Source organism: Fundidesulfovibrio magnetotacticus (assembly GCF_013019105.1).
GTDB lineage: Bacteria > Desulfobacterota > Desulfovibrionia > Desulfovibrionales > Desulfovibrionaceae > Fundidesulfovibrio > Fundidesulfovibrio magnetotacticus.
The window spans coordinates 1-112,745 of record NZ_BLTE01000009.1 but is presented as its reverse complement, the minus strand read 5'-3'; the positions used below and the strand labels follow the sequence as shown (position 1 = coordinate 112,745).

The following is a 112,745-nucleotide window of genomic DNA, read 5'->3' as shown; positions in this document are numbered from 1 at the left end:
CGCGCTACGCCGGAAAGAACGCCGTGGGCGTGATCATGACCGGCATGGGCGACGACGGGGCCACGGGGCTCAAGGAGATGAAGGACGCCGGGGCCTATACCATCGCCCAGGACGAGGCCAGCTGCGTGGTGTTCGGCATGCCCCAGGAGGCCATCAAGCTGGGCGGCGTGGACAAGGTGATGTCGCTGGACGACATCGCCCGGGAAGTGCTGCGCTTCTGCGCGGCATAGGGGCGCGCCGTGGCCCGGGAGCTGGAAGCCAAGTTCGCCGTTGAGTCCCTCGCCGCCATGCGTCGCGCCCTGGAGGGCGCGGCCAGCCTGCGCAAGCCCCCGCGTTTCGAGGCCAACATCGTCTTCGACACCCCGGAGGGCCGCTTGCGCTCCCGGGGGGAGCTGCTTCGGCTGCGCCGCTGCGGCGAGGCCTTCACCCTTACGTGGAAAAAACCCGTCGCGGGCGCTCCGGCCGGTGTGAAGGCCATGGAGGAGGTTGAGACCCGCGTGGCCGATTTCGAGGCCATGCGCGCCATTCTCTCGGGCCTGGGCTACGTGGAGCGTCTGCGCTACGAGAAGGTGCGCGAGGTGTGGACTTTGCCCGACGCCGAGGTCTGCCTGGATCTGTTGCCCTTCGGGGAGTTCGTGGAGATCGAGGGGACGCCGGAGACCATCGCCTCCACGGCGGCGCTCCTCCAGCTTTCCATGGATGACGCCTCGGCCAAGACCTACCACGACATCTTCCAGGACCACCTGGCGGCCCGGGGGCTGCCTCCCGCCGACAGCTTCCTCTTCTCGCCGGAGCAGAGGGAGGCCCTGCGCGCCCGGGGCCTGCCGGATTAACCGCGCGTTTCCGGAGTCGCTCCTTGCGCAGTGTCGGAGTGAGCCGAAAAAAAACATTGGTTCCGTTCCGGGAACAAGATGCTTGTTCTCCGCAGCCGCGTCTCCGGCCGCCCTGGCGCGCCCGCTCAGGCGGCGTCCGCCCGGGCCTGCTCCAGGGGCAGCCGGATGATGAAGCGTGTGCCCGCACCCGGGGCCGATTCCACGTCGATGGTCCCGCCGTGGTGGTGCACCACGATGAAGTAGGACACCGATAGCCCCAGACCAGTGCCCATGCCCACCGGCTTGGTGGTGAAGAAGGGCTCGAAGAGCCGCTTACGCACCTCCTGCGTTATTCCGGGGCCGTTGTCCTCGATTTCGATGCGCGCCCGGTCCTCCTCGCGCGCCGTGCGCAGCGTCAGGGTGGGCGAGGGGGTTTGGGCCATGGCCTGGGCCGCGTTGGTCAAGAGGTTCAGGAACACCTGCTGCAACTGGTTCTCCAGGCAGGGCAGGGGCGGCAGGACGGGGTCGTATTCCCTGAGGATGCGGATGCTCTTGAAATCGTGCTTCCTGCGAAGGTTGTAGTCCGAGGAGCAGAGGTCCACCGTCTTGTCCAGGAGGTGCTCCATCCGGGCCGGGGCGAAGCCCGCAGCGTCCTTACGGCTGAATTCGAGCATGCTCGAGACGATTTGCGCGGCCCTGACCCCGGCCTCCCGAATGGCTTCCAGCGTGGGGAGGATGTCGCGCCTTTCCATGTAGCGCCGTACGTCCTCGAAGGTGCAGCCCGCCTGCGCGGCAACTTTCTCGTTGGCGGGCAAGTCGCTGGTCAGGCGTCGCTTGAGCACCTGGACGCCCAGGAGCATGCCGCCCAGGGGGTTGTTGATCTCGTGGGCCATGCCCGCCGCAAGCCCGCCCACGCTCATCATCTTTTCTGTCTGGATCATCAGGTCCTGCATGCGCCTGCGCTCGGAGACGTCGGCGAAGAGCGTGGTGGCGGCCCCCTCGCCCGTCCTGAAGACGTACACGGCGAAGGTCCCGTCGATGGAGCGGTCCTTGTAGGGCATCTCGAAGGAGCGCATGCCGGTCTCGCCCCGGGCGACCTGACGGTACATCTCCGGCACGGGCGTCCCCGCCACGCCTGGGAAAGCCTCTTCGATCCCCAGGCCCAGAAGCTTCGCGTGCTCAATGCCCAGCAGGTCGTCTGCGGCGGGGTTGGCCGCCGTGAGCACCAGCCTGCCGTCGTCCTCCAGCTTGAAGAAGTGCATGCCCATGGGAGAGGATTCCACCACGCTGCGCATTCGTTCCTCGGAGGCCCGCAAGGCCTCCTCGGCGCGCGTGCGAACCTCCACTTCCCGGTGCAGGCGGCGATTCCACCACAGGATCACCCCGACCACCAACACGACGGCCCCCCCGCCCTGCCAGAGGATGCGCCGGAACAGCACCGGGCTCACCAGGGAGGAATAGCCGAGCCCCATCCAGCGCTGGCGGATGGCGTCCGTTTCCTCGAACGTGAGGGATGCCAGGGCCTTCTGAAGAATCCCCGCCAGGATGGCCCGGTCTTTGGGCACGGCCATGGACAGCGGGTTGTCGCCCCAGCGTGTGGGAGCGGCCACTTTGAGATTGGTGAGCCCAAGCTCATTGATCAGGTAGGAAGCCACGGCCAGGTCTACGATGCAGGCCTCGGCCCTGCCGAAGGAGACGGCCTCCAGCATGGCCGACGCATCCGCCACGAAAACGTAGTCGAGCGCCAGCCCGGGGTATTCGTTGCGCACCTTGCTGATGGTGGCGAGGGCCTCGACCTCCGCGACCTTGCGGCCCTGGAGGTCTTCGACGGCCCCGATGAACGGCCCGTAGGCGCGACTGACGATGACCAGCGGATACGACAGGTAAGGCGCGGTGAATGCGAGGTATTCGGCGCGCTCCACGGTCCGGGAGAGGCAGGGGTAGAGGTCGATTCCGCCGGTCTTGCCCATCTGCAGGGCCTCTGCGAAGGTGATGTCCCAGACGGGCTCCATGCGCACGCCCAGGCGCGCCTCCAGGAGCTTGACCGTGTCCGCCGCGACGCCCCGGAACGCCCGGGTCTCGGCCTCCTTCTCCACGAACTGGAAGGGGGGGAACGCCACGCCCACGCCCATCCTGAGCACGGGGTGCTCATGCAGGAAGGCGCGTTCCTCGGAGGTGAGCGCCAGGGAGGGCGGCTCGGCCGCCCGGGAAACCGCCGGGGCGTTCAGCGCCAGGATCGCCGCGCACAAGGCCATGACCGTCGCCAGGATGCGCGGTCCCCGGCCCGGGAACGCCATGGGAAACACCCCTCGTGACCTGGCGGAACAGGCTAGCCGGTCGGTCGAGCCAGTCAGTCTGCGGATCATAACACTTCATCGCTTGAAGGGGCGCGCACGTCAAGCGGAGGGTTCCGAAAGGGGAGGATGGCCCGCGATTCCGGGCCTGAGGCTGCTGAACAAGTCGGCTTTGCGGTTCTTCAGAGGCCTTGCGCGGAGCGCAGCCAGGAGCAGGACGGCCTTGCCGCCCGTAAGCGGCTATCGCAAACGCCGTTTCGGGGGTTGCTGTCGAGCTGTGGCCCGGATTCCGGGCTTTCGGGAAGCGGGAGCAGCCGAAACCCCGGGGCGGGGTTTCGAGGTCCACAAAGACGGCTCTCCCTGCGTCGGGGGCCTTGGACGTCGCCAAGACCTTCTGTCCGCGCCTTGCCGCATGCGCGCGGTGGGGGCGATCTCCCCGCGCCGGGGCCGTCAGTCCGCGCCGCTCGCCGTGCAGGCCTGGCTCCAGGCGCACCAGGCGCAGGCGTGCGAGGGCTGGGGCGTGAAGACCGGGGTTTCCAGGATCATGCGCAGCACGAAGCCCGCCAGTGCCGGAGTCTGCTCCTGGATGCGCAGGGAGCGCGCATCGGCGTCCTCCTTGTCCCCGAAGAGGGGGACCTCCAGGCCGTCCTGCCCCAGGCAGACGAAGGCCGCGTCGCGGGCCTCGGCGCCGGTGGCCTTCCAGAGGGCGTGCAGGTAGAGCGGCAGCTGGATGGAACCGAGCTTCCGGGACAGCTCCGGGAGCATCTCCAGGCCCGCCGCCACGTCCCCGGCGTCCACGGCGTCCCACACCTCCGCATCGTCCCAGAAGCCGCGCGCGGGCTTTTTCGGCCCACCGGTCTTGTAGTCCAGGATCACCAAACCGTGCTCGCGCCGGTCCAGGCGGTCGATGACGCCGCTCAGGCGGCAGGGCGCGCCGGAGAGATCCAACTGGGCGTCGATGCGCTTCTCCAGCTCCAGGGGCGTGCAGGCCGGGGAGTTTTCCGCGAAGGCCGCCAGGCGTCGCGCCCCGGTGCGCTCCAGGAGCAGGCGCGCGTGGGCGGGCATCTGCCGGAAAAAGGGGGCCTGCGCGAGCTTTTCCGCGAAGAGGGCCTGGAGCCGCGCGGCGTCGGGCTCGCCGGGGGCCAGGGGCCGGTTGAGCAGGGGGCGGAAGAAGTCCTGGAGCACCTCGTGCACCAGCTGGCCCAGTGCCGGGGGATCGCCCTCTTCGGCCACCTCGTCCAGGGGCTCCAGAGGCGTGAGGTACTTGAAGAAGAAAGCCAGGGGGCAGCGCAGGAAGCTGTCCAGCAGGGTGGGGGAGACGCCCCGGTAGCGCAGGTGGGTGGTCAGCTTCTGGCGGCAGGCCCGGGTGTTCTCCACGTCGGGCTCGGGGGGGCGCACGCCGCGAAGGGGCATGGTGATGAGCCTGCGGGGCTCCGTGCCCGGGGGGATGATGCGCCCGGCGCGCTTCTCCTCCTCCCAGAGCAGCTGCTCCACATAGCGGCTGGGCTGGCTTTTGCCGTCCAGGATGCCCGGCTGCACGCCCGAGGGATAGAAGATGCCCACCTCGCGCGCGCCCTGGATGAGGCGGTAAAAGGTGTGGGCCTGGGCCATGTCGCGCTCGCGCTGGGCGGGCAGGCCCAGGGCCTCGCGCAGGGGGTCCGGGAGCAGGGGGTCGGGCTTTGGCGCGCCGGGCAGCGCCTCCTCGGAGGCCCCCAGGATGAACACCCGCTCGAAGGTGAGCAGGCGCGTCTCCAGCATGCCCAGCACTTGGAGCCCGGAGAGGGGGTCGGCCTGGAAGGCCACGCGCTGGCGCTCCAGCAGCTCGCGGGCCATGGCGCGCACGGCCTCGGGCGGGAAGCTCTCCTGGGAGATGGTGCTGCCGTGCAGCTCCGGGATCACCTGGTCCATGAGACGCGCCAGGCAGGCGGCGTCGATGACGAAGCGCTCCCAGCGGTCGCCCGCGTGGAGCGGGTCCAGGAGCAGGGAGGCCAGCCCGGAGAGGGCCTGGGCCATGGCCCGTGGGGTCTGCACGTCCTCGAAGGCCGTGAAGCAGATTTCCACCACGCGCCCGAGCAGGGCCAGCGCCCCGGGGTCCGCGCCCTGGGGCGACCACGCCATGGGGTCGAGGTATTTTTCGCCCTGGCGGATGGCGGCCTCCCAGTCGTGGAAGAGCACGCGCAACGGCGTGGCCTCGCCCACGCGCAGGAGCTTGAGCAGGGGATGGCGCAAGAGCGCGATCACCTCGCGCCAATGGTAGCCCCCGGGCATGCGGCCGTCCTGGAGGCGCAGGATGGTTTCCACAAGCTGGGCCAGGGGGGAACGGCCCAGGGGATAGCCCATGGAGACGTTCACCCCGCGCTCGGGCAGGTGGTGCAGCACGGGCATGAGCATGCTCGTGTCGGGCAGCACCACCGCGTAGCCCCGGGCGTCGCTGGCGGCGTCGAGTTCTTTGCGCAGGGCCATGAGCTGGGAGTGCAGGTCGAAGCCCTGGTGGAAGACGACGCTGGCCCTGCGCGGGGGCTCGGGTTCTCCGCCCGCAGCGAAGAGGCTGAACTGGTCGTTGCGGGTGCGCCACGAGGGCAGGGGCGAGCGCGAGCCGTCCTCGGCCACCACGGCCCGGGCCTTCCAGGCCTTGAGCCAGCGGACATGGGCCTCGCACGACCAGTGGGGCGTCCCGCCCGGGCGGGCCACCTCGGGGTCGGTGTGCCAGATGATCTCCGCCTGATCCGCGCGCCACAGGGGGCGCAGCAGGGCCTCCTCGGAGCCCGAGAGGGCGTGGAAACCGCAGGCCAGCACCAGGGAGCCTTCCAGGGCGCCCAGGGCCTCCTTGGGCTTGGCGGAGGCCAGGGAGCGCAGGAGCCCCGGGGTGGAGCCGCCCATGTCCAGGAGCTCCCGGCGGTAGGCGCGCTGGATGGTCCCCAGGTTCTCCAGAAGGGCCGCAGCCGTGGGCACGGCCATGTCCTGCACGTGGTCCATGTCGTCGGCGTCCACGCCGTGCTGGAAGAGGTCTTCCAGCAGGCGGGCCAGGCGCAGGCCCCAGGGAAGGAAATCCTTCATGGCCTCGGGGAAGGGGCGCTCGGAGCCGCGCGGCCCGATGCCCAGGCGCGTGACCACGCCGTGGAGCACGCCCGCGCGGTCCAGCTCCGAGAGGGGGCGCAGGGGCTCGGGGTGCAGGCCGGAGGCCAGCGAGGCGAAGAGTTCGTCGATGGAGAGCGTGCGCGGCAGGAGGCAGGGCTTGGGCAGGCGCTCGTCCGAGGCGAGGCGCTCCATGAGGTAGCGCTTGGGCCTGCGGTGGGGGAAGAGCAGCAGCACGTTCTCGAAACGGCCCTGGAAGCGCTCGCGCAGGTGCGCGGCCAGGCCGGCCATGAAATCGCGGTCCCAGGGGACGACGGTGACGGGCTTCACGATGCGCCTCCGGGGAGGACCTCGCGCAGCACGCGCAGGTCCACGTAGGCCAGGATGCCCAGGGCCGGGCGGCCCTCGCCCTGGGGCAGGGCCTGGGCAAGGTCGAGGTAGCGGCGCAGCTGCTCGTGATGGGCGGGGTCTTCCCGGCCGGTCTTGTAGTCCACCACCAGGGTGCGGGCGGGGGTGAAGGCCAGCAGGTCCGGGCGGTGCACCCTGCCGTCGGCGTCCAGGAGCTCCGCCTCGCGCAGGCCCAGGTGCAGGCAGGGCGCGAAGACCTCCTGGGCCAGGAGCCATTCGAGCCCCTCGGCCAGGTCCCGTGCGGCCTCGGGGTCGTCCAGGCCGGAGAGGGCCAGGGCGCGCTCCACCGCGCCGCGCGCGGGCTCGCCGGGCCGGTGAAGCTCCAGGGCCTTGTGGAGCGCGACGCCCCGGGCGCGCTCCGTCAGGCGCAGGCGGTCGGCGGGGTCGCCCAGCTCGCCCCGGCTGATCTTGAGCCCGGGCAGCCAGTCCAGGGGCGTCCCGGCGGCCAGGGGCTCGGGCGGGGCGGGGTGGTCCTGGGCGTGGGGAGCGGGAGCGGGGGAGGGCACCAGCAGGGCCTGGCTGGGGGGCGTGACGCCCAGCACCACGTCCTCGCCTCCGGGGTGTCCGGCGGCCTGGAGGAGCAGGCGCGCCGCCTTGGCCAGGGGATGGCGGTTCTCCAGCTTCCCGGCGGCTGGCAGGAAGACGTGCAGCTCCTCCACGGGGCGCGTCCAGGCCACGTAGAGCAGGTTCATCTGCTCCAGGAGGTCCTTGGCGGTCTGGAGGCGGCAGGCCTCGCCCAGCTCCTTGCGCAGGGGCACGGTGACGGGCGTGCCGTTCAGGTCGATGCGCGCCATGCGGCCCGTGCGCGCCGGGGGGAAGAGGTGGAAGGGGGCCACGGCCACGGGGAACTCCAGCCCCTTGGCCTTGTGGATGGTGAGCACGCGCACGGCCCGGGCGTCCTCGGGCTGTGGGATCTTCTCCTCGCCGCCGTGCTCGCGCCAGAATTCCAGGAAGGACGAGAGCGAGCCCAGCCCCTGGGTTTCGGCGTTGTGCACCAGCTCCAGGAAGCGGCGCAGGAACACCTCGTCCTCGGGGTAGGCCTCGAACACCTTACAGGCCTCGAAGAGTTCCCAGACCAGATCGTAAGGGCCGGCCGGTCCCGCTCCCTTGAGGAAGGGCTCCACCAGCCGTTTCCAGGCGTCGGGGAAGTCGGTCCGGAAGCGGCGGTAGAGCGGCCCCATGGCCTGGGCCGCCAGCCAGTCGGCCAGGGCGCGCGGGTCCTGGCCCTGGGAGCGGCAGAAGAGTTCCCGGCAGGAGAGGAAGCCCCAGAGGGCCATGTTGTCCGGGGGGTAGTCCAGGAAGGCCAGGAAGGAGACCGCCCCGCGCACCACGGGATGCTCGGCTAGGCGCAGGCTGTTTTCCGTGACCACGGGCACGTCCAGGTCCACAAGCCACTGGGCGGCCTTGGCGGCCTCGCCGTTGGTGCGGGTGAGCACGGCCACGTCGGAGGGGTCGCGCCGGGCGAGCAGGTCGCGGACCACCAGGTCCTGGAAGGCCTCGCGCACGGCCTCCTCGTGCTCACCGGACGTTTCGCCGGGCAGGAAGCGCACGCGCACGAGCCCGCGCGCGCCCTCTCGGCCGGGCGGGGTGTCCTGGGCGCAGTCGGCGAAGGCCTGGGCCAGTTGGAGGCGCAGGGCCTCGCGTTCGGGCTCGGTGGCCTCGGGCAGCAGCGTCAGGGCCGTCAGGCGTCCGGGCTCCTCGGCGGCCAGCGCCGAGAAGACGCGGTTGTTGAAGGAAACGATCTCCGGGGCGCTGCGCCAGTTGCGCCCGAGGGTTTCGCGCCGGGGCTCGGGGACCATGGCCGTCAGGGCCGGATCGCGGGCGGCGGCCTCGAAGAGTCCGGCCTCGCCGCCGCGCCAGCCGTAGATGGCCTGCTTCACGTCTCCCACGTAGAAGAGGCTGCCTCCCTTGGAGAGGCATTCGCCCGCCAGCTGGGCCAGCACGCTCCACTGGCCCCGGCTGGTGTCCTGGAATTCGTCGATGAGCATGTGGTGCAGGCGCGAGCCCAGGCGGCACCAGGCTTCGGGCACGCCTCCGGCCTCGGCCAGCAGGGCGGCCACGCCCGCGGGCAGCTGGGAGAGCAGGGCCACGCCCTTGTCGCCCCGGTAGGCCTCGAAGGCCTCCAGGAGTAGGTTGCCGAAGTCCAGGAAGGGCTTCCAGGCCAGGGCCAGGGCCAGCAGCGCGCCGCGCTCCCGCGCCGCCCGGCAGCGGTGTTTGAGTTCGGCGAAGCGCTGCTCCATCTCCGGTGTGACCAGGCGCTTGGAGGCGGCCAGGAGACAATCCTCGATGGAGTCCTTGAGGGAGTAGGCCGATTCGGGCATCGCCCCCAGGCTCGGCAGGTTCTCCAGGGAGTCGAGATACTTTGCGAAGTTGGATGCGGGCTTGGCCCCGGCGGCCTCCAGGGCCAGACGCAGGTCCCGGGCCTTGCGGATCACGTCGTCGCGGAGGGCGTCGGCCTCGCCGCGCGCTGCGCGGGCGTCCCAGGCCGGGGCGGGGCCGTGCTCCACCAGATGGGCGAAGACCCCGCGCAGACGCTCGCGTACCGCCCCGGTGAGCCAGAAGCCCGAGGAGGAGCCGGATTCCGCGAGGGAGTCGGCCATGGCCTCCATGAGGGTTCTGGCCTGGGGGGACAGCTCGGCCGAACCGGCGGTGAGGGCGTCGAAGAGGTCGTCGAAGACGGCGTCCTGGTCGAGGCTGGTCTCGAAGTCCGGGGGCAGGCCCAGTTCCAGGGCGAAGAGTCTGGCCAGACGGCCCAGGAGGCTGTCGATGGTGCGGATGTCCAGGGTCTGGTAGTGGCGCAGGAGGCGTTCCAGCAGGGCCAGGGCCTTGCGGCGGTCCTCGGGGCGCTGGAATTCCGGGTCGGGCTGGCCCAGAGCCAGGGCCTTGAGCGCGCCCAGCACGCGCTGGCGCATCTCGGCGGCGGCCCTGTTGGTGAAGGTGATGGCCTGGATGGCCTCGGGGCCGTAGGCCTGGTCCGGCTGCGCGCCGCAGGCGGGACCCGGCGTGCCGCTGGCCATGAGCAGGGCGAGGAAGCGGCGGGTGAGGCGGTAGGTTTTGCCGGACCCGGCCGAGGCGTGGAGTTGTTCGATCATGGCGTCGGGCATGGTGTAAACCCTTCGCGCGCCTTGGGCAATCACCTGGATGCGTGGAGGGCGCTGGAAGTGCTCGAAAGGTGGGCACGGGATTTGCTTGACGCTATCCGAGACCGGCAAGGAGGCCGACCATGCACGCCCTGCACCATGCCCCGGACCTCACCAAGCCCGAACAGGCCCGGCGGGTCGCCCGCAGCCTGGGCCTGGGAGAGGCCGCCCTGAACGAGGTGGACTTCGACGACCTCTTCGTGAGCGAGGACGTTCTCAAGACCCTGCACGGACTCGCCATGGACATCCTGCGCGAGTCCCGCGACGCGCCCATCATCAGCGCCTACTGGGTGGACGACTCCCGCGAGCTGCTCCTGTGCGCCGACGCCGGGTCGGACCTCCACCTGGTGCGCGTGCCCGGCAAGCACTGGTCCGTGCGGCCCGCAGAATCCCACTAGCGGGGCGTCTCATTTCTTCCTGGGGCCTCCCAGGATGTTGCCGAGAACATCCAGCGCGCCCTTGCCCACGTCGCCCGGGGTCTTGATCACGGCTCCGGGAGCTCCTGTCACGGCGTCCAGCGCGCCCTTGGCCGCGAGACCGGCCAGGGCCGCCGCGTCCACCGACACCCCCGGCGACTCCAGGCTCCCCTTGAGCTGCACCGGGATGGCCGCCAGTTTGGCGAAGCGCACCAGGAGCCGGTAGTCCAGGGTGCGGGCGGCCAGATTCACCGATCCCTGCCCCTCCACGCGATGCGGCGGAACCACGGCCACGAGGTCGTTGCCCGTGGCCACGCCGTTGGCCACCGTGAAGCTTCCCGTGACCGATTCGTAGCGCGTGCCGCCCTGGCCCGAGCCCTGGGCCGCCACCTTCTCCGGCGTGGAGAAGGCCGCCGGGGTGAGGTCCACGCCGGGGATCATCCCGTCGCGCAGGGAAAAGGAGAACCGCCCGCCCAGGCTGGAGAGCAGGCGGGCTTCGTCGTCGCCTCGGGCGGTAAGCGCCGCGTTGAGCCCCGCGCGTCCGGTGATGCGCGCCTTGCCGGTCAGGTCCTTGAGCAGGGGCTCCAGCTGGACGCCTTCGGCAGAGGCCTTCAGCGAGAGGGGCCGCGATGCCCCGGGCTCCAGACCCGTGGAGGCGCTGGCCCGGAGCGTCCCCTGGTAGAGGCTCAGGCGCAGGGGGTCCAGCTCCAGAGACTTCTCTCGCACCTCCAGGCGCGCGTGCACGTCGCGCATTCTGAGCTTGGCGGCCTTGAGCGAGGCCACGTCCACCACGCCCGACACGTCCGCCGGAGACCCGGACGGCTCTGCCCCGGCCTGGGGCGTCTTTCTTGCTTCTTTGGCCGGAGCGGTCCCGGGCTTCTCCCCGCCCCCGGGAGCATTTGACCCGGGAGCATCGGCGCGCCCGGCGGGCAGCAGGGCGTCCAGGTCCAGGGACGCGGCCTTGAGGGCGAAGGACACCTTGGGCCTCGGGGCGGAACGGTCCACGTCGGCCGTGAGCGAGAGGGGCTGGCGGTCCAGCTGGAACTCACGCGTGGAAATCTTGGTCCGCTGGCCACGGTGCTCGAAATCCACGGCTCCGGCCAGGGAGGCCAGGGCGTCCGGCCCGGCGGGGCGTGCGGCCACGCCCAGGCGGCGCATCACGGCGCGCGGCTCGCACGGGGCCAGGACGAGCGCGCCCTTCACCTCGGGGGCATCCCCCGCGAGCGCGGCCCGGGCCGAGCCGGAAAGGTCCAGGCCCAGGGCCGAGAGCTTCAGCGAGGAGATGTCCACGCTCTCCAGAGCCCTGTCCGCCGTCAGTTCCAGGGAAAAGCCCGCCGGACCGGCCTCGGGCAGGGCCACCCCGAAGCGGGCCAGGAACGCGCCCAGGTCGAAGGTTTCGGAGGCCAGTCGGGCCGTGAAACGCCCGGCCCCGGCCTTGCCGCCGGAGAGACCCTCGGCGCGGGCCTCGCCCGCGAGCTTGAGCCCCGCGGCGTCCAGCTTCAGGCCCGTCACCTGGGCCGTGCCCTTGGCCAGGTCGGCCCCGGCGTCCAGCCCCAGGGCCACCACGGCGGGGTCGGCGGGCAGCAGCCCGCCGGAGGCCTTGGCGGCCAGGAGAAGCCCCTCGGCCGCGTAGGTCTGGGAGGTGAAATCGGCCCGCAGCGTGCCCGAGGCCGTGGTCTCGGCCGCGCGCACCGGCAGGTTCTCGCCGGACAGGGTGGCCTTGAAGGCCGCATCGGCGAAGACGAAGCGCAGGGCCTCCGGCCAGGCCTGGCCCTTGCCGGATAGCTCCAGGCGTCCCGAGGCCTTGGGCGATGCGAGCGCGTAGTCCAGCGAGAAGGAGACCGGGAAGCTCGCGCCCCGGGCGATGCCCCGGGCCGTGAGCGTCACATTGTCCAGGCGCAGGGCCGCGCCCGAGGCCTGGTCCTCCCAGGAGAGGGCGCACTGCTGCAGGTCCAGGGCCTCCAGGCGGTAGTCCAGGAGGATGCGCTCGTCCGATTGGGTGACCACCACCACCTTCTCGCCCTCCACCGCGACGGACTTCACCTTGGGAGTGGGCAGGTTGAGGCGTCCCTGGGCGTCGCGGCGCAGGGTGAGGGCCAGCCCGCGCACGCTCACGGTCTCCACCTCCACGCGGCCCGAGAGCAGGGGCAGAACCCGCAGCGACGCCCTGGCCGACCCCAGGGAGGCCAGGGGGGGCGCGCCGGGCGGGTCCAGAGGGGAGCGCAGGCTGACGCGCTCCAGGGAAACCGAGAGCGTGGGCAGAAAGGAGCTGGACAGGGGGCCGTCGAAGGATATCTCCAGGCCGGTGGCGTCCTTCAGGGCCGCGCCCAGGCGCTCCTTGAAAAGATTGAGGTCCAGGGTGGCGGCCAGGACGGCCAGTCCTGCCAGGGCCAGAGCCAGGATTCCACCCAGGATGATGGCGGCGCGCGCTACGGGTTTCATGGTCATGCTCCTTGGAAAGGCTCACGATGTCCTATAGACCCTCCCCATGGACAAGACAAATCAAAAGGTGATCGTGGTGGATGCCGGGCTCGCGGGGCTGCGGCTGGACCGTTTCCTCAGCCAGGCCTGCCCCATGCCGCTGCGCGCGGCGCGGCGGCTGGTGGAGCGCGGCGCGGTGACGGTGGACGGACAGGCCTGGGGTTCCACTCGCAAACTACGCGCCGGGCAGGAGGTGCGCCTTCCCGCCATGGAAGAGCAGGCTCCACCGGAAATCCCCTCGGGGGGGGGCGGCCCTGCTCTCCTGGCCGAGGACGGACGCTACGCCGCCTTCCGCAAACCTGCCGGGCTGCACACGGTGTCCCTCGCGGGCGGCGGCGGCGAGAGCCTGGAGGCCATGCTGCCGCGCCTGAGCCCGGAGTGGGCCGTGAAGCTGGTCAACCGCTTGGACCGCGACACCTCGGGCATCGTGCTGGGGGCCTACACGCCGCAATACGAGGAGCGCTTCAGGGAACTGGAGAACCAGGGGCTGGTGCTCAAACGCTACCTGGCGGTGGTCCAGGGCGCGCTGGAGGGGCCGGCGGCCGTGCGGCGCGACCTGGACACGGCCAAGCGCTCCAAAACCCGCATCCTGGCCCAGGACACCCCCGACGCCCTGCGCTGGACCACGGTGAAGCCCCTGGCGCGCCTGGGAGCGGACACCCTGGTGGAGGCGCGCATCGCCAAGGGGGCTAGGCACCAGATCCGGGCGCACCTTTCGGCCCTGGGGCATCCGCTGCGCGGGGACGCCCTGTACGGCGGCGGAGGGGAGGGGCCGTTCCTGCTCCACCACTGGAGCGTGGCCCTGGACGGCTTCGAGGCGAGCTGCCTGCCGGACTGGGAGGGAGTTGAAGTTCCGCTTGAACTTTTGCGGCCGTAGCGCTTTCCGGCCGCCGCGAGAGCGAGTCGCGGCGGCGCTTCCCATTTCCGGGGAAGTGGGATAGACAGCCCATGGTGGCATTCCAAGCCAGGACGCGCGTTATCAGCATGGATCAGCACCCCCCCGAAACACCCCCTTCCGGCCAAGGTCCGGCCCTCGTCCTGCCTCCCGTCACGCCGGGCGGGGAGGCGGGCGCTGTGTCCCGCCAGGTGGTGCTGCCCCTGGGCAAGTCCCTGGAGATCAGCGTCAAAAGTCTTCAGGTGCGTTTTTTCCGCTCCCTGATCACCGTGACCAGCCTCGTGCTGGCCGTGGCCTTCCTGGCCTTCACCCTCTTCGGGCACGACGTGGCCATGGGCCTGCTGGCCTCGGGCGACCCGCAGCTGCAATCCGACCTGGTCAAGGCCGGGTACGACCTGGCCCCCGGGCGCTTTCCCGGCACCTACGTGGTGGCCTCCAGCGCCAAGGACCGCTGGCTGGTGATGCTCTCGCTCCTGGTGTGCGCGGTGGGCATCGTCAACGCCCAGCTCATGGCCGTCACCGAGCGTTTCCGCGAGATCGGCACCATGAAGTGCCTGGGCGCGCTGGACAGCTTCGTGCTGCGCCTCTTCCTGCTGGAGGCCGGGATGCAGGGCGTGGCCGGGTCCGTGGTCGGGGCGCTGCTGGGCGGCTTGGCGGGCTTGACCGTGGGCGTGCTGCGCTTCGGGCTGGCCGCCGCGCGTCACGCCCCCCTGGGCGACATGGCCTGCTCCCTGGGCTGGGCCGTGCTGGCCGGGTTCCTCCTGAGCCTGGCGGGAGTCTCCTATCCGGCCCTGGTGGCCTCCCGCATGCCCCCCGTGGCGGCCATGCGGGCCGAGGAATAAGTCATGCCGCAGACGCACAACATCGTCAGGGTCGCGGGGGTCACCAAGTCCTTCGAGCTGGGCAAGCTCACGGTGCAGGCCCTCAAGGGCGTGGACCTCTCCATCCGCTCCGGGGAATACCTCTCCATCATGGGGCCTTCGGGTTCGGGCAAGTCCACGCTTTTCAACATGATCGGCGGTCTGGACAAGCCCACCACCGGCAAGGTGTTCATCGACGAGGTGGACATCGCCCAGCTGGACGCCTTCGAGCTGGCCTGGCTGAGAAACCGCAAGATCGGCTACATCTTCCAGACCTTCAACCTCATCCAGGTGATGACGGCCCTGGAAAACGTCACGCTGCCCATGACCTTCGCGGGCGTCCCGGACGATGAGGCCGCCGAGAAGGGCCTGGAGCTCCTGGGGCTGGTGGGGCTGCGCGAACGCCACGCCCACAGGCCCATGGAACTCTCCGGCGGCCAGCAGCAGCGTGTGGCCATCGCCCGCTCCCTGGCCAACAACCCCGCCATCGTCCTGGCCGACGAGCCCACCGGCAACCTCGACCTCACCACCGGCGAGGAGATCATCACCCTGCTCAAGAACCTCTCCAGCCAGCGGGGCGTCACCGTCATCAGCGCCACGCACGACTACAAGATGCTCAACGTCTCCGACCGCGTGGTCTGGATCCGCGACGGGCGCATCGACAAGATCGAGGAGCGCGACCAGCTCAAGATCGTGGTCGGCGGCATCGGCAAGGAACACTAGATGAGGCGTCTGGCGACCCTGGCCCTCCTGCTGGCCCTCTTCGCCGCCTGGACGGCCCCCGCGCGCGCGGCCAAAAAGCAACAGCAGGACGCCCCGCCCCCGGAACTTCTCGAGGCCTTCGGACGCGACCCCGCCGCCGCCCTGGCCTCCCTGGGCGACCGCTCCCTGGGCTCCGACGGGGCCGCCCGCGCCGCCGCCCTGGTCCACGCCTGGTTCGCCTCCCTGAACGCCGGAACCCCCGGCTTCCAGGATTTTCCCGCCGTGGCCAAAGTGCACGGACCCTGCTCCATCCTGGTGGACGGCCAGGTGCTGCCCCTGCACCAGACCGACCTCAACGTGCTCACACCGGCCGCCGCCTCGGGCCTGGAAGGCCTCCTGGTGGACGCGGGGCAGGGCGAACTCTCCGATTTCAACGGCAAGGACGTGGCCGGGGCCATCGTGCTCATGGACCTGGACTCGGGCAAGAACTGGATGAACGCCGCCCTGTTGGGCGCGAAGGCCGTGGTCTACCTGGACCGGCGCAAGGAGGCCGACCCGGCTTTCAAGGGCTTCTACGAGGACAAGCTGGAGCTGACCCCCGTGGTCTTCCCCCGCTTCTGGGCCGCCGGGGAGCACGCCGGAAAACTGGCCGCCTCCGCCGGGAAGCGCGCCGCCCTGGAGTCGCGCGCGGCCTGGAACCCTGTGCTGGCCCGCAACGTCTATCTTTTCCTTCCCGGCTCGGACCAGACGCTGGCCCGCCAGATCGTGGCCGTTGAGGCGTTCTACGACAGCCAGGCCTACGTGGCCGGGCGCTCCCCAGGCGCGGACGAGGCCTCCTCCCTGGCGGCCCTCATGGACGCTGCCAGGGCCTGGACCAGGAATCCCCCCAAACGTTCCGTGCTCCTGGTGGCCACGGCGGGGCGATCCCAGTCGCTCCTGGGCTGGCGCGAGTTCCTGGCCGCCTTCCGCGTGAAGGGCAAGGAGCTGCGCACCCTGCGCCGCGACCTGGGCGACAAGGCCAAGACCGCTTCGGACCTGCTGGCTGCCCTGGACGCCCCGGAGGTCCGCCTGGACGACCCCCAGCTGGCAAAAGGCCTGGACACGGCCCTCAAGGACGAGGTGGACCGCGTGACCACCCGGCTCATGCGCCTGCGCCTGGACGAGGCCGCCAAGGACCAGCCCCAGCTGGCCCAGCTCACCGCCCGGCGGGAGGCCCTGCGCGCCCTGAGCTGGCGCGGCGGCTTCGCGGGCCTGGACGAGGCCGAGGCCCGGGCCGTGCGCGAACTGCTGCCCGTCGTGCGCGCCGCCGCCCAGCTCGACGAGGCCGACGCCCGCCGCCGCCTGGCCGCCGTGGAATCGGCCCGGGAACTGCGCCAGCTCACGGGCGACGCCGAAATCATGGCCGCCGCCTCCCTGCACCTTTCCAGCCACGGCGACGGCGTGGGGGCCTTCAACGACGGCTGGCTCTACGCCCTCAAGCCCGAGATCAACCGCGTCCAGGCCTACTCGGGGCTCTCGGGCTTTTTGACCGACGCCGCCAAGGGGCTTGGCTATCCCCAGGACGCCATGCGGTTCGTCAACGGCCTGCGCGCCGACCGCTCCCGCCCCTGGCGCAGCTACTTCGTGGACAACCCCCAGCTGGGCGGCGAGGTCTCCGCGCTCTCGGGGCTTCTGGGCTTCTCACTGGCCACCGTGAACGACGGCCGCCCCCTCTGGGGCACGCCGGACGACCTGCCCGTCCACGTGGACAAGGCCAATCTGGCCCGTCAGTCCGCCCTGGCCACCGGGCTGCTCCAGGCCCTGGCCGAAAAGCCCTTCGACGTCCCGGAATCCCTGCCGCGCAACGGCTTCGCCACGCTCACCGGGCGGGCCAAGTTCATCCGCCAGGGCGAACTCTTCCCGGACCGGGCCGCGCCCGGCACCGTGGCCCTGGTCTTCCAGGGCGAGAGCCGCTTCCTGGCCATGGCCGACTCGGCCGGGGCCTTCACCGTGGCGGGCCTGGCCGACAGCAAGCACGTGCTGGACAAGGCCATCATCGAGGCCTACCGCTTCGACCCCGCCACGGGGCAGGCCGTGTGGGCCGTGGACAAGAAGCAGACCGGCAAGGAGGCCTACCGCCCGCGCCTGCGCAGGCTCGTCTCCGAGACCGACCTGGTGATGTTCGGCTGCCGCCAGAGCACGGTGTTCTCCACCTTCGACCCGCGCTCCTTCCGCTACTTCACCAAGGTGGAACTCCTCGACGGACGGCGCGAGGCCGAGCCCCAGCGCTACTGGTTCTCGCGCCTGGACACCCTGGACTCCACGCTCTTCACGGTGTTCCTTGAGCCGGGCACGGCCTACAAGCTCCTGCTCTCGGACACGGTGCTCACGCGCAAGATGCTCCTGCTCAACGCCACCCCGGAGGACCCGCCCGGCAAAGGCTACCCCGTGGACGCCTGGCCCACGCTCCCCTGGACCGAGCTGCGCGCCGCCTCCGACATGTGGGACCTCGTCGGCCCGCGCGTGCGCAACCTCGAAGCACACGGAATCTTCAACGAGCGCATCCGCGCCATGACCGACGAGGGCAGGGCGCAGCTGGCCAAGGCCGAAGAACTGCGCCAGGGCGGGCGCTACGACGAGGCCCTCTCCCAGGCGCGGGCCTCCTGGGCCTTCGCGGCCAAGGTCTACGCCGACGTGGAGAAGACCCAGAAGGACGTGCTCATGGGCGTGCTCTTCTACATCGCCCTCTTCGTGCCCTTCGCCTACTGCATGGAGCGCCTCATCTTCGCCTTCGCAGACATCCACAAGCGCATTCTGGGCTTCCTGGGCATCCTCACGGCCGTCATCGGCGTGATCTACAACGTGCACCCGGCCTTCAAGCTCACCTACAGCCCCCTGGTGGTGATCCTGGCCTTCTTCATCATCGCCCTGGCCGGGGTGGTGGCCTTCATCATCATCATGCGCTTCGAGCAGGAAATGGAGGAGATGCAGCGCCGGGCCAAGCACGTGAAGGCCTCGGAGATCGGCAAGCTCAAGGCCTTCGCCGCCTCCTTCGCCATCGGCGTCACCAACCTGCGCCGCCGCAAGATCCGCACGAGCCTCACCTGCGCCACCCTGGTGATCCTCACCTTCACCATCATGAGCTTCACCAGCGTGCGCAGCGCCCGCGTGGACCACGCCGTGCGCTTCTCGCCCCAGAGCACCTATCAGGGCGTGATGCTCAAAGACCTGGGCTGGAAATCCATCCCCGTGGAGGCCGAGAACGTCCTCTCCGACCAGGCCGGGCAGGGCCTCTCCGCGCCGCGCGCAGTCATCGAACCGCGCGACCGCGTGAGCGCCTTCGTCACCCAGGTGCGCGGCCCCAAAGGCTACGAGACCGTGCAGGGCGTCACCGGGCTCTCCTGGGCGGAGGCCCGCGTGAGCCGCATGGACCGCATCCTCACCGCCGGGCGCTGGCTGGAGGAGGGCGAGCGCCGCGCCGTGCTCCTGCCCTCGGCCCTGGCCGAGCGCATCGGCGCGGTTCCCGGCGGCCACGTGGACCTCTGGGGCGAACGCTTCACCGTGGCGGGCATCTTCTCAGGCAAGGAACTCGACGCCCTCCCGGACCTGGACGGCGAACCCCTCACCCCCGTGACCTTCCCCAGCGAGACCGCCGTGGAGGTCTCGGAGTCAGAGAAGGAGGCCGTGGAGTCGGGCGAGGACGTGGTGAGCTTCCAGGGGCGCTACCAGCACGTGCCCGGAGAGCAGACCATCATCCTGCCCTACGAGACCGTCATGAGCCTGGGCGGGCAGCTCAAGAGCCTGGCCGTCTCCGGCACGGCAGCAAGGGACCTGGCCGGCAAACTGGCCGACCGCTTCGGCCTGACCATCTTCGCCGGACTCCCCGAGGGCACTTTCGTCTTCCACTCCACCGACGCCATCAACTACGCCGGAGCCCCCAACATCGTGGTGCCCCTGGCCATCGCCATGCTCATCGTGCTCAACACCATGATCGGCTCGGTCTACGAGCGCAAACGCGAGATCGGCGTCTACACCGCCGTGGGCCTGGCCCCCACCCACGTCTCGTTCCTCTTCATCGCCGAGGCCCTGGCCTTCGCCGTGCTCTCGGCAGTGATGGGCTACATCCTGGCCCAGACCGCCGCCGCGCTCCTCTCGGGCACCGCCTTGTGGTCTGGCATGACCGCAAACTACTCCTCGCTGGCGGGCGTGGCCGCCATGGTGCTGGTGATCATCGTGGTGCTGCTCTCGGTGATCTACCCCGCGCGCGTGGCCGCCAACATCGCCATCCCCGACGTGAACCGCTCCTGGACCCTGCCCGAACCCAAGGGCAACACCATCACCGCCACGCTGCCCTTCCTCATGCACATCCGCGAGCAGGACTGCGCGGGCGGCTTCCTTCTGGAGTATTACAAGGCGCACCAGGACGTGTCCCACGGGCTGTTCTCCACGGCCGAGGTCCGCCAGGACTTCGTCTGCCCCTGGAAGGACCCCGGGGCCGGTCCGCACCCCGGCGAACTGCACGGCGAGTTCTGCTCTCTGGATTCCTGCCTGCGCATCATGGCCCGGGTGTGGCTCGCTCCCTTCGATTTCGGCATCAACCAGCACGTGACCATCACCTTCTCGCCCGCCATGTGGCACCCGGGCTACCTGGAAATCCAGGTGGAACTCACCCGGGAGGCCGGCGAGGCGGGCATGTGGAAACGTCTCAACAAGGGCTTCCTGGACGACCTGCGCAAGCAGATGCTCGTCTGGCGCTCCCTGGACGAAGAGCGGCGCGAGGCCTACGAGCAGAGCGTGGACGTGAGCACCAAGAACCCCGAGGCCCACGCCGCCCAGACTCTGAACCAGGCCCAGGCCCGGGCCTGAACCCGGAAGAACGGTCACCGCGGGAAGAAACGGCAAGCGCATGAAACAAAGCGTCATCAGGCCCCGGGCGGTCGTGCTGGGCGTGCTCTCGGGCGCCTTGCTCTGCCTGGCCACGCCCTACAACAACATGTACCTGGCGGCCACGCCCCTGGGCGGCGGCCACTTCCCCCTGGCCCCCTTCATCCTGCTGGTGTGCCTGACCATCCTCACGGCCCTGGTCGCCCGCATCTTCAAAACAGCCCCCCTCTTCAACGGCGCGGAGCTCCTGGGCTCGTGGATGCTCGCCGTGCTCATGTCGGGCATCGCCTACACGGGGCTCATGCGTACGCTGCTCATCAACCTCACGGCCGTGGACCACTTCGCATCGGCGGGCAACCGCTGGAACGAGACCCTGGCCCCCCTGCTGCCCCAGGCCTGGACCCTCACCGACCACAACGCCGTGGAGCTGCTCTACAACGGCCTGCCCGACGGCCGACGCCTGGGCTGGCTGGAACTGCTCCAGCGCATCCCCTGGAGCGCCTGGGCCGGGCCCATGGCGGCCTGGGGCGTGTTCATCGGGCTCACGTGCGTGGTGATGGTGTGCATCGTCAACCTCTTCAGCCGCCAGTGGATCGTCAACGAGCGCATGAACTTCCCCCTGCTGCGCCTGCCCTATCTGATGGAGGAGTCCTTCCAGGAGGGCAGGGTGGGGGCCTTCTTCACCAACGGCTTTCTGCTCACGGGGCTGATGATCCCGGTGGTGCTGCATACGGTCAACGGGCTTTCCACCTACATGCCCTCGGTGCCCCAGATTCCCACGGTGCTCCTGGCCGGGCCATATTTTCCGCGCACGGGCCTGTTCATGGGTTTCAGCAAGCTCAAGATCTACCTCATCCCGGCCTTCGTGGGCTTCGCCTTCCTCACCTCGCGCCAGATTTCGCTCAGCTTCTGGGTGTTCTTTGTGCTGGGGGGGCTGCTCACCGGGGCGCTCGCCCTGGTGGGGCTGCACACGCCGCCCTCGGCCCTGGGCGTCACCTTCGGCCCCACCCTGACCCTGGTGGAGGAAACCCAGATGATCGGGGCCTATGGCGTGTTCTTCCTCTTCGTGGTCTGGCTCGCGCGCGACCACCTGCTGGAGGTTGTCCGCACGGCCTTCGGCAAGGGGGAGTCGCGCCCGCGCGAATCCGAATGGTTCTCCACGCGCCTTGCTTTCTGGGGCCTGGTGGCCGGCGGGGCGGGGCTCATGGCCTGGTGCGCGGCCTTCGGGATGCCCCTTGGGGCCACGGTGCTGCTGCTGGGCATCTTCTTCGTGGTGATGGTGGTGGCCAGCCGGGTGATCTGCCAGGGCGGCATCGCCTATTTCACGCTTACGGCCGCGCCCTCCGACGGGCTGCTGGCCTTCTTCGGTTCGGGCTTCTTCAGCCAGGCCGGGTTGCTCATGGGCGTGATGCTCCAGAAGATCCAGTTCCTGGACCTGCGCGAATCGCTCATGCCCTCCCTGGTGCACGCGGCCAAGGTGGGCGAGCCGGTGGCGCGCAAACGGCTCTATTTCGCGGGAATCTGCCTGGCCATCGGGCTGGGCGTGGTCGTGTCCTTCACGGCCATGCTGGCCTTGTGCCACAAGGTGGGCGTGCGCGACCTCCAGGCCGAATGGGAGATATCCTCTGTGCTGCGCGTCTACGAGGACGCCCAGCGTCTGCTGGAGGCACCCTCGGGGTTCAACCCCTGGGTGATTTCCTACGCGGGAGCCGGGGCCGTGGTGATGCTGGGGCTCATCCTCTGCTTTCAGCGCTTCTACTGGTGGCCCCTGCACCCGGTGGGCTACCTGACCATGTACAGCTCTTCCATGCGCATCCTCTGGTTCAGCTTCTTCGTGGGCTGGCTGTGCAACCACGCCGCGCTGCGCTACGGCGGGGTGGAGTTCTTCGCCAAGGCCCGGATGCTCTTCATCGGGCTCATCCTCGGGGACTTCCTGATGGGCGGCGTGTTCGCCGTGGCCGGGCTCTTCCTGGGCCAGAGCTATCAGGTGCTCCCCTCGTGAACGGCTCGTCCAGGACCGGTGACTGACCATGTACGACGACAAAGAACTCAAGGAATACCGGGACCTCCTGGAAACCCCCGCCCATTTCGAGGAGGGGTTCGACTGGAAGACCATCGCCGGGGCCATCTTCATCGGCTTCCTGATGATGCCCGGCTCCATGTACTTGAACCTGGTGATCGGCGCGGGCATCGGCCCCGCCGCCCGCTGGGTGACCATCATCCTCTTCGCGGAAGTGGCCAAGCGCGCCTATTCCGACCTCAAACAGCAGGAGGTGTTCCTGCTCTACTACATGGCTGGGGCGGCCATGCATTCGCCGTTCTCGGGCCTGTTGTGGAACCAGTACCTTGTGCAGTCCGACGCGGCCAAGATGCTTGGGCTCACGGAGTTCATCCCTTCGTGGGTGGCCCCGGGGCTGGGGTCGGAATCGCTCACGGAGCGCACCTTCCTGCACCGCGACTGGCTCACGCCCATCCTCTTGCTCATCGGCTCCCAGATCGTGCAGCGCGTGGACCACTTCGGCCTGGGCTACGCCCTCTACCGCATCACTTCCGACGTGGAGAAGCTGCCCTTCCCCATGGCCCCCGTGGGGGCGCTTGGCACCATGGCCCTGGCCGAGTCCGCCGAGGAGCGCAAGACCGGCTGGAAGTGGCGCGTGTTCTCCATCGGCGGGGTGATCGGGATACTCTTCGGCAGCGTCTACGTGCTCTTTCCCGTGGTTTCGGGGCTCATTTTCACCGAGCCCGTGCGCCTGATCCCCATCCCCTGGATCGACCTGACCCGGCACACCGAAGGCGTCATGCCCGCCGTGGCCACGGGGCTCCAATTGGACTTGGGCCTGGTGTTCACCGGCATGGTGCTGCCGTTCTGGGCGGTGATCGGCGGTCTGGTGGGGCAGCTCATCACCTTCGTGGCCAACCCCATATTGCATGAGCACGGCATCCTGCACCGCTGGCACCCGGGCATGGGCACCGTGGACACGGTGTTCGCCAACAACTTCGACTTCTACCTGAGCTTCGGCCTGGGCCTGGGGCTGGCCATCGGGGTCATCGGCATCTGGCAGGTGGCCAAGAGCTTCCGCAAAGGGCCCGGCGGCGGGGTGGACTACCGCCAGGTGTTCAAGAGCCATCCCGAGCGGGGCGACATCAACTTCTGGGTGTCCGTGGCCATCTACGTGGCTTCCACGGCCTGCTACGTGGCCCTGTGCCTCTGGCTGGTGCCGGATTTCCCCTGGATATTCTTCGTGCTCTACGGCTTCGTCTACACGCCGGTGATCTCCTACATCACGGCGCGCATGGAGGGCATCGCGGGCCAGTTCGTGAGCCTGCCCCTGGTGCGCGAGGCCAGCTTCATCGCCGGGGCCAGGTTTTTCGGGTACCACGGCATCGAGATCTGGTACGCGCCCATCCCCATCCACAACTACGGCAAGGCCACCGTTGACTTTCGCGAGATCGAGCTGACGGGCACCAGCCTGCGCGGTGTGATCAAGGCCGAGATCGTGGTCTTCCCCGTGGTGATGATCGCCAGCCTGCTGTTCTCCCAGTTCATCTGGCAGCTGGCCCCCATCCCCTCCACGGCCTACCCCTACGCCCAGGAGCTGTGGCATCTCCAGGCGCTCAACAGCCTGCTCATGCAGACCTCCACCCTGGAGGGCAACTCGCTCTTCTTCCAGGCCCTCAACGGGCACTACCTGGGCGCGGGCCTTGGCCTGGGCCTGGTGACCTACGCGGCGCTCAACGCCCTGGGGCTGCCGGTGCTCCTGGTGTACGGCGTGGTGCGCGGCCTGGGCCAGCACATCCCCCACGGGCTGGTGCTGGAGGTGATCGGGGCCTTCCTGGGCCGCTGGTACTTCCACAAGAAGTACGGGGCCATGTGGCGGCAATACGCCCCGGTGCTCCTGGCGGGGTTCTCCTGCGGCATGGGCCTGACGGGCATGTTCGCCATGGGGCTCACGCTGATACTCAAGAGCCTGGGCAAGCTGGCGTACTGAGGGTAAACTATCGTAAAAATTATAGCAGTTGTAATTTGATGTTGCTGATTTGGTTTTGACCTGTCCTGACGTCACTCGGGGTTGCAGAAAGTGTGACAGAGTATTTGTCGTTGTTTTCGAATCTTAATTTTGGGTGGTTGTCTCCTGTGATTGTTAGTCCAAGCCTTTCGAGTGATCTTTTCATTTTCTCTGTTATAGATCGATATTCCGGGAATATTTTGCGCAATTCTTCGAGAATCAACCTTCTTTGTCCTCCTTCTTTGTTTGAGTCAACTATTTCAGAAAGAATGTCTTTGCGTCGGCTACCGTTCTTAAGATTCTCAATCGTTTGCTTAAGTGTATCGAGAATTATATCTTTGGCTTCGTCGGGATAGAGATCTGCTCCTGGTCCCCGTTGGATTATGGATACCCCAGTCTGTGGGGTGATAGATTGCTCAAGGGCGAGATTGCGACGCTCAAGGATGTCGTTCTGCTTCTCAAGGCTTTTTATCTTCTCTTTTAGTTCTTTGTTCTCGGAGTCGAATGCAGAGATGTATTGGTCAATGGAGGACGTTTTTTCTGATTTTAGTTTGTCAATTTTGTTTTTTGTGAGGCACTCTTGTAGGTGAAGCCAAGTGTTTTCTTGTGGTATGGCTTGAATATTGAGTATGTCTCTTAGCTTGTTGAAGATGTACCGCTCTCTTTTTTGTGGGCTGCTATAGAGTTGTTCTGGTAGGATTTTGTATCCCCCGCTATGGCCTCGGAAGTGGATGCCGATAGCACCGCCATAAGGGTTTTCAGAATTAGTTTTGGTTTTTAATGTGAATGAAAAGCGCTTGTCGGGTTCGACGAGGATGTGTGCAATTCCATGAAGGAGTTGTGCTGTCTTGATCGGGTCAGTCTGGCATTGTCCATAGTCATTTCGACTTATGTAGATGCATGGAAGCCTGTGTTCTGATGTTCCATTGATTATCTTTGCTGCGATGTCGATGTCGTGGTCTGTTAGAAACCGAGGTTGTGGGAGGCACTGCCAGCCATTATCAATTGCCGATCCAAATTTTCCAGGAGCATTTTGATTAGATAAGGTTTTTTTGCGTCTGGTTTTTGAAATTGGGGGGAATGCGATTCTGAATATACTCGAATTGAAATATTGTGTGCGGTGTTGCGTTTATTGCTGACAATTTCACTGCGCCAGATGTTGCCGTCATCGTCAAATGTACAATACTTTACTCCAACCAGGTCGTATTCGTCGGCAATTATTCTTTCCGAAGTGAACTCTTCCTGTGGTGTTGTGATAGAGTATCCGTGTTCTTCGTGTTTGTGTTCTTCTAGTTCACGCTTTAGTTTTGAGTGAGGGCTTCCAGCGATCCATTCGTTGCACACCATAAGTACTTGGTGGTTAGATGTCTCGTTCGGTAGTTGGACTAGTGCGTTGAACTGCAGCATGGTGACTCCTTGTCCTGGGGTTTGTTCTGGATTTGCCGCATGCTATGCCGATCAATATGGCTTCTTGAAGATATGTTCAGGTGGCGCTGAAATGTTTTTATATATATGCATCTGCGTATGTGCCGTGATGTAGTTCAGCTGTGACATCCTGGGGATTGGCACACGGCCGGACCGCCCTCAGGCCAGCGGCAGCCGAATGATGAAGCGCGAGCCGCGCCCGGGGTCGGACTCCACCTCGATGGTTCCGTTGTGGTTGTTGGTGATGATGAAGTAGGAGAGCGAGAGCCCCAGGCCCGTTCCCTCGCCCACGCCCTTGGTGGTGAAGAAGGGCTCGAACACCTTGCGGCGCACGTCTTCCGTCATGCCCGGGCCGTTGTCCTCGATCTCCACGCGCGCCATATCGCCGTCGCGCCGCGCGCGCAGGACGATCTCCGGATCGCCCTGCCCGGCCATGGCGTGGGCCGCGTTGGCCATGAGGTTCATGAACACCTGCTGGATCTGCGTGCGGTTGCCCAGAGCCGGGGGCAGGTGCGCCTCGTACTCGCGCAGGATGCGCACGCCCTTGAAATCGTACTTGTTCTGATGGTCGAAGTCCGTTGAGCAAAGCTCCACCGCCTTGTCCAGCACCGCCGGCAGCGAGAGCGGCGACAGGGAGACGTCTCCGGCCCGGCTGAACTCCAGCATGCTCCCAACGATCTGGGCTGCGCGCAAAGCCGAATCGCGCATGGCCTGCACCATGAAAAGGATGTCGCGCGCGGTGAGGAAGCTGCGCACGGCCTCCATCTCGCAACCGGCGGCCATGGCGGCCTGGCGGTTCACCTCCGAGTCCCTGGTGAGCCGCGAGAGCACCACCTGGGCGCTCTGGATGATGCCGCCCAGGGGATTGTTGATCTCGTGGGCCATGCCGGCGGCCAGCCCGCCCAGGCTCATCATTTTTTCGGTCTGGATGAGCATCTCCATCATGCGCCTGCGCTCGGAGACCTCCTGGAAGATGAGCGCCAGGGCTTCAGGCCCGGTATGGAAAAGATGCACGTCGTAGAGCCCCCTGAAAAGCCCCTCGTCGGACCGGGTCTCCACGGAACGCTGTGAGGTCTCGACCGCCGTCGCATCCGTCGCTTCCAGGTCCGGGAAGGTCTCGGCAAGGGCGCGTCCCAGGTACTCGCGGTGGGGCCTGGCCGTGAGGCGGTCTGCGGCCGGGTTGCCGCCGGTGAGGCGGTAGAGGCCGTCGTCCCCCTTGCGGAAGAAGAGCATGCCCACGGGGGAGGATTCCACGATGCTGCGGAAGGTCTCCTCGCTGGCCGCCAGGGCCTCGGTGCGCTCGCGCACCTGCCGTGCGAGGCGCTTGCCGAAGCGCCACTGGGCGATGCCGAACCCGGCGGCCAGGAGCACCGCCCCGGCCAGGACGCTCAGGACGTTGCGGAAGATGCGCTGCTCGCGGCGCGCGGCCTCCTCGATGATGTCGGAGAAGAAAAAACCTTCCAGGCTGTAGTTCCGCGGCATCATGCCGAGCCTCACGTACACGTCGGCGATGTGTCTCCAGCGCTCCGGGTTCATGTGCCCGATGGCCACGAACTCGGGCTTGATGAGCTCGTCCATGACCCGCGCCTCGTAGAGCAGGGCGTCCAGGCTCTTGCGCGGGGTGTATTTGGCCAGGATCAGTCGGGCGATTTCCTCCCGGTTTTCCATGGCGTAGCGCCAGCCGCGCTGCACGCCGCGCAGGAAGGCCTCCACGAGCCGTGGGTCTTCGCGCACTTTGGCTTCGGTGGCCACCAGGCAGTCGCCGTAGAAGTCGATGCCGTAGCTGCGGGGGTTGATCACCCCGGGCTCCACGCCGCGCAGGAGCATCTGGTAGGGCTCGTTGGTCAGGTAGGCGGTCTGGGCGTCCACCTTTCCCATGATGAGGTCGTCGATGCTCCAGTTGTGGGGCATGATGGTGAGGGAATCCAGCGTCACGTGCTCGTTGGAGAGCATGGCCAGGCACTCGGGGTCGGTGAGCTGGGTGAACATGACGCGCTTGCCGCGCAGATCCTGCGGGGTGAGGATGCCCGAGTCGCGCCGGGTGAGCAGCACGGTGGGCGAATGCTGGAAGATGGCGGCCAGGGCCACCAGGGGCGCGCCCAACTGGCGCTGGATGACGATGGAGGGCGCGTCCACGGCGAAATCGGCCTGACCGTCCAGAATCACCTGGGAGGGGGTTACGCCGGGATTGCCCTCGACGAGCTCCACGGCCAGGCCTTCGTCGCGGAAGAAGCCTTTCTCGATAGCCGCATAGTAGCCCGCGAACTGGAACTGGTGGCGCCATTTCAGCTGCAGGCGCACGGTTTCCAGGCCATGCGAGGATGGCGTCGGCCCGGCCGCCGCGACCGACGCGAGAAGCAACGCGCAAACCAACGCCAGAACCTGCAAGGCGAGAGCCTTGCGGGGGGGGCAGAGCGGCTTGGGGGGCCGGGAGAAGAGGGGAGGGGGGCCGGGATGCTCCTGCATGACTCCCGAGTGAAGCGATCCGTGGGATGATCGCCGGCTTGTGGCGCCTTGGGTTGGAGTTGGCCGCGCGGGACGCCATGCGCGGGTTATCTATTCGTTGGCCGGTTTTGCCTATGTTGTCAATGCGCGACATGGGGTCGCTCCGACGGGTCAAGGCCAGCGCGATGCCGCCGGATGGGCTCGAATCCTTGACCGCGCCGCAAGGATCGACTAAAAAATTCTGTTCCGTCAGTGTTGCGCTCTCCTTCGTTGAGCCCTTGACGGATCGCATATCCTGATTATTCATCAAATCGAGCCGTTTGGGCGCACGACGCCCCGGCATCATCCAAGAGGACGCCATGGCCCGCATCACCGTCGAAGACTGCCTCGAAAAGTGCAACAACCGCTTCATGATCGTGCAGATGGCCATCAAGAGGGTCAAGCAGTACCGCGAGGGCTACGACCCCCTGGTGGAATGCCGCAACAAGGAGATCGTCACCTCCCTGCGCGAGATCGCGGGAGAGAAGGTTCTCCCTGCCGAATCCATCGAGGAAGCGGGCATCTACGTCGAACCCAAGCTGTAAGCACCCATGACCAAGGCCGATTATTACGAGATCCTCGGCGTCCCGCGCGACGCCGGGGAGGACGCCATCAAGAAGGCCTACCGCCAGCTGGCCTTCAAGTTCCATCCCGACCGCAACCCCGGCGACGCCGAGGCGGAATCCAAGTTCAAGGAAGCCGCCGAGGCCTACGAGGTGCTGCGCGACCCCCAGAAGCGCGCCCGCTACGACCGCTTCGGCCACCAGGGACTGGGGGACACGGGCTTCGGAGGCTTTTCCAACCCCGAAGACATCTTCAGCACCTTCTCCGACATCTTCGGGGAATTCTTCGGGTTCAGCCAGGGCGCACGCGGGCGCGGTCCGCGCCCCCAGGCCGGGAACGACCTGCGATACGATCTGCGCGTCGCCTTCCGCGACGCGGCCAAGGGCATGGAGGCCGCCCTTAAAATCCCCCGCAACGTGCCCTGCCACGAATGCGAGGGCTCCGGAGCGGCCCCCGGCACCCGGCCCGAAACCTGCCGCCAGTGCGGCGGCGCGGGACAGGTGCACCAGAGCCAGGGCTTCTTCCGCATCGCCGTCACCTGCCCGGTCTGCCGGGGCGAGGGCGTTGTGGTCCCCAACCCCTGCCCGCGCTGCAAGGGCAAGGGCGCGCTCCCAGACGTGCGCGAACTCAAGGTGCGCATCCCCGCCGGAGTGGACGACGGCTCGCGCCTGCGCCTGCGCGGTGAGGGCGAACCCGGACAGCACGGCGGCCCCCCGGGCGACCTCTACGTGATCATCCACGTGGAGGAGGACAAGACCTTCCGCCGGCAGGGGCAGGATCTCGTCTACTCCCTGGAGATCGGCATGGTCCAGGCGGCCCTGGGCGAGAAGGTCCAGGTGCCCACCCTCGACGGCGAGGAGACCATGGAGATCCCCAAGGGCACTCAGTCCGGAGAGGTGTTCTCCCTGCGCGGCAAGGGCCTGCCACATCCCGGGCGCTCCGGCCACGGCGACCTGCTGGTGGAGGTGATTGTCACCACGCCCAAGTCGCTCTCCAAAAAGCAGGAGGAGCTCCTTCGCGAGTTCCTGCGCGCCGAGGAAGACAAGCCCATGAAAAAGGTGAAGAACTTCTTCAAGAAGGCCAAGGACGCGGCCATGGGGTCCTGATGGATTCCCCGCGCCTCACCCATCTGGACGAAAAGGGCCAGGCACGCATGGTGGACGTGGGCGGCAAGACGCCCACCACCCGCGTGGCCGTGGCCGAGGCCCTGGTGCGCCTGGCCCCAGCCACCTTCGCCCTGCTGGCAGAGGGCGGGCTGCCCAAGGGCGACGCCCTGGCCACCGCCCGCATCGCCGGGATCATGGCCGCCAAACGGACCCCGGACCTCATCCCCCTGTGCCACCCCCTGGGTCTGGACGCCGTGGACGTGCGCCTGGAGCTGGACGAGGCCGCCTCCTCCGTGCGCATCGAGGCCGAGGCGCGCCTCAACGCCAAGACCGGCGTGGAGATGGAGGCCCTCACGGCCGCCAGCGTGGCCGCCCTGACCCTCTACGACATGTGCAAGGCCGTGCAGAAGGACATCGTCATCGAGCGCGTGCGCCTGCTCTACAAGGCGGGCGGCAAAAGCGGCGAGTTCAGGGCGCCCCGGACGCCGTAAGCGCCTCGCGCAGCGACCTTTCGTCCGTTTCGGGGCTTGGCCTGTCCGGCCCCGGCAGGCCCTGAGGGCCTTCTCCGTCCTCCCGCGCCCAGGCCCAGGCCATGGCCACCTCCGCCACCGTGATCCTGTCCGGCGCGCCCGCCAGGGCGTAGCCCGCATCGCCCCCGGGCGCTTCGGCGCGCAGGGCCATCCCGGACCGGGTCAGGCGTTCCAGCTCCTCCTCGGCGAACTTCACCGGCACGCCCAGCACCCTGGCGGCCTCGCCTGCCGTCAGCGGTCCCGAGCGGTCCTCGGCGCGTGCGGCCAGCATCAGGGCCAGGGCCACGGCCTGCTCGCGCCGCTCGGCCACGGACCAGCCGCGCGCTTCGTCCTCCCCGGCCACGCGCACGAAGTTCTGCGCCGCGTTGGCGATCTCGGCCCCGGCCAGCACGATGAGCCAGCTCACGTAGAGCCACACCAGCAGCAGAGGGATCTGGGCGAAGCTCCCGTAGATGGCGTTGTAGCCCGTCACGCCGATCTGGTAGCGGATGTACAGGGCCTGGCAGGACTGCCAGGCCACTCCGGCGGCCAGCGCCCCGGCCAGGGCCGCCAGGGGCCGCACGCGGACGTTGGGCAGGAAGGTGTAGACCACGAAGAGGGCCACGCTCACCATGGCCATGGGCAGGGCCGTGAGGGCCAGGGAGAGCGCCTGGTTCACCAGCTCGATCTCGCGCATCCACTGCACGATGGCCGCGTTCTGGAGCGTGGCCGAAAGGCTGAAGGCCGCCAGCAGGAAGATGGGGCACACCAGGATCACCGTGACGTGGTTGGAGAAGCGGCCCCACAGCCCCTTGCGCTCCGGCGCGTGCCAAATGATGTTGAAGGCCGACTCCATGGACGAGATGAGCCCCACCGACGTGACGAAGAGCGTGGCCACGCCGATGAACCCCAGGGCCTTCACGTTGGTGTTCTGGATGTAGCCCAGCACCGCGTCCACAACGTCGCCCTTCTCGGCCGTGAGGCGCATGAGGGCCTCGCGCAGGTAGGGGGCCTCGTAGATGCCGAAGCCCTTGGCCACGGAAAAGGCCACGGCCAGCAGGGGCACCAGCGAGAGCACCGTGGTGTAGGAGAGCGAGGCCGCCAGCAAAAGCCCCCGGTTGCGCAGGAATGAGGCGGCCACGAAACGCAGCCAGGCGATGATCAGGGGCGTCTTGAACATGAGCGGTCGTTGCTCCTGGCAATGGATAGCGCAATGGACCGCGCTTGGCGACGGGATTTCCCTGCCCCGCCGCGCCCGTCGCGGCTTGACAGGCTTCCCTTCGGGCGGCTAGCCATTGCGCCACGTCGGAAACCCCTTGTATCGCCACAACGCCAGCCAAAGGAAGGCCTTTCGATGGAGTCCAAGATCATCCTGCCCGAACGGGACATGCCCCGCCAGTGGTACAACGCCCTGCCCGACCTGCCCACCCCCCTGGCCCCGCCCCTGGAGCCCGGCTCCGGCAAGCCCGTCACCCCGGACATGCTGGCCCCCATCTTCCCGCAGGCCGTCATCGAGCAGGAGATGAGCCCCGAGGCGCGCATCGACATCCCCGAGCCGGTGCTGGACATCTACCGCCTCTTCAGGCCCACCCCCCTGGTGCGCGCCCACAGGCTGGAGAAGGCCCTGGGCGTGAAGTGCAAGATCTTCTACAAGGACGAGTCGCGCTCCCCGGCGGGCTCCCACAAGCCCAACACCGCCATCCCCCAGGCCTACTACAACGCCCGCGAGGGCGTGAAGCGCCTGGCCACAGAGACCGGCGCCGGCCAGTGGGGCACGGCGCTCTCCTTCGCCTGCAAGATGTTCGGCCTGCAGTGCACGGTCTACATGGTCAAGGTGAGCTACAACCAGAAACCCTACCGGCGCATTCTCATCAACTCCTACGGGGCCGAGGTGTTCCCCTCGCCCTCGGACAAGACCCAGACCGGCCGCGACATCCTGGCCAAGGACCCGGACTGCCAGGGCTCCCTGGGCCTGGCCATCTCCGAGGCCGTGGAGGACGCCGCCACCCACGAGGACACCAAGTACGCCCTGGGCAGCGTGCTCAACCACGTGGTGCTCCACCAGACCATCGTGGGCCTGGAGACCGAGAAGCAGCTGGCCATGGCGGGCGAGAAGCCCGATTTCCTGGTGGGCTGCGTTGGCGGCGGCAGCAACTTCGGCGGCCTGGTGCTGCCCTTCCTGCCGCGCAAGCTCTCGGGCGAGAAGATCCGCTTCATCGCCGCCGAGCCCAAGGCCTGCCCCACCCTGACCAGGGGCCAGTTCCGCTACGACTACGGCGACGTGGCGAGGCTCACGCCGCTGCTCAAGATGCACACCCTGGGGCACGCCTACATGCCCGCGCCCATCCACGCGGGCGGCCTGCGCTACCACGGCGACGCGCCCATCGTGTGCAACCTGGCCGCCGAAGGCATCGTGGAGGCCCGCTCCTACTTCCAGAACGACTGCTTCGAGGCCGCGCGCCTGTTCCAGGCCACAGAGGGCTTCCTGCCCGCGCCGGAGACCTCCCACGCCATCAAGGCCGCCATCGACGTGGCCCGCGAGGCCGAGCCCGGCCAGAACGTGGTGTTCCTCTTCTCCGGCCACGGCCTGCTGGACCTGGCCTCCTACGACGCCTACATGCAGGGCAACCTGGTGGACTTCGAGCACTCCCAGGAGGACATCGACGAGTCCCTCAAGGCCTGCCCGACGTTCGACTAGAGTGGAGCAGGAACGAGAAACAGAGCGAGGCCGCCGGAGCGATCCGGCGGCCTTTCGCGTGCGGGAAATTTGTCGCGGGAGAAGCCCCCGGCGGGCGAAGGGCTTCGCCCTCCGCACTCCCGAGCCGCATCGCGTCGGCGGAAGGCACGGTGCGGGGCGCGGCCGGGCGGGAACCCCCAGGGAGCAGCTTCCGTTGGGCCGTCAGTCTTCCCTGGGCCGCGTGCGCATGTTCAAAAGCTCCACGCCCAGGGAGAAGGCCATGGCGAAGTAGATGTAGCCCCGGTCGATGTGCTTGCCCAGGCCCTCGGCCATGAGGAACACGCCGATGAGGATCAGAAACGAGAGCGCAAGCATCTGGATGGTGGGGTGGCGCTTCACGAAGTGGCTCACCGGGTCGGCGAAGACCATCATCACGATCACGGCCGCCACCACGGCCGCCACCATCACCACGATCTCGCCGGACATGCCCACGGCGGTGATCACCGAATCCAGCGAGAAGATGATGTCCAGGATGGCGATCTGGGTCACGGCCGAGGCGTAGGAGAGGGCCTTTTTCGGGGCGGAGTCCTCGTCGTGGGCGTGGTGCTCGAACTTTTCGTGGATCTCGAAGGTGGACTTGGCGATCAGGAACAATCCGCCCGCCAGGAGAATCAGGTCGCGCCCGGAAAACTCGGTGCCCAGCACGGCGAAGAGCGGCGCCGTGAGGCGCATCACCCAGGTGATGGAGAGCAGGAGCAGGATGCGCGTGCCCATGGCCAGCAGCAGGCCGATGCGACGCGCGCGGGACTGCTGTTCCGCGGGCAGGCGATTGGAGATGATGGCGATGAAGACGATGTTGTCGATGCCCAGCACGATCTCCAGGGCGGAGAGCGTCAGGAAGGCGATGATGTTGGCGGCGGAGAAGAGTTCCATGGTGCGGGTGGTTGGGGTTCAGGTCAGGATTGCCGGTTTGTAACGATCCGGACGGCCGGGCGCAAGGGGAGAGGCGGGGGCGTCGGGACCGGTGCATGGTTCCGTGGGAAGTCACGGAATCCGTCTTCGGCGAGCGGGGGATAGGGGAGGGTCGGCAGGAGTGGGACAGGCCGGGGAACTGCGTGGCCGCGCGGAAAGGCGGGCGCGAACGGGGCGGCGCGCTCCCCGAAGGGAGCGCGCCGCCGGCGCGGTCTAGAGAATCTGTTCCAGGAACTTCTGGGCGCGGGGGTGTTTGGCGCTCTCGAAGAACTCCTCCGGGGGGCCTTCGTCGATGATGCGTCCGTGGTCCATGAACACGATGCGGTCGGCGGCCTGACGGGCGAAGCCCATTTCGTGGGTCACCACCACCATGGTCATGCCTTCGCGGGCCAGGTCCAGCATGACGGCGAGCACCTCGCCGATCATTTCGGGGTCCAGGGCGGAGGTGGGCTCGTCGAAGAGCATGATCTTGGGGTTCATGGCCAGCGCGCGGGCGATGGCCACGCGCTGCTGCTGGCCGCCCGAGAGCATGGCGGGGTACACCCCGGCCTTCTCCTTGATGCCCACCTTGTCCAGCAGGGCCAGGGCCTTGGCCCGCGCCTCTTCCTGGGGCACGCCGCGCAGTTTCACGGGGGCCAGGGTCACGTTGTCCAGCACGGTGTAGTGCGGGAAGAGGTTGAAGGACTGGAACACCATGCCCACGTCCATGCGCACGCGGTTGATGTCCACGGCGGCGTCGGAGAGGTTGTGGCCGTCCACCACGATGCGCCCGGCGTCGATCTCCTCCAGGCGGTTGATGGCGCGCAGGAGCGTGGACTTTCCCGAGCCCGAGGGGCCGATGATGACCACCTTCTCGCCCGGACGGACCGTAAGGCTCACGTTGTCCAGGGCCTTGAGCTTGCCGAAGAACTTGCCCGCGCCCGTGACGGTGATGATGGGCTCAGCGTTTGACATAGAAGGAGAGCCTCTCTTCAAGCATGGACACCATTTTGGACAGGATCAGGGTGATGATCAGGTACACCAGGGCCACCACGGTGTAGGTCTCGAAATAGAGGAACGATTCCGAGGCGAACTCTCGTCCGCGGCGCAGGAGGTCGGCCACGGCGAGAATGGAGACCAGCGAGGTGTCCTTGAGCAGCATGATGAATTCGTTGCCCACGGGCGGCAGGATGATGCGCATGGCCTGGGGCAGGATGACGTAGCGCATGGTCTGGGCGCGCGAGAAGCCCAGGGAGCGGGCGGCTTCGGTCTGGCCCTTGTCGATGGCCAGGATGCCCGCGCGGAAGATCTCTCCCAGGTAGGCCCCGTAGCACACGGCCATGGCGATGACGGCGGCCACCATGTCGGGCACGCGCACGAAGCGCCCCAGGGCGTAATAGATGTAGAAAAGCTGCACCAGGAGAGGGATGCCGCGCACGATCTCCACATAGGTGGAGGCCACCAGGTTGATCCATTTGTTGCGCGAGACGCGTCCCAGGCCCGTGAGCAGGCCCAGCAACAGGGCCAGCACGATGGAGAAGACCGTCACCTGGAAGGTGACGAGCACTCCGTCCGGGATGAACTTGATCAGGCGCATGTACGCGCCCTTTTCCACGAAGACCAGCCAGGCCAGCGTTCCGGTGGAGAGGACCAGGGAGAGCCACCACGCCGAGACAAGCCCCTTGTCGGACTTGCGGGGGATGGCCGGGCCGTCGTGCTGCTCGATGACGGGTACGTTCTGCTGTGGGCTTTGCATGGGAAAATAAGAAGGGGAGGGCTCTGGTCCCTCCCCTTCGGGAATTTACAGGTCTACTGGCCGATCCACTTCTTGATGAGTTCCTTCTCGATGCCCTTGGCCTTCACGGCCTCGATGCCCTTGTTGATGAGGGCCAGGTTCTCCTTGTCGCCCTTCTTGAGGGCGATGCCGTAGAACTCGTCCTCGCCGGACTCGATGATGGCGGCGATCTTGAGCTTGCCCTTGTACTTGTCGTTCTGCAGGGCGTACTGGGCGGCGACGGGGTCGTCGCAGACCACGCCGTCGATGCGGCCGTTGAAGAGGTCTTCGATGGCCAAGCCCACTTCGTCGTAGGACTTGTCCTTCACGCCTTCGGCCTTCTTCACGGCGAAGTGGCCGGTGGTGGAGATCTGGGCGCCCAGGGTCTTGCCCTTCATGTCGGCCAGGGTCTTGGCCTTGGAGTCGGCGGGGACCACCAGGGCCTGGCGCACCTTGAAGTAGGGGGTGCTGAAGTCCATGGTGCCCTTGCGCTCTTCGGTGATGGACACGGAGGAGCAGATGGCGTCGTACTTGCCGGCGGCCAGGCCAGCGAAGATGCCGTCCCAGGCCACGGCCTTGAAGTCGGCGGTGAACCCGGCTTCCTTGCCCGCGGCTTTCATGTAGTCGATGGCGAAGCCGGTGATCTGTTTGTCGGGTCCCACGAACTCCATGGGGGGCCAGGTGGCGTCGGTGGCGAACACGATGGTCTTGGCCCAGACGGACTGGGCGGAGAACAGGGCGATCAGGGCGGCCAGTACGACGATTTTGCGCATTGCTTTCTCCGTGGTTGAAACGTTGGCTGCGTCGCGGACCTTTTCCAGGCTGGCCGCGCACGGTCGCGTGAGCGTCACGGGACCGGAAAGTTTTGTCAAAATCCAGGAAAAATTCAAGCCTATTCCGACGAAAAGCGTCAACTCGCGCAGGCCCGGCCGGAGGCCAGCCAGGGCTCAAGGGCCGCCAGTCCGGCGGCGAACCCGGCGCGCCCGAAGCCCACGCGGAAGTGGGCCTTCCAGGCCTCGCCGTAGAGCGCCCCGGGCAGCAGGAGCACCCCCGTCGCGGCCAGGGCCGCCTCGCAGAAGGGGCGTGCGTCCGCGCCCGAGGCCAGGCGCGGGAAGGCGATGGGGCCGCCGGAGGGCTCCACCCAGTGCAGCAGGTCCTTGCGGCGCTCCATGAAGCCCCGCAGCAGCTCCAGGTTGCCCAGGGTGACGGCCCGCGTGCGTTCGAGCACCTGTTCGCGGCGGCGCAGGGCCAGGCAGGCCAGGAACTCGCCGGGGGCCGTGCCGCAGATGGTGGTGTAGTCCTTCACGCGGGCCATCTCCGCCAGGAGCCCCCGGTCGCGGCAGGCTGCCCAGCCCACGCGCAGCCCGGCCAGCCCGAAGGATTTGCTCATCACGCCCAGCGACACAGCCCGCTCGTAGAGTTCGCAGGCGGGCTGGGCCGTCTCGCCCGGGCCGTATTCAAGGAAACGGTACACTTCGTCGGAGAAGAGCCAGCAGCCCCGGCGGGCGGCGATCCGCGCCACGCGCTCCAAGCCTGACCTGTCCAGGCGGGCGCCCGTGGGGTTGTGCGGGAAGTTGAGCACCACGGCCCGGGTGCGTTCGCCCATCAGGGATTCCAGTTCGTCCGGGTCCGGGAGCCAGCCGTTCTCCTCCCGGGCGGTCCAGGGGATCACCCGGCAGCCGCGAGAGGCCGCCACCTGGAAGAGCGACTGGTAGCACGGCACGTGCACCACCACCTCGTCCCCCGGCTCCAGCAGGGCCGTCGCGAAGGTGAACACCGCTTCCTGCGCGCCTACGTGCACGAGCACGTCCTCGGGCGCGAGGCCCCCGTGGAGCCCGGCGATCAGGGCTCGCAGCTCCGGATGCCCGGCCGATTCCGAGTAGCCCAGGGGCAGGCGCTCCAGGGCCTCCCGGCCGCCCGGCTCCAGGTCCAGGAGCTGGCCCACGGTCAGGGCTTCGCAGTCGGAGACGCACAGCAGGTGCGGGGCGGAGAATTCGTGCTCGGCGAAGTAGCGTTCCAGCAGGAAGGGAGGCAGGTTCACGAGCGGTCCTTTCTCGATGCGGCGTGGCCGGTTGGTGGGGGCGCGGTGCGCTCCGGGAGGCCTGTCGGCGCGTGCGCGAAGGGCCATCCATAGCGCCGGGGGCGGCGCGAGGCAACGGGTGTGCCGCTCCAGGCGGTTCGCGGACGCTTGGCGTCCCCACGCGGCCGGGCTTGCCCCCGGCTGACGGCGGGAGTAGAGCGGGGTGGCCCGGTGCGCCGGGCTTCGCCCGATCCGGAGGCTCCATGCGTTGCGTCTTGTTGTTCCTTTGCCTCTTCGCGTTTGCCCAGACGGCGGACGCGCAGCAGCTCTGGACGCCCGCCGAACTGGCCGCTCGCCCCGGCGAGGAGCGCGCAGGCCGCCTGGGAACGCCGGACCCCACCGGCCCGGCCCGGAGCGAACCGCGCCTCGCCCTCCCGCCGCTGCCCCAGAACCTGCGGGGCTCCATTCGCCGCGTGGACACGGGGGGCGAGAAGCTCGTGGCCCTCACCTTCGACCTCTGCGAACTCTCCGACCAGCGCGCGGGCTACGACGGGGCACTGGTGGACGTCCTTCGCGCCCACGGCGCGGCGGCCACGTTCTTTCTCTCGGGGCGGTGGATGCGCTCCCACCCGGAACGGACCCTGCAGCTCATGGCCGATCCCCGCTTCGAGATCGGCAGCCACGCCTGGACCCACGGCAACTTCGCGGTGCTCTCCAGGGAGCGCATGCGCGAACAGCTGGACTGGACCCAGGCCCAGTACGAGCAGGCCCGGGATGAGCTGGAGGCCCTGGCCGCGGCCAAGGGGATGCCCGAGGCGGCAGCCGCCGCGCCGAAGTCCATCCGGGTGTTCCGCTTCCCCTACGGGCGCTGCAGGCCCGAGGCATTGGAAATGCTGGCCGGGATGGGGCTCGCCGCAGTGCAGTGGGACGTGAACACCATGGACGCGGGCAAGCGCGCGCCCGAGGCCATCGCCCGGGACGTGCTGCGCCTGGCGCGGCCCGGGTCCATCGTGCTGGCCCACGGCAACGGCAACGGCCACGGCACGGCCAAGGCCCTGGAGTCCATCCTGCCGGAACTCAAGGCCAGGGGCTACCGCTTCGTGACGGTGAGCGACCTGCTGGCCTCGGGACGGGCCGTGACCAGCCATGAGTGCTTCGACTCACGCAGCGGCGACACGGCGCTCTACGACGCGATCTTCGGCGAGGGCGTTACGCATCCGCGCAGGGGCAGGCGGGAGTAGAGGGAGCGTCTCGCCGGGCAGTCGCCGGGCCACGCCTTACGGTCTGCCGTCTGGCTCGGGCGGGGCTGGCGATCCCCGCCATCGGGCGGTCGGTCAGGCGGTTCGGGGAGGTCCTACTCCCCCCACCAGTTGTCCCACTTGATCTTGCCCTCGGTCTTCTTGCGCTGCCGGAGCATCACGTAGAGCGCCCCGGCCCCGCCGTGGCGCGCCTGGGCCGTGCAGAAGGCCAGCACCACCCGCTTGAGGGGGTCTCGCGTGAGCCAGCTTTTGAGCTCCTGCTTGAGCACCGGCATGCCGCCCGGGGAGTTCATGCCCCGGCCGGGGATGAGCAGGATGGTGCGCCTGCCCTTGAAATAGGCGTCGCGCATGAAGTGCAGCAGGCCCTCGTAAGCCTGGTCGGCGTTGAGGCCGTGCAGGTCCAGGTGGGCTTCGGGGCTGTAATGGCCCGCTTTGAGCTGGCGGAAGAGCTTCTGGTCCATGCCCTTGACGAAGCCCTGCACGTACTCGTCGGTGAACTCCAGTTCGAATTCCACCTTGCCCGAGACAAGGTCGGCCAATTTCGCGCGCACCTCGGCGTCGGGGTCCGTCGGCGGCGGGGGAACGGTGGGGCGCACGCGCGCGACCACCTGGCGGCCGGTGGCCTCCGCGCCCATGCGGTTCACCCCGGCCATGGCCTGGGCGAAGAGGTCGCCGTCGTCGGCCGGGGGCTCGGCCGCGGGCGCGGGTTTGGGCGGCGGGGGCGGCTTGGGCTTGTCCTTCTTCTTGAGCTTGAGGCTTTTGAGCGCCCCGAAGGGATTGTTGAATTCGTCCTTTGGCATGGGGGCGTGCTAGCCCGACTGGCCTCGGATTGCAACGTCGACCGTGCCCAGGGGGCAAGGCCGCCCGAACCGGGCTGGCTCCGCGCGGCGGCCCCCCTTGCGGAGCGCCGGTCCCCGGGCTCCCGCCGCGCGGGGTCTGTTCCGTCCGCGCGCGTTTGGTGTATAGGGAAATCGGTCGAAGCGCCCGGGGCGTCCTTGACGGAATCCAGGGGCGCATTATTATGTAAACTTGCAGCCGGGCAACGCCTTCGATCAAAGGACAATTACGTGGAATACAAAGACTACTACAAGCTCCTGGGCGTCACCAAGTCGGCCTCCCAGGAGGAGATTTCCAAGGCCTTCAAAAAGCTTGCCCGCACGTGCCATCCCGATCTCAACCCGGGCGACTGCACGGCCGAGGGCAAGTTCAAGGACATCAACGAGGCCTACGAGGTGCTGCGCGACCCCGAGAAGCGCAAGCTCTACGACCAGCTCGGCCCCAACTGGCAGCACGGCCAGAACTTCCAGCCGCCCCCGGGCTACGAGAACATGCGCTTCCACTTCGGTGGCGCGGGCGGCCCCGGCGGGCAGCAGTTCGACATGGGCGGCTTCTCGGACTTTTTCCAGACCATCTTCGGCGCGTCCGGGGGCATGGGCGGGTTCGGAGGCCAAAGTTTCGGAGGCCAGGGCTTCGGCGGTCAGGGGCAGCGCCGCCCCTCCCGGGGCCAGGACGCCGAGGCCGCGCTGGAGCTTACCCTTGAGGAGGCCTACCACGGCGGCTCCAAGGCCATCACGCTCCAGGAGGAGGCCTACGGCCCGGACGGCAGGCCCTACCTCAAGCCCAAGACGCTCTCCGTGAACATCCCGGCCGGAGTGCGCGACGGCGCGAAGATCCGCCTGGCGGGCCAGGGCAATTCCGGCTTCGGGGGCGGCCCGGCGGGGGATTTGTACCTCAGGGTGATGATCCGCCCACACTCGCGCTTCAAGCTCGAGGACGTGAACGTGGTGGTGGACGTGCCGCTGGCTCCCTGGGAGGCCGCGCTGGGGGCCACGGTGCGGGTGCCCACCCTGGACGGCGAGGTGGACATGACCATTCCGCCGGGCATCGGCTCGGGGCGCAAGATGCGCCTGCGCGGCAAGGGCCTGCTGGGCAAGGCCGGGCGGGGCGACCAGTTCGTGCGCGTGATGGTGCAGACGCCCAAGAACCTCACCGAGCCGCAGCGCGCGCTCTGGGAGGAGCTGGCAAGGATTTCGGATTTCAACCCGCGCGAGCAGCATTGATCGGGAGGCAGCCATGACCGGCGTGACCATCGTGTACGGAAGCGGCCTGCCCGCCAAGTCGAGCCTGATCGCCTGGGCGCAGTTCCTGGAGCTGACGGGGCTGCATCCCTCGTTCGTGGGGGAGCTGATCGAACTGGGGTGGCTCGCGCCCCAGCGTACGGAGGGCAGCGCCTACCTGTTCCGCCAGCGCGACGTGTACCGGGTGAAGAAGCTCTCGCGGCTGTGCGCCGATCTGGAGATCAACCCCGTGGGCGGGTCCATCATCGTGGACCTGCTGGAACGCATCGAGGGGCTGGAAAAGCGCGTGCGGGATCTGGAGCGCCTGGTCTGACGCAGGGCCGGGCTCCGGTTCGACGTCTTGTGGCGGCTCGGGGTCAGCCTCCCTGCCCCGCGCGCGGGCAGGTCCCGGTTGTATCGACGGATCGGGTCGGGGACGGCCCCTGAAATTAGTATGCAAGTCCATTTCCAGCATTGGCTCTAGAAACATTCCGGTGCTTCCGGGTTCCGTCTCCGGGCGCGGCCACGAAGCGGCGGATCCAACCTCGCGAAGCAATTGCCGGGTCCAGGGGGAGGCACTCCCCCTGGCGGGTGCAGGGCGGAGCCCTGCCGGGGTCCGGGGCGGAGCCCCGGGATGCCTGGACGGAGCCCTGGCCGCCGGGGCGAGCGACACATCAAACGACTCCCCAAGGAGACACCATGGATATCAACAAGTTCACGCAGAAATCCCAGGAGGCGCTGAGCCAGGCCCAGGCCGTGGCTGTGCGCCTGGGGCATCAGCAGATCGACGCCGGGCACCTGATGCTGGCGCTCGCCCAGCAGGAGCAGGGCCTGGTGCCGCGCCTGCTGGAGCGCGCGGGCTATGACGTGCGGGCCTTCGAGCGCGCCCTGGAGGAGGCCCTGGGCCGTCAGCCCCGGGTGTCCGGGCCGGGCGCGCAGCCGGGCCAGGTCAACGTGACGCAGCGCGTCAACGAGGTGCTGGTGGGGGCCTCGGAGCTGGCCAAGTCCATGAAGGACGACTACGTCTCCGTGGAGCACCTGTTCCTCACGCTCCTGGGCGAGCCGCCCTCCACGCCGCTGGGCAAGGTGTTCGCGCAGTTCGGGCTCACCAAGGAGAAGATCCTTTCCGTGCTTACCGACGTGCGCGGCACGCAGCGCGTCACCTCGGCCAACCCCGAGGAGACCTACGAGGCCCTGAAGAAGTACGGGCGCGACCTGGTGGAAGAGGCCCAGAAGGGCAAGCTCGACCCAGTGATCGGGCGCGACGAGGAGGTGCGCCGGGTCATACGCATCCTCTCGCGGCGCACCAAGAACAACCCCGTGCTCATCGGCGAGGCGGGCGTGGGCAAGACGGCCATCGTGGAGGGGCTGGCCCAGCGCATCGTCAAGAAGGACGTGCCCGAGGGCCTGAAGGAAAAGACCCTCTTCGCCCTGGACATGGGCGCGCTGATCGCCGGGGCCAAGTACCGGGGCGAATTCGAGGAGCGCCTGAAGGCCGTGCTCAAGGAGGTGCAGTCCAGCGAGGGGCGGATCATCCTCTTCATCGACGAGCTGCACACCATCGTGGGCGCGGGCAAGGCCGAGGGGGCCATGGACGCGGGCAACCTGCTCAAGCCCATGCTGGCCCGGGGCGAGCTGCACTGCATCGGGGCCACCACCATCGACGAGTACCGCAAGTACATCGAGAAGGACCCCGCCCTGGAGCGCCGCTTCCAGCCCGTGCTGGTGGACGAGCCCACCCTGGAGGACACGGTGTCCATCCTGCGCGGCCTGCGCGAGCGCTTCGAGGTGCACCACGGCGTGCGCATCGCGGATGCGGCCCTGGTGGAGGCCGCCGTGCTCTCCACCCGCTACCTGCCGGACCGCCAGCTGCCCGACAAGGCCATCGACCTCATCGACGAGGCCGCGGCCATGATCCGCACGGAGATCGACTCCCTGCCTTCTGAACTGGACGCCATCAACCGGCGCATCATGCAGCTGGAGATCGAGCAGGCGGCGCTCACCCGCGAGACCGACAAGGCCTCCAAGGAGCGCCTGGAGAAGCTGCGCGAGGAGCTGGCGGGCCTGAAGGAAGAGCAGACGGTGCTGCTCACCCAGTGGGACCGCGAGAAGCAGGCCATCGAGGGGCTGCGCCACATCAAGGAAGAGATCGAGCGCACCAAGCTGGAAATGGAAAAGGCCGAGCGCGAATACGACATGAACAAGGCCGCCCAGCTCAAATACGGCACGCTGAACCAGCTGGAGAACGACCTGGCCCGGCGCGAGGCCGAGATCGAGACGGCCTCGGGCGGGCAGCGGCTGCTGCGCGAGGAAGTGGGCCCAGACGACGTGGCCCAGGTGATCGCGCGCTGGACGGGCATCCCGGTGTCCAAGCTCCTGGAGACCGAGCGCGAGAAGCTCCTGCGCCTGCCCGAGGAGCTGCACCGGCGCGTGGTGGGCCAGGACCAGGCCGTGGAGGCCGTGGCCGACGCGGTGCTGCGCGCGCGGGCGGGGCTCAAGGACCCCAGGCGTCCCATCGGCTCGTTCATCTTCCTGGGCCCCACGGGCGTGGGCAAGACCGAGCTGTGCAAGACCCTGGCCCAGTCGCTCTTCGACACCGAGGACAACATCGTGCGCCTGGACATGAGCGAATACATGGAGAAGCACGCCGTGTCGCGGCTCATCGGCGCGCCCCCGGGCTACGTGGGCTACGACGAGGGCGGCCAGCTCACCGAGGCCGTGCGCCGCAAGCCCTACTCGGTGGTGCTCTTCGACGAGATCGAGAAGGCCCACCCGGACGTGTTCAACACGCTGCTTCAGATCCTGGACGACGGCAGGCTCACGGACAGCCAGGGCAAGACGGTTGATTTCAAGAACACCATCGTGATCATGACCTCCAACCTGGGCTCCCAACACATGCTGGACGGCATCCAGGGCGACGGCCAGTTCCGGCCGGGAACCGAGGAACGCGTGCTGGAGACCCTGCGCGGCCACTTCCGCCCAGAGTTTTTGAACCGCGTGGACGAGGTGGTGCTCTTCAAGCCGCTGCTCAAGGAGCAGATCGGGCAGATCGTGGAGCTGATGATGGGCGGCCTGCGCGCGCGGCTGGCCGAGCGCAAGATCAGCCTCGAGCTCTCGGACCGGGCCAAGGATTACATCGCCGACGCGGCCTATGATCCGGTCTACGGAGCGCGCCCGCTGCGCCGCTACATCCAGGCGCACATCGAGACGCCCCTGGCCAAGCGGATCATCGGCGGCGAGGTGTCGGACGGGCAGAGCGTCTCCGTGGACGCCTCGGAGGACGGACTGAACTTCGGAGGCTGAAAGGCCTCCCGGACTGGATAGGCGAAAGGCCGCTCCCGGCGACGGGGGCGGCCTTTTTGCCCTGGCGCTCCAGGCCGGAGCGGCCTTGCCGCGACTGCCCGGCGCCCGCGAACCCGCACCGCTGAAGATCCTGGCGGTCGGCGCGGTCCAGCCCGCGCGCGGACGGATCAGGCCGGGTTGCCCTTGCGATGGCTCGAAGGCCCCCCGGCTTCCCTGCGCGGAGGGATCAGACGGAGGAGGAGCGGCAGAACGACGCACGGCCGGAAGGACTCCCCCCGCACGGAGGGATCAGACGGCCACCGCGGCCGGTGTCGGCGCTGCCTGCTCCTCCCGGGTGGGCTCCGCTTCGCGGGGGGCCGTCCCGGAGTGGCGGGCCACCGCCTCGGCCACGGCCCCCGCGTGGCCGAAGAGGCTGCGGCAGAGTTCCGGGTCGTAGCGCGTGCCCCGGTGGCGCTCGATCTCCGCCAGGGCCTCATCCAGCGTGAGGGCGGGGCGGTAGACGCGATGTTCCAACATGGCGGCCATGCTGTCGGCCACGGCCAGGATGCGGCCGCCCAAGGGGATATCCGCGCCGGAGAGTCCGCGCGGATAGCCGGAGCCGTCGAAACTCTCGTGGTGGCAGAGCACCAGTTCGGCCACGCCGTTTCGCTTGGCGAAGAGTTCGATGGGCGCAAGAATTTCCGCGCCGATGGCTGGATGGCGGCGCACGGCCTCCCATTCGGAGGCGTCTAGGCGTCCCCGCTTGAAGAGGATGGCGTCCGGGATTCCGATCTTGCCGATGTCGTGCAGGTGTCCGGCGATGTGCACCACGCCGGTCTGCTTGCTGGAGAGGCCGTGGGCCAGGGCCAGGACGGAGGCCAGGTCGGCCGTGAGGGCGGAGTGGTCGAAGAGGCGCTTGTCCTTGGCGTCCACGGCCTTGCCGAGCACGGTGGCCAACTGGTGGACGGTGGCGGCCATCTGGCCGTAGCGGTAGGACCCCGACGCCAGCTCTTTGAGGCAACGAATCTCCATGAGTGGCTCCTGTTGGGAGGGTATCTACCGAGTTTGAATTTCAAAATCAACTTGTTCGCTCGCGATACCGGGAAGATGCGTCGTGGGCAGGACGCCGGAAGATGGATCGGGGGAGGGGCTGGCTTCGCTTCGCGCAAGGCACGACCGGTCCGCGAAACATCGCCTGCGGCAACACTTACGCAACAGGTGAAGCCCGCCAAGCATAGCGGGAGTCCGGAGGGCGAAGCCCTCGGGCCGTCGGCGGCTTCTCTTCCAACCAGCCCGGGGCACAGTATGCCAAGGCGCACCGGTCCGGGCGCGTCAGTCGTTTCAGGCGGCGGCTTCCTTGCGCGTCACCCCCTGGGGTCCCAGGGCGGCGTCCATCTCCTTCACCTTGTCCAGGCTGCGCTTGAGGATGTCGCGGTATTCCTTCATGTCCGTTGGGGCGTACTTTTCGCGGCACTGGACCATGGCGGCCATGTCCATGATCTCGTTGTAGAGGTAGGGCAGGTAGAGCGGATCCTGCTTGAGGAAGTGGTACACGCGGTTGAGCAGCTGATGGATGTCCTGCTGGTGCTTGCCGGGCTTCTTGAAGAACTTTTCCAACTGCCGGGTGGCGTTGCGCAGGGAGTTGTTCCAGGTTTTGTAGCGCGGCTCGTAGACGGGGCGCACGCGGGGTTGGTTGGCGCGCTTCAGGCTCCAGAGGAAGCGTTCCTTGGCCCCGGGTTCGGAGGTCAGAAGGCCCCGGGCATGGCATTCGTCCACGTCCACCACGCGGCTGCCCTCGATCTCCACGCCGCCGCCGTAAATGTTGTAGACGGGCACCTGGGCCTTGCGCAGGTCTTTTTCCAGGTCGCGCTTGGCCGAGAGGTAGCCTACGTTGGAGTAGATGCGCTGTCCGTGCATGTTGGTGATGTGTACGGTGGTGCTCTGGTCGTTGAGGGCGACGGTCTCGTGGGCGTGGTGGCCGGGGGCATGGGAGCGGTCGGCCTGCCAGGCGAAGTCCTGCCCGGCCAGGATGATGCGGCCCACGCCGGTCCAGGCCAGGAAGCGCGCCAGGGTGACGCCCACGTTGCCGCCGGCGTCGAGCACCAGTTCGTGATCGGGGAACACGTAGGTGGCCAAGCCGCCCATGGTCCACAGGGGAATTCTCGGGCCGGGGTAGTGGTCCACCACCCTGGGGTCCATCTTGGTGGAATAGATCAGGGGCAGGTCCTTGAGCCAGCTGTCGTCCCGGAGCCCGTCGTAGAGGGCCAGCATCTCGGGGCGGAAGTCGATGGCCAGGCAGATGTCGGGCTTGAGGCCCACGCGTTCCAGGGCCGGGAGGGTCTGGAGCGCGGCCGCGTAAAGGGCGTGCCCGGGCCTCTGGGCCAGCTGGGGGCCGATATCGGCCAGGGAGGGCCCCGCGCCCAGGATCACGGCCGTGACGCCCTTCGCCATGTCCTTGAGCGGCAGGAGGCTGCCGTCGTTCATGGCGCGGGAGAAGTTTTTGAGCTCGTTGCCCACCATCACCTCCTGCTTCAGGCGCAGGGTGGCCAACTCCACGGAGAAGTTCTCCAGCTTGCCGCGCGTGATGTGCGTGAGCTGGGCGTACTCGGGGCCGATCTGCTGGGAGGGCAGGTCGTTGCGCAGGTGGATGTTGCCGTAGATCAGCTTGATGTCCAGGCGCTGGATGGCCTGCTCGATCTGGTCGTGGCCGGGCATGACGAAGCGCAGCTTGCCCAGCTTGAGGAAGGGCGTGTAGTCGGTCTGGCCGAGGCAGGCCAGGAGCATGTCCGGGCGGGGCTCGATCACCAGCACTTTGTGGGAATTGGGCGTTCCCGTGAGCAGGTGGTTCAGGCCGTAGCCAAGGTTGACGCCCACGATCACCGTGGCGTCGCGCTCGGGTTTCTCCAACCTACGCCAGTCGTCGTAGAGCGCGGGCAGGGGCGGACACTTGGCGATGAGCCCGGAGCCGTCGTCCATGCGCCAGTCCAGGATGCCCATGTGGTTGACGAAGATGCGTCCGAGCGCGCCTTCGATGTCCGCGACGCTCTTGGCCAGCCACGTGGCCACGGGCTCCTTGAGGGATGCCATGGTCTCCAGGTTGGCGGTGAGGTATTGGTGCAGGGTGGTGTTCATGGCCTCGCTCAAGCAAGTTCCTTGCCAGCCGGGAGTCTTTCCCCTAAATGCCAAGGGCATGGCTCACCCGGACATCCTCTCCCTCGCGGGCGATACGCCCCTGGTCGCGATCCGCAGGCTCAATCCTAACCCGGCGGTCGGGCTGGTCGTCAAGCTCGAAGCCAAGAACCCCGGCGGCTCCATCAAGGACCGCGTGGCTCTGGCCATGATCGACGCCGCCCTGGACTCCGGGGAACTCACCCCGGAAAAGACAGTGATCGAGGCCACTTCGGGCAACACGGGCATCGGGCTGGCCATGGTCTGCGCCGTGAAGGGGCTCAGGCTCACGCTCGTGATGCCCTCGTCGGCCTCGGAGGAGCGCAAGCGCATCATGCGCGCCTACGGCGCCGAACTGATGCTCACGCCCGGCCAACTGGGCACCGACGGGGCCATCGAGGAGGCCTACCGCCTGGCCCGCGAGCACCCCGAGCGCTACGTGCTCATGGACCAGTTCAACAATCCCGCCAGCATCGAGGCCCACTACCGGGGCACAGGCCGCGAGATCTGGGAGCAGACCGGCGGGGCCGTAACCCACGTGGTGGCCACCCTGGGCACTTCGGGCACGGTGATGGGCATCGCCAAGGCGCTCAAGGAATTGAACCCCTCCGTCAAGGTTGTGGCGGTGGAGCCAAGGCCCGGGCACCGCATCCAGGGCCTGAAGAACATGCAGGAGTCCTACCCGCCGGGCATCTACGACAAGCGCCAGCTGGGCGCCGTCGTGGCCGTGGAGGACGAAGAGGCCTTCGAGATGGCCCGGAGGCTGGCCCGGGAGGAGGGCATCCTCGCGGGCATGAGCGGCGGGGCAGCCATGGCGGCGGCCGTGCACCTGTGCGGCGAGCTCGAAAGCGGCCTCGTGGTTGTCATCCTGCCCGACGGCGGCGAACGCTACCTCTCCACCACGCTCTTCGCGCCGCCCCAGGCCCAGGGCGCGCGCCTGAAGGACATCGCCACCGGCAAGCCCGTGCATCTCTCGTCCGGCCCGGCCGGGCTCTACACACCCGGCCCAAGCCTGGACGCCCCGGCCGGGGCCGAGGCCTGGCGGCGCGCCGTAACCCTGGACGTGCTGGCGCGCAGCGTGCGCGCCTCGGGCGGGGAAGCCCTCCTGGCCGTGGGCATGGCCGACATGGACGACCGCGCCCTGGCCGCCGCCCGCGCCGCGTGCGCGAGCCTGGACGCCTGCTCGGAGCAAACCCGCGCGGAGATGGTGGGCCTGGCAGACGACCTGGGCGTGCGCGCCGTGTTCCCGGCGGCCTCGGGGGCGCTCGAGCGCATGCTGGAGATCACCCGCGCCCTCATGCGCAAGGGCCTGTGCTACGAGAAACTTCGCTCGGTCTACTTCGACGTCGCCCGCGACAAGGCCTACGGCAGCCTCTCCCACGCCGACATGGCCAAACTGGCCCTGGGCAAAACCGTGGACCTGGCCGCCTACCTCAAGGACAATCCCCAGGACTTCACCCTGCTCAAGCGCGTGAGCCTGCAGGACCTCAAGCTCGGGCAGGTTGTGCAGACCGAATGGGGCTCCGTGCGCCCCAGCTGGTTCCTCCAGATGGCCGCCTGCCCCCTGGCCGCGCTGCCGCGCGTGAGCGCGGTGCTGGCCGGGGAGGGCCAGGTGTTCCCGGACCTGGAGAACCTGCGCGCCATCTGGAGCCTGGCCGCCGCCACCCGCCCCGAGGCCTGGATGGCCTGCGGCAGCGTGCGCCGCGACGCCGCCGAACCGGACCTGCGCGAGACGGCGCGCGTCATGGGCGGCTACCGGGCCGTGCGCCTGTGGCTGCTCTCGGTGCACTACCGCCGCGCCCTGGACGCCTCGGACAAGACCCTGGCCATGTGGAGCGCCAACTGGCGCAAGCTGCGCGACACCGCCGCCAACCTGGCCCATGTGGCCCACGGCGCGGAACAGGCCTCGGCCGAGACCCTGGCCGCCGTGGAAACCCTGCGCCGCGAGCTGGACCAGGCCGTGGAGGACGATCTCTCCCTGCACCATTTCTGGCCCAAGCTCTTCGCCTTCTGCCGCGCCGCCAACAGCGCCGCGGCCGGGAAGAAGGCCCAGGCCGCCGACGCGGCCGCCCGCCTGGAGGGGCTCAAGGCCGTGGACTCGGTGTTGGGCGTGCTGGACGAATCCCGGATGCCCCTGTCCCGGACCGACTGGCCCGAGGAGGCCGCGCGCCTGGACCGCGAGCGCGAAAAGGCCCGCAAGGCCAAGGACTTCGCCAGCGCCGACGCCCTGCGCGCGGACATCGAGGCCCTGGGTTTCCGCACCGAGGACACGGCGGCGGGCCTGAGGCTCTATGCCGCGCCTCCCGGCCTGCCCGGCGGCGAGGATCAGGGCGCTCAGGCATGATCACCCCGTCAGGGCGTTGAAGCCGCTTCAAGGGAGCCGCGCAGGGCTTGTCGGCCCTGCGGGTGCTCCGCGCTTGACAGCTCGTAAGCGGGGACTCCGGGGCCGACGGGCTCTCGCCTTTCTCGGAAGCGCGAGACCCTGGCCGGAGTCCGCATGTCTGGCCCTGTCGTGGCCGCACCCCTTGACCGGGGCCGAGGCCTTACCAGACCATGCGCATCTTCACGCCCTCGGCGTGGAGGTAGTCCTTGAGTTCCCGGATGGTGTACTCGCCGTAGTGCACGATGGAGGCGATGAGCGCCGCGCTGGCCTTGCCTTCCGTGAGCGCGTCGCGCATGTGCGCGGGCGAGCCCGCTCCGCCCGAGGCGATCACGGGGATGGTCACGGCCTCGCTGATGGTGCGGGTGAGGTTCAGCTCGTAGCCTTCCTTGGTGCCGTCGGCGTCGATGGAGTTCACGCAGAGTTCGCCCGCGCCCAGGGCCTCCACGGTCTTGGCCCACTCGATGGCGTCCAGCCCCATGCGTTTGCGCCCGCCATGGATCACGATCTCGTAGCCCGAGGGGATCTGTTCCGAAACGCCCACGCGCAGAACGTCCATGCCCACCACGATGCACTGGGCTCCGAAGGCCGCCGCGCCCTCGCTGATGATGTCGGGATTCTTCACGGCCGCCGAGTTCACCGAGATCTTCTCCGCGCCCGCCATGAGCACGGCGCGCATGTCCTCCACGGTGGAGATGCCCCCGCCCACGGAGAAGGGGATGAAGATCTGCGAGGCCACCTTCTCCACCACCTTGAGCATGATGCCCCGGCCCTCGGCCGATGCGGTGATGTCGTAGAAGACGATCTCGTCCGCGCCCTGCTCGTAGTAGGCGCGCGCGGTTTCCACGGGGTCGCCGATGTCCACGTTGCCCAGGAACTTTACGCCCTTGGTGAGTTTGCCGTCGCGCACGTCCAGGCAGGGGATCACGCGTTTACTGAGCATTGGACTTCTCCCTGCAGTAGGCGGCGAAGTTGGAAAGAAGCGCGAGCCCCGGACGCCCGGACTTCTCCGGGTGGAACTGCACGGCCCACAGCCCGGGCCTGCCGTGCACGGAGCAGAACTCCATGCCGTAGAACGTCCTGCCGATCACGTATTCGGGACCAGGGGCGGGGTAGTAGCTGTGCACGAAGTAGAACTCAGCGTCCGGGTCCACTCCGGCGAAGAGCTCGCAGGGCTTGGCCAGGGAGACCTTGTTCCAGCCCATGTGCGGCACGCGGATGGGCTGGCCGTCCTCCTCGGTGAGGCCCGGGTTGAACAGGGCGCACTCGCCGGGCACGATGCCCAGTGCCTTGGTGTCGTTTTCTGCGGAGTAGTCCAGGAGGATCTGGCAGCCCACGCAGATGCCCAGCATGGGCCTGCCCGCATCCACGATGCGCTTGAGCACCAGGTCGAGCCCGGTGCTCGTGAGGTGGTCCATGGCCTGTCCGGCCGCTCCCACTCCGGGGAAGATGACGCCCGTGGCCGAGAGCAGCGTCTCGGGGTCCGCCGTGATGGCGCAAGGGATGCCTAGGTAGTCCAGGGCGCGGCGCACCGAGGTCTGGTTGCCTGCCTTGTAGTCGAGAATGGCCAGCATGTTGTCCTCCCGTGGCCGGGTGCTAAGGGAAAACCGCCTCCAAGGCAAGGGCGCGGCGGCCAGGAAGCTCCGGGCGCGGGGGGAGCGTCCGGGCCTCGGGGAGGGCTTTGGCGGCGTTCGCGGGGGCGTCGCGCGGGCCTGCGGCGCTTCGGGGCGCCCTCCCGGGGTTGCGGCAGGCCCCCGGGGGGCCTATTCTCGGCGCGCGGCGCGAAAAGGCCGCGAGAAAGGAGAATCCCATGAAACGCGCCTTCCCGATGTTTCCCCTCGCGCTGGCCCTGGCGGCCGCGCTCGTTCTGACCGGGGAGTCGGCGCGCGCCCAGGGGGGCTACCTGGAGTGCACGGCCTGCCAGCTTGTGCTTGGCCTCGTGCAGGCCTCCATGGGCGACGCCGACGCCCTGGCGGTGGACGCCTCGCGCCAGTGTTCCCTGTTGGCCCCGGCGGATCGCGCTGCCTGCGAGGCCTTCTACGCCTCCATGGGCCCCAAGTTCCTCAAGGCCTTCCGGGAGCGCCTGAAAAAGGGGGAGACCCTGGAGGGCGTCTGCCGCGCCATGAGCTACTGCCGCTGACGCGCCGGTGCTAGGGGGCGGCTCAGCCCCGGCCCTGCTTGACGTGGGTCCTGGCCTGGGCTTTCTCCGGGCGCTTCTCCAGGTGCTGGTGGCGGTTCACGGCGCTCTTGGCCATGTCCTTGATGATGCGCCGCAGGTCGGACTCCTTCCAGGCCTCGGCGAAGCCCGGGGTTTCCAGCAGGGCGGGGGAAAGGGCGAAGCCCGTGGGGTGGGCCGTGTCCAGGGAGACGCCCTGCGGCCCCACGGCCCCGGGTTCGCCAAGGGCGTCGGCCAGGAGCGTGGCCACGGTCTCCGAGAAGGTCCGGCGGACGTCCTCGGCGGTGGAGGCCCGGTCCAGGCGGTCGCGGTAGCCGGGCAGGGCGGCCTGTTCGAGGCGGGTGAAGGACAGCTGCTTGGTCATCCATACCTCCTTGGCGCGGAGGCTCCGCGCATGTTCCCTCATAGCATAAAGCGGACTCCGGTCAAACTCTCCCGCGTGGCAGAGGCGTTCGCCGCCGATGATGGGCGAAGGCCGGACGCTCCGCTCGCGCCGGGCCTTTCCCGCGCGGCTCTCCGGCAGGTGGCGATGGCTGCCCCTGCCTTCTCCTGATGTCCGCGAAGGAAAAGCCGTTCCCGGAAACAGAAACGCCCCGGGCCGTAGCGGGCCGGGGGCGTCCGTCTGGAGTGAACGGAGCGCTATTTGCGCTTGCCGGGGGTGTAGCGCTTGGGGTCGATGCCGTGCTTCTTCACCTTGTAGTTGATGATGCGGTAGCTCTCGCGCAGGTCCTTGGCGGCCTGGAACATGTTGCCCTTGGCCTTTTTGAGGGCCTCGATGAGCAGCTCGCGCTCGAACTGGTCCACGGCCTCGCCGAAGGAGAGGGTGGCCTCGGTGTTGGAGCTTTCGGCGGTCTGGAGCGTGGGGGGCAGGTGGTAGGCGCGGATCACGCCGTCCTCGGTCTGCAGGAAGGCGCGCTCCATGCAGGAGTGCAGCTCGCGCACGTTGTCGGGCCAGTGGTACTGGCTGATCAGGTCGATGGCCGGGGTGGAGATGCGCTTGAACTCCCGGCCCAGGGAACGGGCGAACTCCTCCAGGAAGAATTCGGCCAGGGGGAGCACGTCGCCCGCGCGGTCGCGCAGGGGCGGGACGTAGATGGAGACCACGGCCAGGGCGTAGTAGAGGTCTTCCAGGAATTCGCCGGAGCTCACCATGTCTTCCAGGTTGGCGCGGCTTCCGGCCACGATGCGCACGTCGAGCTTCAGGGGCTGGTCGGCCCCGAAGCGGGTGGCCGATCCCTCCTGGAGAAAGCGCAGCAGGCGCTGCTGGGCGGCCAGGGTCAGCTCCTCCACGTCCTCGATGTAGAGCGTGCCGCCCTGGGCAAGCTCCAGCTGGCCGCGCCGCGACTGGGTGGACCCGGCGGCCTCGCCCTTCTGGACGCCGTAGAGGGCGCGCTCGATGGCCTCGGGCGGCTCGGCGGAGCAGACCAGGCGCAGGAAGGGACGCCTGCGCCGGGCGCTCTGGTTGTGCAGGGCCTTGGCCAGGTATTCCTTGCCCGTGCCCTCTTCGCCCAGGAGCAGCACGGGGGAGTCGTTCTGGGCGGCCTGGTCCACCTGGCGCAGCACCAGGCGCATGCTTTTGGAGACGGCTACCACCTTGTGCTTGCGCTGGGCCTCGGCCACGGCCTGGGGCTCGGGGCGGGGCTTGGAGCGCGGCTTGTAGAGCTCGTCGCGCAGGCGCTGGGCCGTGATGGCGAACACGCTGGCCGCGGCCATCATGAAGTCGCGCTGGCGCTCCAGGAACACGGGCGGGGCCTTGGGCACGTCGGCGCACAAAGCGCCCATGGACTCGGCCCGGCCTTCGCTGCGGCTGCCGGGCACCAGCACGGGCACGCAGATGAAGCAGAGGTTCTCCAGGTCGCTGGCGGGGCGTCCGTAGAAGTCCGGGTGGTCGGCCATGTTTTCGATGATCACGGACTGCCGCGTGGCCATCACCTGCCCCGTGGCCAGGGGGCCTGGCCCCTGGGGCGCGCCGAAGAAGGCCTCCTGCCCCCGCGAGAGCGAGAGGCGCTGGTTGGGCATGGGCACGTCGAGCAGCTCCAGGTAGGCCCTGTGGTAGGACATGGTCTCCACGAGCCGGGCCAGCATGGCGTCCAGGCAGTCCCTGGCGGGCCTTGTGGGCACGGCCTCGTCGAGCATGGCGCGCATGGCCGTGAGGAACCTCTGGGAAAGACCCTCGCCCGAATGGAAGCTCAGGGGGCCCATGGGATCAGGACTGCGCGGCCCCGGCCCCCAGCGCCAGGGCTTTGAGGTTTGTTTCCGCCAGGGCGGGCTTGAGATACTTGCGCACCGAGCGCTCCAGGGCCTCCATGCCGAAGGGCAGCGCGCCCACGGCGCAGGCCGCGCCCAGGAGCACCGTGTTGGCGCTCTGGGCCGATCCGGCCTGTTCGGCCAGCGTGCGGCAGGGCACGAAGAGGGCTTTGGAGGCGGCCGCCTGGGCTTTGGCCCGCACGGCCTCCAGCTCCGGATAGGCGGCCTTGCCCGTGGCCACGGAGAGCGGGGGCAGGGCCTGGGAATTGGAGACCACCACGCCGCCGGGCTTGAGGTAACACAGCGCCCTGAGGGTCTCCAGGAGCTCGAAGCCCAGCAGGAGGTCCGCCTCGCCGTGGGTGATCTTGGGGCTCATGTAGCCCACGAGCACCGTGGATTCCACCACGCCGCCGCGCTGGGCCATGCCGTGGATCTCGCCGCTGGTGACGGGCAGGCCCTCGTCCAGGGCCGTGAGCGAGACGAGCTTGGTGGCGGTCAGGGTGCCCTGTCCGCCCACGCCGGTGAAGAAGATACGCGCGCGCTGCATCTAGGCGCCCCTTTTCTTGGCCTTGAAGGATTTGTCCAGCTGCAGGCAGTACATGCAGCCCGAGCAGAGTTCTTCGTCCACGCGCACCTGGCCGTCCTCCTTGACGAAGGCAGGGCAGGCCAGGGAGTTCAGCACGTCCAGGCAACCCTGGCCGGACTCGGCCGCCACGGCCACCTGGGGCTTGCCCTTGCCGGTGGTGCGGCGCTCGTGGATGACGCAAGGGTCCTGGAAGATGATCACGCGCGGTCCCTTGAGGGCCTTCATGGCCTCCAGGGCCTTGCGCGAGGCCTTGTGGTTCAGGGGCGACACGGTGATCACGTGCTCCACGCCGCAGGCCTTCACCAGGGGCTCGATCTCCACCTTGCGGGGGTTGGGGCCGAGCGCCGTGGCGTCCACGCCCGGGTGGGGCTGGTGGCCGGTCATGGCGGTGGTGCGGTTGTCAAGGACCACCACGAGGATGTCGTGGTCGTTGTGGACGGCGTTGATCAGGCCGGTGACGCCGGAGTGGAAGAAGGTGGAGTCCCCGATGAAGCCGATGGTGGTCCTGCCGGAGGCCGAGGCGAAGCCCGATCCGGTGGAGACGCTCGATCCCATGCAGAGCAGGAAGTCGGCCATGGAGAGCGGCGGCAGGAGCCCGAGGGTGTAGCAGCCGATGTCGGAGGAGTAGAAGGCCTCGTCCCCGAAGACCTCGCGTACGGTGTAGTAGGCCGAGCGGTGCGAACAGCCCGCGCAGAGGTTGGGCGGGCGCATGGCCAGCCCGCCCTCGGGGGCGCAGTGCTGCGGAGCGTGGCTCTGGCGTCCCAGCGCCTGGCGCAGGGCCTGGCGCACCATCTGGGTGGAGTATTCGCCCCAGAGCGGCAGCGCCTCGCCCTTGCCCAGCACCTCGATGGAGATGCCCTTGCGCTGCGCCAGGGCGCGCACGTGCTCTTCCACCAGCGGGTCCAGCTCCTCCAGGACGAGCACCTTTTCGAGCCCTTCCATGAAGGAAAGGAGCAGGCCGTCGGGCATGGGGTAGCTCAGGCCCAGGTCCAGCACCTTCACCGAGCCCTCGATGCCCTCCTCAAGGAGGGCGTCGCGCAGGTAGCAGCGGGTGACGCCCGAGGCGATGACGCCCAGAGTCCCCTGGCCCGAGACCTTGTTCCAGGGCGAGGCCTCGGCCTCGCGGCCGATGGCGGCCAGGCGGTCCAGGAGCTGGCGGTGCTGCACCCGGGAATGGGCCGGGATGGGCACGTACTGCTGGAGATTGCGCGCGAACTCCTTGCGGGTCTTCTGGGCGGGCAGCGAGCCCAGGGTGACCGGCCCGCGCACGTGGTTGACGCGCGTGGTGGTGCGCAGGAGCACCGGCTGTCCGGTGCGCTGGGCCAGGAGCAGGGCGTCGCGGGTCATGTCCTTGCATTCCTGGGCCGTGGCGGGCTCGAAACAGGGCAGTCCCGCCAGACGGGCGTAGTGGCGGTTGTCCTGCTCGTTCTGGCTGGAGTGGCAGCCCGGGTCGTCGGCGGAGAGGAGCACCAGGCCCCCCGGCGCTGTGATGTAGGAGAGCGTGAGCAGCGGGTCCGCCGCCACGTTGACGCCCACGTGCTTCATGGTCACCAGGGTGGGCGTTCCGGCCAGGGCCGCGCCCGCGCCCACTTCCAGGGCCACCTTTTCGTTGGTGGAGTATTCGAAGCGGTAGTCGCCGTCGCGGCTCATGCGGAAGAAGGTGTCGGGCACCTCGGAGGAGGGCGTGCCGGGGTAGCAGCTCACGAAGCCGACGCCGCCTTCGAGCGCGCCGCGCACGATGGCCTCGTTGCCGAGCAGGAGCAGCGTCTCGCCGGGGGTCTGTGCCAGCAGGGGACTGGGCATGGAACGAAACCTCGGAAACGGAGTTATTTGGTCTTGGCCTTGATCTCGGTGATCTTCGCCTCGAACAGGGCCTTGTTGCCGCCCTCGGCGGCCTCGCGCAGGCGTTCGTAGGCGGCCAGGGCCTCGGTCCAGGCCTGGGCGTCCTCGGCCACGGCGGCCAGCTGGCGGGCCACCAGGGGCTGGAAGGCCTTGGGGGCCTTGGGCATGAAGTCCGCCAGGAGCTTCACGGCCTGGGCCTTGTCGCCGGCCTGGGCCAGGGCGGAGGCCTGCCCGAGCACGGCCAGGTCCTTAACGCCGCCGGGCGCGGCCAGAGCGAGCTGGTTCCAGGCCTCGGCGGCCTTGGCGTGGTTGCCCTGCTCGGCGGCGGTGCGGGCCAGTTCCAGAAGCGCGGCGTCCTTGGTGGAGGCCGGAGCGGTCTTCACGTAGGCCTCCAGGGCGCTCAGGCGCTCGGGGCCGGTCTTGGAGGCGATGATTGCGCCAAGGTCGTTCTCGGCCTGGGCCTTGGCCTTCTTGGCGTAGGAAGTGTAGGCCGCGTAGCCGCCTACGGCCAGCAGGGCCGCCACGACAGCGGCGATCAGGGTGCGCCAGTTGTTGCCCAGGAAGGAGGCCAGGGGGTTGTCCTGCCCGCCGCGGTCGAAGGAGATGTCTGCCATGGTGTGTGCGCTTCGTTGGTGGTTGGAGGATTGAGGAAGGCCGGATCGGTCCGGCCGGGCCGAAGTCAATCCCTCTAATCCCAAAGCCCGGCCCTGTCAAAAGGCCCGCGTTGACGAAGGGGCGGCCCTGAGGCTAGTTTCACGGGTCGAAGAAATCCGGAGGACACCATGAACATTCAGGAGCGTATGGAGGCCCTGGCCCGCGAGGCCAGGCAGGCCGCGCGCCTCATGGCCAAGGCCCCTGGCAGGGCCAAGGACGCGGCACTGACCGCCCTGGCGGGGCTGTTGGAATCCGAAGCCCCGGCCATCGCGGCCGAGAACGCCCGGGACATCGCCAAGGCCGAGGCCTCCGGCATGGACGCCGCCAAGCTCGACCGCCTGCGCCTGACCCCCAAGGTGCTCGCCTCCATGGCCGCCGCCTGCCGCGACGTGGCCGCCATGCCCGACCCCGTGGGCGCCATCGAGACCATGTGGCAGCGACCCAACGGGCTCATGGTGGGCAGGATGCGCATCCCCTTGGGCGTGGTGTGCATGATCTACGAGTCGCGCCCCAACGTCACGGTGGATTCGGCCATCCTCTGCCTCAAGGCGGGCAACGCCGTGGTGCTGCGCGGCGGCTCGGAGGCCTTCCACTCCAACATGGCCCTGGCCTCCCTGGTGAGCCGCGCCCTGGTTGAGGCCGGGCTGCCCGGCGGCGCGGTGGGCATCGTGCCCGTCACCGACCGCGCGGCCGTGCCCATCCTGTGCAAGCTCGACCAGTACATCGACGTGATGATCCCCCGGGGCGGGGAGAGCCTCATCCGCTCCGTGGTGGAGGCGGCCACCATGCCCGTGCTCAAGCACTACAAGGGCGTATGCCACCTCTATGTGGACGAATGCGCCGACCTGGACAACGCCCTGGCCGTGGTGGAAAACGCCAAATGCCAGCGTCCCGGCGTGTGCAACGCCCTGGAGTGCCTGCTGGTGCACGAGAAGGCCGCCCCCGTGCTGCTGCCCCGTCTGGCCCGATCCCTGGGCTCGCACGTGGAGTTCCGCGCCTGCGAGGCCTCTCTGCCGCTGCTCGGCCCCTCCGCCAAGCCCGCCGGTCCCGAGGACTGGGGCTGCGAATTCCTGGACTACGTGCTCGCCGTGCGCCAGGTCTGCTGCATGGACGAAGCCCTGGACCACATCGCCGCCCACGGCTCCAACCATACGGAATGCATCCTCACCGCGGACCACGCCCGGGCCATGCGCTTCCTGCGCGAGGCCGACGCCTCCATGGTGGGCGTGAACTGCTCCACGCGCTTCAACGACGGCGGAGAGCTGGGCCTCGGCGCTGAGATAGGCATCAGCACCTCCAAACTGCACGCCTACGGCCCCATGGGCGTCAAGGAACTCACGGGTTCCAAGTTCGTGGTGCTGGGGCAGGGGCAGGTGAGGACGTAGATGACCCGCAGGGGCGAGCGCACGTGAGCCCTCGCCTGGGGGTGCTGGGCGGCACGTTCAACCCCGTGCACGTAGGGCATGTGCGCCTGGCCCTGGAAATGGCCGAGGCGCTCGGGCTGGACGGCGTGGAGATCGTGCCCGCCGCCAGGCCGCCCCACAAGCCCGAGGAGGGCCTTTTGCCCTTCGAACTGCGCCTGCGCCTGCTGGAGATGGCCCTGGGGGATCTCGAGGGCGTGCGCGCCAACTCCATGGAGGCCGGCCGCCCCGGTCCCTCCTACACCGTGCACACCCTGGAGGAGTTGGCCCGGCGGCGTCCCGGGGACGAGCTTCACTTCATCCTGGGATCGGGCGATCTGCTCACCCTGCACCAGTGGCGCGACGGCCACCGCCTGGGCGATCTGGCCCACCTGGCCGTGGCCGGGCGCGACCGCCACGGGCGCGACGCCGTGGCGGACTATCTGGCCTCGCGGCCGGAGCTTGGCTATGCCCCGGCCGGTCCCGGGCTCTGGGAGCGCGCCTCGGGCAGGCGGCTCGTCCTGGTGGACGTGCCCCGGCTTGACATCAGCGCCTCCTTTGTAAGAGACCGCTTCCGGCGCGGGTCCAACCTGCGCTTCCTGCTGCCCCCGGCGGTGGAGCGGGAGCTTGCGCGGCTTCGCCCGCGGTTGTTGGAAATCTGGCGCGAGCGCGCTCCATCTCCATCCGTGAAGGCTCATTCGTGAACCACTCCCCCCCGGGCCGTCGCCTGATCGCCCTGTGCTCCTCGGCCCTGTTCTGCCTGGCCATCGCACTGCCGCTCTCGGCCCAGCTCCTGCATTTCGCGCCCCGCGAGAAGCTGGGCGAGGCCACCAGCACGCCTTTTCCCGAGGCCGCCCTGAACCCCGCAGGCATCCAGGCCGTCTGCCGCGCCCTCACGGGGGGGTGGCTCGACAAGAACTTCCCCTTCCGGGGCATGCTCATCCGCTGGCACAACTTCACATCCACCAGCCTCTTCGGCTCGCTCTCGGGCAACGCCCCCGTGGTGGTGGGCAAAGAAGGCTGGCTCTACCTTGCCAAGGACAGGGGCATCGACCTCGAAGCGGACCACAGGTCCGTGGCGCCCCTGACCGCGGAGGACCTGGACCGCCTGCACGCCGTCTACGCGGAACGCCGCGCCTGGCTGGCCGAGCGGGGCATCGCGTATCTGGTGGTGATCGCGCCCAACAAGAGCTCGGTCTACCCCGAGCACCTGCCCGCCTCCTGGGATCAGGCCGGGCGCACATCCCACCTGGAACAGGCCGTGGAGCGCTTCCGCCGGGACGGCTCCGTGGACCTGCTCGACCTGCGCGAACCCCTGATGCAGGCCAAGGTCGGCCGCGAGGTGTTCTACCGCACCGACAGCCATTGGAACGCGTACGGGGCCTTCCCCTCCTACCAGGCGATCATCGAGCGCCTCGCCCCGCGCTTCCCGGTCCTCAAGCCCATGCGGGAGGAGGACTTCATCGTCCAGGAATACGCCCACCTGGGGGGCGATCTTTCCTTCATGGTGGGGCTGGAGGACCTCGTGCTCGACAACAAAGTGCTGTTCTTCGCCAGGAAGCCCCTCAAGGCCAGGGGCATCACCCCCGGGGCCGTCCGGCCGGGCTATGTGCAGCCCGCCCAGGGCTCCGTGCGTGAAGACGCCTCCCTGCCGCGCGCCATCTTCTTCCACGACTCCTATTTCTGGGAACTGGTGCCCTTCCTTGGCGAGCACTTCAGCCGGGCCGTCTACGTCTGGGTGCGCCCGGGCCTGCGCGGGGCCAAAAGCCTTTTCGACAAGGAACTCATCGAAAAGGAGCGACCCGACGTGGTGGTGGAGGAGATCGCCGAGCGGTTCTTCCTGCAGGGGACAATGCCTCCCCGCGAGATCAAGGAGGGAGCGGAATGAGACGCCGCGCGCTTCTTGCGGTCTGCCTGTCCCTCTGGACCCTGGCCTGCCTTCTCCCCGGCCCGGCCCGTGCCGCCGGGGACCCCCTCGATGCCTTCAGGGGGCTCTCGGGCGAGTTGCGCGTAACCGGCAGCGACGTTGGCCTCGTGGCCGCGCGCGAGGCCGCCGAGCGCATCACCGCCGCACATCCCGGCGTGACCGTGAGCTTCACCATGACCGGGGCGGGCGTGGGTCTCTCCCGCGTGCGCCTGCGCCAGGCCGACATCTGCCTCTTCGACCGCAGCCCCCGGGCCGTCACCGGCCCCGGGGCCTCGCTGGAGTTCATCCCCTACGGGGTGGACCCGGTGGCCGTGGTGGTCAACTCTCTCAACCCCGTGGAATCGCTCGACACGGCCACGCTGCGCAAACTCTTCGCGGGGCTCGTGCCCCTCTGGAGCGACGCGGGCGGCGGCGCTTTCCCCGTGATGGCCGCCTACATGGAGGCTTCGGAAGAGGAGGGCAGGCCCCTGACCATGCCGCGCACAGTGAGCCTCTCCAGCCAGCCGGCGCTGCGCTTCACGCTCATCCGCAACAAGGAGATCCTGGGCTTCATCAGCGTGCGCGACCTGGACGCCGCCATGAAACCGGTGGCCGTGGACGGCCAGGCCCCCACGGTCCGCAATTTCCTGGAGGGACGATGGCGCATCTACCGCGTGATGCACCTGGCCGCGGCCCGGGACGCCCAGCCCCTCGCCCGGGCCTTCGCGGACTATCTGCGCGGCCCCGAAGGCCAGGCCATCCTGGAGCGCGCCGGGCACGTGGCCCTGGCCCGCAAGCCCGACTGGGAGAGCGCCCTGCCCGTGGACCAGCCGGATGTGCTGGCCTCGGGGCAGTGAGGCGCACTTTACATCAACGGCAAAATGTTTAGACTTGGCTCTGACCCTGCTTCAAAAGACATCCATCCTAACGGCGGCCCGCCGCCACCGACCCATGATCACGCCATGAACCACTCCGGCGGGGACATCCCCCCGCGACCATTCCCCCCGATGACGGTGGATCGCCATGTTTGAACTCGTCCTGGCCATCGCCGTCGCCCTGGTGCTCTCCTGTTTCTGCTCGCTTTCGGAAGCGGTGCTCTATTCGTTGCGCTGGAGCTGGATCGAACGCATGCGCGCGGAAGGCAAGCGTTCGGGCGAACTACTCTACCAGATGCGCATGAGCATCGACAAACCCATCACCGCCATCCTCACCGTGAACACCATGGCCTGCGCCGCGGGCGCCACCGTGTCGGGCGCGCTGGCCGTGGGCGTGCTGGGCGAAGAGAACCTTGTCTGGTTCACCGCCGCCTTTTCCGTGATGATCCTGGTGTTCGGGGAAATCCTCCCCAAGACCGTGGGCGTGGTCTACGCCCGGCCCCTGGGGGCGGTGCTGGCCCAGCCCCTGCGCCTGATGGTGGCCGCGCTCACGCCCGTGGTGTGGGCCAGCGGTTTCCTCACGCGGCTGGTCACCGGGCGGGCCAAAGGCCCCGACGCCTCCGAGGACGACATCCGCGCCATGGTGCGCCTCACCAGCAAGGCCGGCAAGATCAACGCCCTGGAAGAGCGCTCCATCACCAACATCCTGGCGCTGGACACCCGCACCGTCCGCGACGCCATGACCCCGCGCACCGTGATCTTCTCGCTCCCCTCGGACATGACCGTCAGCGAGGCCCGCGAGGAAAACCCCCTGTGGTCGCACAGCCGCGTGCCCGTCTACGAGGAGGACGACCCCGAAAACATCGTGGGCGTGGTCCTGCGCCGCCAGGTGTTCGAGGCCCTGGCCAGCGACCAGCACGACATCAGGCTCGCCAGCATCATGCAGCCCGTACAGTTCGTGCTGGACACCATGAGCCTGGACAAGGTGCTGCTGAACTTCATCGACGGACGGACCCACCTCTTCGTGGTTCTCGACGAATACGGCGGCGTGAGCGGCGTGATCACCCTCGAGGACGTTCTGGAAGAGATTCTGGGCAAGGAAATCGTTGACGAGACCGACGAGGTCGCGGATATGAGGGACCTCGCGCGCACCCGGCGCGAAAAATTGCTGCGCGACAGGGCAGGCATGCGATAGTCCTTGCCATGCGGCTTGGTATTTTCTAGGAATAGTTCCTGTTTAACGGCCGGTCCGGCTTGCCGCGTGGGGCAGCCTGCCGGAGGCCAGCGCCGGAGGGCGCACGGCCGTCCACCGGGACGGCGGCGCGCGCGGCAAGGAGCGAACATGGCGGGCGGCAGCAAGAAAGGCGTGTACGCGGCGGCCCTGGCCCTCTTCCTGGGAGGGCTGGGCTGGCTTGTGTACTCCGGGCTGGACGAGGGTTCCGTGTACTTCCTCAACGTGAGCGAGGCCCTGGCCATGAAGCCCGAACAACTGGGCCAGGCCCGGCTCTTCGGCACCGTGGCCGAGCAGGGCGTGGAACCGGCCGTCGGCGGCCTGGGCGTACGCTTCACCCTGGTGGACAAGGACGACCCCGCCAAGACCATTCCCGTGGACTACAAGGGGGCCGTGCCCGACACCTTCAAGCCGGGCGTCGAAGTCATCGTGGAGGGAGGCGTGAAGTCTCCGGGCGGCGTCTTCGGGGCCTCAACCCTCATGACCAAGTGCCCCTCCAAGTATCAGAAAGAGAACCGCAAGGAATCCAAGGGCTAACCGGCCCATCAAGCGCCTTCCGAGGGAGGTTGTATGCATCTGGCCGCCCACTGGGCGCTTTTGTTGTCCCTGATCGGCTCCCTGGTCCTGGCCGGGCTGGCCGCCTGGCAGATCGCCAACCGCGAAACCGGCAAGCTGGTCTGGTTCGAGTCCGGCATGGGCGTGGTGTTCTCCGTGCTCACGGCAGTGTCCGCCATCCTGATGGTGGCCCTCTGGAAGCGCGATTTCTCCTATGAATACGTCTACAGCTATACCGACTCGGTGCTGCCGCTGTTCTACGCCCTCACGGCCTTCTGGGCCGGACAGGCGGGGTCGCTCCTGTTCTGGGCGTGGATGACCGCCTTCTTCGGGCTCGCCTTCTCCATGACCCGAAGCTACGAGAACCTTTCCGAAGAGACCCGCCTGCACTACTGGCTCTTCTTCCTCACCGTGCAGGCCTTCTTCCTCCTGCTGCTCACGGGGCCGAGCCACCCCTTCATCCGCCTGGCCCCCGTGCCGCCCGACGGAAAGGGCCTGAACCCGCTGCTCCAAAATCCGGGCATGATCTTCCACCCGCCGCTGCTTTTCATGGGTTACGCCGGGTTCACCGTGCCCGGCTGCCTGGCCCTGGCCGCCTGGGCCACGGGCGAAAAGACCTCCTGGATCAGGGCCACGCGCGGGGTCACGCTGGTCTCCTGGGTGATGCTCACGGCGGGCATCGTCCTGGGCTGCTGGTGGGCCTACATGGAGCTGGGCTGGGGCGGCTACTGGGCCTGGGACCCGGTGGAAAACGCCTCGCTCATCCCCTGGTTCGCGGCCACCGCCGCCGTGCACACCGGCATCATCGAGACCCGGCGCGGCTCGCTCAAGCGCACCAACGTGCTGCTCATGGCCGTGACCATGCTCCTGTGCTTTTTCGCCACCTATCTGGTGCGCAGCGGCGTCATCGAGTCGCTCCACGCCTTCGGCGAAGGCGGCGTGGGCAGGCCGCTGCTCACCTTCATCCTCGCTGGCCTGGGCGTGAGCCTCTGGGTGGCCGCCACGGGCCGCCCCGCCGCGCCCGCGCGGCCCATGGACGTGCTGTTCTCCCTGCCGGGCATGCTCCTCTCGCTGGCCTGGCTCATGCTGGCCTGCGCCCTGGTGGTGTTCCTGGGCACCTTGTGGCCCGTGATCTCCAAACTCTGGAGCGCCAACCCCGTGGGCCTGGACGCCACCTTCTACAACCGCGTCTGCACGCCGCTCTTCGTGCTCACGGGCGTGATCCTGGCCTTCTGCCCCTGGCTGGGCTGGAAGGAGGGCCTGCGCCAGCCCCGCTGGGCCCTGGCCGCCCTGGCGGCCATGATCGTCTCGGCCGGAGCCTTCTGGGCCCTGGGCTACCGCAAGCCCGTGCCCCTGGTGGGCATGGCCTCCGGCGTGGCCTCACTGGTGAGCCTGGCGGCCCTCCTGGCCACCAGCCCCGGCGCGCGCAGCCCGCGCGGCGGCCTGGGGGCCTGGCTGCTCCACGCCGGACTGGCCATGGTCCTGGTGGGCGTGGCCTTCTCGGGGCCGTATCAGGATGCCAAGGAGGCCGTTGTCTCACCCGGCCAGACCTTCGAACTCCAGGGCTACAAGATGACCTACAAGGGGCTGGAGGAGGTCTCCAACCCGCGCTTCTCGGGCGGCAAGGCCCTGATCGTGGTGGAGAAGGACGGCAAGCCCCTCGGCGAGCTGACCCCGGAACGCCGCATCTACCGGAACTTCCCCCAGCCCTTCGCCGAGGTCTCGGTGATCCCCTCGCTGGGTGTCGAACTCTACGCCACCCTGCTGGCCTTTTCGCCGGACCGTAGCGCCAGCCTCAAGGTGAGCGTGAACCCCCTGGTGAACTGGTTCTGGATCGGCGGCGCGCTCATGTGCGTGGCGGGCCTGCTGGCCATGGTCCGGCGTTCCGGGGAGGCCTAGGCCGGTGCTTTCGCTGCGGGGAGTGGCCAAGTTCTATGGGGACCGGATGGTCTTCAAGAACATCGACCTCACCGTGGACCCCGGGCGCACGCTCATGGTGGTGGGGGCCAACGGCGCGGGCAAGTCCACGCTGTTGCGCCTCATGGCCGGGCTGTCGCGCCCCACGGCCGGGGAGGTCTCCACAACGCTCGCCAAGGCAGAGACGGCCTACCTGGGCCATCAGACTTTTCTCTACGCCGAGGCCACGGCGCTCGAGAACCTGAGCTTCTGGACGGGACTGCACGGCCTTGGCCTCTGCGAGGCGGACCTCCTGGCCGCCCTGGAGCGCGTGGGGCTCGCGCGCTTCGCTCATGAGCGGGCCGGGCACTTCTCGCGCGGCATGGCCCAGCGCCTGAACCTGGCGCGCGTGTTCTGCATCGCGCCGAGGCTTCTTTTTCTCGACGAGCCCGACACCGGCCTGGACGAGGCCTCGCGCGGGGTGCTCCACGCCGAGATCGCCAGGACCAGCCAGCAGGGCCGCAGCGTGGTCTGGGTGAGCCACCACCTGGAGCGCGACCTGCCCAAAGCCGACGACGTGCTCTTCCTGGAGAAGGGCAGGGCGGCCTACCTGGGGCCCGTGGCGGGCTTCGACGCCTCCGTCCTGTCCCGGAGCGCCGCATGCTGAAAGCCTCCGCCGCCATCGCCGCCAAGGACCTGCGCCTGACCCTGCGCGGGGCGCAGGGCCTGGCCCAGACGGCCCTCCTGGGGCTTCTGATCATCTTCGTCTTCAGCCTCTCGCGCCGCCCCGGCGAGGAGGTCCCGGCCCTGGCCGCCGCGGCCATCTTCTGGCTCTCCACGCTCTTCTCCCAGGTGCTGGTGTTCAACGGGCTCTACGCCCTGGAGGAGGGCAGCGGCGCGCGTCTGGGCCTGGCCATGGCCCCGGCCCCGGTGCAGTCCGTGTGGCTGGGCAAGGCCCTGGCCGGGTTCGCCCTGGTGGGCGCGTGCCAGGTGGTGTTCGCCCTGGCCGTGGCCGTGTTCCTGGACCAGGGGCTGGCCGGATCGGCCCTCACGGGGCTCGGCTGCGTGCTGCTCTCCGACGCGGGGCTGGCGGCCCTGGGGTCGTTCATGGGCGCCCTGGCCTCGGGCAGGAGCGCTCGGGAGTCGCTGCTCACGGTGATCTTCTTCCCCCTGGTGATCCCGGTGCTCCTGGCCGGTATCAAGGTGCTGGAGGGGGTGATTCTGGGCACGGGGCAGGCCATGGACTGGATGGGGCTGTCGGGGGCCTTCGCGGCGGTGTTTTCCGGCGCGTCCCTGGTGCTGTTCCCTTACATTTATACGGGCGAGGAATAGACATGACGGCCCTTCTTGCGGGCGCGGCGGCCCTTGCTCTGGCCGCAGCGCAGTGGTTCATCTGGGTGTACGCCCCCGTGGAAGAGACCATGGGCGTGGTGCAGAAGATTTTCTACATCCACCTGCCCATGGCCTGGTGGTCCATGATCAGCTTCCTGGTGGTGTTCGCGGCCTCGGTGCTGGTGCTCGTGCGCAAGGACGCCCGTTGGGACCGCCTGGCCGGAGCCGCCTGCGAGCTGGGCGTGCTCTTTTCCGGCCTGGCCCTGGTCACGGGGTCGCTTTGGGGCAAGCCCATCTGGAACGTCTGGTGGACCTGGGACCCCAGGCTCACCACCACGCTGGTGATGTGGTTCGTCTACTGCGCCTACCTCATCCTGCGCCAGTCTGGCGCAGGGGGCGAGCGGGGGCCTGTGGTGCGCGCGGCCCTGGGCATCGTGGCGTTCCTGGACGTGCCCCTGGTGTTCTATTCGGCCCGCAAGTGGCGATCGATCCATCCCACGGTGTTCGGCTCCCAGGGCGGGGGCCTCGAACCGGAGATGGTGGCGGCCGTGGTGGCTTCCATCCTGGCCATGGGCATTCTCTGGGCCGCGATCCTTTCGCTGCGCGCCAGGCAACTCGGGCAGGCGGCGGCCATCCGCCAGATATTCCTGCACCAGACCAAGTGAGGCTTTTTCATGGGCAATCAAACCTATCTGCTGGCGGCCAACGTGATCGTCTGGCTGGGCATCTGCGGCTTCGTGGCCTTCGTGGCCACCCGCCAGGCGCGGCTGGAGCGTCGCTTGAAACAGCTGGAAGCGCTTCATGAAGACTAGCGCCGCAGGGGCCTTTCGCCCCAACAAACCCCTGCTGGGCCTGATGCTTTTGTGCCTGGCGGGCATGTTCGTCTGGTCCTTCGTCTACCGGGCGGAACACCCCGCGCTGGTGGCCAGCGTGGAGATGCGCGGGGGCGACCCCCACGGGGGCGAGGGCGACCCCATGCAGGCCGTGATGGCCGCCATGTCCCGCCTCCAGGCCAACCCCGAGGACGTGGACGCCATGGAGGAAGCGGCCGGGGCCTTCGCCGCCGCCGAAATGTGGGACAAGGCCCTCGCCGTGCTGGAGAAGGCCGCCGTCAAGGCCCCGGACGAGAAGCACATCCTCAACCTGCACGGCGTGACCCTCTTCCGCCTGGAGCGCCCGGCCGAGGCGGCCAAGAAGTTCGAGCGCCTGCTGGCCCTGGAGCCAGGCAATTTCCAGGGGCAGTTCAACCTGGCCGCCGTTTACAAGTACGGCCTGGAGGACATGGCCAAGGCCCGTCCCCTCTTCGAGGCCGTGCTGGCCAACCCCATGGCCGACATGCAGACCAAGCGCCAGGCCCAGCAGGAGCTGACGCCGTAGCAACCGGTCGAAAGGTCCGCACCCTGAGGCGCATTTTCGCATGGGTTGCGGGGATCGACGCCTTGGAAAGGCTTTACGCCGAGGTGGCGGCCGCGCGTCTTTGGGCGGACGGCGCCGCGCGCCAAACCGTCCTGGGGCAGGGCGGCCGCGCCGTTCGCAAAGGATTCCCGAAAAGCCCGCCTCCGGCGATGGTCGAAAGACAGAGGCCGACCGGTCCGCCGGGCGGTCTTCTTTTTCCTACCGGATGGGAGTAATTTGCGCCGCCGCTGCCGGCCTTCCTGAAAAAGATCAATCGGGTGAAGCTGTTCCCGTGGCGTTCCTGTCATCGGAACGTGACGGGAGCGTTGCATTTTCCCTGTCCTTGCCGCATACATCTGTCGATGATCGCTCCGGCTTATCCGCCGGTCTCCCGTTGACCCGTCCGGGCTGCGTCCCGGATCGAAAGCCCATAACCCGTTTACGGAGGTAGAGCAGGCATGAAATGCAAACGTGGCCTGGTCGTGGCGCTTGCCATGGCCGCTTTCTTCGGCATGGCCAACCTGGCCCTCGCGGCCGACGTGATCAAGATCGCCGTCCCCTCGCCCTTCACCGGCCCCGCCGCCGGCTACGGCGACAACGTGAAGGCCGGCGTGGCCATGAAGGTTGACGAGATCAACGCCAAAGGCGGCGTGAACGGCCAGAAGATCGAGGCCGTCTTCTTCGACGAGCAGTGCGATCCCAAGGAAGCCGCCACCGTGGGCACCAAGATCGCCGGCGACAAGGCCCTGGTCGGCATCGTGGGCCACCTGTGCTCCGGCGCTCACCTGGCCGCTCTGCCCAACTACCTGCGCGCGGGCGTGGCCGCCATGTCCCCCACGGCCACCAACGTGACCATCTCCGACAAGAACAAGGACGCCAAGGGCCAGGTCTGGAGCTTCCGCAACGTCTACCGCGACGACTTCCAGGGCGCGTTCCTGGCCGACTATATGGCCAAGACCCTGGGCCTGAAGAAAGTGGCCGTGTTCTACGAGAACAGCGACTACGGCATCGGCCTCAAGGACGCCTTCCTGAAGCAGGCCAAGGCCGTTGGCCTCACCGTGGTGGGCGAGGAAGCCTACATGAAGGGCGCCAACGACTTCACCCCCCAGCTCACCAAGATCAAGGGCCAGGCCCCCGACGCCCTGTTCATCTCCGGCTACTACAACGAAGGCGCCCTCGTCGCCGACCAGGCCAAGAAGCTGGGCCTCGCCGTGCCCAAGTTCGGCGCCGACGGCCTGGACAACGCCGACTACATCAAGCTCGCCGGCCCCGCCGCCGACAACACCTACCTGACCGCCCCCTTCCTGGCCGAAAAGGCCGGCCCCGAAGCCAAGGCCTTCATCGACGCCTTCAAGGCCAAGTACAACCGCGATGTTGACTGGATGAGCGCCAACGCGTATGACGCCGCCGGGATGATCATCGAGGCCATCTCCAAGGTCGGGGCCGACCGCGCCAAGGTCCGCGAGTACCTGGCCTCCATGAACTCCAAGGAGAAGGGCTACAAGGGCATCACCGGCCTGACCTTCTTCAACGACAAGGGCGACTGCGAAAAGCCCGCCTTCGTGAAGATGGTCAAGGACGGCAAGTTCGTCCCCGCCGAGAAGCAGATGGCCAACTAGCCGCTAGCAGGACCAACGATTCGAGACAGGCTGGACCACCATCCAGCCTGTTTCGTTTCCTTCCGGAGGTTCCAGCGCCGGCGCGCCATCGCCCGGGCCGACCCACACCCACTCGGAGAAGGCCGTGTTCGAACAACAACTCTTCAATGGACTGACCCTGGGGCTCATCTACGCGCTCATCGCCGTGGGCTACACCATGGTCTACGGCGTCATCGAGCTGATCAACTTCGCCCACGGCGAAGTGTACATGCTCGGCGCATTTCTGTGCATCACCTTCATCAGCGCCCTGGGCATCCCGCTCTTTCCGGCCATCGCCCTGGCCATGGCCTGCTGCGCGCTCATCGGCGTGAGCATCGACCGGATCGCCTACAGGCCCCTGCGCAAAGCGCCGCGCCTGGCCGCGCTCATCACGGCCATCGGCGTCTCCATCTTTCTGCAGAACATCGCCATGATCATCTGGGGCTCGCGCCCCGTGCCCTTCCCGCGCGACGCCGTGCCCCGGGCCTTCAGCGAGACGGCCTTCACCCTGGGCAGCGTGAGCGTCTCGGGCCTGCAGGTGTTCATCTACGCCGCCACCATCGCCATGATGATCGGGCTCACGCTCATCATCAACAAGACCCGCGTGGGCACCGCCATGCGCGCCCTGGCCCAGAACCAGGTGAGCGCCGCGCTCATGGGCATCAACGTCAACCGCATCATCGCCTTCACCTTCGCCCTGGGCTCCTCCCTGGGCGCGGTGGCCGGCATCCTGGTTGGCATGTACTACAACACCCTCTCCGCCACCATGGGCTACAACGCGGGCGTCAAGGCCTTCGCCGCCGCCGTGCTGGGCGGCATCGGCAGCGTGCCCGGGGCCATGCTGGGCGGGGTGGTGCTGGGCATCGCCGAAACCCTGGGCGCGGGCTACGTCTCCAGCCAGTACCGCGACGGCATCGGCTACGCGGTGATGATCGCCGTGATCCTTTTGCGTCCCTCCGGGCTGCTCGGCAAGTCCGTGGGCCAGAAGGCCTAGGAGCGCAGCGCATGAACGCCAACAAGAACTTCCTCAAGGCCGCCCTGGCCCTCGCCGTCCTGGCCCTGCCCTTCCTGCCGATGGTGGACGACTACGTGGTCCACGTGGCGGTGCTGGTGATGGTCTACGCCGTGCTGGCCATGGGCCTGAACGTGCTGCCCGGCTTCTGCAACCTGCTGGACCTGGGCTACGTGGGCTTCTACGGCATCGGGGCCTATACGGCGGGCATCCTCTCGCTCAACCACGACGTGAGCTTCTGGATCATCGTGCCCGGCGCGGTGGCCCTGGGCGCGCTCTGCGGCGTGCTGCGCGGCGCGCCCACGCTTCGGCTCTCGGGCGACTACTTCGCCATCGTCACCTTCGGCTTCACGGAACTGGTGGTGCTCTTCCTCACCAACGAGATATGGCTCACCCGGGGGCCGCTCGGCATGCCCGGCATCCCCCCCGTGGCCCTGAGCCTGGAGTGGCTCGGCATCGACTGGCGCTACGACTTCTTCAACGAGATGCCCTACTACTACCTGGGCCTGGGCATGACCGCCCTGGTCTACGTGGTCATGGGGCGCATCGAGGATTCGCGCCTCGGCCGGGCCTGGCTGGCCATCAAGGAAGACCCCCTGGCCGCCGCCAGCTGCGGCATCGACCTCATGGCCTACAAGACCGTGGCCTTCGCCTTCTCCGCCGGGGTGGGCGCGCTGGCCGGATGCTTCATGGCCCAGTGGTCCATGTTCCTCTCGCCCGACGTGTTCAAGTTCTGGGAGTCGTTCCTGGTGCTCTGCATGATCGTGCTGGGGGGGCTTGGCAACATCAAGGGCGCGGTGGCCGGGGCCGTGGTGCTGGTGGCCCTGGGCGAGATTCTGCGCGTGGTGCTCCCCAAGTTCGGGCTGCCCACCGAGACGCGTTTCCTCGTTTACGGCCTGATCATGATCCTCATCATGCGCTTCATGCCGGGCGGCTTCTTCCCCACCATCGCCGCCACCAGCAAGAAGAGCAGGCTCATTTTGGACCTCAAGGCGCGGCTCGAAGCCGGGAGGGCGGGGTAGGGCATGGACGCCATTCTCAAGATCGACAGCGTGAGCAAGCGCTTCGGGGGCCTCATGGCCCTCTCGGACGTGAGCTTCCAGGTGACCAGGGGCCAGATTCTCGGCCTCATCGGACCCAACGGCGCGGGCAAGACCACCATGTTCAACTGCATCGCGGGCATCTACAAGCCCACAGAGGGGTCCATCCTCTTCGAGAGGGAAGGCCGCCACGTGGAAGTGGGCGGTTCGCGCCCCGAGCAGATGACCCAGATGGGCGTGGCCCGCACCTTCCAGAACATCCGGCTCTTCGCCTCGCTCTCGGTGCTGGACAACGTGCGCATCGGCCGCCACTGTCGAGCCGCCCAGGGCTTCTGGGGAGCGGTGTTGCGCACCAGGGCGCAGAAGGCCGAGGAAAAGCGCCTGGTGGACCAGAGCATGTCATACCTCGACTTCGTGGGCCTGGGCCCCAAGGCCCTGGACCTCTCCAGCGCCCTTTCCTACGGCGACCAGCGCCGCCTGGAGATCGCCCGCGCCCTGGCCAGCGAGCCCCGGCTCCTGCTGCTGGACGAGCCCGCTGCGGGCATGAACCCCCAGGAGACGGCCTCCCTGGTGGACCTGATCCACGCCATCCTGGCCAAGGGCGTGGACGTGGTGCTCATCGAACACGACATGAAGCTGGTCATGAGCATCTGCCAGCACCTGGTGGTGCTCGACCACGGCGTGAAGATCGCCGAGGGCGGCCCGCGCGAGATCAGGGAGAACCCGGAGGTCATCGAGGCCTACCTGGGCAGGGGGGCGGCCCATGCTTAAGCTTACGGACATCCACACCTATTACGGCTCCATCCACGCCCTCAAGGGCGTGAGCCTGGAAGTGAAGCAGGGCGAGATCGTCACGCTCATCGGGGCCAACGGCGCGGGCAAGACCACCACGCTCATGTCCATCTCGGGGGTCATCCAGGCCAAGCAGGGGTCCATCGAGTTTATGGGCCGCGACGTGACGCGCCTCTCCACCGAGAAGACCGTGGCCCTGGGCATCACCCAGGTGCCCGAGGGCCGCATGATCTTCCCCCGGCTCACGGTGCTGGAAAACCTGATGATGGGCGCCTACCTGCGCTCCGACAAGGACAACGTGAAGGCCGACCTGGAAAAGGTCTACGAGCTCTTCCCCAAGCTCTCCGAACGCATGCGCCAGCACGGCGGCACGCTCTCGGGCGGCGAGCAGCAGATGCTTGCAATCGGGCGCGCCCTCATGGCAAGACCCAAGGTGCTGCTCCTGGACGAGCCGAGCCTCGGTCTCGCGCCCATCGTGGTGGAGAACATTTTCGAGATCATCGTTCGCATCAACCGGGAGGGCACCACGGTCATGCTCGTGGAGCAGAACGCCCAGATGGCTCTGCACATCGCCCACCGGGGATACGTGCTGGAAACCGGCGTGGTCACGCTTGAAGGCCCCGCCAAGGACCTGCTTGAAAACCCCAAGGTGCGCCAGGCGTACCTCGGCCTCGACTAACCCGCCTGCGGAGGGCGTATGGACAAGATCACCGGCCTGGGCCTCACGTTCGACGACGTACTTCTCATCCCTTGCTATTCCGAGGTCCTGCCCGACAGGGTGGACGTCTCCACCTGGCTGACCCCCGAGATCCGCCTGAACATCCCCCTGCTTTCGGCGGCCATGGATACCGTCACCGAGTCGCGAATGGCCATCTCCATGGCCCGCAACGGCGGCGCGGGCGTCATCCACAAGAACATGAGCGTGGCCCAGCAGAAGCTGGAGGTGGAGAAGGTCAAGAAGAGCGAGTCCGGGATGATCATCGATCCCGTGACCGTCCACCCCGACATGACCGTGGCCGCCGCCCTCAAGGTGATGGCCGAGTTCTCCATCTCGGGCCTGCCCGTGGTGGAGAACGACGGCCTGGTGGGCATCGTCACCAACCGCGACGTGCGCTTCGTGGACGACGACGTCACCACCGTGCGCGACGTGATGACCAGCGAGAACCTGGTCACCGTGCCCGTGGGCACCCCCCTGCACGTGGCCAAGGAGCACCTGCACGAGCACCGCATCGAGAAGCTCCTGGTGGTGGACGAGAAGAAGAAGCTGCGCGGACTGATCACCATCAAGGACATCGACAAGATCCAGAAGTACCCCAACGCCTGCAAAGACCCCCTGGGACGCCTGCGCGCCGGGGCCGCCGTGGGCGTGGGGCCCGGCCGCGACGAGCGCGTGGCCGCGCTCCTGGAAGCCGGGTGCGACTTCCTGGTGCTCGATTCGGCCCACGGCCACACCCGCAACATCCTCTCCGCCGTGGAGGCCATCAAGTCCCAGTGGCCCAAGTGCCAGCTGGTGGCGGGCAACGTGGGCACCTACGAGGGTGCGCTGGCGCTCATCAAGGCCGGGGCCGACGCCGTGAAGGTGGGCATCGGGCCGGGCTCCATCTGCACCACGCGCATCGTGGCCGGCGTGGGCGTGCCCCAGATCACCGCCATCATGGAGGCCGTGCGCGCCTGCCGCGAGCACGGCCGCTGCTGCGTGGCCGACGGCGGCATCAAGTTCTCGGGCGACGTGGTCAAGGCCATCGCCGCCGGGGCCGACACCGTGATGATGGGCTCCATGTTCGCCGGCACCGAGGAAAGCCCCGGCGAAACCATGCTCTACCAGGGCCGCACCTACAAGATCTACCGGGGCATGGGCTCCATCGACGCCATGCGCGAGGGCAGCGCCGACCGCTACTCCCAGGACAAGTCCAACAAGCTCGTCCCCGAGGGCATCGTGGGCCGCGTGCCCTTCAAGGGCCCCGTGTCCGAATCCATCTACCAGATGGTGGGCGGCCTGCGCTCCGGCATGGGCTATGTGGGCGTGGACAACATCAAGGACCTCCAGGAGAAGCCCCGTTTCACCCGCATCTCCCCGGCGGGCCTGCGCGAATCCCACGTGCACGACGTGATCATCACCAAGGAGTCTCCCAACTACAGGGTGGAGAGCTACTAGATGCAGCACCAAGACACCGTCGTCATCCTGGACTTCGGCTCCCAGTACACCCAGCTCATCGCGCGGCGCGTGCGCGAGGCCGGGGTCTATTCGGAAATCCACCCCTGCACCCTCTCCGCCGAGGCGCTCAGGGCCATCGCCCCCAAGGCCGTGATCCTCTCGGGCGGCCCCGCCAGCGTGCGCGACGAAGACTCGCCCAGGCTCGATCCCGCCGTGCTCGAACTGGGCGCGCCCGTGCTGGGCATCTGCTACGGCATGCAGCTGCTGGCCCACTCCCTGCCCGGTGGCCAGGTGGCCGCCGCCAAGGAGCGCGAGTACGGACGGGCCGAACTCTCCGTGGACAAACCCGGCATCCTCTTCGAGGGCGTGGAGACCGACAAGCCCCGCACGGTCTGGATGTCCCACGGCGACCACGTGGTGGACGTCCCCCACGGCTTCACCGTGACGGCATCCACCCAGAGCGTGCCCGCCGCCGCCATGGAGGACGCCTCCCGCAACATCTTCGCCCTCCAGTTCCACCCCGAGGTGGCCCACACCGAGGACGGCACGACCATCCTGAACAACTTCCTGTTCAAGATCGCCAAGGTGCGCACCGGCTGGACCATGGCCAGCTTCGTGGAGGCCGAGGTGAAGGCCCTGCGCGAAAAGCTGGGCGACGACCACGTGGTCTGCGCCCTCTCCGGCGGCGTGGACTCCACCGTGGTGGCCGTGCTGCTGCACAAGGCCATCGGCAAGCGCCTGCACTGCATCTTCGTGGACAACGGCGTCCTGCGCCACAACGAAGGCGATGAGGTGGTCACGTATCTGCGCGAGCACTTCGACCTGAACCTCAAGTACGTCCAGGCCCAGGACCTCTTCCTGGACCGCCTCGCGGGCGTCGAGGACCCGGAGCAGAAGCGCAAGATCATCGGCTACGGCTTCATCGAGGTCTTCGAGAAGGAAGCCAAGGCCATCCCCGGCGTGAAGTGGCTGGCCCAGGGCACCCTCTACCCGGACGTGATCGAGTCCGTGAGCTTCAAGGGCGGGCCCAGCGTGGTCATCAAAAGCCACCACAACGTGGGCGGGCTGCCCGAGAAGATGGACCTCAAGCTCGTGGAGCCCCTGCGCGAACTCTTCAAGGACGAAGTGCGCAAGGTGGCCTACGAACTGGGCCTGCCCGAGTCCATCATCTGGCGTCACCCCTTCCCGGGGCCGGGCCTGGCCATCCGCATCATCGGGGACATCACCCGCGAGCGCCTGGAGATCCTGCGCCGCGCGGACAAGATCGTTCAGGCCGAACTCAAGGCCTCGGACTGGTACCGCAAGGTCTGGCAGGGCTTCGCCGTGCTCCTGCCCCTCAAGACCGTGGGCGTCATGGGCGACGACCGCACCTACGAGAACGTCTGCGCACTGCGCATCGTGGACTCCCTCGACGCCATGACCGCCGACTGGTCCCGCGTGCCCACCGACATCCTCGCGCGCATCTCCAACCGCATCATCAACGAAGTGAAGGGCATCAACCGGGTGGTCCTGGACATCTCGTCCAAGCCGCCCGCGACCATCGAATGGGAGTAGACCCATGTTTGGCATCGGTTCCACGGAACTCGTCATCATCCTCATCGTCGCCCTGGTGCTCATCGGTCCTTCCAAGCTGCCGGACCTGATGAAGTCCCTGGGCAAGGGCATCTCCGAGTTCCGGCGCATGAGCACGGACGTGAAGTCCACCCTGGAGCGGGAGATCGAAAAGGCCGACGAGGCCAAGCGCATCGAAGAGACCAAGAAGGAACTCTTCGGCGACGCCGCGCCCTCCGAGGCCGACGCCGGCAAGCCCGCGCAGTCCCCCGTCGAGACGGCGGCAAAGCCCGGCGCGGACGACAAGGCCGCCCCCACGGCGGCTGCTGCCGATGCAACCAAGACGGCCTCCGCCCAGAGCGCCGAGGCCAAGCCTGCCGCCGAAGCCAAAACCGGCGCACCGGCCGCTACCGCCCAGACGGCAGCGGCCGCCCCGGCCGATGCGGCCAAGGAGTCCGGCCGTGCGTAGGGCCGTGGTGAACCGCACCACCCGCGAGACCTCCATCGAGCTGGAACTCGTCCTGGACGGCCAGGGCACGGCCGAGGTCTCCACGGGCGTGGGGTTCGCCGACCACATGCTCACCCTGCTGGCCTTCTGGTCCGGCTTCGACCTGAAGGTCTTCTGCAAGGGAGACCTCCACGTGGACGCCCACCACACCCTGGAAGACGTGGGCCTCTGCCTCGGCCAGGCCATGGCCGATGCCCTGGGCGACAAGGCGGGCATCACCCGCGTCGGCTTCGCCCGCTTCCCCCTGGACGAGGCCCTCTCCGAAGCCGTGGTGGACCTCTCCGGACGCGCCTATCTGGTCTACGAGGACGACCCTCTCCCTGCCCAAGTGGCGGGCGAGGAAAAGGACGTGTGGCGGGAGTTCTTCAAGTCCCTGGCTGGCAAGGCCCACATGAACCTGCATCTTCGGATGCTCTACGGCAAGAACGGACACCACCTGCTCGAATCGGCGTTCAAGGCGCTGGGCGTGGCCCTGCGCCAGGCCTGCGCGCCGGGCCGGGCGGGCGTCCCGAGCACCAAAGGGAGCCTAGGCTGATGCGCACTCACCGTTATCTCGTCCTCATCGCGTTGCTGGCCCTCCTGGCCGCCGGGGCCTGCGCCCGCCGTCCGAGCGTGGACAACAAGATCAACCCGCAGTTCAACGTGGCCGTGGCCCCCTTCAGCGTGGCCCAGAACCCCTGGGACCTCCTGGCGGGCTATCTGCCCGAGCGCGTCACCCCCCCCAAGGCCGACGCCATGGACCAGCTCGACACCATCATGGCCAAGGCCCTGCCCATCGGCCCCGACCGCAACGTCTTCGGCGCGGCCCGCGTGGTGCCCTGCGTCGATTCCGTCAAGAAGCCCCAGGAAGCCAACCGCATGGCCACCCTCAAATACTGGCAGGACGTGGGCCGCTGCGCCGACGTGCAGTATCTGGTGGTGCCCAAGGTGATCCACTGGAAGGAGCGCGAAGGCTCCGCCGTCGGCTCCACCAGCCCGGCCTGGGTCATCCTGGATCTTTACCTGGTCAACGTGAAGACCGGCGGCCTGATCAACCACTTCCACTACGACTACCAGCAGCGCGCCCTGTCGGATAACCTCCTGGACGCCGACAAGTTCCTCAAGCGCAAGGGCCAGTGGGTCACCGCCGCCGAACTCGCCCGCGAAGCCATCGAACAAGGACTCAAGGAATTCGGACTGTGATCCTCTATCCCGCCATCGACATCAAGGACGGCCAGTGCGTGCGCCTCAAGCAGGGGCTGGCCGACCAGGTGACCGTGTTCGACAAGGACCCCGTGACCGCCGCCGCCCACTGGCTGGGCATGGGCGCCAAGGCCCTCCACGTGGTGGACCTGGACGGGGCCTTCGAGGGCGAGCCGCGCAACAAGGCCCTGGTGGGCGAGATCTGCAAGCTCGCCGGGGACATCCCGGTGCAGCTGGGCGGCGGCGTGCGCGATCTCGCCACCGCCCAGGCCTACGCCGACGCTGGCGTCTCGCGCCTGCTCATCGGCACCATGGCCCTCGCGGACCCCGACCGCTTCGGCCAGCTTTGTAAAGCCCTCCCCGGGCGCATCGGCGTTTCCCTGGACGCCGACGCCGGACGCCTCAAGACCAAGGGCTGGGTGGAGGACTCGGGCCAGACCGTGGACGACGTGCTGCCCCGTCTGCACGCCCAGGGCGCGGCCTTTCTGGTTTACACCGACATCAGCCGCGACGGCATGCAGTCGGGCGTGAACCTTGGGGCCATGGAGTCCCTGCTGGCCAAGACGAAGCTGCCCGTCATCGCGGCGGGCGGCGTGGCCACCCTGGACGACCTGAAAGCCCTGGCCCCCCTGGCCGCCAAGGGGCTGGACGGGGTGATCAGCGGACGCGCCCTTTACACCGGGACCCTGGATTTCGCCGAGGCCATGCTCTGGCTGGAAGGCCAGGCGTAAGCGCCGGGGCGCGGCACCGGACCCGTCCAGGCGGGGGCCCTGGACGCTCAATTGCTAGGCGACGGCGTGGCGTCGTCCTCGCCTGAGGCGAGCAGCGTATCGCGCAAGCGCCGGAGACGCCGGGGCTCCGGCCGGATCCACCGGGAAGGGCGGCACCCCGGTCGGTCAGCGTCCGCCATGGTCGCGATGCCTGCATCCATTTGCATCACCCGCGCCACCTCGCGGTTCTCGCAGCACACCCCGCCATGCCCTCCCGCCGGGGGCTCCTGGCGCACCAGACCTGGGCCGCAGTGCCCTGTTCCACGGACTTCAGCTGTCTGGAGGGGACCAGGATCGGGTTCCCGGTCGCGTTGAACACCCCGTCGGCCTGGCGGCCGAGCATCTGCACGGCATCTGTTCGTGCAGAACCCGCGTGAGCATAGGGAAACCGTGCGGTCTCTGGGGCCATACCCCTGATAGCCCTCGCCTTGCGGCGGGTGCATGTGGTCGAATAAGCCCGGCGAGGGTGGGACGCCTTGGTCCCGAACTTTGCGCTTGCCCAGGGCCATGTCTCGAAAAGCGCCTGCGGCGACGCCTTCAAGCACGTCCCTGGACTGTCCCCCAAGCGCCCCGGCGGCGCTGCCCGGGCGGGAGCGCTGGCGTCTCCTGACGCCGGAGGGCAGTTCTTTCTGGCAGGGGAGAAAGGCCGGGGCTGTCGCGTGGTTTTCTTATTGATCCTGTAGGTTCGGGTCGGCCCCGGGGTTGGCGACCAGGGGGGCGATGGCGTAGAGTGGCGGCCATCGAACCCATCAAGCGAGGGAAGCATGAAAACCAGGACCATCGAAGTGAAAGGCATGAGCTGTAACCACTGCGTGGCGTCCGTGACGAAGGCCCTGTCGGCCCTGGACGGCGTGACCGACGTGAAGGTGGACCTCACCTTCGGAACTGCCACCTACACCGAGACCAAGGATGGCCTCGACGCGGCGGTCAAGTCCGCCATCGACAACGCTGGCTTCACCCCCGGAGGGTATCGCTAAGCCGCGCAACGCAAACACCGGAGCCGGCCGACGCGCTCCGAGGCCGACTCCGCCCCCCCCCCCCTCACCCTTCTGGCATGGGGAAGCGACGTGCTGTATCATGCTGCTGCACGGTTGTAGTTTTGACGTCATCGCGCAAAGGCAGGTTAGAGTGGTCTCCATGGACAACATGTTTGTAGTGAACGAAGGGTTGGCCTTGGTGGTGTTGGGCATCCCCACAATACTCTATTTTTTGCTCGTCAAATGGTTCGACTACCAGCCAACGGGGCAGTTGTCGGAGACCATTGCCAACTACAGCCTCTTCAACACGCTCTATTCCATCTTCCTGAGCATGGCCCTGGTCACGCTTCTGATCAACTTCAACGGCGTGCAGGACGACACGCGCAAGGAAGTGGAATCGATCCTTTCGGCAGCGCGGCTGATGGGCGGGCTCTCCGACGCGGTTGAATTGAAGAAATCCCTGGTGCGGTATGCCAAGGATGTCGTTGAGCATGATCTCGTGGCCATGCGCTCCGGCACCCTGTCGAGAGAAGCCTCGGCTGCGTTCGACAGGTTGTGGGAGCAGGCCTACAAGACGACTCTCCGAACAAAAAACGACGAGACCATCCACCGCCTGTTGCTGAGCGAACTCGCGGACATAAGCAAGTCGCGCCTGACGCGGAGAGTCAAGGCCAAGGAGAACCTGCACCCGATGATCTTCTGCCTGATCGTGGTGGGGTATTACGTAATGCTCATCAAGGCCTATCTCACGAGGGTCAACAACAAGAAGACCCAGATCGCCTATGAAGTCTGCACGTTCATCATGATCATGCTCGTCATCACGACGATCATCGACCTCAACACCCCGTTCGTGGGCATCGTCAACGTCGATACAGCGCCTTTCACCTGGGCCTACGAGCGGGCAGGGCACATCACCGGATTGACGCCACAGTGACCGGCAGGCCGTCCGGCGCGGCGTCCCTCACGGCGTTCCGGCGGCCTTGTGGGCGTCGTAGGGGGCCAGCAGTTCATGGAGCATACCGGAAAGGCCGTCCGTACGGGCGCTAGTCCAGACACTCTCCGAAGCGCGTGCAGTCGCGGACGGTCTCCATGGAATGGCCCGCGAAACCCAGGCCCGGGCCGGGACACGCACAGGCTCACCAGCTTGTTCAGACACGGGAAGGCCGGTTTTTTCGTGTGGGACGGCGCGCATCGCGCCTTCACTCCCTTGGGATGCGCGGGTTCATGAGCCGCGAGGCTACTAAGCGCCGCCCGGCGCATCGACCGGCGTGCGCTTTACAGGCTCCCGAACCGGGGCGTATGCCGTGGACATGGATTGGCGCACAACGCACAAGGTCCCTTCGTCCCTGGCTTTCCCGGAGTTGTTCCGGCGCGCGCTCGTTCCCGGGGCGCTGGTGCTGGACGTGGGCTGCGGCGAGGCGGGCATCGCGGGAGAGGTGGAGTCCCTGGGCTGCGTTTACATCGGGCTGGACGTGAACCTGCCCAGTCTCGGACGCGCCGCGAGGGCCGGACGGCGCGTGGCGTCGGGCGATGCGGGGCGTCTGCCGGTGAGGGCTGGCGCGGCCGATCTGGTGACGTTGCGGGCTGTGCTTACGGTGCTCCCGGACGACGAGGTCCTTGCGGGCGTGCTGGCCCAGGCGCTGCGGGCCAGCCGGGGGCTGGTGGGCGTGCAGGATTTCCTGATGACCGAGGACCAGCCGCTCTATGCATCCCGGTACGCGGAGGGCAGGGCGCTCGGATTGCCCGAGGGCGCGTTCCCCGTGTGCCAGGGGGGGCGACTGCTCTATCTGGCCCGGCACTTTACGCCCGAAGGGCTGGAAGCGCTGGCGGAGCGGGCGGGCGGCGTGGTGGAGGCCCTGTCGGAGGCTCCCGCGCCCACGCGTAGCGGCAACGTGATCCGGGGCGTGACGCTCCTGCTCCGGGCGCGCTGAACGGCGTATCGATCCCGACCCGGGCCTGACCGCGCGGGGGAGCCTCTCCGGGACGCACGCTTCAGCGGGAGACGCGCACCAGCACCTTCCTGGCGCCGGGGCGCGCGGCGCTCTCGAAGGCTTCCCGGAAGCGCTCCAAGGGGTAGACGGCCTCCACGAGGCCGGAAGGTTCCACCAGGCCCCGGGCCAGGTGGTCCAGGGCCAGGGCCGTGTCGCCGCAGCGCGAGCCCACGAGGGTGATCTCCTGGACCACCACGCGGGCGAGGTTCACTGGCGTCTTGGCCTCGGTGGTGGACTTGAGCACCACGGTCCCTTCGGGGCGCACGAGGTCCAGGGCGGCTTCCAGGCCCTGGGTGCGGCCAGTGGCTTCCACAACGATGTCGAAGGGGCCTGCGATGTCGGACGCTAGGGTTGTGCGCACGCCCTGTGCGGACGCGATGGCCAGCTTGTCCGGGTGTTTGCCCGAAAGCACGAGCCCGGGGCAGAGGTGGCGCAGGGCCATGGCGATGAGCAGCCCGAGTTTGCCGTCGCCCAGCACGGCCAGTCGGTCGGTGGCGCGGATGTGCACCTGCTGGCCCACCTCCAGGGCCGCGGCCAGGGGTTCGGCAAACACGGCGGCCTCGTCGGAGAGCGTGTCGGGCACGGCGTGGAGGTTGTCCACCGGGGCGAGGATGTATTGGGCGAAGGCTCCATCCCAGCCGAGGATGCCCAGGACGCGCCTGCCGGAGGCGTGGCGGTGGTCGCCGTGCCCCGGCGCGGCGTTGATGTCGGCCGTGACGCGGCGTCCTTCCAGGTGCGGGGCGTCCGGGGCGCGCTCGACCACGCCGACGAATTCGTGCCCCGGGGTCCCGGAAAAGTTCATGTATCCCTTGAACAATTCCAGGTCCGTATTGCAGATCCCCGCCACCAGCACGCGCACCAGGGCCTCTCCAGGCCCGGGGGGCGGTTGCGGCAAGTCGGCCAGCTCCATGGTTCCCTTGTGGAAGCGGACGGCGATCATGGCGGGTTCCCTCCTGTGGTTTCCGCAGGATAGACCAGCGGGCCGGGCTTGTCACCCGCCGCGCGGGGAGGCCGGTCCGGCGGATCGTCCGGGATGCGAGCGCTTCGCGGCGCATTCCGGGGAGCATCCGGGGGGGCGGGCCCCGTCGTCGCATTCCTGGACCAAGGCTGCCCGGACCAACGCCGTTCGCGCGGCCGCCAGACAGGTTTCGGCCGCTGCACGGGCCGTGTCCAGGGGCTCCATGCCGCACGCCAGGATGTCCTCGGCCTCCAGCCGGGCGGCCTGCTCCGGCGTGAGCCCGCGCGCCCTCCCGCACCAGAGCGAGGCCAAGGCCATGACGGGGGTGGAGGCCGATGGCGGGCAGTCCGTGAGAAAACCCGCTTCGCGGATGCTCCCGTCCACAACGGATACGAAAAACTCCACGAAGCTCCCCGAGGGCGTCAGGGCACGGCCGGAAGCCGGGGTCCCGGCGGGGATGCCCAGCCAGGCGGGATCGAAGAGCAAGTCGAAGAAATCCGGGTTATCCCGGGCCAGGATGTCGGCATCCGGGGCCGGTCTGGACGTGGAACGTACCGTGTTCATTTGGGCTCCGTGCGCTTGTAGAGGCCGAAATCGAAGTCGCGCGGGAGCCGTTCGCGCCGGGCCGACCGGCGCACGACGCGGCCCATGGCCAGTCCGGCGAGCAGGGCGGCGATGGCCAGCAGTGCGGTCAGGGTTGCGATCATGGGGTCACCTCCAGGGAAATGTCCCGTGGGCTTGCGGTGACCATAGCGGCTCGTCCGGCGCGGACAACTTTGTCGGAACCGTCCGACAGGCGGGGTCAGTCCATGAGCCCCATGGTGAGGGCGCGGCGGTAGAAGTCAGCGGCGGTGCGCAGGCCCAGCTTGCGCATGATCCTGCTTCGGTAGGTGCTGGCGGTCTTCACCGAGAGGTTCAGGTCGCGGGCGATGTCGCTCACGGTGCGGCCCTGGGCCAGAAGGCGCATTACCTCGCGCTCGCGCCGGGAAAGGGCGGCGAGGGGGTCCTGACGCGGCGCGAGGCCGGGGGAGAGGCCCGGGCTCACGTAGGTCTGGCCCTCCAGGACGCAGGCCAGGGCCTCGGTAAGCTCCCGAGGGGCGGAGTTCTTGCCCAGGTAGCCCCTGGCCCCCAGGGCCAGGGCGCGGCGGGCGTACTCGGCCTCCTGGTGCATGCTGAGCACCAGCACGGGCAGCCCCGGCCGGTTGACGGCGATCCACTCCAGGAGATCCAGCCCGCTGCCGTCGGGCAGGGAGATGTCCAGCACGGCCAGGTCGTACGGGTCCTCCAGGGCGGCCAGGGCCAGGGCCACGCCAGAGGCCTCGGCGAAGGAGCAGCCGGGCAGGGCGGCGGCCAGGATGTCCACCACGCCCCGGCGCACCACGGCGTGGTCGTCCACCACCAGCACGCGGCGCGGTCGAGTCATGGGGAAACCTTGCGCCTTCCGGCGCGGGGCACCCTCTCGGGCACGTTGGCGCAGAGGAGCGTGCCTCCGCCGGGCGCGGCCCCGATGTCCATGCGCCCCCCCACCGCGCGGACGCGCTCGCGCATGCCCGTGAGCCCAAGGGAGCCGGGCGCGTCCAGGGCCTTGGGGTCCAGGCCCCGGCCGTTGTCGGCCACTTCCAGGCGCAGGCGTCCCCGGGAGCGCGTCAGGCGCACGCGCACACGCGTGGCCCCGGCGTGACGGGCCACGTTGGTGAGCCCCTCCTGAAAGACACGGTAGAGAGCCGTGGAGACCTCGGGCGTCACCCCCGTGATGCCGGGGCCTGTCTCCACGCCCACGGCGATGCCCGAGCTCTCCTGGAAGGTGCGCGCGCGCCAGGCCACGGCCTCGGCCAGACCCAGCTCGTCCAGAATGGCCGGGCGCAACTCCCGGGCGATGCGCTGCACGCTCTCCACCGTTCCGGCCACGATCGCGCGAAGGGCGGCGATGCGTTGCGGGTCGGTACGTGCCTGAGGCGTTTCCAGGCTGAAGAGGCCCATGTTCAAGGCCGTGAGGTTTTGTCCCAGTTCGTCGTGGATTTCGCGGGCGATGCGCGTGCGCTCCTCCTCGATGCGTTGCTGGAGGTAGGTGGAGAGGCTGCGGAAACGCTCGCGGGAGCGCTCAAGTTCCCTGCGGGTGCGGTTGCCCCGGCGGATCTCGGTGCGCAGCTCCCGGTTGGCCCGGTCCAGCTCGGCCGTGCGTTCGAGCACGCGCTCCTCCAGCCGTTCGTGGGCCTCGCGCAGCGCCTGCTGGGCGCTCACGCGGTCGGTCACGTCGCGCAGGCTCAGGCGCAGGCCTTTGAAGGAGCCGTCAGGACCAAAGACGCGGGTGGTCTCCTGGGCCAGCCAGACCAGCGCCCCGTCGGGGCGTCGGATGCGGAAATCCAGGGAAGGCACGTCGCGTTGGAGGCTCTGCTCCATGAGTCGGCGCCAGGCCGGATAGTCCTCGGGGTGGATCGATCGCCGGAAGAAGTCCGGCTCGGCGCGCACGGCCTCGGCGGGCCTGCCCGTGACCCGCAGGCAGGAGGGCGAGACGTAGCGCACGTCCCCGGCCGGGCCGATCCAGAGTTCCCAGTCGTAGGTGCCGTCGGCCACCGTGCGGAAGACCGCCAGGCGCTCGCGCAGTCGGCGCGCGCCGACCGAGAGCCGCAGGCGTGTTGCGAGGCGGGCGGGAAGACGCTTCACGGGCGCTCCCTCGTGGCGGGCGTGCAGGGCATGGCCTCAGACTACCAGGAACCGCGCCGCTTGCGAACCGGTAGGACGCGTCCTACACGCGTTTGCATCCAGGGAGCATCGGGGTGATTCCGGGCGCGCGAGTCGCCCCGGAAGGCGCGTGGAGCTTGCCCGGCACGGGCGTGCGGGACACGGCCGTCGCGCCGTGCGATCAGGAACAGACGCTGCTTGCCCCGTGGGAGCGTGTGGGATACCCAAGACGCTGGCCGGCACGGCCCCCGGAGCGGATCGCCGCACCGGTCCCGGGCTCAAGACCTGCACCTGCCCCGGCCACGCCGCGCCGCCGGGGCGCAATCCCGGACTGGGAGCCATGGCCAAGATCGACGTCGCCATCAACGTGCTGGGCAAGCCCTACCAGACCACCCTGACCCTCGTTTCCCTGCTGCGCCATTCCTGGAAGCACATCGACCGCATCTATCTGGCGGAGGAGGCGGCCAACTCGCCGGGGCAGAGCGAGGGGCTTTCCTACGTGAAGGAGAAGCTGCGCGCCAAGCTGACGGTGTTCAACCCCCGGTATTGCCATTGGATCCGCTCCGTGGACCCCGAGAAACTGGCCGACGACGACGTGCGCCTGGCCGTGCGCTACCAGTACGCCTGGGAGCACAGCGACAAGGACCGCCTGCTTGTGATCCACAACGACTGCCACTTCCGGGGCGACGTGGTGGGGGCGATGCTGGAGGCCATGGGCGACGCCGTGGCCATCGGCGACGTGGGGGCCTGCATGGGCTGTCCGGCCCACTATGCCGGAAAGTGCGGCAAGGGCCGCCACTTGGACTACCGCCCTGGGCTGGAGGAACTCACGGCCCTTTACGCGGCGCACGACTACTCCGGTCCGCACCACGTCTCGCCCATGCACGAGAGCCTGTTCAACGAGAAATTCCGCAGCCATCCCTGGCCCCTCCCGCCCTGCCGCGTGAACGAATGGTGCGCCCTGGTGGACCTCAAGGCCGCGCGGCCCCTCACCATGCCCCTGGGAAGCGGCTCGCCCCTGGGGGCCATCACCGCCATGGGGGAATACGCCCTGGACACCGGGGCCGAGTGGTTCCACGACATGCACGTGCTGGGTCTGCGCGCCGCGCATTTCCCTGTTGAGGAATACCTTCTCCACGGCTGCGGCCACCACTCCATGCTGGACCCGGGCGTCTACCGGGCCAACGAGGAAAAGGCCCGCACCTTGCTGCGCCGGGAGTACAACATCGATTTCTGAAGGCCCGCGTGATCCCCTTGCCGGTCTGCCGCGGGCCATCCGCCCTTCACCCCGGCGTTTCCTGGGAGTGTTCCCCCGCGGGGCGCGCAATGAAAAAGCCCCGGAACCGTGAGGCTCCGGGGCTCGTCTTGCGATAGAGGCGCGCGGGCTAGGCCAGCTGGGCGAGCAGGGTTTCCTTGATGGAGTCGATGGAGCCCTCGCCGTTGAGCACGATGTACTTGAAGCCGGCCTTGGGGGCCAGGTCCCTGTAGAAATAGGCCGAGGCCAGGGTGCCGGTGTTGGTGTCGTAGTAGATGTCGTGGCGCTTGCCGATGGCGCCTTCGTCCTGGTCGTCGGCGCGGGCGGAGAGCTCGCCGCCGCAGACGCGGCAGACGTCGCCGTTGGGCTTGATGGCGTCGATGAAGATGTTGTTGGGGTGGTTGGGGTCGTTCTTGCAGATGCGGCGGCCCATGATGCGGTTCTTGGCCACTTCGCGGGGCAGGAGGATCTCGATGACGTAGTCGATCTTCATGCCTTCCTGCTGCAGGGCTTCCCAGAGCTTCTGGGCCTGCACGGTGTTGCGGGGGAAGCCGTCGAGGAGCCAGCCGCCCGCGCCCTTGGCCTTCAGGGTCTCCAGGACCATGGGGATGGTGATTTCGTCGGGCACCAGATCGCCGCGGTTGATGTACTCCTGGGCCTTCTTGCCGAGGTCGGTTCCGCCCTTGATGTGCTCGCGGAAGATGCCGCCCGACTCGATGTGGGCCAGGTTGTACTTCTTCTGAACCAGGGCACCCTGAGTGCCTTTGCCGCTGCCGTTGGGCCCGAAGATCAGGATATTCACGCGCCGCCTCCTTGTTTAAAAAATAACAATCGGTGCTTCCTACCTCTGGTCTCCGGAAGTGTCAACGTCGGTGCGCGTTTGAGCGGGGCAAAAGCGCACGCCCGAGCGTTCCACGCGAGCCTCCTTGCCCCCCGGGAACTGGATGCGCTTGCCCGTGGCCCGGGCCAGCCAGGCCTCGTCCAGCCTGCGCAGGGCCGCGCCCAGGGGTTGGCCCGGCCCCAGGGACTCCACGGCGCGCTTGTAGAGGCGCAGGCGCAGAGCCTGGGTGGCCCCCCCGAGCACGCGTGCGGGCAGGAAGCCGATGGCGTCCGGCGCGTCGGCGGGGCGCGGTCCGGCGAATCCCGTCTCGCCGGGAATCGCGTCCTCAAGGGGGCTCGCGTGCCTTGCGCCGCATGGACTCGCTCTCTCCGCCTGGGCGGGGGAGGGCGCGGCGGCATGGCTGGAGGCAGCCGGGGCACTGGGGCGAGCGGCTTCCGCCAGGGCCATGGCGGTCAGGCGGCCCCAGTGGGCCTCGTCCTGGCGGGCCTGCCGCCAGAGTTCGGCCGCGCGGCCGAGGTAGTCCGGATTTTCACGAGCGAGCAGGGGGAGCACCTCGTGGCGGATGCGGTTGCGTGTGAAGGCGGGGTCGGCGTTGGAGGGGTCTTCCCGCCAGGGAGAGCCGGTTTCCTCCAGGAAGCGCCGCAGGTGCGCCTTGGGGGTGAGCAGCAGCGGGCGCAGCACGCGCCGAGCCGGGTCCCAGGCGGGCATGCCGCCCAGGGCGGGCCAGCCCGCGCCCCGGGTCAGGCGCAGGAGTTGGTCTTCCGCCAGGTCGTCCAGGTGATGGGCCAGGGCCACGACGCAGGCGCCCGTGCGCGCGAGGGATTCCTCGAAGAAGTCGTAGCGGGCCGTGCGTCCGGCGTCTTCCAGGCCCAGGCCCTGGCTGACGGCCAGATCGCGCACGTTCCGGGACGCGGCGCGGTAGTCCATGCCGAGTTCCCGGGCAAGGGCGCGGCAGAAGGCGTCGTCGTCGGGGGATTCGGGCCGCAGGCTGTGGTTCAGGTGGACGGCGACGGGGACCACGCCCAGGCGGGGGGCCAGGGCGGCCAGGATGCGCGCCAGGGCCGTGGAATCGGCCCCTGCCGACACGGCCACCAGCAGATGTCCCCGGTCCAGGGCCGCGGGGGCTTGTTCCGAGAGGAAGCGTTCCACGCCCAGGCAGAGTCGGGCGCACCAGGGCGGCAGCGCCTGGAGGCCCGTGGGCGCGGTCATGGGCTCAGAGCACCCCTTTTTCGGCGAAAAAGCGGGCGTAGCGCTGGTCCATGCCCATGACGTGGTCCACGATCCAGGCCATCAGGTAATCCAGCAATTCATCGGAAACCTGTGCCTGCCCCGCCAAATGATCCAGCTCGAAGCGCAGGAGATTTTCCACGAACGCCTCGTGGGCGTCGGCGTGGGCGGCCAGGCCGGGGAAGTCGTAGCGGGCCATCCAGCGCTCTTCGGCGGTGAAGTGCTCGCGAACGTAGGTGTTGAGTTCGCGCAGGACGCCGGACAGGGCGTCGCGTTCACCGGCTTCCAGGGCATTCTGGAGACCTGCCACCAGCCCGATGAGGTGGCGGTGCTGCAGGTCGATCTCCTGGATGTGCACCGAGAGGCTTTCGTTCCAGACGATGGGGCGCATGGGGGCTCCTAGACGGCGATGTCCAGTTCGCGGATCAGGCCGTCGACGAGGTCGATCATGTGTTCGCGCAGTTCCCTGCAGGCGTAGGCCACGCAGGAGCAGCGCAGGATCTGGCGCGATCGCACCAGCATTTCCAGGCGCACCCAGCCGTCGCCGGTTTCCAGGGGCAGGAAGAACGGACCGCAGGACGGGGCGTGCTCACGCTGTTCCGGGCCGAGCCGGTCATCCGGAACGGGAATATAATACATGCCTTTAATGGATCCCGTCCAGCCCTTGCGGGCCAGAGCCTCCTCGATTTTCTCCACGTCCTCGGGAGAAAGTTCGTCCACGGTATAGGCGCGCATGCCGTTAGTTCTCCTCGCCTTGTTTTCGGTCCAGGTGGGCGTCCGGGGGGACGGCCTCCCCATCCAGGTTGAACATGCGCCGGGTGATGTCCAGGAAGCGTTCCCCGCCTCCATCCTCCTGGGATCGGCGCTTCAGGAAGACCAGGGGGTCATGGTAGAGCTTGCGGGCCAGGGTCAGCGCCAGGGTTTCCACGGCCGCGCGGGTCTCCTCGGGGCAGTCGGGGCCGAGCCGCCGGAGGGTCTTGGCCAGCTCCTTGCGGGCGAGGTCCTCGCCGCGCCCGAGCAGGTCCACGATGGTGGGCTGGAGGTCCAGCGAATCGAGCCATGTGCCGAACTTGGCCGTTTCCACGGCGATGATCTCGCGGGCCTTTTCGGCCTCGGCCTGGCGCTGGGCCTTGTTCTCCTCCACCACTTCCTTGAGATCGTCGATGTCGTAGAGGTAGACGTTGTCCAGGCTGTTGACGTCGGGGTCGATGTCGCGTGGCACGGCGATGTCGATGAAGAACATGGGCCGCTGCCTGCGCTTCTTGAGCACGTCCTTGATGTCGCGCGCCCGGATGATGGGCTCGGCCGACCCCGTGGAGGTGATTACGATGTCCACCTCGGGCAGGCGGCCGATCAGTTCCGAGAAGACGTGGGCCTTGCCCTTGAAGCGCTGGGCCAGCTCTTCGGCGCGCGCGAAGGTGCGGTTGACCACGCGCAGCTCGCGCACCCCGGCCCCGGCCAGGTGGGTGGCGGCGAGTTCCGCCATCTCGCCCGCGCCCACGAGCATGGCCTTCTTGTCGGCCATGTCGCCGAAGATGCGCTTGGCCAGCTCCACGGCGGCGTAGCTGATGGACACGGCGCTGGCCCCGATGCCCGTCTCGGTGCGCACGCGCTTGGCCACGGAGAAGGCCTTGTGCAGCAGGCGGTTCACCACCACCTTGGCCTGGTTTTTCTCCACGCTGGCCTTGTAGGCCTGTTTGAGCTGCCCCAGAATCTGGGGCTCGCCCAGCACCATGGAGTCGAGCCCCGAGGCCACGCGGAAGAGGTGCTCCACGGCGTCCAGGCCCTTGTGGGCGTAGACGTGGGGGGCAAGGTCCGGCGATTCGCGCCCGCTGGACTCCGCCCAGCAGTCCAGCACCTTTTGCGCCGCGCCGGAACCGGGCTTCGCCACCACGAGGAGCTCCACGCGGTTGCAGGTGGAGAGCACCATGACCTCGTCCACGGCACGGCCCAGGGCGTGCACGCAGGCTTCGAAGGCTTCCTGGTCCTTGAGGGCGAAACACTCCCGCACGTCCACTCCGGCGGTGCGGTGGTTGAGTCCGAAGAGATGGATGTCGTGCTGCATCAGGCGAAACTGTGGTGCGTCTTGACGAAGAAGTTGATCCCCAGCATGGAGAGAAAGGTGAGTCCGCACACCCAGATGGCCAGCCAGGCCGTCTTGCGGCCCCGCCAGCCCAGGGCCTGGCGCTGGTGGAAGAGGTAGGCGAACAGAAGCCAGATGAACACCGCCGTGAGTTCCTTGGGGTCCCACGAGAAGAAGCGCTTCCAGGTGAGCCCGGCCCACAGGAAGCCCGAGAGCAGGCCCACGGTGTAGAGCGGGAAGCCCGCCACCACGGCCAGGCGGTTGGCGGCGTCGAGCCGGTCCAGGGAGGGCAGCGCGGCCCACACGCCCGTGAGCTTTTCCTTGGCCTTGATGCGCCGCTCCAGCTTGAGATAGGCCGCCCCGGCCGCCCCGGCCATGGCCATGAGCCCCATGGACCCGAAGAGCGTGCCGATGTGCAGGCCGAAGAAGAGCCCCGCCAGGGACGTGGGCAGCGGCAGGCGCGCCGTCGTGACCGCCTGGGAGCCCAGCAGCAGCACCAGGGCCAGCGGCGTGGCGATGAGCCCCAGGAAAGACATGCCCAGCCTGATCCACAGGATAAACAGCGTGAGCACCAGGCACCAGGAAAAGAGGCTCAGGTAGAACTCGCCGCTGGCCAGTGCCAGTGCCGGGTCTCGAGCCAGAAGGAGCGCCAGCCACAGGCCGTGCAGGGCGAAGCCCGCGCCGCTGGCCGCCCCGCCCACCAGGCGCTGGGCGCGCGCGCGGGAGAAGACGCCGCAGATGTGGCTTGCGCTGCCCGTCAGGTAGAGGGCCAGCACGGCGTAGAAGACAATGTCAGCAAAGTCCATCCAGGAGCTCCGGGATGCGGGGGGCAAGCTGCGTCGGAATGTGCCGTTCCAACAGGTCGGCGGCCGTGGCCTGGTCCCTGGCCTCCAGGGCCTCCAGAAGGCCGGAGTCCACCAGGCCCCGGAAGATGGCCCCGTTGCGCGGCGAGCCGAGCCCCAGTTCCAGCACCAGGGGGCGCAGCCTGCTCATGAGCAGGAGCGCCGCACCGTATTCCGTGCCCAGGAACTCGCCCAGGCCCTTGCGGATCTTGCGCGCCAGGGCCGGGGAGGCCCCCCCGGTGGAGATGGCCACCGTGAGGTCACCCTGGGTGAAGAGGGCCGGCACGATGAAGCTGCACTTCTCGGGCTGGTCCACGATGTTGCAGAGGATGCCCCTGGCCTCGCAGGCGCGGCTGATGCGCCAGTTGAGCTCCTCGTCGGACGTGGAGGCGATCACCAGGAAGCGGCCGTCCAGGTCCTCGTCCTTGAAGGAGCGTTGCTCGAAGGAGACGCCGGGCAGGGCGAGCACCTCGCCCATGGAGGCGTCGGGCTCGCGCGTGTCCAGCACGAGGATCTCGCTGGCCCCGCAGGAGGCCAACGCGCCGATTTTGCGCTGCCCCACCTCGCCGGCGCCGACCACGAGGCAGCGCTTGCGGGAGAGGTCCGCGAAGAGTGGATAATATCGCATGGCGGGGCACCATAACAAATCCCGCCCGGACCGCAAAGCCACTTTCTTTCCCCCCGGCCTTGGGATAACCCAAAGGACCATGAAACCGGCCCTGGTGATCCAACTGGCGCGCTTCGGCGACCTGCTCCAGACCAAGCGCCTCGTGCTGGGCCTGGAGGCCGCCGGGCGCGTGGTCCACCTGCTGGTGGACCGCTCCCTGGACGCCCTGGCACGGCTGGTCTACCCGCGGGCTGCGGTGCACGCCCTGGACGCCCACTCCCGCCCGGACCCGGCCGCCGCGGAGCGCGTCCTGGCGGAACTGGCGTGCGTGGACTTTTACCGCGTCCACAACCTCAACCACTCGGGCATGAGCCTGGCCGTATCGGCCCTTTTCGACCCCGGCGTCGTGCGCGGCCACAAGCTCCACCAGGGCCAGCCCCTGCGCGATCCCTGGGCCTCCATGGCCCTGCGCTGGACCCGAAACCGCCGCCACGGCGGGGTGAACCTGGAAGATTATTGGGCCGCCTTCGCCCTGCCCATGGCCGCTCCCGAGGCCGTGAACCCCGCGCCCGAGGGGCGGGGAGGGGGGCTGGGCGTGGTGCTGGCCGGGCGCGAATCTCGACGCTCCCTGCCGCCCGACGTCCTGGCCGGTGTAGTGCAGGCCGTGCTGCCCGCCGTGACCGGAGAGGACATCCTGCTGCTGGGCACCGCCGCCGAGCGTCCGGCGGCCAAGGCCCTGGCCTCCCTGCTGCCGCCGAAGCTGGCGGCGCGCGTCCAGGACCTCACGGGGCGCACCTCGCTCACGGAACTGGCTGGCCGCGTCGAGGGGCTGGACCGCGTGCTCACCCCGGACACCGGGGCCATGCACCTGGCCGCGCACCTGGGCGTGCCCGTGACGGCCTTCTTCCTCTCCTCGGCCTGGTGCCACGAGACGGGTCCCTACGGCCCCGGGCACACGGTCTGGCAGGCCGTGCAGCCCTGCTCGCCCTGCCGGGAGTCCGTCCCGTGCCCCAACGGCTGGGCCTGCCTGGAGGCCTTCCGCCGCCGGGAGTTCCTGCGCCTCGTCTCGGGCAGGCTCGCGGGCGATCCGCCGCCCGGGCTCGTGGGCTTGCGCACGGGCTTCGACGCCCTGGGCGCGCTCTGCGAGCCCTTCGCGGGCACGGACGGCATGGAGGACGGGCGCGCGCGGCTGCGCGGCTTCGTGGCCCGCCACCTGGGCCTTGCGGGAGGTCGGACGCTGCCTCCCGAGCCCGAACTGGCCGAGCGCCTGGAAGAGGAGCCTGACTGGCTGCTGGACAAACCTCAACCGTTACATGAGCTTTTATGAACCGACCCCTGCGCGTGCTCGTGGTCCTGCCGCTCTACGGCGGCTCCCTGCCGGTCGGGCGTTATTGTCGCGACGCCCTGGCCTCCCTGGGCCACAGCGTGGAGATGTTCGACGCGCCGGCGTTCCACGGGGCCTTCTCGGCCCTCAAGACCCTGCGGGTCACCACCGAGCGCCTGGACTACCTGGAGCACGCCTTCCTCCAGGTGGTGGGCCAGGCCATCCTGGCCAAGGCCGAGACCTTCCAGCCCGACCTGGTGCTTGCCATGGCCCAGGCCCCTCTCTCTCGCCAGGTGCTCAAGCGTCTGAAGCAGGCGGGCACGCCCACGGTGATGTGGTTCGTGGAGGACCACCGGCTCTTCACCTACTGGGAGTCCTACGCGCGCCACTACGATGCCTTCGCCGTGATCCAGAAGGGCGATTTTCCCGAGAAGCTGGCCCAGGCCGGGCAGCCCAACAGCCTCTATTTGCCCCTGGCCGCCGACCCGGCCTTCCACAAGCCCCTGGAACCCACCCCGGTGGAGCGGCGCATCTACGGGGCCGAGGTCTCCTTCCTGGGCGCGGGCTACCCCAACCGCCGCCTGGCCTTCCGGGAGCTGATGGGCCATGGCCTGAAGATCTGGGGCTCGGACTGGGACGGCGACGAGGTCCTGGCCCCCCTGGTGCAGCGCGGGGGCGAGCGGGTGAGCCCCGAGGACGCCGTGAAGGTGTTCAACGCCACGGCCGTGAACCTGAACCTGCACTCCAGCGTGAGCGCCAAGGAACTGGTCTCGGGCGGCGATTTCGTGAACCCGCGCACCTTCGAGCTGGCCATGTGCGGGGCCTTTCAGCTGGTGGACCGCCGCGAGCTGCTGCCGGAGCTCTTCGGCCCGGACGAACTGGCCACCTTCGGGAGCATGGAGGAGCTGAAGGAGCGCCTGGAGCACTTCCTGCGCGCCCCGGAGGAGCGCAGGGCCTGGGCGGAGCGCGCTCGCGCCAGGGCGCTCAGGGATCACACCTATCAGGCGCGCATGCGAACGCTCCTGGCCTTCCTGGAGGAGCGCCTTGAGGGCTGGCCCGCCCCGCGAAACGAGGAATCGGCCCTGGACGCCCTGCCGGAGGCCTACGCCGGAAGGGCCCGGGAGCTGCTGGCCAGCCTGGGGCTCTCCGAGGACGTGCCCTTCAAGGATCTGGTCTGGGCGCTTCGCGCCAGGGCCGGGAAGCTGGACGCCGTGGAGACGGCCATTCTCTTTTTGGACGAATGGCGCAAGCAGTACGGGGGCAAGAAGGAATAGCTGTCAATAGTCAATCATCTCTAACGTTGGGCGTGAATATGATGAATCAAAGTACAAAAGGCATACATACCTGTCCAATTTGTCGTTATGATGGGAATGATATATATAGCGACACTGGGGAAAGTGGGGACAGCGTAGCGTTCGATTGTCCGAGATGTGGTAAATATAATATCACAGGTACGGCAAACACCATGGTTCAATATGAAAAATGGCAAAAGTCCCTTCCATTTTTGTCGTCGTGGACAAGAGAACGCAATGAATATTATGGAGAGGTGCCAACTGTCGATTCGTATCGCATAAAGTTGGAAAGCAATTTGCATCGACAGATTTCCGAGGAAGATAGTATTGTCAGGGTTCTAAAATATATTAATCATAAAACAAAGTCTCCTGGAAAAACTGTTCTCATTGTTGATCATTACGATTTTCCAATTGTCAATGGTGGTGACGAGGATGCATTTCGTTACTACATGAAATACTTGGTTAGAGTTGGTTATGTCACGTATTGCGATGATGGAGAGTTGGGTGATGCTTGGGCATATTGTGTACGGTTAGAGATCGATGGTCGTGATAAATTACGAGAGTTTAAGTCATCTGCAGTTGTTAAGTGTGCCCGGACGCCGTGGGATTCCGTTAATCAAGCATTGGATGCTGCTCATACAAATCTACATCTCGGTGAAAGCACATCATATTTTCAAAATTGTGCTCATTCGTGCAGAGAGTCCTTGGTAAAACTGGCAGGCGAAATTTATGATGAATCTAAACATGGTGCTTTTCAGCCTGATAAGTCTTCATATTCAAATGCGCTGACAAAGATTGAGCTTGTTGTTGGTGAATTGTTGGTGGGCGGCAAGAAAAAGGAAGAGCGCTCTATGGCTAAAGCTGCAATCAGTCTTGCGAACAAGTTTGCGCATGCAGAAGTAGTTGGCAGGACGCAAGCTCTAAATTGTTATTCATCGGTGAAGGCTGTTGTGGAAATAGTTAATAATTCATTTGGTCGAAAGCCATAAGAGAAATCGTTTGTGTCCCAGAAACAAGGGTTTAAATCACTTGATACAAAGGACATCGAGAAAGCGCTCATTAGGGCCGGGCAGCGTGCCAGAGAGGACGCCGCGCGCTGGGGTACGGCCATCGTGGTCATTGAGGACGGCAGGATCGTGATAACATATCCAGGCCAACCCGAAAGACTCCCTGAACCGTTGGCGAACCTGGAAGACGAGCGCGATAACGGCCTTCATTCCCACAAATAAAACGGGGGCCGCAGCCCCCGCAAAGAAAAATCTTGCCCGTTCGCCCGGCTCGACGGGCCGTCTCTTCCCCTACATCCCCAGCGAGGCCAGCAGGTCGTCCACGGAGGCCTGGTTGGACTCCAGCTGCGGCCCTTTGAGCTCGTTCACCTGGCGGGTGGCCTGGGCGTCGATCTCCTCGATGGTCTTCTCGGGCTCCTGCTCGTGGGCGCGCACCTTGAGGCCCGTGGAGAGGTAGAGGTCCAGCACGATGGACTCCACGTTCTTGATGGCCCCGATGATGCGCTTGATGCGCTGGCCGGTGAGGTCCTGGAAGGAGAGGGCGGTCATGATGCTCATGAGGTCGGCGTTGAGCTCGTCGCTCATGTCGCGCAGCTCTTTGAGATGCTCCTTAGTGACGCCGCCGGACTTGAGCGAGTGCAGGATCTGGTTGGACTTGGCCTGGGTCTCCATGTGCTTCTCGACGATGTCCATGATGTCGCCGGTGGCCTTCTCGGTGGTGGCCAGGATGTCGTCGAGCTGTTGCGCGGCCTCGCTGAAGAGCTGGTCCGCGCGCTTCTTCTCCTTGGCGATCTCCGGGCCGCCGTTCTCCTGGCGGGCGCTGGCCAGCTCCTTGTAGATGGACTGGAGGCCGCCGCGCATGTCCTCGCTGAGGCGCTTGTAGAATTCGCTCTGGAGGAGCGACCGGGTCAGCGAGCGCGAGAGTTCCTTTTCCACGGCCTGGGTGATGGCGGATTTGAGGTTCTCCACCATCTCGTCCATGTAGCGGTCCATCACCTCTTCGATCATGGTCTCGTGCTTGGCTGTCACCGGCTTACTCCCACTTTTTCAGGCGCAGTTCGTCCCGCTGGGTCTGGAAGACGAACTGTACGATGGTTTCCAGGTCCCTGTCACGGATTTTGGTGAAATCGAGCGCCCAGATCGTGCGGCCGTCCACCTCCTCCTCGCGCACCACCTGGGCTATGGCCCCGGCCATGCGCACGGGCAGCTGGGTGAGGGTGAGCACCACTTCCACGTGCTGGCCCGTCTTGAGGTGCAGGGGCTCCGCGGAGGCAACCTTGACCCCTGCGCCGGAGATCTCCACGGCGTCCACGGGGCAGGGGAAGTCCGCCTGGAGGCTGTCCTGGGCGTGGATGCCGATGATCAGGTCCAGCTTGCGGTCCATGGCCATCAGGGTGTTCACCAGCGCCTCGCTCAGGCCGGAGCTCTTGAGCTCGTGGGCCGAGACGCTTAAGTTGGCGATGGGAGCCTCACGGAACAGGGGCAGCTCGGTCCCCGTTGAAAGCAGGCGCAACCTGCCGCGCAGGTTGGTGGGGATGCGCAGGTACGTGCGTTGTTCCTCGGCCATGGACGCTCCGTGGGGTTAGAGGACGCCGTTCTCCAACTGGGTCTCCATGGCCTTGACGGGGCAGACCTTCACGCACAGCCCGCAAGCCACGCACTTTTCGGAATCCAGGCGCACGCGCCAGGTTGTCCGGTCGATCTCCAGGGCCTTGGGGCGGCACAGGGCGGTGCACACGCCGCAGTGAACGCAGAGGTCTTCGTCCTTGCGCACCTTCTGGGCCACGGGGGTCACCTTGACGCCGTGCTCTTCAAGATATTCGATGCCGTCGCGCACGGCCTGCTCCAGGCCGTGGATCTCCAGGACCATTTCGCCCACCTCGCGCGGGTTGATCTGGGCCTTGAGGATGTTGAAGCACAGGTCGAAGAGCTTGATGATGTTGCAGACGATGGGCTGCCCCGAGGTGTCCGGGGGGAAGCTCAGGTGGAAGATGCGGCGGGTGTCGCTCATGCTGCGGAACCTTTAGAGAAGGGTTTTGGCGCGGCGCGCCTCGGCGGAATCCGGGAACTTCTTGATGAGATCCTGGAACATGAGCCGGGCGGCGTCCTTCTTGTTGAGCTTCTGGAACGCCATGCCCATCTTGAGCATGGCCGAGGGGGTCTTGTTGCTCTTGGGGAACTTCTCGACCACCTCGTTGTAGTTGAGCACGGCCTGGGTCCAGTCGTTCTTCTGGAAGTAGGCCTCGCCCAGCCAGAAGTAGGCGTTGGGGGCCAGGGCGTGTTTGGAATAGGTCTTGGCCACGTCGTGCCAGAGGCCGATGGCCCGGTCGTAGTCCTTGGCCTGGAAGGACTGCATGCCCTTGGTGTAGAGGGCCTCGGCGGGGTCGGCGCCGGAAGCGGGGGCCACGTCGGTCCGGGCGGGGGGCTGGGCCTGGGCCTGGGGGCCGGGCTGCTGCACGGCGGGGGGCTGTCCCGGGGCCTGTCCCTGGCCGGGCTGCTGTCCGGCGGCGGGCTGCTGCCCGTCCACTTCCACGCCCAGCTGGGAGCCCATCATCTTGAGGTTGCCCTCCACCTTGGCGATGCGCTTGGAGAGCTCGGGGAGGGTTGCTCCGCCGCCGCCGCTGCCGTCGCCGTCGGTGAGGGTGCGGATTTGGAGGTTCAGGTCCTCAACCTCGGCGTTGAGGCGCTGCACCTGGGATTTGAGTCCCTCGAACTCTGCCACGAAGTTGGCCTGGGCCTGGGCGGCCGGGTCGATGGGCTTGCCCTTGACGGGGCCGGGCGCGGCGTCGGTGCCGGCGCAGCCGGAGAGCAGCGCCAGTGCGGCCAGGGCCGCGAGGCGTTTGCGCATGGTCATGACGGTTTCGTACCTCTCTTGCGGCCGGCCACGATGTAGGCGATGCCGCCCAGGACCGGCACGAAGACGGCCAGGCAGAGCCAGACCATCTTTTCCTGGACGGTGGGGAAGTTGCGGTAGAACGCGTGCGAGATGGCCCAGAAGTTGATGAAAACGGGCAATGCAAGCACGAGAAAGAACCAGAGGGGATACCCCGCGATGGTGGCGGTCAAGTCCATAAGTGGCTCCTAGCTATCTCCGGGCGCGGCGTTTGGCAAGGCTGCGGGGCCTCACCGGGGTTTCTTCCCGCGCAGGTAGCAGGAGAAGATGAGCGCCAGCGACCCCAGGGTGATGGCGATGTCCGCCACGTTGAAGGCGGGCCAGTGGTAGCCGCCCAGGTGGAAGTCGAGGAAGTCCACCACCTCTCCCAGGCGCACGCGGTCGGCCAGGTTGCCCAGCGCGCCTCCCAGGATGAGACCCAGGGAAACCACGAAGAGTCGCGGCTCGTTGTCGGCCTTGGAGAGCAGGTTGAGCACGATCACCACGGCCAGCGCCACCACGGCGATGAAGAAATAGGTCTGCCAGGAGGTGTCGGGGTCGTTGAGGAAGCCGAAGGCCGCTCCCTTGTTGAGGATGTGCACCAGATTGAAAAAGCCGGGCAGCACCTCGCGCGTGGCGAAGAGGGGCAGGGCCTTCTGAACCTGGAACTTGGTGAGCTGGTCGAGCAGGGTCACCACGGCGGCCAGGCTTCCGGCCAGGACGTATTGGGGCTTCACGACGGGTTTCCTCCGGTTGGTCCGGCAATTCCTTTAAGCAAGCTGGCCCGGAAGTCAATCGACCCGGAGGCCTCAATTGTCTTGCAGGCGATGGGGAAGTTGCGTAAACCCTCGCGCGGGGCGAACCCCGCTTTTTGACAATTTCGCGCCAGGCGCGACGCTCCTCCCTTCCAAACCCCAACCCCGCCCGAAACATGCCCAAACGAACGGATTTAAAGAAAATTCTGATCATTGGCTCCGGTCCCATCGTCATCGGCCAGGCCTGCGAGTTCGACTATTCCGGCTCCCAGGCGGCCAAATCCCTCAAAGAAGAGGGATATGAGGTGGTGCTGGTCAATTCCAACCCGGCAACCATCATGACAGACCCGGGCCTGGCCGACCGCACCTATGTGGAGCCCATCGACCCGGACGTCGTGGCCAAGATCATCGAGCGCGAGCGACCCGACGCCCTGCTGCCCACACTGGGCGGACAGACCGGGCTCAACACCGCCGTGGCCCTGGCCGAAGCCGGGGTGCTGGACCGCTTCGGCGTGGAGCTCATCGGCGCCAACCTCGCCGTGATCAAGAAGGCCGAAAGCCGCGAGGAGTTCCGCGCGGCCATGGACAAGATCGGGCTCAAGACCCCGCGCTCCGGCATCTGCCGTTCCATCGAGGACGTGCGCGCCTGGGGCAAGAAGATCCCCTTCCCGATCATCATCCGCCCGGCCTTCACCCTGGGCGGCTCCGGCGGCGGCGTGGCCTACAACATGGAAGACCTGGAGAAGACCGCCGCGCGCGGCCTGGCGCTTTCCATGAAATCTGAAGTGATGCTTGAACAATCCGTGCTGGGCTGGAAGGAGTTCGAGCTGGAGGTGATGCGCGACAAGGCCGACAACTGCGTCATCATCTGCTCCATCGAGAACATCGACCCCATGGGCGTGCACACCGGCGACTCCATCACCGTGGCGCCCGCCCAGACCCTCACAGACGACGAATACCAGAAGATGCGCGACGCCGCCCTGGCCATCATGCGCGAAATCGGCGTGGAGACCGGCGGCTCCAACGTGCAGTTCGCCGTGAACCCCGAAGACGGCGAGCTGGTGATCATCGAGATGAATCCCCGCGTCTCGCGCTCCTCGGCCCTGGCCTCCAAGGCCACCGGCTTCCCCATCGCCAAGATCGCCGCCAAGCTCGCCGTGGGCTACACCCTCGACGAGATCCCCAACGACATCACCCGCGAGACCATGGCCTCCTTCGAGCCCACCATCGACTACGCGGTGGTGAAAATCCCGCGCTTCACCTTCGAGAAGTTCCCCGGCGCCGAAGACTACCTCACCACCGCCATGAAGAGCGTGGGCGAGGCCATGAGCATCGGGCGCACCTTCAAGGAAGCGCTCCAGAAGGGGCTGCGCTCCCTGGAAACCGGCATGCCCGGCCTCTCCAAGGAGTTCGACCGCTGCCACTGGGACAAGGACGCCATCCTGGCCAGCCTGCGCAAGCCCAACTCCCGCAGGCTCTACGACGTGCGCTCCGCCATGCTCTGCGGCATGTCCGACGAGGACGTCTTCGAGGCCACCAAGATCGACCCCTGGTTCATCCGCCAGATCCGCGAGATCGTGGACATGGAGGCCGAACTGCGCGCCTTCGCCCTGGAAAACTCCATCTCCGCCGCCAATCCCGGCCTCGCCCCCGTGATGCGCAAGGCCAAGGAATACGGCTTCTCCGACCGTCAGCTCGCCTCGCTCTGGAAGAAGTCCGCCCTGGACATCCGCACCATCCGCAAGCAGCTGGGCGTGGCCCCCACCTACTATCTGGTGGACACCTGCGCCGGAGAATTCGAGGCCTACACGCCTTATTTCTACTCCACCTACGAGACCGGCAACGAGATCACCCCCTCGGACCGGCGCAAGGTGATCATCCTGGGCGGCGGACCCAACCGCATCGGCCAGGGCATCGAGTTCGACTACTGCTGCGTGCACGCCTCCTACGCGCTGCGCGAGATGGGCATCGAGTCCATCATGGTCAACTCCAACCCCGAGACCGTCTCCACCGACTACGACACGTCCGACAAGCTGTATTTCGAACCGTTGACGTTCGAGGACGTGATGAACATCATCGAGCGCGAGAAGCCCGAAGGCGTCATCGTCCAGTTCGGCGGGCAGACGCCGCTCAACCTGGCCGTGAAGCTCATGCGCGCGGGCGTGCCCATCCTTGGCACATCGCCCGACTCCATCGACCGCGCAGAGGACCGCGAGCGCTTCCAGGCCCTGCTCAGGAAGCTCGACCTGCGCCAGCCCCCCAACGGCACGGCCATGAGCGTGGACGAGGCCAGGAAGATCGCCTCCCAGATCACCTACCCCGTGGTGGTGCGCCCCTCCTACGTGCTGGGCGGGAGGGCCATGGAAGTGGTCTACGACGAGGAAGGCCTGGTCTCCTACTTCGAGAAGGCCGCGGTGGTCTCGCCCGAGCACCCCATACTCATCGACAAGTTCCTGGAGAACGCCACCGAAGTGGACGTGGACGCCCTCTGCGACGGCACGGACACCTACGTGGCCGGCATCATGGAACACATCGAGGAAGCGGGCATCCACTCCGGCGACTCTGCCTGCGTGCTGCCCCCCCACACCCTCGATCCCGCCATCGTGGACGAGATCGAGCGCCAGACCAAGGCCCTGGCCCTGGAGCTGGGCGTGGTGGGCCTCATGAACATCCAGTTCGCCCTCAAAGACGGCGACATCTACATCCTGGAAGTGAACCCCCGCGCCTCGCGCACCTCGCCCTTCGTCTCCAAAGCCACGGGCGTGCCCCTGGCCAAGCTGGCCACCAAGGCCATGATGGGCGTCTCCCTCAAGGAGCTCGACCCCTGGAGCCAGCGCCGGGGCGGCTACGTGTCCGTGAAGGAGTCGGTGTTCCCCTTCAACCGCTTCCCCGGCGTGGACGTGCTGCTGGGGCCCGAGATGCGCTCCACCGGCGAGGTGATGGGCGTGGACGAGAACTTCGGCCTGGCCTTCATGAAGAGCCAACTGGCCGCCGGACAGCGCCTGCCCATGGAAGGGACCGTGTTCCTCTCGGTGAACGACGCCGACAAGCCTGCCGTGCTCCCCGTGGCGCGCATGTTCGAGGAACTGGGCTTCCGCATCGTAGCCACCGGCGGCACCGCCAAACACCTGCGCGCCAACGGCGTGAAGGCCGAAACGGTGCTTAAGGTCTACGAGGGGCGGCCCAACGCCGTGGACATGGTGATCAACGGCGACATCCAGCTGATGATCAACACCGTGGGCGGCAAGAAGACCGTGGGCGACTCCTCCCAGTTGCGCCAGACCACGCTGCTCTACGGCGTGCCCTACACCACCACGGTGGCCGGGGCAAAAGCCATGGCCCAGGCCATCAAAGAGCACAAGGGCGCTGGCCTGGACGTGAAGAGCCTCCAGGAATACTACGCCTGAGCGAGGCCCCAAGGCCCCGCTCCGGAGACCGGTGAGATGGAAAAGAAAGAATTCTGCGGTTTGTTCGGCATTTACGGCCATCCCGAGGCCGCGCGCATGACCTACTTCGGCCTCTACGCCCTCCAGCACAGGGGGCAGGAGTCCGCGGGCATCGTCACCTGGGACGGCCTGAAGATCCGCGAGCAGCGGGGCATGGGCCTGGTGGCCGACGTGTTCAACGAACGCCACCTGGGCAAGGAGCTCAAGGGCTCCATCGCCGTGGGGCACATCCGCTACTCCACCACCGGCGCCTCGCTCCTGCGCAACGCCCAGCCCTTCCTGGTGCGCTTCGGGGACTGGCGTCTGGCCATCGCCCACAACGGCAACCTCGTGAACACCATGGAGTTGCGCGCGGAACTGGAAGCCTCCGGATCCATCTTCCAGACCACCATCGACTCCGAGGTCTTCGTCCACCTCATCGCCAAGCACCTCAACGGCGGCACTATCGAGGAGGCCGTGATCAAGGCCTGTGAGCGCGTCAAGGGCTCCTATTCATTGATCATCCTGGCCAACGACAAGATGATCGCCCTGCGCGACCCCCACGGCATCCGCCCCCTCACCCTGGGTCGCCTGGACGACACCTACGTCATCTCCTCCGAGACCTGCGCCTTCGACCTCATCGAGGCCGAATACCTGCGCCCCATCGAGCCCGGCGAAATGCTCGTCATTCAGGACAAGTGCCTGCGCTCCTACCGCCTCTGCGAGCCCAAGCCCGTGCGGCGCTGCATCTTCGAGCTGGTCTACTTCGCCCGGCCCGATTCCGTGGTCTTCGGCGAGGTGGTCTACTCCCGGCGCAAGCTCATGGGCCAGATCCTCGCCCAGGAAGCCCCCGTGGACGCCGACTACGTGATGCCCTTCCCGGACTCCGGCGTCTACGCGGCCGTGGGCTATTCCCAACAGTCCGGGCTACCCTTCGAGGTGGCCATGGTGCGCAACCACTATGTGGGGCGCACCTTCATCCAGCCCTCCCAGAACATGCGCGACTTCTCCGTGCGCGTGAAGCTCAACCCCGTGCGCTCGCTCATCAAGAACAAGCGCATCATCATCGTCGAGGATTCCATCGTGCGCGGCACCACCATCCGCACCCGGGTGAAGAAGCTGCGCGAACTGGGCGCACGCGAGATCCACATGCGCGTGAGCTGCCCCCCCATCCGCTTCCCATGCTTCTACGGCATCGACTTCTCCTCCAAGGGAGAACTCATCGCCGCCAACAACTCGACACAGGACATCGCCCGCTACATAGGCCTCGATTCCTTGCACTATTTGACCATCGAAGGCCTGCTCCAGGCCGTAGGCGCTGACGCGGCCGATCCGCAGTACTGCCTGGCCTGTTTCAACGGGGAGTACGTGATCCCCCCCTGTTCCGAGGGCGGCAAGCACTGCTTGGACGAATCCAACGCCCTCAGCTGGTAGGACCCAAATGTTCGGAGCACTTAAGGATATGGCCGTGTCCAGCGCGGTGACCAGCAACCTGGCCCCGCTCGTGGAAGTCTACTGCACCGGTTTCAAGGCCACAGTGGACACCAAGAACAAGGTGATGGTCTTCGAAGGGCTGCCCAAGGGCGAATCCGCCCCCGTCCGCGCGGAACTTCACGGCTACCGCCTGCACCAGGAAGGGGGCAGGGTGTTCATCGGCTACGCCAGCCTCCGGGCCAACCGCGACTGGCTGCGCGCCCTCGTGGAAGCCCTCCTACCCCAGAAACGCGTCCTGCTGCCGGAAGACACCCCCTACGATTTGTTGAAGCAACACTTGTAAGATCGCCTCTCCCCAAGCCTCCGGCGGGCAAAGAGGGCTCCGCCCTCTGCACTCCCACTCCGCTTCGCGGACCTCACCAGCGACGACAGTCTTGTAGGCAAGCCCTTTGGCCGCCGGAGGCTATTCCTCCGGGCGCACCACCCACCCCGCCACAACCGCCCGGGCCGGGCCGCGTCATTTCCCTTTGCCGGGTTTGCCGTGCTTGTGCGCTGCCAGCGTTGCTTCCAGGTCGGCCACGCGCCGCTGGAGCGTCTCGACGTCTTCCACGCGGGCAAGCCCAAGGCGTTCCAGCAGGGCGTCCAGTTCGGCTTCGCCAGCGTCTGCGGCTTCCTTGGCCCCTGCTTGCGCGCCCTGGGCCACGCGGGTGAGTACGCCGCGCAGGTGCTCGCGGAGTTCTTCCAGGGGGAGGCCGTCGGAGGCGACGGGCGGGGTGAGGGCTTCCATGATCTCGTCCTTGAGGAGCAGCCCGGCGCCGAGTCCGGTGTAGAAGCCTTTCTTCAGAAGGTCTTTCATGGTGGTCTCCGTTCCCGCTAGGTGTCGCGGAACATCTTGAAGGTGATGAACACGCCCAGCAGCCCGGACAGGGCGAAACCGGCCAGGCCGAAGGCGGGCATGCCCCACACCTGCGGGCCGAGGCCCGAATCGAACACCAGGGCCGAGCTGACGGCCAGGGCCGCAGTGACCAGCGCCCCGCCCAGGCGGTTGCCGATCTGCCGGAAGGTGGCGGGCATCCTGCCGAAATCGTGCTGCTTGAGTTCCACGCTCAGCTGTCCGGCCCCGAGTTTGCGCAGCACGGCGTCTGCCCGGCGCGGGAAGGCGGCCAGAATGCGTCCGGCTTCCTCCAGTTCGGTCCAGAGGGAGCGGTCCGAGAGGCCTGGGATCAGTCGGCGCAGGGTCTGGGCCTTGGCGAGGCCGGAGAGGTTGGCGGCGGGGTCCAGCTGCGGCCAGAGGCACTTGAGGGCGGCCTCGGTGGCCAGCATGGCCCGTGCCACCAGCACGAAGTCCGGCCGGGGGGAGAGGCCGTGCTCGCGGCAGACGTTGGTGACCTCCAGCATGTGGCTGCCCAAAAGACCGCCGCCGCAGGGGGTGCGGAACTTCTGCATCACGAACATCAGGTCGGATTCCAGGCTCAACACGTCCAGGTCGGGTGGAGCGGCGTAGGACATCTCTTCGACCACGCGGGCCAGCCGGGCGGGGTCGTTTCCGGCAAGGGCGATCACGCAGTCGCCCAGGGCGGAGCGCAGGGCGGGGGCCAGTCGTCCGCACATGCCGAAATCCAGGTAGCACAGGCGCGCTCGCCCCACCACGCGCAGGTTGCCCAGGTGCGGGTCGCCGTGGAAGAAGCCCTCCAGCATGATCTGGCGCACGGCCGCCTCCAGGCCCAGTTCCGCCAGTTCGCGCCGTTCCTCGGGCGTGCCCAGGAAGACGTCGAGCCGTTCGCCCTCCACGAAGTCCATCACCAGAACGTCGGGGCGCACCATGTCGGTGTGCGGCCTCGGGGCGAAGACGCGGGGATTGTCGCGGAAGAGCTCGTTGAAGGCCAACATGTTCACGGCTTCATTGGTGAAATCCAGCTCGCGGCGCACGTTCTTGCGCAGTTCGCGCACCACTTCGACCGGGCGGAACGGGCGTACGGCCGGGGCGCGCTCCTCCAGGAGTTCGGCCAGGAACTCCAGGATGTCCAGGTCCGCCCTGAGGGTGTCGGCCACGCCGGGCAGGCGCACCTTCACGGCCACCAGGGCCCCGTCGTCGGCGCGGCGGGCGCGGTGCACCTGGGAGACCGAGGCCGTGGCCACGGGCAGGTGTTCGAAATCGCGGAACAGATTTGCCAGGGGGCGGCCGAAGGCCTCTTCCACGGCGGCCCGGATCATCGGGAACGAGGCGGGGGGCAGGTTTTCCTGGAGGGTCTTGAGCTCGTCGCACAGCTCCGTGGGGATCATGTCCGGGCGCATGGAGAGAATCTGGCCGATCTTCACCGCCGTGGGCCCCAGTTCTTCGGTGATGAGCTTGAGGCGCTTCCACACGGGCAACGGCACGGTGCGGGGGCGGCGCTTGCGCCAGAAGGGCGCGCGCCGAAGGCCCAGGCGGTCGAGCAATTCCTCGAAGCCGTGACGCGCCAGCACCGAGACGATGATGCGCAGGCGGTTGGCCGAGGCCAGGGGCGTGTAACGAATGAGGGTCGAGACGTTCATTTCACCCGGCTGATAGCCCGGAACACCGCGAGAAACAAGGCCGCCGGATCAGGCTCCGGCGGCGCGCCGATCCCGCAGGACCTCTTCCGCCAGGCCGAGCACCATGCGGAAGGGCACGCGTTCGAAAAGGCCGAAAGCCTGATGCTCCTTGAGCCGGACCGTGGCCGGGCTCGCCAGGCCGCAGAGGAAGCGCGCCAGACGCCGGGGCGTGTCCAGGCGGTCCAGCCGCTCCTCCAGCAACTCCTCCAGCTTGGCCAGGGAGCGCTTGCGCGGCGCGCGCGGCACGAAGGCGGGCGGCCGGCACGGAGGCTCGCCCAGGCACGGCCCGCAGTGGCCGCAGGGGCCGCGTTCCTCACCGAAATAGCCCAGCAGCGCCCGCGTGAGGCAATTGGGCTCCCCGGCCAGGTCCATCATCTGGCGCACGCGGGTCAGTTCGCGGTTCTCGCGCTCCCCGAAGCGGCGCATCAGGTCGCGCACCAGCTCCTCCCGGGACTCGGGACGCCGGACCACCCGGTAGCGCTGACGCGTGCCGCTGGCCTTGAGGTCGATGTCGCCACGATTGTGCAGGTATTCCAGGGCCGCCACGATGCGCTCCCGGGGCTCTCCCGTCCGGGTCGCCGCGTCCTCCACGTCCAGGGCGAAACTGCCGCCGCGCTTCTTTCGGCAGCACGAGAGCACCGAGCGCAGGAACGCCTGGCGCGGCGCGTCGAAAGGGGCCAGCATCTCCGAGGACGGCTTGTTGGGCGTGAGCGAGTAGTCCGTGAAGATGTGGCCCAGGGCGCGCACGAAGCCGTCCAACTCCAGGTAGGTGAGCAGCGTGCGCACCACCAGTTCCCGGATGTCGTGCCGATTGGCCAGGCCAGCGGGCGACAGCAGCAGCTCGTCCTCGCCCCCGAACAGCTCGCCCAGAAGCGTCGCCGCCGATTCCTCGTCGGGCGTGTCGCCCAGGGCGAAATTTTCCAGCACCAGGGTGTCTCGCGGGCACACCAGCAGCTCGCAGACTGATGGCAGCCCGTCGCGCCCGGCCCTGCCAACCTCCTGAGCGTAGCTCTCCACGCCTTTGGGCAGGTTGTAGTGGTAGACGTAGCGCAGATCGGCCTTGTCCACGCCCATTCCGAAGGCGATGGTGGCCACCACGGTCAGGTCCCCCGAGGCCATGAAGGCCTCCTGCACGGCCTCCCGCTCCTCCTGGGCCATGCCCGCATGGTAGGCCCGGGCCTCCACGCCGTGCTCCCGCAGCCACTGCGCCACGGTCTCGGCCGTCTTCTGCAAGGTGACGTACACCAGGGCCGCGCCCCTGGGTCTGCCGCGCAACCGCTCCAGGAGCAGCTGACGCCGCGTGGACGGCGTGGCCGCCGTGGCGCGAAGCTCCAGGTTGGGGCGGTAGAACCCCGTGTGGACCACGTCCGCCGGGTCCACCGCGAAGCCGCGCGCGATGTCCGCCGCCGTCTCCCGGTCCGCCGTGGCGGTGAGCGCCAGCACCCGCTCCACTCCCAGCTCCCGGGCCGTCCGCGCGATCTTCAGGTATTCCGGGCGGAAATTGTGTCCCCATTGGCTGATGCAATGGGCCTCGTCCACCGCCAGGAGCGACACCCGCACCCGCCGGATCACGCCAAGGAACCGTTCGTTGGAAAGCCGCTCCGGCGAGATGTAGAGGAGCTTCAACTCCCCGGCGCGCAACCTGCCCAGCACGTCCCGCGCCTGCTGCGCGTCCAGGCTCGAGTCGTAGCGCGCCGCCGGGAGGCCCCGAGACGTGAGGAAGTCCATCTGGTCCTTCATCAGCGCCAGCAACGGCGACACCACCAGCGTCACGCCCGGCAGCAGCAACGCCGGCAACTGGTAGCAGAGGCTCTTGCCGCCACCCGTGGGGAAGATCGCCAGCACGCTGCGGCCGGACAACAGCCGGGCGACCGCCTCGGCCTGGCCCGGGCGCAGGCTCTCGAACCCGAACGACTCCCGCAGGAGCGTCAGCGCGGCTGGCGGCAGGGGAGGGGAGGAGGCAGGCATGGGCGTGTCCTCGTGGCTGTTGAGGTGGAGCAGCGGGCGTGCGAGCGGGGGAGGGAGGCCTCCGGCGGCTGGAGAGGGCGCTGCCCTCTCCAGACCTCTCCCGCCGGGGCTCCGCCCTGGACCCGCTGGGGGGATGATCCCCCCAGACCCCGCAATTGCTTCGCGGGCTTCACCGGCTACGCCGTCGCGCCCGGTGAAGCCCGCGAAGCGGAGCGGGATTCCATAAGGGCGTAGCCCTTTGGCCGCCGAAGGCTTCTTCAACGGCCAACCTGTCGCTCGCCTCGGCGCCCGCCCGTCTAAACGTCCTGCAGCGGCTGTCCCAGCGCCTTTTCGATCCTCTCCCGCACGGCCTTGGCGCGGTTCTCGCCGCGTGTGAGGCTCTCCAGGCGTTCGGGGTTGTCCTTCCAGGTGTTCTTCCAGATGCTGTAGCGGTCCTCGATGGAGACGCGGTTGGTGCGGCGGTAGCTCTTGTCCGCGATGTAGACCACCTCGGCCTCGGTGATGGGCTCGTCCGGGGCTGGGGTGCGTCCGCCCAGGCGGGTGTGCACTTCCACCACGGCGGCGGTGGAGTGGTAGTCCAGGGCGCGCAGGAGTTCCGCGCCGGAGCGGTCGTGGTCGGGGTGTCCCTTGCGGATGTCGTGGAGGATGGCGGCGGCCTCGATGAGTTCCAGGTCGAGGGCGAGGCCGCGCGCGTTGAGGTTTTGTCCGATGGCCATGGCCAGTTGGGCCACGGCCAGGGAGTGCGCCACGCGCTGCGGGTTGTCGCACTGGTGGCTCTGGAGCAGTTCGAGGGAGTCGTTGCGGTTGGGGATGCGCATGGTGATGGCTCAGGCCAGAAGGGCTTTGGCGAAGTCTTCGCCGGAGAAGGGCCGCAGGTCTTCCATTTTCTCGCCGAGTCCCACGAAGGTGATGGGGATGGAGTGTTCCAGGGCGATGCCCACCACCACGCCGCCCTTGGCGGTGCCGTCGAGCTTGGTAAGGACGATTTCGTCCACGCCCACGGCTTCGTTGAAGAGCTTGGTCTGGGAGAGGGCGTTCTGGCCGGTGGTGGCGTCCACCACCAGGATGGTGCGGTGGGGCGCGCCGGGGTGTTTCTTGCCCAGGACGCGTTCTATCTTCTTGAGTTCTTCCATGAGGTTGGCCTTGGTGTGCAGACGCCCGGCCGTGTCCAGGAGCATGAGGTCGCAGCCTTCGGCCAGACAGCGTTCCATGGCTTCGAAGGCGACTGCGGCGGGGTCGGCGCTTTCGCCCTTGGAGAAGAAGGACGCGCCCACGCGATTGGCCCAGATCTGAAGCTGTTCGATGGCGGCGGCGCGGAAGGTGTCGCCCGCGGCGATGAGCACCTTGCGGCCCTGCATCTGGGCGCGGTAGGCCAGCTTGGCGATGGTGGTGGTCTTGCCCACGCCGTTGACGCCCACGATCATCACCACTTCGGGCGGGTTGACGGCCTTGATGGTCCTGGGGGCGCGGAAGATCTGGGCGAGCTCTTCGCGCAGGATCTCCTTGAAGCCGGAGGGCTCGGTGACGCCGGCCTTGCGGGCGCGGTTCTTGAGCTGTGCCAGGAGCTTGCCCGCCGGCTCGAAGCCCACGTCGGCCATGATGAGGATTTCCTCCAGCTCTTCCCAGAAGTCTTCGTCCATCTTGTCGTGGGAGGAAAGCAGGCCGTCGATGCGCGCGGCGATCTGCTCGCGGGTCTTGGCCAGGCCTTCGGAGAGCTTGAGGAAGAGTCGTGAGCGTTCGTCCTCCTCATCTTCAAGTTCCAGGGCCAGGGCGAGGCGGTACTGGAGTTCGGAGCGGAACTCCTCCACTTCTTCATAGCCCATGTTGGCGAGCCACTTTTCGAAGCGGGCGATGAAATCGTCGGCTTCGGCGGCAGGGGCCTCCAGGCAGGTGAAGAGGAAGCGCAGGCGCTGCCACAGTTCGGGCCCCGCCCCGTTCACGTCCTGCAGGACGATGGCGAGCCAGACGGAGAGCCTGGGCTCGGCCTGGCGCAGGGCGAGGGTGAGTTCCTTCTGCCAGTCCTCGCTGACCAGGTGCGCGGTGGGAGGGGCGTCGGAATCGACGGCCGGCCGGGGTGCCGACGCCTCGGCCTGGGCGGGTTCGGCGTCGGCCGGCCGCGAGGCGTCCGGCTGGACGTCGGGCTGCGGGGCGGCGTCATCCCCGGTCTGCTCGGGGGCTGCGGCCTCGGCGGGCAGTTCGCTCTTCTTGCCGCCCAGCCAGGAGGTGATCTTGGAGAAGAAGCCCATGGTGTTCCTTGATGAAGAGGGTGACGGCGACCCCGGCGGTGGCCGGAGAGCCTTTGAGCTTGAAATCCCTTCCTTATACTCTGGAATGGGTCGTTTCTTCAAGTGGCCATCCGGAGTCCTTCGGCGTTCCGCCTAGCGGACCAGTAGTCCTCTTGCGGAAATGCTTGCCCGCAAGCCGGAATTTGGGATAAGCGAAAGTCATGAAACGCACGAAAATCACGGAACTGCTGTCCGCCCGCGAGGGCAGGGAGCAGGTGCTGGTCAAAGGGTGGGTGCGCACGCGCCGCGACGCCAAGGACTTCTCCTTCCTGGAGATCAACGACGGCTCCTGCCTGGCCAACATCCAGGCCATCGTGGACACCTCGGCCCAAGGGTACGATGGGGTCAAGGAGATCGGCACGGGCGCGAGCGTGGCCGTGCAGGGCGCCCTGGTGGCCTCGCCCGGCAAAGGTCAGGCGTGGGAGGTCAAGGCCACGGCCGTGGAACTGATCGGCGCGGCCGACCAGGAGACCTTCCCCCTCCAGAAGAAGCGCCACTCCGACGAGTTCCTGCGGGCCATCGCGCACCTGCGGCCGCGCACCAACAAGTTCGGGGCCATGTTCCGCATCCGCTCCGAGCTGGCCCTGGCCATCCACAGGTATTTCCAGGAGCGCGGCTTCTTCTACCTGCACACGCCCATTATCACGGGGTCGGATTGCGAAGGCGCTGGCGAGATGCTGCGCGTGACGGCCCTGGACCCTGGCAAACCACTGGGGCCCGAGGGCGTCAAAAACGACTTCTTCGGCAAGGACGCCTTCCTCACCGTCTCGGGGCAACTCTCGGCCGAACCCTTCGCCCTGGCCCTGGGCGACGTGTACACCTTCGGCCCCACCTTCCGGGCCGAGCCATCCGACACCGCGCGCCACGCGGCCGAGTTCTGGATGGTGGAGCCCGAAATGGCCTTCGCCACCCTCCAGGACAACATGGACCTGGCCGAGGACATCCTCAAATACTGCATCCGGGCGGTGATAGAGCGCAGGGGATCAGACCTGGAGCTCTTCGCCAAGTGGGTGGACACCACGCTCATGGCCACGCTGGAGCGGCTGGTGAGCGAGCCTTTCGAGCGCATTCCCTACAGGGAGGCGGTGGAGATCCTGCGCAAGGCCCCGCGCTCCTTCGAGTACGAGGCGGCCTTCGGCAAGGACATCCAGACCGAGCACGAGCGCTACCTGGCCGAGGAGCACTTCAAGAAGCCCGTGATCGTCTACGACTATCCCAAGGACATCAAGGCCTTCTACATGCGCCAGAACGATGACGGCGAGACCGTGGGGGCCATGGACGTGCTCGTGCCGCGCATCGGTGAGATCGTGGGCGGCAGCGCACGCGAGGAGCGCCTCTATCGCCTGGAGGCGCGCATCGCCGAGATGGGCCTGGCCGCCGAACACTACCAATGGTATCTGGACACGCGCCGCTTCGGCACGGCCCCGCACGCGGGGTTCGGCCTTGGCTTCGAGCGCCTGGTGATGCTGGCCACCGGCGCCACCAACATCCGCGACGTGATCGCCTTTCCGCGCACCTACAAGCACCTTGAATTCTAGGGACACGCATCCCTGTTCAGACGCCCGGGACCGGCAACAAGCCGCTCCCGGGCGTTTTGCGTGGGCCGGGCAGGGGGGAGGAGGGCGTCTCCAGGTGAAAATAAGGCGCCCGACGACCCCGTGCGCCTGTGTCGGGCGAGGTGTCTGGAGGCGATGCCCGAGGACCGTATCGTCGAAAGAGCGTCTGAAGCGGGAAAGAACGGTTGGAAAGCAGCCGTTAAGCATCGCGACGTCTCAACTTAATATTATAAATAACAGCATGTTAGCCGATGATGGTGAGAAAATGCACAGGAAGTCTCAAAAAGTCGTTGACGTTTGCCCCTGTGGCCCGTAAAAGCCCCCTTCTGCCTGACGGGAGCAACGTTCACGACGGGCGGAGACGGAAACGATCTTTATCAGCCAAGTATGAGTAAGGGACGGCGACGCATCGTTTGAAGCGTTGCATGACGGACCGACC

98 protein-coding genes (1 of these 98 running past the window's edge) are annotated in these 112,745 nt (G+C 67.8%); 53 read left to right on the top strand and 45 right to left on the bottom strand.

Going from position 1 to position 112,745, the window contains the following annotated elements; translation table 11 throughout:
• Both NNJEOMEG_RS10815 and NNJEOMEG_RS10810 read left to right on the top strand, forming a co-directional pair.
• Positions 1-230, top strand: the end of a protein-coding gene (locus NNJEOMEG_RS10815; RefSeq protein WP_173084281.1) for a protein-glutamate methylesterase/protein-glutamine glutaminase. It extends 847 nt beyond the left edge of the window; the window shows 230 of its 1,077 coding nt (coding positions 848-1,077); its start codon lies off the left edge, out of view; its stop codon occupies positions 228-230.
• A gap of 9 nt (positions 231-239) precedes the next feature.
• A complete protein-coding gene (locus NNJEOMEG_RS10810; RefSeq protein ID WP_235956932.1) occupies positions 240-833 on the top strand; it encodes a class IV adenylate cyclase in 594 nt (197 codons plus the stop codon).
• A 125-nt stretch (positions 834-958) separates the two neighbouring features.
• Here NNJEOMEG_RS10810 and NNJEOMEG_RS10805 read toward each other — a convergent pair whose 3' ends face one another.
• The 3 genes from NNJEOMEG_RS10805 to NNJEOMEG_RS10795 form a co-directional block, all read right to left on the bottom strand.
• Positions 959-3,109, bottom strand: a complete 2,151-nt coding sequence (locus tag NNJEOMEG_RS10805) for an ATP-binding protein (RefSeq protein WP_173084279.1) — start codon at positions 3,107-3,109, stop codon at positions 959-961.
• Positions 3,110-3,556: 447 nt separating this feature from the next.
• Positions 3,557-6,511, bottom strand: coding sequence for a PD-(D/E)XK nuclease family protein (locus NNJEOMEG_RS10800; RefSeq protein ID WP_173084277.1), 2,955 nt, complete (start codon positions 6,509-6,511; stop codon positions 3,557-3,559).
• Positions 6,508-9,693, bottom strand: a complete 3,186-nt coding sequence (locus NNJEOMEG_RS10795) for a UvrD-helicase domain-containing protein (protein WP_173084275.1) — start codon at positions 9,691-9,693, stop codon at positions 6,508-6,510. The genes NNJEOMEG_RS10800 and NNJEOMEG_RS10795 overlap by 4 nt, the downstream gene beginning before the upstream one ends.
• Before the next feature lie 119 nt (positions 9,694-9,812).
• On the opposite strand from NNJEOMEG_RS10795, the gene NNJEOMEG_RS10790 reads away from it, so the two are divergent.
• Positions 9,813-10,127: a hypothetical protein gene (locus tag NNJEOMEG_RS10790; protein ID WP_173084273.1), complete on the top strand. Its 315-nt coding sequence runs from the start codon at positions 9,813-9,815 to the stop codon at positions 10,125-10,127.
• Positions 10,128-10,136: 9 nt separating this feature from the next.
• On the opposite strand, the gene NNJEOMEG_RS10785 is transcribed toward NNJEOMEG_RS10790, so the two are convergent.
• Positions 10,137-12,587: an AsmA family protein gene (locus NNJEOMEG_RS10785; protein ID WP_173084271.1), complete on the bottom strand. Its 2,451-nt coding sequence runs from the start codon at positions 12,585-12,587 to the stop codon at positions 10,137-10,139.
• Positions 12,588-12,633: 46 nt separating this feature from the next.
• Between NNJEOMEG_RS10785 and NNJEOMEG_RS10780 the strand changes: the two genes are divergently transcribed.
• From NNJEOMEG_RS10780 to NNJEOMEG_RS10755, 6 genes are all read left to right on the top strand, one after another.
• A complete protein-coding gene (locus NNJEOMEG_RS10780; protein WP_173084269.1) occupies positions 12,634-13,503 on the top strand; it encodes an RluA family pseudouridine synthase in 870 nt (289 codons plus the stop codon).
• A 107-nt stretch (positions 13,504-13,610) separates the two neighbouring features.
• Positions 13,611-14,363 carry an ABC transporter permease gene (locus tag NNJEOMEG_RS10775; RefSeq protein ID WP_235956931.1) on the top strand — a complete coding sequence of 251 codons (753 nt, stop codon included), beginning with the start codon at positions 13,611-13,613 and terminating at the stop codon, positions 14,361-14,363.
• A gap of 3 nt (positions 14,364-14,366) precedes the next feature.
• Entirely contained in the window at positions 14,367-15,104 is a 738-nt protein-coding gene (locus NNJEOMEG_RS10770; RefSeq protein WP_173084267.1) for an ABC transporter ATP-binding protein, read from the top strand.
• Positions 15,105-19,928, top strand: coding sequence for an FtsX-like permease family protein (locus tag NNJEOMEG_RS10765; protein ID WP_173084265.1), 4,824 nt, complete (start codon positions 15,105-15,107; stop codon positions 19,926-19,928).
• A 40-nt stretch (positions 19,929-19,968) separates the two neighbouring features.
• Positions 19,969-21,948 (top strand): DUF6785 family protein, encoded by a 1,980-nt coding sequence (locus tag NNJEOMEG_RS10760; protein WP_173084263.1) that lies wholly within the window; start codon positions 19,969-19,971, stop codon positions 21,946-21,948.
• Between the two features lie 28 nt (positions 21,949-21,976).
• The gene (locus tag NNJEOMEG_RS10755; RefSeq protein WP_173084262.1) at positions 21,977-23,935 is read left to right on the top strand and encodes an OPT family oligopeptide transporter; all 1,959 of its coding nucleotides are present in this window, start codon (positions 21,977-21,979) and stop codon (positions 23,933-23,935) included.
• Positions 23,936-24,916: 981 nt separating this feature from the next.
• Here the strand turns inward: NNJEOMEG_RS10755 and NNJEOMEG_RS10750 are convergent.
• Complete coding sequence (locus tag NNJEOMEG_RS10750) at positions 24,917-25,360, bottom strand: hypothetical protein (protein WP_173084260.1); 444 nt, start codon at positions 25,358-25,360, stop codon at positions 24,917-24,919.
• Positions 25,361-25,537: 177 nt separating this feature from the next.
• A complete protein-coding gene (locus tag NNJEOMEG_RS10745; RefSeq protein WP_173084258.1) occupies positions 25,538-27,679 on the bottom strand; it encodes an ABC transporter substrate-binding protein in 2,142 nt (713 codons plus the stop codon).
• 503 nt (positions 27,680-28,182) lie between these two features.
• On the opposite strand from NNJEOMEG_RS10745, the gene rpoZ reads away from it, so the two are divergent.
• The 3 genes from rpoZ to moaC are packed head-to-tail and all read left to right on the top strand — an operon-like array spanning position 28,183 to position 30,023.
• A complete protein-coding gene (gene rpoZ / locus NNJEOMEG_RS10740) occupies positions 28,183-28,407 on the top strand; it encodes a DNA-directed RNA polymerase subunit omega (protein WP_173084256.1) in 225 nt (74 codons plus the stop codon).
• A gap of 6 nt (positions 28,408-28,413) precedes the next feature.
• Positions 28,414-29,532: a molecular chaperone DnaJ gene (gene dnaJ, locus NNJEOMEG_RS10735; protein ID WP_173084254.1), complete on the top strand. Its 1,119-nt coding sequence runs from the start codon at positions 28,414-28,416 to the stop codon at positions 29,530-29,532.
• On the top strand, positions 29,532-30,023 hold the full coding sequence (gene moaC, locus NNJEOMEG_RS10730; protein WP_173084252.1) for a cyclic pyranopterin monophosphate synthase MoaC: 492 nt from the start codon (positions 29,532-29,534) through the stop codon (positions 30,021-30,023). Before dnaJ ends, moaC begins: the two co-directional genes overlap by 1 nt.
• Here the strand turns inward: moaC and NNJEOMEG_RS10725 are convergent.
• Positions 30,001-31,221, bottom strand: a complete 1,221-nt coding sequence (locus NNJEOMEG_RS10725) for a YhjD/YihY/BrkB family envelope integrity protein (protein WP_173084250.1) — start codon at positions 31,219-31,221, stop codon at positions 30,001-30,003. The two genes, moaC and NNJEOMEG_RS10725, sit on opposite strands and share 23 nt — an antisense overlap.
• 174 nt (positions 31,222-31,395) lie before the next feature.
• On the opposite strand from NNJEOMEG_RS10725, the gene NNJEOMEG_RS10720 reads away from it, so the two are divergent.
• Entirely contained in the window at positions 31,396-32,739 is a 1,344-nt protein-coding gene (locus tag NNJEOMEG_RS10720) for a TrpB-like pyridoxal phosphate-dependent enzyme (RefSeq protein WP_173084249.1), read from the top strand.
• Positions 32,740-32,940: 201 nt separating this feature from the next.
• Here NNJEOMEG_RS10720 and NNJEOMEG_RS10715 read toward each other — a convergent pair whose 3' ends face one another.
• The 5 genes from NNJEOMEG_RS10715 to NNJEOMEG_RS10695 all read right to left on the bottom strand — a co-directional run bounded on the left by NNJEOMEG_RS10715 (position 32,941) and on the right by NNJEOMEG_RS10695 (position 37,571).
• The gene (locus NNJEOMEG_RS10715; protein ID WP_173084247.1) at positions 32,941-33,651 is read right to left on the bottom strand and encodes a TerC family protein; all 711 of its coding nucleotides are present in this window, start codon (positions 33,649-33,651) and stop codon (positions 32,941-32,943) included.
• A 252-nt stretch (positions 33,652-33,903) separates the two neighbouring features.
• Positions 33,904-34,644: an amino acid ABC transporter ATP-binding protein gene (locus NNJEOMEG_RS10710; protein WP_173084245.1), complete on the bottom strand. Its 741-nt coding sequence runs from the start codon at positions 34,642-34,644 to the stop codon at positions 33,904-33,906.
• Entirely contained in the window at positions 34,631-35,425 is a 795-nt protein-coding gene (locus NNJEOMEG_RS10705; protein WP_173084243.1) for an amino acid ABC transporter permease, read from the bottom strand. Before NNJEOMEG_RS10705 ends, NNJEOMEG_RS10710 begins: the two co-directional genes overlap by 14 nt.
• A 53-nt stretch (positions 35,426-35,478) precedes the next feature.
• Positions 35,479-36,216 (bottom strand): basic amino acid ABC transporter substrate-binding protein, encoded by a 738-nt coding sequence (locus tag NNJEOMEG_RS10700; RefSeq protein ID WP_173084241.1) that lies wholly within the window; start codon positions 36,214-36,216, stop codon positions 35,479-35,481.
• 137 nt (positions 36,217-36,353) lie between these two features.
• Positions 36,354-37,571, bottom strand: coding sequence for an aminotransferase class I/II-fold pyridoxal phosphate-dependent enzyme (locus NNJEOMEG_RS10695; RefSeq protein ID WP_235956930.1), 1,218 nt, complete (start codon positions 37,569-37,571; stop codon positions 36,354-36,356).
• Between the two features lie 155 nt (positions 37,572-37,726).
• On the opposite strand from NNJEOMEG_RS10695, the gene NNJEOMEG_RS10690 reads away from it, so the two are divergent.
• Positions 37,727-38,704, top strand: coding sequence for a polysaccharide deacetylase family protein (locus tag NNJEOMEG_RS10690; RefSeq protein WP_173084239.1), 978 nt, complete (start codon positions 37,727-37,729; stop codon positions 38,702-38,704).
• A 113-nt stretch (positions 38,705-38,817) separates the two neighbouring features.
• Here the strand turns inward: NNJEOMEG_RS10690 and NNJEOMEG_RS10685 are convergent, their stop codons facing one another.
• On the bottom strand, positions 38,818-39,522 hold the full coding sequence (locus tag NNJEOMEG_RS10685; RefSeq protein WP_173084237.1) for a Smr/MutS family protein: 705 nt from the start codon (positions 39,520-39,522) through the stop codon (positions 38,818-38,820).
• 267 nt (positions 39,523-39,789) lie between these two features.
• On the opposite strand from NNJEOMEG_RS10685, the gene NNJEOMEG_RS10680 reads away from it, so the two are divergent.
• The 3 genes from NNJEOMEG_RS10680 (at position 39,790) to clpB (ending at position 44,082) form a co-directional block, all read left to right on the top strand.
• Complete coding sequence (locus NNJEOMEG_RS10680; protein WP_173084235.1) at positions 39,790-40,782, top strand: DnaJ C-terminal domain-containing protein; 993 nt, start codon at positions 39,790-39,792, stop codon at positions 40,780-40,782.
• Positions 40,783-40,795: 13 nt separating this feature from the next.
• The gene (locus NNJEOMEG_RS10675; protein ID WP_173084233.1) at positions 40,796-41,113 is read left to right on the top strand and encodes a chaperone modulator CbpM; all 318 of its coding nucleotides are present in this window, start codon (positions 40,796-40,798) and stop codon (positions 41,111-41,113) included.
• Between the two features lie 365 nt (positions 41,114-41,478).
• Positions 41,479-44,082, top strand: a complete 2,604-nt coding sequence (gene clpB / locus NNJEOMEG_RS10670) for an ATP-dependent chaperone ClpB (RefSeq protein ID WP_173084231.1) — start codon at positions 41,479-41,481, stop codon at positions 44,080-44,082.
• A gap of 288 nt (positions 44,083-44,370) precedes the next feature.
• Here clpB and NNJEOMEG_RS10665 read toward each other — a convergent pair whose 3' ends face one another.
• Both NNJEOMEG_RS10665 and NNJEOMEG_RS10660 read right to left on the bottom strand, forming a co-directional pair.
• Positions 44,371-45,093, bottom strand: coding sequence for an HD-GYP domain-containing protein (locus NNJEOMEG_RS10665; protein WP_173084229.1), 723 nt, complete (start codon positions 45,091-45,093; stop codon positions 44,371-44,373).
• Between the two features lie 309 nt (positions 45,094-45,402).
• A complete protein-coding gene (locus NNJEOMEG_RS10660; RefSeq protein WP_235956929.1) occupies positions 45,403-47,205 on the bottom strand; it encodes a motility associated factor glycosyltransferase family protein in 1,803 nt (600 codons plus the stop codon).
• A 46-nt stretch (positions 47,206-47,251) separates the two neighbouring features.
• Here NNJEOMEG_RS10660 and NNJEOMEG_RS10655 point away from each other — a divergent pair, with 46 nt between their 5' ends.
• Positions 47,252-49,573 (top strand): cysteine synthase, encoded by a 2,322-nt coding sequence (locus tag NNJEOMEG_RS10655; RefSeq protein ID WP_173084227.1) that lies wholly within the window; start codon positions 47,252-47,254, stop codon positions 49,571-49,573.
• Positions 49,574-49,772: 199 nt separating this feature from the next.
• Here the strand turns inward: NNJEOMEG_RS10655 and hisF are convergent, their stop codons facing one another.
• Together hisF and hisH are read right to left on the bottom strand one after the other, a co-directional pair.
• Entirely contained in the window at positions 49,773-50,552 is a 780-nt protein-coding gene (gene hisF / locus NNJEOMEG_RS10650) for an imidazole glycerol phosphate synthase subunit HisF (RefSeq protein WP_173084225.1), read from the bottom strand.
• Positions 50,542-51,183, bottom strand: a complete 642-nt coding sequence (gene hisH, locus NNJEOMEG_RS10645; protein WP_173084223.1) for an imidazole glycerol phosphate synthase subunit HisH — start codon at positions 51,181-51,183, stop codon at positions 50,542-50,544. Before hisH ends, hisF begins: the two co-directional genes overlap by 11 nt.
• 236 nt (positions 51,184-51,419) lie before the next feature.
• Between hisH and NNJEOMEG_RS10640 the strand changes: the two genes are divergently transcribed.
• Entirely contained in the window at positions 51,420-51,749 is a 330-nt protein-coding gene (locus tag NNJEOMEG_RS10640) for a saposin domain-containing protein (protein WP_173084221.1), read from the top strand.
• Positions 51,750-51,771: 22 nt separating this feature from the next.
• Here NNJEOMEG_RS10640 and NNJEOMEG_RS10635 read toward each other — a convergent pair whose 3' ends face one another.
• From NNJEOMEG_RS10635 to NNJEOMEG_RS10615, 5 genes are all read right to left on the bottom strand, one after another.
• On the bottom strand, positions 51,772-52,149 hold the full coding sequence (locus NNJEOMEG_RS10635; RefSeq protein WP_173084219.1) for a hypothetical protein: 378 nt from the start codon (positions 52,147-52,149) through the stop codon (positions 51,772-51,774).
• A gap of 275 nt (positions 52,150-52,424) precedes the next feature.
• Positions 52,425-53,987, bottom strand: coding sequence for a sigma-54-dependent Fis family transcriptional regulator (locus tag NNJEOMEG_RS10630; protein WP_173084217.1), 1,563 nt, complete (start codon positions 53,985-53,987; stop codon positions 52,425-52,427).
• A gap of 4 nt (positions 53,988-53,991) precedes the next feature.
• A complete protein-coding gene (locus NNJEOMEG_RS10625; protein ID WP_173084216.1) occupies positions 53,992-54,579 on the bottom strand; it encodes an indolepyruvate oxidoreductase subunit beta in 588 nt (195 codons plus the stop codon).
• Positions 54,580-56,421 (bottom strand): indolepyruvate ferredoxin oxidoreductase subunit alpha, encoded by a 1,842-nt coding sequence (iorA, locus tag NNJEOMEG_RS10620; protein WP_173084214.1) that lies wholly within the window; start codon positions 56,419-56,421, stop codon positions 54,580-54,582.
• A gap of 23 nt (positions 56,422-56,444) precedes the next feature.
• A complete protein-coding gene (locus NNJEOMEG_RS10615; RefSeq protein ID WP_173084212.1) occupies positions 56,445-57,074 on the bottom strand; it encodes a tetratricopeptide repeat protein in 630 nt (209 codons plus the stop codon).
• 168 nt (positions 57,075-57,242) lie between these two features.
• On the opposite strand from NNJEOMEG_RS10615, the gene NNJEOMEG_RS10610 reads away from it, so the two are divergent.
• The 26 genes from NNJEOMEG_RS10610 to NNJEOMEG_RS10485 all read left to right on the top strand — a co-directional run bounded on the left by NNJEOMEG_RS10610 (position 57,243) and on the right by NNJEOMEG_RS10485 (position 81,259).
• The gene (locus tag NNJEOMEG_RS10610) at positions 57,243-58,499 is read left to right on the top strand and encodes a glutamate-5-semialdehyde dehydrogenase (RefSeq protein ID WP_173084210.1); all 1,257 of its coding nucleotides are present in this window, start codon (positions 57,243-57,245) and stop codon (positions 58,497-58,499) included.
• 23 nt (positions 58,500-58,522) lie between these two features.
• Positions 58,523-59,218 carry a nicotinate (nicotinamide) nucleotide adenylyltransferase gene (nadD, locus tag NNJEOMEG_RS10605; RefSeq protein WP_173084208.1) on the top strand — a complete coding sequence of 232 codons (696 nt, stop codon included), beginning with the start codon at positions 58,523-58,525 and terminating at the stop codon, positions 59,216-59,218.
• Positions 59,215-60,402 (top strand): alginate O-acetyltransferase AlgX-related protein, encoded by a 1,188-nt coding sequence (locus NNJEOMEG_RS10600; protein WP_173084206.1) that lies wholly within the window; start codon positions 59,215-59,217, stop codon positions 60,400-60,402. Before nadD ends, NNJEOMEG_RS10600 begins: the two co-directional genes overlap by 4 nt.
• A complete protein-coding gene (locus NNJEOMEG_RS10595; RefSeq protein WP_173084204.1) occupies positions 60,399-61,277 on the top strand; it encodes a substrate-binding domain-containing protein in 879 nt (292 codons plus the stop codon). The genes NNJEOMEG_RS10600 and NNJEOMEG_RS10595 overlap by 4 nt, the downstream gene beginning before the upstream one ends.
• Before the next feature lie 166 nt (positions 61,278-61,443).
• Positions 61,444-62,490, top strand: a complete 1,047-nt coding sequence (locus tag NNJEOMEG_RS10590; protein ID WP_173084202.1) for a hemolysin family protein — start codon at positions 61,444-61,446, stop codon at positions 62,488-62,490.
• A 147-nt stretch (positions 62,491-62,637) separates the two neighbouring features.
• A complete protein-coding gene (locus NNJEOMEG_RS10585; protein WP_173084201.1) occupies positions 62,638-63,063 on the top strand; it encodes a cytochrome c maturation protein CcmE in 426 nt (141 codons plus the stop codon).
• A gap of 33 nt (positions 63,064-63,096) precedes the next feature.
• Positions 63,097-64,980, top strand: a complete 1,884-nt coding sequence (locus tag NNJEOMEG_RS10580) for a heme lyase CcmF/NrfE family subunit (RefSeq protein WP_173084199.1) — start codon at positions 63,097-63,099, stop codon at positions 64,978-64,980.
• Positions 64,981-64,984: 4 nt separating this feature from the next.
• Positions 64,985-65,644, top strand: a complete 660-nt coding sequence (locus tag NNJEOMEG_RS10575; protein WP_308464635.1) for an ABC transporter ATP-binding protein — start codon at positions 64,985-64,987, stop codon at positions 65,642-65,644.
• Positions 65,638-66,309 carry a heme exporter protein CcmB gene (locus tag NNJEOMEG_RS10570; protein ID WP_173084197.1) on the top strand — a complete coding sequence of 224 codons (672 nt, stop codon included), beginning with the start codon at positions 65,638-65,640 and terminating at the stop codon, positions 66,307-66,309. Before NNJEOMEG_RS10575 ends, NNJEOMEG_RS10570 begins: the two co-directional genes overlap by 7 nt.
• A 2-nt stretch (positions 66,310-66,311) precedes the next feature.
• Positions 66,312-66,974: a cytochrome c biogenesis protein CcsA gene (ccsA, locus tag NNJEOMEG_RS10565; protein ID WP_173084196.1), complete on the top strand. Its 663-nt coding sequence runs from the start codon at positions 66,312-66,314 to the stop codon at positions 66,972-66,974.
• 9 nt (positions 66,975-66,983) lie between these two features.
• Positions 66,984-67,121: a CcmD family protein gene (locus tag NNJEOMEG_RS10560; protein WP_173084194.1), complete on the top strand. Its 138-nt coding sequence runs from the start codon at positions 66,984-66,986 to the stop codon at positions 67,119-67,121.
• Positions 67,111-67,686, top strand: a complete 576-nt coding sequence (locus NNJEOMEG_RS10555) for a tetratricopeptide repeat protein (RefSeq protein ID WP_173084192.1) — start codon at positions 67,111-67,113, stop codon at positions 67,684-67,686. Before NNJEOMEG_RS10560 ends, NNJEOMEG_RS10555 begins: the two co-directional genes overlap by 11 nt.
• Positions 67,687-68,162: 476 nt before the next feature.
• Positions 68,163-69,323 (top strand): ABC transporter substrate-binding protein, encoded by a 1,161-nt coding sequence (locus NNJEOMEG_RS10550; protein ID WP_173084190.1) that lies wholly within the window; start codon positions 68,163-68,165, stop codon positions 69,321-69,323.
• Positions 69,324-69,447: 124 nt separating this feature from the next.
• Positions 69,448-70,335 (top strand): branched-chain amino acid ABC transporter permease, encoded by an 888-nt coding sequence (locus NNJEOMEG_RS10545; protein WP_173084187.1) that lies wholly within the window; start codon positions 69,448-69,450, stop codon positions 70,333-70,335.
• Positions 70,336-70,346: 11 nt separating this feature from the next.
• On the top strand, positions 70,347-71,375 hold the full coding sequence (locus NNJEOMEG_RS10540; protein ID WP_173084185.1) for a branched-chain amino acid ABC transporter permease: 1,029 nt from the start codon (positions 70,347-70,349) through the stop codon (positions 71,373-71,375).
• A gap of 3 nt (positions 71,376-71,378) precedes the next feature.
• Entirely contained in the window at positions 71,379-72,164 is a 786-nt protein-coding gene (locus NNJEOMEG_RS10535) for an ABC transporter ATP-binding protein (RefSeq protein ID WP_173084184.1), read from the top strand.
• Positions 72,157-72,864 (top strand): ABC transporter ATP-binding protein, encoded by a 708-nt coding sequence (locus tag NNJEOMEG_RS10530; protein ID WP_173084182.1) that lies wholly within the window; start codon positions 72,157-72,159, stop codon positions 72,862-72,864. The genes NNJEOMEG_RS10535 and NNJEOMEG_RS10530 overlap by 8 nt, the downstream gene beginning before the upstream one ends.
• Positions 72,865-72,882: 18 nt before the next feature.
• The gene (gene guaB, locus NNJEOMEG_RS10525) at positions 72,883-74,340 is read left to right on the top strand and encodes an IMP dehydrogenase (RefSeq protein ID WP_173084180.1); all 1,458 of its coding nucleotides are present in this window, start codon (positions 72,883-72,885) and stop codon (positions 74,338-74,340) included.
• Entirely contained in the window at positions 74,341-75,894 is a 1,554-nt protein-coding gene (gene guaA / locus NNJEOMEG_RS10520; protein WP_173084178.1) for a glutamine-hydrolyzing GMP synthase, read from the top strand.
• A 4-nt stretch (positions 75,895-75,898) separates the two neighbouring features.
• A complete protein-coding gene (gene tatB, locus NNJEOMEG_RS10515; RefSeq protein ID WP_173084176.1) occupies positions 75,899-76,360 on the top strand; it encodes a Sec-independent protein translocase protein TatB in 462 nt (153 codons plus the stop codon).
• The gene (hisB, locus tag NNJEOMEG_RS10510) at positions 76,332-76,934 is read left to right on the top strand and encodes an imidazoleglycerol-phosphate dehydratase HisB (RefSeq protein WP_173084174.1); all 603 of its coding nucleotides are present in this window, start codon (positions 76,332-76,334) and stop codon (positions 76,932-76,934) included. Before tatB ends, hisB begins: the two co-directional genes overlap by 29 nt.
• Positions 76,934-77,581 carry a hypothetical protein gene (locus NNJEOMEG_RS10505; protein ID WP_173084172.1) on the top strand — a complete coding sequence of 216 codons (648 nt, stop codon included), beginning with the start codon at positions 76,934-76,936 and terminating at the stop codon, positions 77,579-77,581. Before hisB ends, NNJEOMEG_RS10505 begins: the two co-directional genes overlap by 1 nt.
• Positions 77,578-78,312 (top strand): 1-(5-phosphoribosyl)-5-[(5-phosphoribosylamino)methylideneamino]imidazole-4-carboxamide isomerase, encoded by a 735-nt coding sequence (gene hisA / locus NNJEOMEG_RS10500; protein ID WP_173084170.1) that lies wholly within the window; start codon positions 77,578-77,580, stop codon positions 78,310-78,312. The genes NNJEOMEG_RS10505 and hisA overlap by 4 nt, the downstream gene beginning before the upstream one ends.
• Before the next feature lie 803 nt (positions 78,313-79,115).
• Positions 79,116-79,328: a heavy-metal-associated domain-containing protein gene (locus NNJEOMEG_RS10495; RefSeq protein WP_173084168.1), complete on the top strand. Its 213-nt coding sequence runs from the start codon at positions 79,116-79,118 to the stop codon at positions 79,326-79,328.
• Between the two features lie 100 nt (positions 79,329-79,428).
• Positions 79,429-80,262, top strand: a complete 834-nt coding sequence (locus NNJEOMEG_RS10490) for a bestrophin-like domain (protein ID WP_235956928.1) — start codon at positions 79,429-79,431, stop codon at positions 80,260-80,262.
• A 376-nt stretch (positions 80,263-80,638) separates the two neighbouring features.
• A complete protein-coding gene (locus NNJEOMEG_RS10485; protein WP_173084166.1) occupies positions 80,639-81,259 on the top strand; it encodes a class I SAM-dependent methyltransferase in 621 nt (206 codons plus the stop codon).
• A gap of 61 nt (positions 81,260-81,320) precedes the next feature.
• Here NNJEOMEG_RS10485 and NNJEOMEG_RS10480 read toward each other — a convergent pair whose 3' ends face one another.
• The 5 genes from NNJEOMEG_RS10480 to NNJEOMEG_RS10460 form a co-directional block, all read right to left on the bottom strand.
• Positions 81,321-82,259 (bottom strand): MDR/zinc-dependent alcohol dehydrogenase-like family protein, encoded by a 939-nt coding sequence (locus tag NNJEOMEG_RS10480; protein ID WP_173084164.1) that lies wholly within the window; start codon positions 82,257-82,259, stop codon positions 81,321-81,323.
• A 51-nt stretch (positions 82,260-82,310) separates the two neighbouring features.
• Positions 82,311-82,841 (bottom strand): hypothetical protein, encoded by a 531-nt coding sequence (locus NNJEOMEG_RS10475; protein WP_173084162.1) that lies wholly within the window; start codon positions 82,839-82,841, stop codon positions 82,311-82,313.
• Positions 82,838-82,984 (bottom strand): hypothetical protein, encoded by a 147-nt coding sequence (locus tag NNJEOMEG_RS10470; protein ID WP_173084160.1) that lies wholly within the window; start codon positions 82,982-82,984, stop codon positions 82,838-82,840. Before NNJEOMEG_RS10470 ends, NNJEOMEG_RS10475 begins: the two co-directional genes overlap by 4 nt.
• Positions 82,985-83,079: 95 nt before the next feature.
• Positions 83,080-83,700 (bottom strand): response regulator, encoded by a 621-nt coding sequence (locus NNJEOMEG_RS10465; protein ID WP_173084158.1) that lies wholly within the window; start codon positions 83,698-83,700, stop codon positions 83,080-83,082.
• The gene (locus NNJEOMEG_RS10460) at positions 83,697-84,941 is read right to left on the bottom strand and encodes a PAS domain-containing sensor histidine kinase (protein WP_173084157.1); all 1,245 of its coding nucleotides are present in this window, start codon (positions 84,939-84,941) and stop codon (positions 83,697-83,699) included. Before NNJEOMEG_RS10460 ends, NNJEOMEG_RS10465 begins: the two co-directional genes overlap by 4 nt.
• A 358-nt stretch (positions 84,942-85,299) precedes the next feature.
• On the opposite strand from NNJEOMEG_RS10460, the gene NNJEOMEG_RS10455 reads away from it, so the two are divergent.
• Positions 85,300-86,196: a hypothetical protein gene (locus NNJEOMEG_RS10455; protein ID WP_173084155.1), complete on the top strand. Its 897-nt coding sequence runs from the start codon at positions 85,300-85,302 to the stop codon at positions 86,194-86,196.
• A gap of 148 nt (positions 86,197-86,344) precedes the next feature.
• Here NNJEOMEG_RS10455 and NNJEOMEG_RS10450 read toward each other — a convergent pair whose 3' ends face one another.
• Genes NNJEOMEG_RS10450 through NNJEOMEG_RS10420 form a run of 7 tightly spaced genes read right to left on the bottom strand, consistent with a single transcriptional unit; the run spans position 86,345 to position 91,835 of the window.
• Positions 86,345-87,016, bottom strand: a complete 672-nt coding sequence (locus tag NNJEOMEG_RS10450; protein WP_173084153.1) for an adenylate kinase — start codon at positions 87,014-87,016, stop codon at positions 86,345-86,347.
• 39 nt (positions 87,017-87,055) lie between these two features.
• Positions 87,056-88,264, bottom strand: a complete 1,209-nt coding sequence (gene tilS, locus NNJEOMEG_RS10445; protein WP_173084151.1) for a tRNA lysidine(34) synthetase TilS — start codon at positions 88,262-88,264, stop codon at positions 87,056-87,058.
• 4 nt (positions 88,265-88,268) lie between these two features.
• Positions 88,269-88,673 carry a bacteriohemerythrin gene (locus tag NNJEOMEG_RS10440; protein WP_173084149.1) on the bottom strand — a complete coding sequence of 135 codons (405 nt, stop codon included), beginning with the start codon at positions 88,671-88,673 and terminating at the stop codon, positions 88,269-88,271.
• Between the two features lie 8 nt (positions 88,674-88,681).
• On the bottom strand, positions 88,682-89,017 hold the full coding sequence (locus NNJEOMEG_RS10435) for a hypothetical protein (RefSeq protein WP_173084147.1): 336 nt from the start codon (positions 89,015-89,017) through the stop codon (positions 88,682-88,684).
• 4 nt (positions 89,018-89,021) lie between these two features.
• On the bottom strand, positions 89,022-90,347 hold the full coding sequence (gene hemA, locus NNJEOMEG_RS10430; protein WP_173084145.1) for a glutamyl-tRNA reductase: 1,326 nt from the start codon (positions 90,345-90,347) through the stop codon (positions 89,022-89,024).
• Entirely contained in the window at positions 90,347-91,171 is an 825-nt protein-coding gene (gene ccsA / locus NNJEOMEG_RS10425) for a cytochrome c biogenesis protein CcsA (protein WP_173084143.1), read from the bottom strand. The genes hemA and ccsA (NNJEOMEG_RS10425) overlap by 1 nt, the downstream gene beginning before the upstream one ends.
• Positions 91,158-91,835 carry a precorrin-2 dehydrogenase/sirohydrochlorin ferrochelatase family protein gene (locus tag NNJEOMEG_RS10420; RefSeq protein WP_173084141.1) on the bottom strand — a complete coding sequence of 226 codons (678 nt, stop codon included), beginning with the start codon at positions 91,833-91,835 and terminating at the stop codon, positions 91,158-91,160. The genes ccsA (NNJEOMEG_RS10425) and NNJEOMEG_RS10420 overlap by 14 nt, the downstream gene beginning before the upstream one ends.
• Positions 91,836-91,914: 79 nt before the next feature.
• On the opposite strand from NNJEOMEG_RS10420, the gene NNJEOMEG_RS10415 reads away from it, so the two are divergent.
• The 3 genes from NNJEOMEG_RS10415 to NNJEOMEG_RS10405 are packed head-to-tail and all read left to right on the top strand — an operon-like array spanning position 91,915 to position 95,419.
• Positions 91,915-93,141 (top strand): glycosyltransferase family 9 protein, encoded by a 1,227-nt coding sequence (locus NNJEOMEG_RS10415; protein ID WP_173084139.1) that lies wholly within the window; start codon positions 91,915-91,917, stop codon positions 93,139-93,141.
• On the top strand, positions 93,138-94,412 hold the full coding sequence (locus NNJEOMEG_RS10410) for a CgeB family protein (RefSeq protein WP_173084138.1): 1,275 nt from the start codon (positions 93,138-93,140) through the stop codon (positions 94,410-94,412). Before NNJEOMEG_RS10415 ends, NNJEOMEG_RS10410 begins: the two co-directional genes overlap by 4 nt.
• Positions 94,379-95,419, top strand: coding sequence for a hypothetical protein (locus tag NNJEOMEG_RS10405; protein ID WP_173084136.1), 1,041 nt, complete (start codon positions 94,379-94,381; stop codon positions 95,417-95,419). The genes NNJEOMEG_RS10410 and NNJEOMEG_RS10405 overlap by 34 nt, the downstream gene beginning before the upstream one ends.
• A gap of 309 nt (positions 95,420-95,728) precedes the next feature.
• On the opposite strand, the gene NNJEOMEG_RS10400 is transcribed toward NNJEOMEG_RS10405, so the two are convergent.
• From NNJEOMEG_RS10400 to lspA, 6 genes are read right to left on the bottom strand one after another with little or no spacing between them, the layout of a single operon-like run.
• A complete protein-coding gene (locus NNJEOMEG_RS10400; protein WP_235956927.1) occupies positions 95,729-96,466 on the bottom strand; it encodes a protein phosphatase CheZ in 738 nt (245 codons plus the stop codon).
• Between the two features lie 4 nt (positions 96,467-96,470).
• Entirely contained in the window at positions 96,471-97,004 is a 534-nt protein-coding gene (locus NNJEOMEG_RS10395; protein ID WP_173084134.1) for a PilZ domain-containing protein, read from the bottom strand.
• Positions 97,005-97,019: 15 nt separating this feature from the next.
• Positions 97,020-97,448 carry an NIL domain-containing protein gene (locus NNJEOMEG_RS10390; protein WP_173084132.1) on the bottom strand — a complete coding sequence of 143 codons (429 nt, stop codon included), beginning with the start codon at positions 97,446-97,448 and terminating at the stop codon, positions 97,020-97,022.
• A 12-nt stretch (positions 97,449-97,460) separates the two neighbouring features.
• A complete protein-coding gene (gene ybgF / locus NNJEOMEG_RS20980) occupies positions 97,461-98,291 on the bottom strand; it encodes a tol-pal system protein YbgF (RefSeq protein ID WP_173084130.1) in 831 nt (276 codons plus the stop codon).
• A complete protein-coding gene (locus NNJEOMEG_RS10380; RefSeq protein WP_173084128.1) occupies positions 98,288-98,509 on the bottom strand; it encodes a PLDc N-terminal domain-containing protein in 222 nt (73 codons plus the stop codon). The genes ybgF and NNJEOMEG_RS10380 overlap by 4 nt, the downstream gene beginning before the upstream one ends.
• A 51-nt stretch (positions 98,510-98,560) precedes the next feature.
• Positions 98,561-99,046 (bottom strand): signal peptidase II, encoded by a 486-nt coding sequence (lspA, locus tag NNJEOMEG_RS10375; RefSeq protein ID WP_173084126.1) that lies wholly within the window; start codon positions 99,044-99,046, stop codon positions 98,561-98,563.
• Between the two features lie 194 nt (positions 99,047-99,240).
• Between lspA and carB the strand changes: the two genes are divergently transcribed.
• The 3 genes from carB to NNJEOMEG_RS10360 are packed head-to-tail and all read left to right on the top strand — an operon-like array spanning position 99,241 to position 104,266.
• Complete coding sequence (gene carB, locus NNJEOMEG_RS10370) at positions 99,241-102,471, top strand: carbamoyl-phosphate synthase large subunit (RefSeq protein WP_173084124.1); 3,231 nt, start codon at positions 99,241-99,243, stop codon at positions 102,469-102,471.
• 36 nt (positions 102,472-102,507) lie between these two features.
• Positions 102,508-103,923 (top strand): amidophosphoribosyltransferase, encoded by a 1,416-nt coding sequence (gene purF / locus NNJEOMEG_RS10365; RefSeq protein ID WP_173084122.1) that lies wholly within the window; start codon positions 102,508-102,510, stop codon positions 103,921-103,923.
• A 34-nt stretch (positions 103,924-103,957) separates the two neighbouring features.
• The gene (locus NNJEOMEG_RS10360) at positions 103,958-104,266 is read left to right on the top strand and encodes a hypothetical protein (RefSeq protein ID WP_173084120.1); all 309 of its coding nucleotides are present in this window, start codon (positions 103,958-103,960) and stop codon (positions 104,264-104,266) included.
• A gap of 174 nt (positions 104,267-104,440) precedes the next feature.
• On the opposite strand, the gene NNJEOMEG_RS10355 is transcribed toward NNJEOMEG_RS10360, so the two are convergent.
• The 5 genes from NNJEOMEG_RS10355 to ftsY all read right to left on the bottom strand — a co-directional run bounded on the left by NNJEOMEG_RS10355 (position 104,441) and on the right by ftsY (position 110,711).
• Entirely contained in the window at positions 104,441-104,779 is a 339-nt protein-coding gene (locus NNJEOMEG_RS10355; protein ID WP_173084118.1) for a hypothetical protein, read from the bottom strand.
• A 17-nt stretch (positions 104,780-104,796) separates the two neighbouring features.
• Positions 104,797-106,458, bottom strand: coding sequence for an ABC1 kinase family protein (locus NNJEOMEG_RS10350; protein ID WP_173084116.1), 1,662 nt, complete (start codon positions 106,456-106,458; stop codon positions 104,797-104,799).
• Positions 106,459-106,506: 48 nt separating this feature from the next.
• A complete protein-coding gene (locus NNJEOMEG_RS10345; RefSeq protein WP_173084114.1) occupies positions 106,507-108,465 on the bottom strand; it encodes a RecQ family ATP-dependent DNA helicase in 1,959 nt (652 codons plus the stop codon).
• A 296-nt stretch (positions 108,466-108,761) separates the two neighbouring features.
• Positions 108,762-109,283, bottom strand: a complete 522-nt coding sequence (locus NNJEOMEG_RS10340) for an HD domain-containing protein (protein ID WP_173084112.1) — start codon at positions 109,281-109,283, stop codon at positions 108,762-108,764.
• Positions 109,284-109,292: 9 nt separating this feature from the next.
• On the bottom strand, positions 109,293-110,711 hold the full coding sequence (gene ftsY / locus NNJEOMEG_RS10335) for a signal recognition particle-docking protein FtsY (protein WP_173084110.1): 1,419 nt from the start codon (positions 110,709-110,711) through the stop codon (positions 109,293-109,295).
• Between the two features lie 200 nt (positions 110,712-110,911).
• On the opposite strand from ftsY, the gene asnS reads away from it, so the two are divergent.
• Positions 110,912-112,288 carry an asparagine--tRNA ligase gene (gene asnS / locus NNJEOMEG_RS10330; protein ID WP_173084108.1) on the top strand — a complete coding sequence of 459 codons (1,377 nt, stop codon included), beginning with the start codon at positions 110,912-110,914 and terminating at the stop codon, positions 112,286-112,288.
• Positions 112,289-112,745 lie beyond the last annotated feature (457 nt).

Excerpts from the sequence above, each read along its gene's own strand:
- NNJEOMEG_RS10775 (WP_235956931.1), top strand. The coding sequence starts at position 13,611 with ATGGATCAGCACCCCCCCGAAACACCCCCTTCCGGCCAAGGTCCGGCC.
- NNJEOMEG_RS10655 (WP_173084227.1), top strand. The coding sequence starts at position 47,252 with ATGGCTCACCCGGACATCCTCTCCCTCGCGGGCGATACGCCCCTGGTC.
- NNJEOMEG_RS10795 (WP_173084275.1), bottom strand. The coding sequence starts at position 9,693 with ATGCCCGACGCCATGATCGAACAACTCCACGCCTCGGCCGGGTCCGGC.
- hisH (WP_173084223.1), bottom strand. The coding sequence starts at position 51,183 with ATGCTGGCCATTCTCGACTACAAGGCAGGCAACCAGACCTCGGTGCGC.
- purF (WP_173084122.1), top strand. The coding sequence starts at position 102,508 with ATGGAAAAGAAAGAATTCTGCGGTTTGTTCGGCATTTACGGCCATCCC.
- NNJEOMEG_RS10405 (WP_173084136.1), top strand. The coding sequence starts at position 94,379 with ATGGCGCAAGCAGTACGGGGGCAAGAAGGAATAGCTGTCAATAGTCAA.
- NNJEOMEG_RS10495 (WP_173084168.1), top strand. The coding sequence starts at position 79,116 with ATGAAAACCAGGACCATCGAAGTGAAAGGCATGAGCTGTAACCACTGC.
- dnaJ (WP_173084254.1), top strand. The coding sequence starts at position 28,414 with ATGACCAAGGCCGATTATTACGAGATCCTCGGCGTCCCGCGCGACGCC.
- NNJEOMEG_RS10755 (WP_173084262.1), top strand. The coding sequence starts at position 21,977 with ATGTACGACGACAAAGAACTCAAGGAATACCGGGACCTCCTGGAAACC.
- NNJEOMEG_RS10540 (WP_173084185.1), top strand. The coding sequence starts at position 70,347 with ATGAACGCCAACAAGAACTTCCTCAAGGCCGCCCTGGCCCTCGCCGTC.
- NNJEOMEG_RS10685 (WP_173084237.1), bottom strand. The coding sequence starts at position 39,522 with ATGCCAAAGGACGAATTCAACAATCCCTTCGGGGCGCTCAAAAGCCTC.
- NNJEOMEG_RS10420 (WP_173084141.1), bottom strand. The coding sequence starts at position 91,835 with ATGCGATATTATCCACTCTTCGCGGACCTCTCCCGCAAGCGCTGCCTC.
- NNJEOMEG_RS10710 (WP_173084245.1), bottom strand. The coding sequence starts at position 34,644 with ATGTCAAACGCTGAGCCCATCATCACCGTCACGGGCGCGGGCAAGTTC.
- NNJEOMEG_RS10350 (WP_173084116.1), bottom strand. The coding sequence starts at position 106,458 with ATGAACGTCTCGACCCTCATTCGTTACACGCCCCTGGCCTCGGCCAAC.
- NNJEOMEG_RS10780 (WP_173084269.1), top strand. The coding sequence starts at position 12,634 with ATGGACAAGACAAATCAAAAGGTGATCGTGGTGGATGCCGGGCTCGCG.
- NNJEOMEG_RS10750 (WP_173084260.1), bottom strand. The coding sequence starts at position 25,360 with ATGCTGCAGTTCAACGCACTAGTCCAACTACCGAACGAGACATCTAAC.
- ccsA (WP_173084143.1), bottom strand. The coding sequence starts at position 91,171 with ATGGACTTTGCTGACATTGTCTTCTACGCCGTGCTGGCCCTCTACCTG.
- NNJEOMEG_RS10570 (WP_173084197.1), top strand. The coding sequence starts at position 65,638 with ATGCTGAAAGCCTCCGCCGCCATCGCCGCCAAGGACCTGCGCCTGACC.
- NNJEOMEG_RS10805 (WP_173084279.1), bottom strand. The coding sequence starts at position 3,109 with ATGGCGTTCCCGGGCCGGGGACCGCGCATCCTGGCGACGGTCATGGCC.
- hisB (WP_173084174.1), top strand. The coding sequence starts at position 76,332 with ATGCGGCCAAGGAGTCCGGCCGTGCGTAGGGCCGTGGTGAACCGCACC.
- carB (WP_173084124.1), top strand. The coding sequence starts at position 99,241 with ATGCCCAAACGAACGGATTTAAAGAAAATTCTGATCATTGGCTCCGGT.
- hisF (WP_173084225.1), bottom strand. The coding sequence starts at position 50,552 with ATGCTCAGTAAACGCGTGATCCCCTGCCTGGACGTGCGCGACGGCAAA.
- NNJEOMEG_RS10465 (WP_173084158.1), bottom strand. The coding sequence starts at position 83,700 with ATGACTCGACCGCGCCGCGTGCTGGTGGTGGACGACCACGCCGTGGTG.
- tilS (WP_173084151.1), bottom strand. The coding sequence starts at position 88,264 with ATGACCGCGCCCACGGGCCTCCAGGCGCTGCCGCCCTGGTGCGCCCGA.
- NNJEOMEG_RS10345 (WP_173084114.1), bottom strand. The coding sequence starts at position 108,465 with ATGCCTGCCTCCTCCCCTCCCCTGCCGCCAGCCGCGCTGACGCTCCTG.
- NNJEOMEG_RS10550 (WP_173084190.1), top strand. The coding sequence starts at position 68,163 with ATGAAATGCAAACGTGGCCTGGTCGTGGCGCTTGCCATGGCCGCTTTC.
- NNJEOMEG_RS10700 (WP_173084241.1), bottom strand. The coding sequence starts at position 36,216 with ATGCGCAAAATCGTCGTACTGGCCGCCCTGATCGCCCTGTTCTCCGCC.
- NNJEOMEG_RS10505 (WP_173084172.1), top strand. The coding sequence starts at position 76,934 with ATGCGCACTCACCGTTATCTCGTCCTCATCGCGTTGCTGGCCCTCCTG.
- rpoZ (WP_173084256.1), top strand. The coding sequence starts at position 28,183 with ATGGCCCGCATCACCGTCGAAGACTGCCTCGAAAAGTGCAACAACCGC.
- NNJEOMEG_RS10390 (WP_173084132.1), bottom strand. The coding sequence starts at position 97,448 with ATGAGCGACACCCGCCGCATCTTCCACCTGAGCTTCCCCCCGGACACC.
- NNJEOMEG_RS10535 (WP_173084184.1), top strand. The coding sequence starts at position 71,379 with ATGGACGCCATTCTCAAGATCGACAGCGTGAGCAAGCGCTTCGGGGGC.
- NNJEOMEG_RS10355 (WP_173084118.1), bottom strand. The coding sequence starts at position 104,779 with ATGAAAGACCTTCTGAAGAAAGGCTTCTACACCGGACTCGGCGCCGGG.
- NNJEOMEG_RS10590 (WP_173084202.1), top strand. The coding sequence starts at position 61,444 with ATGTTTGAACTCGTCCTGGCCATCGCCGTCGCCCTGGTGCTCTCCTGT.
- asnS (WP_173084108.1), top strand. The coding sequence starts at position 110,912 with ATGAAACGCACGAAAATCACGGAACTGCTGTCCGCCCGCGAGGGCAGG.
- NNJEOMEG_RS10580 (WP_173084199.1), top strand. The coding sequence starts at position 63,097 with ATGCATCTGGCCGCCCACTGGGCGCTTTTGTTGTCCCTGATCGGCTCC.
- NNJEOMEG_RS10665 (WP_173084229.1), bottom strand. The coding sequence starts at position 45,093 with ATGGAGATTCGTTGCCTCAAAGAGCTGGCGTCGGGGTCCTACCGCTAC.
- NNJEOMEG_RS10395 (WP_173084134.1), bottom strand. The coding sequence starts at position 97,004 with ATGGCCGAGGAACAACGCACGTACCTGCGCATCCCCACCAACCTGCGC.
- NNJEOMEG_RS10725 (WP_173084250.1), bottom strand. The coding sequence starts at position 31,221 with ATGTTCAAGACGCCCCTGATCATCGCCTGGCTGCGTTTCGTGGCCGCC.
- clpB (WP_173084231.1), top strand. The coding sequence starts at position 41,479 with ATGGATATCAACAAGTTCACGCAGAAATCCCAGGAGGCGCTGAGCCAG.
- moaC (WP_173084252.1), top strand. The coding sequence starts at position 29,532 with ATGGATTCCCCGCGCCTCACCCATCTGGACGAAAAGGGCCAGGCACGC.
- NNJEOMEG_RS10610 (WP_173084210.1), top strand. The coding sequence starts at position 57,243 with ATGAACATTCAGGAGCGTATGGAGGCCCTGGCCCGCGAGGCCAGGCAG.
- NNJEOMEG_RS10640 (WP_173084221.1), top strand. The coding sequence starts at position 51,420 with ATGAAACGCGCCTTCCCGATGTTTCCCCTCGCGCTGGCCCTGGCGGCC.
- NNJEOMEG_RS10720 (WP_173084249.1), top strand. The coding sequence starts at position 31,396 with ATGGAGTCCAAGATCATCCTGCCCGAACGGGACATGCCCCGCCAGTGG.
- guaB (WP_173084180.1), top strand. The coding sequence starts at position 72,883 with ATGGACAAGATCACCGGCCTGGGCCTCACGTTCGACGACGTACTTCTC.
- NNJEOMEG_RS10435 (WP_173084147.1), bottom strand. The coding sequence starts at position 89,017 with ATGCGCGCCTATACCGTGGACGAACTTTCTCCCGAGGACGTGGAGAAA.
- NNJEOMEG_RS10440 (WP_173084149.1), bottom strand. The coding sequence starts at position 88,673 with ATGCGCCCCATCGTCTGGAACGAAAGCCTCTCGGTGCACATCCAGGAG.
- NNJEOMEG_RS10455 (WP_173084155.1), top strand. The coding sequence starts at position 85,300 with ATGGCCAAGATCGACGTCGCCATCAACGTGCTGGGCAAGCCCTACCAG.
- tatB (WP_173084176.1), top strand. The coding sequence starts at position 75,899 with ATGTTTGGCATCGGTTCCACGGAACTCGTCATCATCCTCATCGTCGCC.
- NNJEOMEG_RS10410 (WP_173084138.1), top strand. The coding sequence starts at position 93,138 with ATGAACCGACCCCTGCGCGTGCTCGTGGTCCTGCCGCTCTACGGCGGC.
- NNJEOMEG_RS10690 (WP_173084239.1), top strand. The coding sequence starts at position 37,727 with ATGCGTTGCGTCTTGTTGTTCCTTTGCCTCTTCGCGTTTGCCCAGACG.
- NNJEOMEG_RS10555 (WP_173084192.1), top strand. The coding sequence starts at position 67,111 with ATGAAGACTAGCGCCGCAGGGGCCTTTCGCCCCAACAAACCCCTGCTG.
- NNJEOMEG_RS10470 (WP_173084160.1), bottom strand. The coding sequence starts at position 82,984 with ATGATCGCAACCCTGACCGCACTGCTGGCCATCGCCGCCCTGCTCGCC.
- NNJEOMEG_RS10705 (WP_173084243.1), bottom strand. The coding sequence starts at position 35,425 with ATGCAAAGCCCACAGCAGAACGTACCCGTCATCGAGCAGCACGACGGC.
- NNJEOMEG_RS10480 (WP_173084164.1), bottom strand. The coding sequence starts at position 82,259 with ATGATCGCCGTCCGCTTCCACAAGGGAACCATGGAGCTGGCCGACTTG.
- NNJEOMEG_RS10585 (WP_173084201.1), top strand. The coding sequence starts at position 62,638 with ATGGCGGGCGGCAGCAAGAAAGGCGTGTACGCGGCGGCCCTGGCCCTC.
- iorA (WP_173084214.1), bottom strand. The coding sequence starts at position 56,421 with ATGCCCAGTCCCCTGCTGGCACAGACCCCCGGCGAGACGCTGCTCCTG.
- NNJEOMEG_RS10695 (WP_235956930.1), bottom strand. The coding sequence starts at position 37,571 with ATGGCCCTTCGCGCACGCGCCGACAGGCCTCCCGGAGCGCACCGCGCC.
- NNJEOMEG_RS10475 (WP_173084162.1), bottom strand. The coding sequence starts at position 82,841 with ATGAACACGGTACGTTCCACGTCCAGACCGGCCCCGGATGCCGACATC.
- NNJEOMEG_RS10560 (WP_173084194.1), top strand. The coding sequence starts at position 66,984 with ATGGGCAATCAAACCTATCTGCTGGCGGCCAACGTGATCGTCTGGCTG.
- NNJEOMEG_RS10770 (WP_173084267.1), top strand. The coding sequence starts at position 14,367 with ATGCCGCAGACGCACAACATCGTCAGGGTCGCGGGGGTCACCAAGTCC.
- ftsY (WP_173084110.1), bottom strand. The coding sequence starts at position 110,711 with ATGGGCTTCTTCTCCAAGATCACCTCCTGGCTGGGCGGCAAGAAGAGC.
- NNJEOMEG_RS10765 (WP_173084265.1), top strand. The coding sequence starts at position 15,105 with ATGAGGCGTCTGGCGACCCTGGCCCTCCTGCTGGCCCTCTTCGCCGCC.
- NNJEOMEG_RS10625 (WP_173084216.1), bottom strand. The coding sequence starts at position 54,579 with ATGCAGCGCGCGCGTATCTTCTTCACCGGCGTGGGCGGACAGGGCACC.
- NNJEOMEG_RS10415 (WP_173084139.1), top strand. The coding sequence starts at position 91,915 with ATGAAACCGGCCCTGGTGATCCAACTGGCGCGCTTCGGCGACCTGCTC.
- NNJEOMEG_RS10715 (WP_173084247.1), bottom strand. The coding sequence starts at position 33,651 with ATGGAACTCTTCTCCGCCGCCAACATCATCGCCTTCCTGACGCTCTCC.
- NNJEOMEG_RS10635 (WP_173084219.1), bottom strand. The coding sequence starts at position 52,149 with ATGACCAAGCAGCTGTCCTTCACCCGCCTCGAACAGGCCGCCCTGCCC.
- ybgF (WP_173084130.1), bottom strand. The coding sequence starts at position 98,291 with ATGACCATGCGCAAACGCCTCGCGGCCCTGGCCGCACTGGCGCTGCTC.
- NNJEOMEG_RS10675 (WP_173084233.1), top strand. The coding sequence starts at position 40,796 with ATGACCGGCGTGACCATCGTGTACGGAAGCGGCCTGCCCGCCAAGTCG.
- NNJEOMEG_RS10530 (WP_173084182.1), top strand. The coding sequence starts at position 72,157 with ATGCTTAAGCTTACGGACATCCACACCTATTACGGCTCCATCCACGCC.
- NNJEOMEG_RS10595 (WP_173084204.1), top strand. The coding sequence starts at position 60,399 with ATGAGACGCCGCGCGCTTCTTGCGGTCTGCCTGTCCCTCTGGACCCTG.
- NNJEOMEG_RS10760 (WP_173084263.1), top strand. The coding sequence starts at position 19,969 with ATGAAACAAAGCGTCATCAGGCCCCGGGCGGTCGTGCTGGGCGTGCTC.
- ccsA (WP_173084196.1), top strand. The coding sequence starts at position 66,312 with ATGACGGCCCTTCTTGCGGGCGCGGCGGCCCTTGCTCTGGCCGCAGCG.
- NNJEOMEG_RS10785 (WP_173084271.1), bottom strand. The coding sequence starts at position 12,587 with ATGAAACCCGTAGCGCGCGCCGCCATCATCCTGGGTGGAATCCTGGCT.
- NNJEOMEG_RS10380 (WP_173084128.1), bottom strand. The coding sequence starts at position 98,509 with ATGGACTTGACCGCCACCATCGCGGGGTATCCCCTCTGGTTCTTTCTC.
- NNJEOMEG_RS10490 (WP_235956928.1), top strand. The coding sequence starts at position 79,429 with ATGCTGCTGCACGGTTGTAGTTTTGACGTCATCGCGCAAAGGCAGGTT.
- guaA (WP_173084178.1), top strand. The coding sequence starts at position 74,341 with ATGCAGCACCAAGACACCGTCGTCATCCTGGACTTCGGCTCCCAGTAC.
- NNJEOMEG_RS10790 (WP_173084273.1), top strand. The coding sequence starts at position 9,813 with ATGCACGCCCTGCACCATGCCCCGGACCTCACCAAGCCCGAACAGGCC.
- NNJEOMEG_RS10615 (WP_173084212.1), bottom strand. The coding sequence starts at position 57,074 with ATGGCAGACATCTCCTTCGACCGCGGCGGGCAGGACAACCCCCTGGCC.
- hemA (WP_173084145.1), bottom strand. The coding sequence starts at position 90,347 with ATGCAGCACGACATCCATCTCTTCGGACTCAACCACCGCACCGCCGGA.
- NNJEOMEG_RS10340 (WP_173084112.1), bottom strand. The coding sequence starts at position 109,283 with ATGCGCATCCCCAACCGCAACGACTCCCTCGAACTGCTCCAGAGCCAC.
- NNJEOMEG_RS10485 (WP_173084166.1), top strand. The coding sequence starts at position 80,639 with ATGGATTGGCGCACAACGCACAAGGTCCCTTCGTCCCTGGCTTTCCCG.
- NNJEOMEG_RS10630 (WP_173084217.1), bottom strand. The coding sequence starts at position 53,987 with ATGGGCCCCCTGAGCTTCCATTCGGGCGAGGGTCTTTCCCAGAGGTTC.